Annotated in this window: 102 protein-coding genes, 2 tRNA genes, 1 other RNA gene, 1 pseudogene and 1 riboswitch (2 of these 107 cut by a window edge); of the genes and pseudogenes, 48 read left to right on the top strand and 58 right to left on the bottom strand. The window is 42.3% G+C overall.

Annotated elements, in window-relative coordinates; translation table 11 throughout:
* On the top strand, nucleotides 1-856 hold the 3' portion of the coding sequence (locus tag J4E06_RS06300) for an anti-phage protein (protein ID WP_349523185.1). Its footprint begins 896 nt before the window's first position; 856 of the gene's 1,752 nt are visible here — the last part of the coding sequence; the start codon falls outside the window, past its left edge; its stop codon occupies nucleotides 854-856.
* A 19-nt stretch (nucleotides 857-875) separates the two neighbouring features.
* Here J4E06_RS06300 and J4E06_RS06295 read toward each other — a convergent pair.
* Nucleotides 876-989: pseudogene (locus J4E06_RS06295) on the bottom strand (ATPase); the annotation flags it as partial.
* Between the two features lie 203 nt (nucleotides 990-1,192).
* Nucleotides 1,193-1,285, top strand: a riboswitch (TPP riboswitch).
* A 70-nt stretch (nucleotides 1,286-1,355) separates the two neighbouring features.
* Between J4E06_RS06295 and thiM the strand changes: the two are divergent.
* Genes thiM through J4E06_RS06265 form a run of 6 tightly spaced genes read left to right on the top strand, consistent with a single transcriptional unit; the run spans nucleotide 1,356 to nucleotide 5,855 of the window.
* Nucleotides 1,356-2,159, top strand: a complete 804-nt coding sequence (gene thiM / locus J4E06_RS06290) for a hydroxyethylthiazole kinase (RefSeq protein ID WP_349523184.1) — start codon at nucleotides 1,356-1,358, stop codon at nucleotides 2,157-2,159.
* Nucleotides 2,156-2,794, top strand: coding sequence for a thiamine phosphate synthase (gene thiE / locus J4E06_RS06285; RefSeq protein WP_349523183.1), 639 nt, complete (start codon nucleotides 2,156-2,158; stop codon nucleotides 2,792-2,794). Before thiM ends, thiE begins: the two co-directional genes overlap by 4 nt.
* Nucleotides 2,791-3,624: a bifunctional hydroxymethylpyrimidine kinase/phosphomethylpyrimidine kinase gene (gene thiD, locus J4E06_RS06280; protein WP_349523182.1), complete on the top strand. Its 834-nt coding sequence runs from the start codon at nucleotides 2,791-2,793 to the stop codon at nucleotides 3,622-3,624. The genes thiE and thiD overlap by 4 nt, the downstream gene beginning before the upstream one ends.
* A complete protein-coding gene (gene tenA, locus J4E06_RS06275) occupies nucleotides 3,611-4,261 on the top strand; it encodes a thiaminase II (protein ID WP_349523180.1) in 651 nt (216 codons plus the stop codon). The genes thiD and tenA overlap by 14 nt, the downstream gene beginning before the upstream one ends.
* Nucleotides 4,252-4,899, top strand: a complete 648-nt coding sequence (locus J4E06_RS06270) for an HAD family hydrolase (RefSeq protein ID WP_349523179.1) — start codon at nucleotides 4,252-4,254, stop codon at nucleotides 4,897-4,899. The genes tenA and J4E06_RS06270 overlap by 10 nt, the downstream gene beginning before the upstream one ends.
* A gap of 38 nt (nucleotides 4,900-4,937) precedes the next feature.
* Nucleotides 4,938-5,855, top strand: coding sequence for a ketopantoate reductase family protein (locus J4E06_RS06265; protein ID WP_349523178.1), 918 nt, complete (start codon nucleotides 4,938-4,940; stop codon nucleotides 5,853-5,855).
* Between the two features lie 129 nt (nucleotides 5,856-5,984).
* Here J4E06_RS06265 and J4E06_RS06260 read toward each other — a convergent pair whose 3' ends face one another.
* The 6 genes from J4E06_RS06260 to J4E06_RS06235 all read right to left on the bottom strand — a co-directional run bounded on the left by J4E06_RS06260 (nucleotide 5,985) and on the right by J4E06_RS06235 (nucleotide 11,419).
* Complete coding sequence (locus tag J4E06_RS06260) at nucleotides 5,985-6,299, bottom strand: hypothetical protein (protein ID WP_349523177.1); 315 nt, start codon at nucleotides 6,297-6,299, stop codon at nucleotides 5,985-5,987.
* A gap of 99 nt (nucleotides 6,300-6,398) precedes the next feature.
* Complete coding sequence (locus tag J4E06_RS06255; protein ID WP_349523176.1) at nucleotides 6,399-7,061, bottom strand: P-loop NTPase family protein; 663 nt, start codon at nucleotides 7,059-7,061, stop codon at nucleotides 6,399-6,401.
* Entirely contained in the window at nucleotides 7,058-7,597 is a 540-nt protein-coding gene (locus J4E06_RS06250; protein WP_349523175.1) for a hypothetical protein, read from the bottom strand. The genes J4E06_RS06255 and J4E06_RS06250 overlap by 4 nt, the downstream gene beginning before the upstream one ends.
* A gap of 2 nt (nucleotides 7,598-7,599) precedes the next feature.
* On the bottom strand, nucleotides 7,600-7,878 hold the full coding sequence (locus J4E06_RS06245; RefSeq protein ID WP_349523174.1) for a helix-turn-helix domain-containing protein: 279 nt from the start codon (nucleotides 7,876-7,878) through the stop codon (nucleotides 7,600-7,602).
* A 283-nt stretch (nucleotides 7,879-8,161) separates the two neighbouring features.
* A complete protein-coding gene (locus tag J4E06_RS06240) occupies nucleotides 8,162-9,001 on the bottom strand; it encodes an RteC domain-containing protein (RefSeq protein WP_349523173.1) in 840 nt (279 codons plus the stop codon).
* Between the two features lie 12 nt (nucleotides 9,002-9,013).
* Nucleotides 9,014-11,419 carry an aminotransferase class I/II-fold pyridoxal phosphate-dependent enzyme gene (locus J4E06_RS06235; RefSeq protein ID WP_349523172.1) on the bottom strand — a complete coding sequence of 802 codons (2,406 nt, stop codon included), beginning with the start codon at nucleotides 11,417-11,419 and terminating at the stop codon, nucleotides 9,014-9,016.
* 198 nt (nucleotides 11,420-11,617) lie between these two features.
* Between J4E06_RS06235 and J4E06_RS06230 the strand changes: the two genes are divergently transcribed.
* The 4 genes from J4E06_RS06230 (at nucleotide 11,618) to J4E06_RS06215 (ending at nucleotide 13,798) form a co-directional block, all read left to right on the top strand.
* Complete coding sequence (locus J4E06_RS06230; RefSeq protein ID WP_349523171.1) at nucleotides 11,618-12,001, top strand: DUF7793 family protein; 384 nt, start codon at nucleotides 11,618-11,620, stop codon at nucleotides 11,999-12,001.
* Nucleotides 12,002-12,013: 12 nt separating this feature from the next.
* Nucleotides 12,014-12,940 (top strand): helix-turn-helix domain-containing protein, encoded by a 927-nt coding sequence (locus J4E06_RS06225; protein WP_349523170.1) that lies wholly within the window; start codon nucleotides 12,014-12,016, stop codon nucleotides 12,938-12,940.
* Nucleotides 12,941-13,036: 96 nt separating this feature from the next.
* The gene (locus J4E06_RS06220) at nucleotides 13,037-13,489 is read left to right on the top strand and encodes a MauE/DoxX family redox-associated membrane protein (RefSeq protein ID WP_349523169.1); all 453 of its coding nucleotides are present in this window, start codon (nucleotides 13,037-13,039) and stop codon (nucleotides 13,487-13,489) included.
* Nucleotides 13,490-13,543: 54 nt separating this feature from the next.
* Nucleotides 13,544-13,798, top strand: a complete 255-nt coding sequence (locus J4E06_RS06215) for a DUF6520 family protein (protein ID WP_349523168.1) — start codon at nucleotides 13,544-13,546, stop codon at nucleotides 13,796-13,798.
* 119 nt (nucleotides 13,799-13,917) lie between these two features.
* Here the strand turns inward: J4E06_RS06215 and J4E06_RS06210 are convergent, their stop codons facing one another.
* From J4E06_RS06210 to J4E06_RS06200, 3 genes are all read right to left on the bottom strand, one after another.
* On the bottom strand, nucleotides 13,918-16,221 hold the full coding sequence (locus J4E06_RS06210) for a zinc-dependent metalloprotease (protein ID WP_349523167.1): 2,304 nt from the start codon (nucleotides 16,219-16,221) through the stop codon (nucleotides 13,918-13,920).
* A 73-nt stretch (nucleotides 16,222-16,294) separates the two neighbouring features.
* Nucleotides 16,295-17,734, bottom strand: coding sequence for a RagB/SusD family nutrient uptake outer membrane protein (locus tag J4E06_RS06205; protein ID WP_349523166.1), 1,440 nt, complete (start codon nucleotides 17,732-17,734; stop codon nucleotides 16,295-16,297).
* Nucleotides 17,735-17,750: 16 nt separating this feature from the next.
* On the bottom strand, nucleotides 17,751-20,783 hold the full coding sequence (locus J4E06_RS06200; protein ID WP_349523165.1) for a SusC/RagA family TonB-linked outer membrane protein: 3,033 nt from the start codon (nucleotides 20,781-20,783) through the stop codon (nucleotides 17,751-17,753).
* A gap of 733 nt (nucleotides 20,784-21,516) precedes the next feature.
* Here J4E06_RS06200 and J4E06_RS06195 point away from each other — a divergent pair.
* From J4E06_RS06195 to J4E06_RS06180, 4 genes are all read left to right on the top strand, one after another.
* Nucleotides 21,517-21,822, top strand: coding sequence for a hypothetical protein (locus J4E06_RS06195; protein ID WP_349523164.1), 306 nt, complete (start codon nucleotides 21,517-21,519; stop codon nucleotides 21,820-21,822).
* Between the two features lie 257 nt (nucleotides 21,823-22,079).
* Nucleotides 22,080-22,916 (top strand): DUF4007 family protein, encoded by an 837-nt coding sequence (locus tag J4E06_RS06190; RefSeq protein ID WP_349523163.1) that lies wholly within the window; start codon nucleotides 22,080-22,082, stop codon nucleotides 22,914-22,916.
* On the top strand, nucleotides 22,906-26,088 hold the full coding sequence (locus tag J4E06_RS06185; protein ID WP_349523162.1) for a hypothetical protein: 3,183 nt from the start codon (nucleotides 22,906-22,908) through the stop codon (nucleotides 26,086-26,088). The genes J4E06_RS06190 and J4E06_RS06185 overlap by 11 nt, the downstream gene beginning before the upstream one ends.
* Entirely contained in the window at nucleotides 26,081-27,220 is a 1,140-nt protein-coding gene (locus J4E06_RS06180; RefSeq protein WP_349523161.1) for a phosphoadenosine phosphosulfate reductase domain-containing protein, read from the top strand. The genes J4E06_RS06185 and J4E06_RS06180 overlap by 8 nt, the downstream gene beginning before the upstream one ends.
* A gap of 2 nt (nucleotides 27,221-27,222) precedes the next feature.
* Here the strand turns inward: J4E06_RS06180 and J4E06_RS06175 are convergent, their stop codons facing one another.
* The 9 genes from J4E06_RS06175 to J4E06_RS06135 all read right to left on the bottom strand — a co-directional run bounded on the left by J4E06_RS06175 (nucleotide 27,223) and on the right by J4E06_RS06135 (nucleotide 36,853).
* On the bottom strand, nucleotides 27,223-28,476 hold the full coding sequence (locus J4E06_RS06175) for a DNA sulfur modification protein DndB (RefSeq protein ID WP_349523160.1): 1,254 nt from the start codon (nucleotides 28,474-28,476) through the stop codon (nucleotides 27,223-27,225).
* Nucleotides 28,476-29,003 (bottom strand): GIY-YIG nuclease family protein, encoded by a 528-nt coding sequence (locus J4E06_RS06170; protein WP_349523159.1) that lies wholly within the window; start codon nucleotides 29,001-29,003, stop codon nucleotides 28,476-28,478. Before J4E06_RS06170 ends, J4E06_RS06175 begins: the two co-directional genes overlap by 1 nt.
* 53 nt (nucleotides 29,004-29,056) lie before the next feature.
* A complete protein-coding gene (locus J4E06_RS06165; protein WP_349523158.1) occupies nucleotides 29,057-31,522 on the bottom strand; it encodes a hypothetical protein in 2,466 nt (821 codons plus the stop codon).
* Nucleotides 31,523-31,738: 216 nt separating this feature from the next.
* Entirely contained in the window at nucleotides 31,739-33,325 is a 1,587-nt protein-coding gene (locus tag J4E06_RS06160; RefSeq protein WP_349523157.1) for a type IV secretory system conjugative DNA transfer family protein, read from the bottom strand.
* Nucleotides 33,326-33,337: 12 nt separating this feature from the next.
* Entirely contained in the window at nucleotides 33,338-34,357 is a 1,020-nt protein-coding gene (gene mobB, locus J4E06_RS06155; RefSeq protein ID WP_349523156.1) for a MobB family relaxase, read from the bottom strand.
* Nucleotides 34,358-34,359: 2 nt separating this feature from the next.
* On the bottom strand, nucleotides 34,360-34,944 hold the full coding sequence (locus J4E06_RS06150; protein ID WP_349523155.1) for a BfmA/BtgA family mobilization protein: 585 nt from the start codon (nucleotides 34,942-34,944) through the stop codon (nucleotides 34,360-34,362).
* Between the two features lie 472 nt (nucleotides 34,945-35,416).
* Nucleotides 35,417-35,596 carry a hypothetical protein gene (locus J4E06_RS06145; protein WP_349523154.1) on the bottom strand — a complete coding sequence of 60 codons (180 nt, stop codon included), beginning with the start codon at nucleotides 35,594-35,596 and terminating at the stop codon, nucleotides 35,417-35,419.
* 387 nt (nucleotides 35,597-35,983) lie between these two features.
* Nucleotides 35,984-36,433, bottom strand: coding sequence for a JAB domain-containing protein (locus tag J4E06_RS06140; protein WP_349523153.1), 450 nt, complete (start codon nucleotides 36,431-36,433; stop codon nucleotides 35,984-35,986).
* A 66-nt stretch (nucleotides 36,434-36,499) separates the two neighbouring features.
* Nucleotides 36,500-36,853, bottom strand: coding sequence for a single-stranded DNA-binding protein (locus tag J4E06_RS06135; protein ID WP_349523152.1), 354 nt, complete (start codon nucleotides 36,851-36,853; stop codon nucleotides 36,500-36,502).
* Between the two features lie 86 nt (nucleotides 36,854-36,939).
* On the opposite strand from J4E06_RS06135, the gene J4E06_RS06130 reads away from it, so the two are divergent.
* Nucleotides 36,940-37,179, top strand: a complete 240-nt coding sequence (locus tag J4E06_RS06130) for a hypothetical protein (RefSeq protein ID WP_349523151.1) — start codon at nucleotides 36,940-36,942, stop codon at nucleotides 37,177-37,179.
* 342 nt (nucleotides 37,180-37,521) lie between these two features.
* Here J4E06_RS06130 and J4E06_RS06125 read toward each other — a convergent pair whose 3' ends face one another.
* The gene (locus tag J4E06_RS06125) at nucleotides 37,522-38,358 is read right to left on the bottom strand and encodes a DUF932 domain-containing protein (protein WP_349523150.1); all 837 of its coding nucleotides are present in this window, start codon (nucleotides 38,356-38,358) and stop codon (nucleotides 37,522-37,524) included.
* Nucleotides 38,359-39,039: 681 nt separating this feature from the next.
* Between J4E06_RS06125 and J4E06_RS06120 the strand changes: the two genes are divergently transcribed.
* The 3 genes from J4E06_RS06120 to J4E06_RS06110 are packed head-to-tail and all read left to right on the top strand — an operon-like array spanning nucleotide 39,040 to nucleotide 40,530.
* Entirely contained in the window at nucleotides 39,040-39,267 is a 228-nt protein-coding gene (locus J4E06_RS06120; RefSeq protein ID WP_318345870.1) for a helix-turn-helix domain-containing protein, read from the top strand.
* The gene (locus tag J4E06_RS06115) at nucleotides 39,264-39,599 is read left to right on the top strand and encodes a HipA N-terminal domain-containing protein (protein ID WP_349523149.1); all 336 of its coding nucleotides are present in this window, start codon (nucleotides 39,264-39,266) and stop codon (nucleotides 39,597-39,599) included. Before J4E06_RS06120 ends, J4E06_RS06115 begins: the two co-directional genes overlap by 4 nt.
* Nucleotides 39,592-40,530: a HipA domain-containing protein gene (locus tag J4E06_RS06110; RefSeq protein WP_349523148.1), complete on the top strand. Its 939-nt coding sequence runs from the start codon at nucleotides 39,592-39,594 to the stop codon at nucleotides 40,528-40,530. Before J4E06_RS06115 ends, J4E06_RS06110 begins: the two co-directional genes overlap by 8 nt.
* Nucleotides 40,531-41,129: 599 nt before the next feature.
* On the opposite strand, the gene J4E06_RS06105 is transcribed toward J4E06_RS06110, so the two are convergent.
* The 4 genes from J4E06_RS06105 to J4E06_RS06090 all read right to left on the bottom strand — a co-directional run bounded on the left by J4E06_RS06105 (nucleotide 41,130) and on the right by J4E06_RS06090 (nucleotide 45,017).
* Complete coding sequence (locus J4E06_RS06105; RefSeq protein WP_349523147.1) at nucleotides 41,130-42,353, bottom strand: site-specific integrase; 1,224 nt, start codon at nucleotides 42,351-42,353, stop codon at nucleotides 41,130-41,132.
* Between the two features lie 225 nt (nucleotides 42,354-42,578).
* Nucleotides 42,579-42,653 (bottom strand) — tRNA-Pro (locus J4E06_RS06100).
* 134 nt (nucleotides 42,654-42,787) lie between these two features.
* Nucleotides 42,788-42,871, bottom strand: a tRNA-Ser gene (locus J4E06_RS06095).
* Between the two features lie 109 nt (nucleotides 42,872-42,980).
* Nucleotides 42,981-45,017, bottom strand: coding sequence for an HD family phosphohydrolase (locus tag J4E06_RS06090; protein WP_349523146.1), 2,037 nt, complete (start codon nucleotides 45,015-45,017; stop codon nucleotides 42,981-42,983).
* Nucleotides 45,018-45,130: 113 nt separating this feature from the next.
* Here J4E06_RS06090 and J4E06_RS06085 point away from each other — a divergent pair, with 113 nt between their 5' ends.
* Together J4E06_RS06085 and J4E06_RS06080 are read left to right on the top strand one after the other, a co-directional pair.
* Nucleotides 45,131-46,306, top strand: coding sequence for an acetyl-CoA C-acyltransferase (locus J4E06_RS06085; protein ID WP_349523145.1), 1,176 nt, complete (start codon nucleotides 45,131-45,133; stop codon nucleotides 46,304-46,306).
* Between the two features lie 20 nt (nucleotides 46,307-46,326).
* A complete protein-coding gene (locus tag J4E06_RS06080) occupies nucleotides 46,327-47,079 on the top strand; it encodes a C40 family peptidase (protein ID WP_349523144.1) in 753 nt (250 codons plus the stop codon).
* A 48-nt stretch (nucleotides 47,080-47,127) separates the two neighbouring features.
* On the opposite strand, the gene J4E06_RS06075 is transcribed toward J4E06_RS06080, so the two are convergent.
* Together J4E06_RS06075 and gyrA are read right to left on the bottom strand one after the other, a co-directional pair.
* Nucleotides 47,128-48,390: a tetratricopeptide repeat protein gene (locus J4E06_RS06075; protein WP_349523143.1), complete on the bottom strand. Its 1,263-nt coding sequence runs from the start codon at nucleotides 48,388-48,390 to the stop codon at nucleotides 47,128-47,130.
* A gap of 49 nt (nucleotides 48,391-48,439) precedes the next feature.
* Nucleotides 48,440-50,968, bottom strand: a complete 2,529-nt coding sequence (gene gyrA / locus J4E06_RS06070) for a DNA gyrase subunit A (RefSeq protein ID WP_349523142.1) — start codon at nucleotides 50,966-50,968, stop codon at nucleotides 48,440-48,442.
* A 261-nt stretch (nucleotides 50,969-51,229) separates the two neighbouring features.
* Here gyrA and J4E06_RS06065 point away from each other — a divergent pair, with 261 nt between their 5' ends.
* Together J4E06_RS06065 and J4E06_RS06060 are read left to right on the top strand one after the other, a co-directional pair.
* The gene (locus tag J4E06_RS06065; RefSeq protein ID WP_349523141.1) at nucleotides 51,230-53,788 is read left to right on the top strand and encodes an ATP-dependent Clp protease ATP-binding subunit; all 2,559 of its coding nucleotides are present in this window, start codon (nucleotides 51,230-51,232) and stop codon (nucleotides 53,786-53,788) included.
* A gap of 161 nt (nucleotides 53,789-53,949) precedes the next feature.
* Nucleotides 53,950-54,369, top strand: coding sequence for an STAS/SEC14 domain-containing protein (locus J4E06_RS06060; protein WP_349523140.1), 420 nt, complete (start codon nucleotides 53,950-53,952; stop codon nucleotides 54,367-54,369).
* Between the two features lie 2 nt (nucleotides 54,370-54,371).
* Here J4E06_RS06060 and J4E06_RS06055 read toward each other — a convergent pair whose 3' ends face one another.
* Nucleotides 54,372-55,907, bottom strand: a complete 1,536-nt coding sequence (locus J4E06_RS06055) for an NAD(P)H-hydrate dehydratase (RefSeq protein WP_349523139.1) — start codon at nucleotides 55,905-55,907, stop codon at nucleotides 54,372-54,374.
* A 259-nt stretch (nucleotides 55,908-56,166) separates the two neighbouring features.
* Here J4E06_RS06055 and thrA point away from each other — a divergent pair, with 259 nt between their 5' ends.
* The 3 genes from thrA to thrC are packed head-to-tail and all read left to right on the top strand — an operon-like array spanning nucleotide 56,167 to nucleotide 60,838.
* Nucleotides 56,167-58,611 carry a bifunctional aspartate kinase/homoserine dehydrogenase I gene (gene thrA, locus J4E06_RS06050; RefSeq protein WP_349523138.1) on the top strand — a complete coding sequence of 815 codons (2,445 nt, stop codon included), beginning with the start codon at nucleotides 56,167-56,169 and terminating at the stop codon, nucleotides 58,609-58,611.
* A 3-nt stretch (nucleotides 58,612-58,614) separates the two neighbouring features.
* A complete protein-coding gene (locus J4E06_RS06045; RefSeq protein WP_349523137.1) occupies nucleotides 58,615-59,538 on the top strand; it encodes a homoserine kinase in 924 nt (307 codons plus the stop codon).
* Nucleotides 59,539-59,542: 4 nt separating this feature from the next.
* A complete protein-coding gene (gene thrC, locus J4E06_RS06040; protein ID WP_349523136.1) occupies nucleotides 59,543-60,838 on the top strand; it encodes a threonine synthase in 1,296 nt (431 codons plus the stop codon).
* Here thrC and J4E06_RS06035 read toward each other — a convergent pair.
* Entirely contained in the window at nucleotides 60,835-62,451 is a 1,617-nt protein-coding gene (locus tag J4E06_RS06035) for an aminopeptidase P family protein (protein WP_349523135.1), read from the bottom strand. The genes thrC and J4E06_RS06035 overlap by 4 nt on opposite strands.
* A 141-nt stretch (nucleotides 62,452-62,592) precedes the next feature.
* On the opposite strand from J4E06_RS06035, the gene gcvT reads away from it, so the two are divergent.
* From gcvT to J4E06_RS06015, 4 genes are all read left to right on the top strand, one after another.
* Nucleotides 62,593-63,681 carry a glycine cleavage system aminomethyltransferase GcvT gene (gene gcvT, locus J4E06_RS06030; RefSeq protein WP_349523134.1) on the top strand — a complete coding sequence of 363 codons (1,089 nt, stop codon included), beginning with the start codon at nucleotides 62,593-62,595 and terminating at the stop codon, nucleotides 63,679-63,681.
* A 7-nt stretch (nucleotides 63,682-63,688) separates the two neighbouring features.
* Nucleotides 63,689-64,507 (top strand): sugar nucleotide-binding protein, encoded by an 819-nt coding sequence (locus J4E06_RS06025; protein WP_349523133.1) that lies wholly within the window; start codon nucleotides 63,689-63,691, stop codon nucleotides 64,505-64,507.
* A gap of 48 nt (nucleotides 64,508-64,555) precedes the next feature.
* Nucleotides 64,556-64,837 carry a 4a-hydroxytetrahydrobiopterin dehydratase gene (locus tag J4E06_RS06020; protein WP_349523132.1) on the top strand — a complete coding sequence of 94 codons (282 nt, stop codon included), beginning with the start codon at nucleotides 64,556-64,558 and terminating at the stop codon, nucleotides 64,835-64,837.
* Between the two features lie 72 nt (nucleotides 64,838-64,909).
* Nucleotides 64,910-65,620 (top strand): YebC/PmpR family DNA-binding transcriptional regulator, encoded by a 711-nt coding sequence (locus tag J4E06_RS06015; RefSeq protein ID WP_349523131.1) that lies wholly within the window; start codon nucleotides 64,910-64,912, stop codon nucleotides 65,618-65,620.
* Between the two features lie 3 nt (nucleotides 65,621-65,623).
* Here the strand turns inward: J4E06_RS06015 and J4E06_RS06010 are convergent, their stop codons facing one another.
* The 6 genes from J4E06_RS06010 to J4E06_RS05985 are packed head-to-tail and all read right to left on the bottom strand — an operon-like array spanning nucleotide 65,624 to nucleotide 70,802.
* Nucleotides 65,624-66,163, bottom strand: a complete 540-nt coding sequence (locus J4E06_RS06010; protein ID WP_349523342.1) for a lysophospholipid acyltransferase family protein — start codon at nucleotides 66,161-66,163, stop codon at nucleotides 65,624-65,626.
* A 32-nt stretch (nucleotides 66,164-66,195) separates the two neighbouring features.
* A complete protein-coding gene (locus J4E06_RS06005) occupies nucleotides 66,196-67,269 on the bottom strand; it encodes an iron-containing alcohol dehydrogenase family protein (protein ID WP_349523130.1) in 1,074 nt (357 codons plus the stop codon).
* A 53-nt stretch (nucleotides 67,270-67,322) separates the two neighbouring features.
* On the bottom strand, nucleotides 67,323-68,027 hold the full coding sequence (locus tag J4E06_RS06000) for an HAD family hydrolase (protein ID WP_349523129.1): 705 nt from the start codon (nucleotides 68,025-68,027) through the stop codon (nucleotides 67,323-67,325).
* The gene (kdsB, locus tag J4E06_RS05995) at nucleotides 68,018-68,731 is read right to left on the bottom strand and encodes a 3-deoxy-manno-octulosonate cytidylyltransferase (protein WP_349523341.1); all 714 of its coding nucleotides are present in this window, start codon (nucleotides 68,729-68,731) and stop codon (nucleotides 68,018-68,020) included. Before kdsB ends, J4E06_RS06000 begins: the two co-directional genes overlap by 10 nt.
* Nucleotides 68,732-68,771: 40 nt before the next feature.
* On the bottom strand, nucleotides 68,772-69,344 hold the full coding sequence (locus J4E06_RS05990) for a DUF4126 domain-containing protein (protein ID WP_502877336.1): 573 nt from the start codon (nucleotides 69,342-69,344) through the stop codon (nucleotides 68,772-68,774).
* 24 nt (nucleotides 69,345-69,368) lie between these two features.
* The gene (locus tag J4E06_RS05985; RefSeq protein WP_349523128.1) at nucleotides 69,369-70,802 is read right to left on the bottom strand and encodes an ATP-dependent DNA helicase; all 1,434 of its coding nucleotides are present in this window, start codon (nucleotides 70,800-70,802) and stop codon (nucleotides 69,369-69,371) included.
* Nucleotides 70,803-70,909: 107 nt separating this feature from the next.
* Here J4E06_RS05985 and J4E06_RS05980 point away from each other — a divergent pair, with 107 nt between their 5' ends.
* The 3 genes from J4E06_RS05980 to rsmD are packed head-to-tail and all read left to right on the top strand — an operon-like array spanning nucleotide 70,910 to nucleotide 73,008.
* A complete protein-coding gene (locus tag J4E06_RS05980; RefSeq protein WP_349523127.1) occupies nucleotides 70,910-71,647 on the top strand; it encodes a hypothetical protein in 738 nt (245 codons plus the stop codon).
* Nucleotides 71,648-71,649: 2 nt separating this feature from the next.
* Nucleotides 71,650-72,462: a DUF3822 family protein gene (locus J4E06_RS05975; RefSeq protein ID WP_349523339.1), complete on the top strand. Its 813-nt coding sequence runs from the start codon at nucleotides 71,650-71,652 to the stop codon at nucleotides 72,460-72,462.
* Nucleotides 72,463-73,008 carry a 16S rRNA (guanine(966)-N(2))-methyltransferase RsmD gene (rsmD, locus tag J4E06_RS05970; RefSeq protein WP_349523126.1) on the top strand — a complete coding sequence of 182 codons (546 nt, stop codon included), beginning with the start codon at nucleotides 72,463-72,465 and terminating at the stop codon, nucleotides 73,006-73,008. It abuts the gene before it with no gap.
* 330 nt (nucleotides 73,009-73,338) lie between these two features.
* Here rsmD and rnpB read toward each other — a convergent pair.
* Nucleotides 73,339-73,641: RNase P RNA component class A (gene rnpB / locus J4E06_RS05965), an RNA gene on the bottom strand.
* A gap of 105 nt (nucleotides 73,642-73,746) precedes the next feature.
* On the opposite strand from rnpB, the gene J4E06_RS05960 reads away from it, so the two are divergent.
* Nucleotides 73,747-75,528, top strand: a complete 1,782-nt coding sequence (locus J4E06_RS05960) for a DNA polymerase III subunit gamma/tau (protein ID WP_349523125.1) — start codon at nucleotides 73,747-73,749, stop codon at nucleotides 75,526-75,528.
* Here the strand turns inward: J4E06_RS05960 and J4E06_RS05955 are convergent.
* Genes J4E06_RS05955 through J4E06_RS05925 form a run of 7 tightly spaced genes read right to left on the bottom strand, consistent with a single transcriptional unit; the run spans nucleotide 75,517 to nucleotide 82,269 of the window.
* The gene (locus J4E06_RS05955; protein WP_349523124.1) at nucleotides 75,517-75,879 is read right to left on the bottom strand and encodes a transmembrane 220 family protein; all 363 of its coding nucleotides are present in this window, start codon (nucleotides 75,877-75,879) and stop codon (nucleotides 75,517-75,519) included. The genes J4E06_RS05960 and J4E06_RS05955 overlap by 12 nt on opposite strands.
* 2 nt (nucleotides 75,880-75,881) lie before the next feature.
* Nucleotides 75,882-77,255: an alkaline phosphatase family protein gene (locus J4E06_RS05950; protein WP_349523123.1), complete on the bottom strand. Its 1,374-nt coding sequence runs from the start codon at nucleotides 77,253-77,255 to the stop codon at nucleotides 75,882-75,884.
* Entirely contained in the window at nucleotides 77,252-78,442 is a 1,191-nt protein-coding gene (eboE, locus tag J4E06_RS05945) for a metabolite traffic protein EboE (protein ID WP_349523122.1), read from the bottom strand. The genes J4E06_RS05950 and eboE overlap by 4 nt, the downstream gene beginning before the upstream one ends.
* Nucleotides 78,439-79,608, bottom strand: coding sequence for a 3-dehydroquinate synthase (locus J4E06_RS05940; RefSeq protein WP_349523121.1), 1,170 nt, complete (start codon nucleotides 79,606-79,608; stop codon nucleotides 78,439-78,441). The genes eboE and J4E06_RS05940 overlap by 4 nt, the downstream gene beginning before the upstream one ends.
* Before the next feature lie 3 nt (nucleotides 79,609-79,611).
* The gene (gene eboC / locus J4E06_RS05935) at nucleotides 79,612-80,511 is read right to left on the bottom strand and encodes a UbiA-like protein EboC (protein ID WP_349523120.1); all 900 of its coding nucleotides are present in this window, start codon (nucleotides 80,509-80,511) and stop codon (nucleotides 79,612-79,614) included.
* A complete protein-coding gene (locus J4E06_RS05930; RefSeq protein ID WP_349523119.1) occupies nucleotides 80,511-81,419 on the bottom strand; it encodes a TatD family hydrolase in 909 nt (302 codons plus the stop codon). Before J4E06_RS05930 ends, eboC begins: the two co-directional genes overlap by 1 nt.
* Nucleotides 81,420-81,423: 4 nt before the next feature.
* The gene (locus J4E06_RS05925) at nucleotides 81,424-82,269 is read right to left on the bottom strand and encodes an EboA domain-containing protein (protein WP_349523118.1); all 846 of its coding nucleotides are present in this window, start codon (nucleotides 82,267-82,269) and stop codon (nucleotides 81,424-81,426) included.
* 94 nt (nucleotides 82,270-82,363) lie between these two features.
* Between J4E06_RS05925 and J4E06_RS05920 the strand changes: the two genes are divergently transcribed.
* A complete protein-coding gene (locus J4E06_RS05920; protein ID WP_349523117.1) occupies nucleotides 82,364-82,945 on the top strand; it encodes a MiaE family protein in 582 nt (193 codons plus the stop codon).
* Here the strand turns inward: J4E06_RS05920 and ppk1 are convergent.
* The 9 genes from ppk1 to rpsA form a co-directional block, all read right to left on the bottom strand.
* Complete coding sequence (gene ppk1 / locus J4E06_RS05915; RefSeq protein ID WP_349523116.1) at nucleotides 82,942-85,017, bottom strand: polyphosphate kinase 1; 2,076 nt, start codon at nucleotides 85,015-85,017, stop codon at nucleotides 82,942-82,944. The two genes, J4E06_RS05920 and ppk1, sit on opposite strands and share 4 nt — an antisense overlap.
* Entirely contained in the window at nucleotides 85,018-85,506 is a 489-nt protein-coding gene (locus J4E06_RS05910) for a SixA phosphatase family protein (RefSeq protein WP_349523115.1), read from the bottom strand.
* Nucleotides 85,507-85,517: 11 nt separating this feature from the next.
* The gene (gene pdxH, locus J4E06_RS05905; RefSeq protein WP_349523114.1) at nucleotides 85,518-86,165 is read right to left on the bottom strand and encodes a pyridoxamine 5'-phosphate oxidase; all 648 of its coding nucleotides are present in this window, start codon (nucleotides 86,163-86,165) and stop codon (nucleotides 85,518-85,520) included.
* Between the two features lie 94 nt (nucleotides 86,166-86,259).
* A complete protein-coding gene (locus tag J4E06_RS05900) occupies nucleotides 86,260-86,673 on the bottom strand; it encodes a hypothetical protein (RefSeq protein WP_349523113.1) in 414 nt (137 codons plus the stop codon).
* Between the two features lie 62 nt (nucleotides 86,674-86,735).
* Nucleotides 86,736-87,641, bottom strand: a complete 906-nt coding sequence (locus tag J4E06_RS05895) for a ribonuclease Z (protein WP_349523112.1) — start codon at nucleotides 87,639-87,641, stop codon at nucleotides 86,736-86,738.
* The gene (locus J4E06_RS05890) at nucleotides 87,638-87,970 is read right to left on the bottom strand and encodes a ribonuclease Z (RefSeq protein WP_349523111.1); all 333 of its coding nucleotides are present in this window, start codon (nucleotides 87,968-87,970) and stop codon (nucleotides 87,638-87,640) included. Before J4E06_RS05890 ends, J4E06_RS05895 begins: the two co-directional genes overlap by 4 nt.
* A 3-nt stretch (nucleotides 87,971-87,973) precedes the next feature.
* Nucleotides 87,974-88,900, bottom strand: coding sequence for an aspartate carbamoyltransferase catalytic subunit (locus J4E06_RS05885; protein ID WP_349523110.1), 927 nt, complete (start codon nucleotides 88,898-88,900; stop codon nucleotides 87,974-87,976).
* 6 nt (nucleotides 88,901-88,906) lie between these two features.
* Complete coding sequence (gene pyrR / locus J4E06_RS05880; RefSeq protein WP_349523109.1) at nucleotides 88,907-89,443, bottom strand: bifunctional pyr operon transcriptional regulator/uracil phosphoribosyltransferase PyrR; 537 nt, start codon at nucleotides 89,441-89,443, stop codon at nucleotides 88,907-88,909.
* Nucleotides 89,444-89,558: 115 nt separating this feature from the next.
* Nucleotides 89,559-91,397, bottom strand: coding sequence for a 30S ribosomal protein S1 (rpsA, locus tag J4E06_RS05875; protein ID WP_349523108.1), 1,839 nt, complete (start codon nucleotides 91,395-91,397; stop codon nucleotides 89,559-89,561).
* Nucleotides 91,398-91,652: 255 nt separating this feature from the next.
* On the opposite strand from rpsA, the gene J4E06_RS05870 reads away from it, so the two are divergent.
* The 5 genes from J4E06_RS05870 (at nucleotide 91,653) to J4E06_RS05850 (ending at nucleotide 97,643) form a co-directional block, all read left to right on the top strand.
* A complete protein-coding gene (locus tag J4E06_RS05870; RefSeq protein WP_349523107.1) occupies nucleotides 91,653-92,033 on the top strand; it encodes a LysM peptidoglycan-binding domain-containing protein in 381 nt (126 codons plus the stop codon).
* Nucleotides 92,034-92,202: 169 nt separating this feature from the next.
* Nucleotides 92,203-93,306: a serine hydrolase domain-containing protein gene (locus J4E06_RS05865; protein WP_349523106.1), complete on the top strand. Its 1,104-nt coding sequence runs from the start codon at nucleotides 92,203-92,205 to the stop codon at nucleotides 93,304-93,306.
* Nucleotides 93,307-93,545: 239 nt separating this feature from the next.
* The gene (locus J4E06_RS05860) at nucleotides 93,546-94,610 is read left to right on the top strand and encodes a helix-turn-helix domain-containing protein (RefSeq protein ID WP_349523105.1); all 1,065 of its coding nucleotides are present in this window, start codon (nucleotides 93,546-93,548) and stop codon (nucleotides 94,608-94,610) included.
* 121 nt (nucleotides 94,611-94,731) lie between these two features.
* Nucleotides 94,732-96,309, top strand: a complete 1,578-nt coding sequence (locus J4E06_RS05855; RefSeq protein ID WP_349523104.1) for an amidohydrolase family protein — start codon at nucleotides 94,732-94,734, stop codon at nucleotides 96,307-96,309.
* 11 nt (nucleotides 96,310-96,320) lie between these two features.
* Nucleotides 96,321-97,643, top strand: coding sequence for an alpha/beta hydrolase family protein (locus J4E06_RS05850; protein WP_349523103.1), 1,323 nt, complete (start codon nucleotides 96,321-96,323; stop codon nucleotides 97,641-97,643).
* 170 nt (nucleotides 97,644-97,813) lie between these two features.
* On the opposite strand, the gene J4E06_RS05845 is transcribed toward J4E06_RS05850, so the two are convergent.
* The 3 genes from J4E06_RS05845 to lon form a co-directional block, all read right to left on the bottom strand.
* Complete coding sequence (locus tag J4E06_RS05845) at nucleotides 97,814-99,076, bottom strand: IS256 family transposase (protein ID WP_349523102.1); 1,263 nt, start codon at nucleotides 99,074-99,076, stop codon at nucleotides 97,814-97,816.
* A 102-nt stretch (nucleotides 99,077-99,178) separates the two neighbouring features.
* On the bottom strand, nucleotides 99,179-99,877 hold the full coding sequence (gene cmk, locus J4E06_RS05840) for a (d)CMP kinase (protein WP_349523101.1): 699 nt from the start codon (nucleotides 99,875-99,877) through the stop codon (nucleotides 99,179-99,181).
* 53 nt (nucleotides 99,878-99,930) lie between these two features.
* Nucleotides 99,931-102,381, bottom strand: coding sequence for an endopeptidase La (lon, locus tag J4E06_RS05835; RefSeq protein ID WP_349523100.1), 2,451 nt, complete (start codon nucleotides 102,379-102,381; stop codon nucleotides 99,931-99,933).
* Between the two features lie 217 nt (nucleotides 102,382-102,598).
* Between lon and J4E06_RS05830 the strand changes: the two genes are divergently transcribed.
* From J4E06_RS05830 to J4E06_RS05815, 4 genes are read left to right on the top strand one after another with little or no spacing between them, the layout of a single operon-like run.
* The gene (locus J4E06_RS05830) at nucleotides 102,599-103,156 is read left to right on the top strand and encodes an RNA polymerase sigma factor (RefSeq protein WP_349523099.1); all 558 of its coding nucleotides are present in this window, start codon (nucleotides 102,599-102,601) and stop codon (nucleotides 103,154-103,156) included.
* Nucleotides 103,157-103,158: 2 nt separating this feature from the next.
* On the top strand, nucleotides 103,159-103,719 hold the full coding sequence (locus J4E06_RS05825; RefSeq protein WP_349523098.1) for a hypothetical protein: 561 nt from the start codon (nucleotides 103,159-103,161) through the stop codon (nucleotides 103,717-103,719).
* The gene (locus J4E06_RS05820; RefSeq protein WP_349523338.1) at nucleotides 103,700-104,797 is read left to right on the top strand and encodes a DUF4097 family beta strand repeat-containing protein; all 1,098 of its coding nucleotides are present in this window, start codon (nucleotides 103,700-103,702) and stop codon (nucleotides 104,795-104,797) included. The genes J4E06_RS05825 and J4E06_RS05820 overlap by 20 nt, the downstream gene beginning before the upstream one ends.
* 32 nt (nucleotides 104,798-104,829) lie before the next feature.
* Nucleotides 104,830-105,555, top strand: a complete 726-nt coding sequence (locus J4E06_RS05815) for a head GIN domain-containing protein (protein WP_349523097.1) — start codon at nucleotides 104,830-104,832, stop codon at nucleotides 105,553-105,555.
* A 63-nt stretch (nucleotides 105,556-105,618) separates the two neighbouring features.
* Here J4E06_RS05815 and J4E06_RS05810 read toward each other — a convergent pair whose 3' ends face one another.
* The 4 genes from J4E06_RS05810 to glgB all read right to left on the bottom strand — a co-directional run bounded on the left by J4E06_RS05810 (nucleotide 105,619) and on the right by glgB (nucleotide 112,251).
* Nucleotides 105,619-106,950 (bottom strand): MFS transporter, encoded by a 1,332-nt coding sequence (locus J4E06_RS05810; protein ID WP_349523096.1) that lies wholly within the window; start codon nucleotides 106,948-106,950, stop codon nucleotides 105,619-105,621.
* 63 nt (nucleotides 106,951-107,013) lie between these two features.
* On the bottom strand, nucleotides 107,014-107,820 hold the full coding sequence (locus tag J4E06_RS05805) for a M48 family metallopeptidase (RefSeq protein ID WP_349523095.1): 807 nt from the start codon (nucleotides 107,818-107,820) through the stop codon (nucleotides 107,014-107,016).
* A gap of 39 nt (nucleotides 107,821-107,859) precedes the next feature.
* On the bottom strand, nucleotides 107,860-110,259 hold the full coding sequence (locus tag J4E06_RS05800) for a glycoside hydrolase family 31 protein (RefSeq protein ID WP_349523094.1): 2,400 nt from the start codon (nucleotides 110,257-110,259) through the stop codon (nucleotides 107,860-107,862).
* A 96-nt stretch (nucleotides 110,260-110,355) separates the two neighbouring features.
* Nucleotides 110,356-112,251, bottom strand: a complete 1,896-nt coding sequence (gene glgB / locus J4E06_RS05795) for a 1,4-alpha-glucan branching protein GlgB (protein ID WP_349523093.1) — start codon at nucleotides 112,249-112,251, stop codon at nucleotides 110,356-110,358.
* Between the two features lie 158 nt (nucleotides 112,252-112,409).
* Between glgB and J4E06_RS05790 the strand changes: the two genes are divergently transcribed.
* From J4E06_RS05790 to lpdA, 4 genes are all read left to right on the top strand, one after another.
* Entirely contained in the window at nucleotides 112,410-112,988 is a 579-nt protein-coding gene (locus J4E06_RS05790; protein ID WP_349523092.1) for a collagen-like triple helix repeat-containing protein, read from the top strand.
* Between the two features lie 111 nt (nucleotides 112,989-113,099).
* Complete coding sequence (gene msrB, locus J4E06_RS05785) at nucleotides 113,100-113,591, top strand: peptide-methionine (R)-S-oxide reductase MsrB (protein WP_349523091.1); 492 nt, start codon at nucleotides 113,100-113,102, stop codon at nucleotides 113,589-113,591.
* A gap of 15 nt (nucleotides 113,592-113,606) precedes the next feature.
* A complete protein-coding gene (gene msrB, locus J4E06_RS05780) occupies nucleotides 113,607-114,011 on the top strand; it encodes a peptide-methionine (R)-S-oxide reductase MsrB (RefSeq protein WP_349523090.1) in 405 nt (134 codons plus the stop codon).
* A 164-nt stretch (nucleotides 114,012-114,175) separates the two neighbouring features.
* A protein-coding gene (gene lpdA / locus J4E06_RS05775; RefSeq protein ID WP_349523089.1) for a dihydrolipoyl dehydrogenase crosses the window boundary here: on the top strand, nucleotides 114,176-115,343 show its 5' portion. Its footprint extends 224 nt past the window's final position; only the first 1,168 of its 1,392 coding nucleotides appear in the window; its start codon is at nucleotides 114,176-114,178; the stop codon falls past the right edge of the window.

Here is a 115,343-nt window from a genome sequence, read left to right as displayed (position 1 = left end):
ATATGGGCTTGGTGAATTGGTTGGCAAATATAACCCAAAGACGGAGTCCCTATTTATTATTGATTTTATCAGCCATTTTAAGTGGCAGGTTTTACATGATGACAATCCCTTAATGGTTGTGGAATACAAATTGCCCAATGTCACAAAAGAACGAATAAATAGATTGAAGTTTTACTCAGATTTGCCACGAATTTTTAAGTCTATTAAAAAAAGGCAAATTGATGATTTATGGGATGTTACCATGCAGGCCACACAGCAAAAACATGGCACCATGCTGGTGATTACCAGCAATGCCCAAAATGAATCTATACGGCTTGGAAAACAAAGCTTTCCAATAAAACCAATGAAACTTTCTCCAAATATTATTCAACAAATTACTTCAATAGATGGCGCTGTTTTATTGGATAAAGATTCCACATGTTACTCGATTGGTGTGATTTTAGATGGTTTGGCCACGGAAAAAGGGGATGCATCTAGGGGTTCTCGTTACAATTCGGCCGTCCGATACTATGAACAATTTTACAAAGAGCATCCTATGGTGATAGTAATTATTTCAGAGGATGGTATGATTAATTTTATTCCTCAGTTGAAACCTCAAATAAAACATTCTGATATAATTGATAAAATTGATGGCTTAAAAGAACTCAATAAGCTTGAAAAAGTTGAAAGAAAAAAGTATTATCCTATACTAAATTGGTTGGAGAATCATCGTTTTTACTTGAGAGAAAATGAGTGTTCGGAAATCAACAAAATAAGGAAAGAATTGGAACAAAAAGAGAAAGATTCGAGTAGTGTTTGGATTGTGCGTAATAATTTCATTCCCAATCCAGAAATGAATGATAGTTATTACATATGAAGAACTTTTGGGGTTCGTATCATCTTCTTTTATCAAATGCTTTGGAATTAAACCCTACCAAATTAAACAATTCCCGCATTCTGGACCTTACCCGGGTACCATAGCGTTCTTCAAGTTCTTGGGGATTGAGGTTAATGCTAGGAGACTTACGGGGCTTAGAAGATTTTCAATCTTGGGGTAATGAAATCACTGGACGGATAAGAACACTGGGTTTTGTCTGGGCGTAGTGCGGGGTCTGTCTCTCTCCTGCTTCCCAATAATAATGAATTTCGCTGAAGCGTGGATTTAGTGGATTCACTTCGTCCAATGCATATTGGGCAATTATGCGTATATTCGTGCATGCTTTAGGGGTATTCTGAAAAGAATTGAGAGAGTCCCTTGGAACCTGATACGGCTCACACCGACGTAGGGAAAAGCGAAATTTGGCATCACTTGGTGATGTGACTTTCCTTTTGTTTTCCGATTTGCTCCTAAGGCCATTTTAATTTGAATCAAGAAAATGGTTATGGAAAGAAATCTCTGGAAACACATTCAATTCTTAAGATCAAAATCCCCACTGGTACACAACATTACCAATTATGTGGTAATGAACAATACGGCCAATGCACTTCTGGCGGCCGGGGCATCCCCGATCATGGCCCATGCCAAATCCGAGGTCCGTGATATGGTCGCCCTTGCACATGCAACGGTCATCAATATTGGCACCTTGGACGAATATTGGTGCGAGGCCATGCTTTTGGCCACCGAGACCGCCCATACATTGGACAAACCATGGGTCTTGGACCCCGTCGGTGCGGGCGCCACCCCTTTCCGGGACAACATATTGCACGAGTTGTTGAACTTTAAACCGACCGTCATCAAGGGCAATGCCTCTGAGATCATGGCATTGGCGCAAGCCAGCCAGGGACCCACCAAGGGAGTGGACAGTACCGCAGCGAGTGATGAGGCCGTGGAAGCTGCCCATTCTGTTTGCTCAGCATACAATGCCATTGTCTGTATATCCGGGACCACGGATATTATCACAGATGGTGCGCAAAAAATCCAAATAGCCAATGGAACGCCCTTAATGACCAAGGTGACCGGAATGGGCTGTACCGCATCTGCACTTATCGGTGCTTTTCTCGGAGTTGTGGAAGATAACACCGAGGCCGTGACCGCGGCAATGACCTTGTTGGGCATAGCTGGGGAACTGGCCGAAAAACAATCGAAAGGCCCAGGCACCTTACAACTACATCTTCTGGATATGCTCTATAATATATCCGAAAAGGAATTTTACGATCATATCAAGCTATTGAGACCATGAAACTCCATTCCGAATTCCCTTACCCATTGTATTTGGTCATCTTGGAGGAAGCTTGCAAAGGAAAGGATATGTTTAAGGTTGCTGAACAGGCTATCCGCGGAGGTGTCGATATCCTCCAATTGCGTGAAAAGAAGCTGCCTGGGCATCTGTTTTTGGAAAGGGCACAACGGTTAAGGGAGGTCACGGAGAAATACGGTGTCCCGTTGATCATCAATGACAATCCAAAGATAGCCTCCCAGGTGAATGCCGCCGGCATCCATGTGGGGAACAAGGATGCCCGTCCCACCGCCTTGAGACAACAGCCCTATTTTCAGGATAAGTTGATTGGGTATTCGATAGAGTATTTGGCACAACTGGATAACGAGCAAACAGCCATGTCCGACTATCTCGCGATAAGCCCAGTGTTCAGGACCGATACAAAAAGGGATACCGTAACGGAATGGGGATTGGAAGGGGTTGCCAGCATACGTGAATTGACGCAAAAACCATTGGTGGCCATTGGCAATCTCCACAAAGAAAATGCAAGGACTGTCATCCGGGCCGGTGCCGACTGTATCGCCGTGGTATCGGCAATATGCGGAGCGAACTGCCCTGAGAAAGCAGCTTATGAACTAAAAAATGCAATCACAGCATGAAAAAATATACTTATCCCTCGGTATTGGCCATTGCCGGTTTTGACGGAAGCGGTGGGGCCGGAATACAGGCAGATATCAAAACGATATCGGCACTGGGGTGCTATGCCACAACGGTGCTCACGGCCCTGCCCATACAGAACACCCAAGGGGTGCGGAAGATCTATCCCATTCCCGTTGAAGCCGTTGGCGACCAAATCGCAGCGGTCATGGACGATATAATGCCCGCAGCCATAAAAATAGGAATGGTGCACACCCCTGAATTGGTGCAAACCATAACAAACACCTTAAAAAAATATCAAGAGGTGCCCATCGTATTCGACCCGGTCATGGTCGCTACCAGTGGCCATCGTCTTATCGAAGCGGATACCATCGATGCCCTGGTCGAGCAGTTGCTGCCCATCGCAACGATCATTACACCGAATATGGACGAGGCGTCCCTATTGGCCCATATGCAGGTGAAGACATTGGAAGAAATGCGGACTGCCGGGGAACGAATCAAGGAACTGGGGTGCAACAGTATCCTTATGAAAGGGGGGCATCAGGAAACCTCAAAGATCACTTCCCTGTTTTTTGACCGGAAGGATAAATGCCATCCCTTTGAAGTGTCTAAAATTGCAACGAACAACACCCATGGTTCAGGCTGTACCCTGTCGTCGGCCATAGCCTCCTATCTGGCACAGGGCAAAACCTTGTATGAAGCCGTTGATCTTGGACAACGCTATGTGCACCATGCCATTGACAGCGGAAAAAATGTACGGACCGGAAAAGGGAACGGTCCCCTGAACCACTTTTTTAACCCTCAAAAAATGATCAAAAATGAAATGGACTGAACAGACCTGGAAAAAAATAGATAAAAATTATAATGCCATTCTGAACATGCCCTTTGTCCGAGAGTTGGCGAACGGCTCCCTGCCCAAGGCCAAATTTCAATTTTATATGGCGCAGGATTCCCTCTATCTGGAGCATTTTGGCAGGGCGCTTGCACTGATAGGTGCCAAATCTCATGATATTGGGGATGCATTGGCCTATATCCGTTTTGCGGAAGGTGCCATGGTCGTGGAAAATGCGCTTCACGAATCCTATTTTGAGGATTTTGGGGTAACAGATAAGGGTACGATACAACCGGCATGCCACCACTATACCCACTTTTTAAAGAGCACGGCAGCCTTGGAACCTGTGGAAGTGGCCATGGCCGCCACCCTCCCTTGCTTTTGGATCTATAAAAAAGTGGGCGATTACATATACAACGGCCAACACATAGCCAACAACCCCTACCAACGATGGATCGATACCTATGGCGGGGAGGAATTTTCCGATAGCGTACAACGTGCCATTATGATCTGTGACCTTGCGGCCGAGCGTACCACCCCTGGGACAAGAGCTCGAATGACCGAAGCCTTTATCCATGCATCGTATTTGGAGTACCATTTCTGGGATGCGGCATACATAGGAAGAACATGGAACTGATGTTCAGGGACAAAAAAGCGGTCATCTTTGATATGGACGGGGTGTTGGTGGACAGTGAAGGCATCTGGAAGCAGGCCGAATTTGAGGTCTTTTCCTCGCTTGGGGTCTCGGTGACGGAAAAAGGGAGCCTGTTGACCCGGTCCATGACCACCAAGGAAGTCACCCGGTTCTGGTATGAACAGTTTCCCTGGAAGGGAAGAACGCTCCCCGAGGTGGAAGAGATGGTCATCCAAAGGGTCGTGGAACTGATCCGCTCAGAAGATTGCGTCATCAAGGGGATCAGGGCCTTTATCACAAAGCTCAAAGCACAACACTATAAAATAGGGCTTGCGACCAATGCACCCGAAAAAATCATCCCAACGGTATTGGAAAAAACCCAGACCAGGCTTCTTTTTGATATAATTTCATCCGCAGATCGTGAAGAAAAGGGCAAACCGCATCCGGCCATATACCTCAATACGGCAAGGAAACTGAAGGTCAAGCCCCAGGAATGTGCAGTAATTGAGGATAGTCGGACAGGAATGAAAGCTGCCAACCGTGCAGGCATGACCGTGATCGCCTATACCAAGGGAAACAAAAACATGTCCTTCGATTTGGCCGATTATGAAATAGACCGGTTTTCAGATGGACTAAGGTGATTTTTTTGGACTACAGGTCCATTCTAAAAAATTAAACTATGAAAAACTCAAAAATTTACATTGTTGGCTCGGGAGCCATTGGAAAGGCACTGGCCGTATTTTTACAACAGGAAAACAAACAAGTCGTACTGGTCAGGGGCAGTGTGGACCATATACCCGACGTGGAAGATACTATTACTGTTGTTGGAAAAGACAGCACGTTTAAACAAAGGATCATCACGACCACATTTAATGGTTTGCAGGCCATCAATGGCATTGTTTTGATAGCGGCCAAGGCATTCGCCAATACGGAAATCGCTGGAAAGTTAAGGGACAAAGAAGGAGATTTTTCCATAGTTCTCCTTCAAAATGGACTTCATGTGGAACGCCCCTTTCAAGGGTTTGATAAGGTATATCGCTGTGTCCTGTTTTCCACCAGTCAAATAACGGGCGACAACAAGGTTACCTTTAAATCAGTTACGTCATCGCCCTTAGGAAACTTACAGGGAAATAATGATGGCCTTGAAGATGTGGTCGATAAGATCAACACCCCCTATTTCAGTTTCCATAGCGAACCCGATATCACGCGACACATATGGACAAAGGTCATTGCCAATTGTGCCTTCAACTCCATTTGTCCATTGCTCGAAACCGATAATGGAATTTTTGTCAGAAATTCCAAGGCTGCACAACTGGCTCGAACCGTTATTGAAGAGTGTGTTTCACTGGCACAAAGACAGGGAATCGACCTGGATAGTGACATGATAGAGAAAAACCTAATGCTCATAAGTCATCGGTCGGATGGCCAGTTGATTTCCACGTATGTGGACATCATCCATAACAGAAGGACGGAAATCGAAAACTTGAATTTGGAGGTGTCCAGAATGGCCGACGATCTAGGAATACCGGAAACTGTGACGCATACGAGGTTACTTGGGGAGTTGATCCAATTAAAGTCGGCCATCAAAATGAAATAACCATTTCCATGATGTGTTGATTGGATAAAAACGCTGTTCAGCACAGCTCCCCGTTCCGTGTGTTTTCAGCGCTGGAGGAATTTCCTTGAAGACCATTGGGGCAGGCACTTCCAAGGGCATGTGGTAAGGTCATATTTTTGTCGGCAGGATAAAATCTTTGTCCACGGGCTGGTAGCGGTAACTGCCCCCATCCTCAATTCTGATGACCTTGTATTTAGTAGCCTCGTTGATCTCCCTGATGGAATTGGTGTAGTACAATTTGACATACACTTTGGGATTGTTGAAATATGGAGGGGTTCCCCGGAGCTCTTCGCCTTCTTGGACGCCTACGATAAAAAGTACCTGACCGATGGAACGCCAGGTGCTTTCCCGAATATAATAGCCATAAGTTTTATTGTTCCGATAATATTGTTCGTAAAGGCTCAAGGCTCCTTTTGGATCCATACTGATATTCTTTTATCCTTGCTCTTTCTGTCAAACCCCACCAAATTGAACAGTTAGCTCGTGGCGTTGATATTGTTTTTTAAAGGTACTCATGAATGTTCAACTCCTTTTGTCAGTCGACTTGGCATCGAAACTGATCAAGTTGAACATTTCCCGCATCCGAGAACGTACACGATTGCCATAGCGGTCTTCCAGTTCTTGGGCATTGAGGTTGGTGGTGGCATGTGTTTTACGTTTATCGTTGATAAAGAGTTCGTGTCGGGAGAGCAGTATTTCCCCTATGACATTACAATCTTGCCCAAAATGCCGTCCCGTGGGTTCGACGCCGAGATCATCGAAACAGAAAAACTGCGAACTGCCATAATCTTCTATGGTCTTATAGCCGATATGGTTGAACCCGAACACGATGTTCCGGCAGGGGATAACTTCATACGGTCTTTGGTGGGGGACGATGTACTTCAGTAGCTTCATAAGGCTGGTCTTGCCACAACCTACGGGCCCGGACAAAAGGAGTCCTTTGTGGATGTCAATCCCTAGTTGGGCGCAGCGGGCCTTATCCTGGATAAAATAGAGGCAGAGTTTGTAGAGGATTTCCCGGTCTTCATGGTGAATCTTGAATTTTTTGCCGAAAAGCAATTTACCTTTGGCATTGAGGTAGATAAGGATTTTTTCAAAATTATAGTGAATCTCTCTGCCCTTGAGGGTGCCCAGCGGGTATTGAACGGCTCCTTCGGTGATGATATGTGGAGCATGGTACTTCACAGGGGTTCGTTGTAGTTTTTGTGGTTCTTGGTCTTTAGGTTGTCCCGATATGGGACACTGGCCTTCTGTTTGCTTCCGTTTTCAAAATCCTCAAAATCCAAATTTTTGAAATCGTGCGGTTTGTTATTGTTTTTTTGGTTTTCCAAGGTTTGTATATGTTTGTTTATAGGTACCACTGCTTGTCCATTGCTTGTCCCGATTTTGGTCTGGCTTTGGTCCACCACTTGTCCAGTACTTGTCCCAAAATCGAACATCTTGATTCTACTCCCTTTGAAAGGATTGTGGGATGGGGTGTAAACGATATAACTCCAATGGTGGAGCTCCTTGATACAACGATGGTAGGTGGATTTGGATCCGATCTTGGCATACTGCATGACCTCGTCCCGGTTGATAAAGAACTCCGGTTTAAAGTAGTTGGTGTTCCAGAATTGAAACAAGGCCACATAGAGACTGATATGTGTGGGATTGAGTCGACTGTCCTTGGAGAATTGTTCAAAAACTCCATTGAGATGTTTGATATAATTGACTTCTTCCAAACCTAGATACGATTATGTATCTTGTTCTGTTCCAATACCTCCATGATCTCATGGTACTCGTAGTAGAGGACGCCACCGATCTTGGTATAGGGCAATGTGCCATTGATGCGTAAATTTTGCAAAGTACCGGGAGAAATGCCCAAGAGTTCCCGAACCTCGTTGGATTTTAGCCATTTTTTGGGCGTTGGGCCGTTGTGGTTTTGCAATAGTTCCTTGATGTCCTCCAAAAGTTCCACTTTGAACTCCATCAGGTCTTGTGTTGTGATAATGGTCGCTCCCATAGTTTCTGAGTTTTAAAAAGAAGGACCATCGCATTACTCTCATTTCATTTGATGGCCCTTCCGTTGATTTGACTTTCACTACAAAACTCAAAAAGGTTTTTGGAATAACTTCCCAAGTTGGGACCCACCTTGGGAAAGATTTTTGCAACATAAAATTTGATTACAAATGGAATGATTTGACACATAGCGATCAATTCTATTGTCCAATATGGTCAAAAAAAGTGCCCGAATCTGGCCAAAACCAAAACTCCCAAGGTGGGTACCCACCTTGGGAAAAATGAGCTCACTCGTCCAGGGATTCCATACGCTGGTTAAGCAGTTCAATGAGCCTGTCCAAAAACCTAGTTTTACTGGTCTTTCTAGATCGAATCTCGATAAAGGTATGGTAGTAATTGCCGAGGTCGATATTGTAAAAATGTTCAAAATGGGAGGCCATTTCCTTGATATCGACCGTACCGCCATTAATGGATTCACTGGCATGCAGCGCATATAACAGTTCGATCAGATCGGTCTTGCTCCCTGTCCAAAATAATTTTGAAGGTTTTTCCATAGGTGTGTTTTTTGTAGGTTCGAGGGTATTGTTCAAATCGTCTACCTCCTTTCTCAAGTACACGATCAGCATATCATAGGCCATGATGGTGGCCACCGTACCATCTTGACAAGTGGAGAACTGTTCATCTATCAAGAAATGGAAGGATTCCAAGGGCAATCTCAAATCACGGTTTCCGCGGACAAAATATTGTTCATCCAAAGACATGGCACCGCGTCGGTAATAATTATAGAATTCCAAATTGTCATTGAAGAAAGCCTGTAACTTGTCAATCTGGTTCTGGAGATACTTTATCTGGGCAGCATTGTTTCCTCGGGGGCGCTTGCTCTCAATACTGAAGAGTCTGGCGTAATAGATCAGCTTACTAAAGATCTGGGGCTTGACATGTTTGAAAAAGTAGATCTCATCGGCTTGTGTGGCGAAGGTCTTTCCGGTAATCTGTTTTTGCAGTTTTCGGATACATTTCTCCACAATTGCAATGCCCTTTTCGGCCTTGAAGAGTACATCCCCGTTCCCGCTTTCCAAGGTATCCAATTGGCCTTCAAATTCCGATAGCAGCTTTTGGTACTTCATGACAACCGGCCATTAGTGCTGCCCTTCCATGACCCCGATCATTTCCAGGATGAAATTGTCGTTGGTCTGCAGATAGGCATATTTTTCATGGACCGTCGCTCCCAGTTTTCTTTTTTCAAAGGAGGCCGTCATCCCAAAATCTATTTTGGGGATATCCAGTTCAATCGCACGTTCAATGGTCCAGTACAACAATTGTCGGTAGGTGGCATAGGTTTCCAATAGGTCATAGTCGATGCCCACAAAGGCTGGCACATAGACAGCATTCTGATTGGTATAACAAAACATCACCCCGAGGATGGTTTTGGGTTTCCCTTTTGGGGTAAGCACGATAAATTCCCAATGTTCATTTTCGTTCATCCGATCAAACAGTTGGTCAGGAAATGAAAAGGTATTGAGGCCAAGGTTACGTTTTTGTACCTCGCCAAAAAGGCGTTTGAACTCCTGTATTTGGAAAGCATCGGACTTGGAGATGATCTCGGATTGGATCAAGTCAAAAAACGGTTGGATATCCTTTCGAAAATGCCTACGGTTTCTGGAAGACAATTGTTCGATATACTTGGTCATGGAATCAACCCCAGTTAGGTCAACGGTGCAGGAATTGGGCATCTGCACCCGCAAAAACCCATGACCGTACAATGCTTCGTTCCAAGTAGATTCTGCTCCAAAGTCACGCAGCACGGTCATTTTTGCACCCAACTGGTGTTCCATTTTTTCCAAAAATTCCAACAGGCCGTCCCTTGCAGCACCGCCCAGTTCGTGGGATTTGTCCCAATACAGGTGGTTCCCTTCGGTAAACAAACAACCCAAGGACAGTACCGTGGAGGTCAAATGATAAGGCTTTTCCAACCGCTCTTGTTCCATGGCAGCAGATATTTCTGCTTGGGCGAGCATGTCATCCTTCCAAAGGGAAAGGACCACAAAGGTCATCAAAATGGGAGTGTCATTGGAATCCTTGATGATCACATATCGGAATAACCAATTGTGTTCCTTACAAGCATTTCCTTGAAAAGCCGCTTCCAAAAATTGCAGTCCTTCCCAATCATACACTCCTTGTCCTCCCATATAGCGGTTCCACTGTTTTTCATCTACCTGATCGATCGTGTCCAAAATTTCGATGGTCAGTTCGGTTGATACCTGCGGTTTATTTTGGATCTTGGGTTCCAATGTAAAGGCATGGAAGATCCTTTCGGAACTCGTCCCGGTCTCTTCCAGGGCCAATGGAAAATGATGCTCCATGGCTTCCACCAATCCTTTGATCTCGGCCTTTTCATTATGCCTTGAGATGGTAATCCGAACCCCAGTGTTCTTGACCGGTACAGCAGGAAAAATTCCCAGATTTACATAGAATCCTTCACCCATCAATCGGTTCACAAAATTGTACCCGGTCTTGGGCATCCCGGTCCCAATGTAGAATACCGGGGATTCGTTCCGATCGATCAAGGGCAGTTCGGTAGTGGACAGGCATGCATTAAAATAATCGATGCGTTCCCGTAATTCTTGCTGAAGCTCATAAATCTCTTGGGAAAGATGGATCTTGGCCGATGCAATGGCCGCGCCGACCGAAGCGGGTTCCAATTGGGCCGAAAAGGTCAGGGGACCACCAAAGGTCTTTATCTTATCGTACCTATCTGGATTGGAACAGGCCAATACCGCACCACTGGCCCCAAAAGTCTTGCTCAGGGTGCCGAAGAGGAGTACATTTTCGGGCAGTTCCCCCAATTTGTCCAAGACATAACCTGTACCCTTCTCCCCCACCCAACTCATGCCGTGCACATCATCAAAATAAAAGTGGAGCTGTGGATACTTCTTGGACAATTCCATCAACTCGTTTACCGGGGCATAGTCCCCGTACATGGAGTAGATCCCATCGGCCATATACCAGATGTGTCGTTTGGAATGTTGGTACTTTTTGATCTTGTCCTCCAACATATCCAAATGATTGTGCCGTATCATTTCGATGGGGACACTCCGTGTCTTGAGCATCTTTGCAGCATTCTGCACGCTCCAATGTACCTGATGGTCCAAAATAATGACATCACTATCTTCCACAGCACTGGGAATCACCCCTAAATGCCCCAAGGTACTGTTCTTGGTAATGATAATGGGATGTCTGTACATTTCACGGATATAATCTTCCAACTCTTTGTAAAGCGGATTGGAGATATAGGACTTGGAAAGTGGAAACTGTGTCCCGTATTTATCAATGGCCTCCTTGGCGGCCTCTTTTAATCGAACATCCTGTTCCAGTCCCAGATACCCTGTGGTCCCAAAATGGTACAGTTCCCTTCCGCCGACCTCTATGGTCCTACCTGAAAAGGACTCGCCACCGGCATACAGGTGGAGAACCCCTGCCTGTTTGGCATCGGTAAATACTTCATGTACGGTGTTCAAAAAATTGTGGTGTTTGATCTTTGCCATATCGTTTGGTTTAAATTGTCCTAAAAAGTAATGGCTATTGTCAGATTAACGATAATTGAATTATGATATAATCCTTTTGAGATAACAGATACTCCTTTTTAGATAACTCTATAGCCTACTTTGAATGAGATATGACCGTTTCAATTCATCCAATTACAATATTTTTGTAAATTCCAGTTGCTAACCAGTTTTCTACAAATGAAAAGGACACATGAAAACAACTATGCGATTTATCTCCTGACCGATGAGCTGATGCACGTCATTTATAAAAAGGTGCCCCTCATTGACCTGAAGGCGGCACAGTTGATTGTTCAGGACCGGATGTACTTACAGGAAGGTAGGGAAATGCCGGTGCTCTGTGATATTAGGGATGTGAGGACTATCAATAAAGCGGCGCGGGATTATTTGGCCCTGGAGGGTTCACTTTGGATCAAGGCCCTGGCCTTTTTGATCGACCCGCCCGTAACGGACGATCTCAGTATCTTTTATATGGACACGCATCCGTCAAAAACACCCACGGCATCCTTTGTCAGCAAATCAGAAGCCCTGGCCTTTTTGGCAAAGCATACCTACAAAAACTAGAAACTAAGGTGTATGGAGAATAACGATGATTTTAGGGTTAAGCGAATCAAGAAAATGCTCTTGGAAATGGCCAAAGGCAATTTCTTCTACACCCTTGAACCTTCCGATAGGAATGACAACATCGCTTCTTTGGTGGTCATGCTCAATATGGTCAGTGAAGAGATCCGGGCAGCCTTTATCCACCAAGGTTTTGCCAATGCCCACACCACCCCACAATGTATCATTCAACTGTCCCTAATCTTGGATGACCGTGGTCAAATTGAACTGGTCACCAACGGCACCTGCTCCCTATTGTCCTATCTACCCAAGGATCTTATCGGAAAGCCTATCACTGAATTTATGACCGAAAAGTCCAAGGAAAAATGGGCCAAAAGGTTGTCCAAGCACCTGAAAAGAAAGCGGTCTGAAACGGTTTTGTTTCTGGAATTCAAGACCAATGACGGTCTTTTATTGGCCAAGGATTGTCAACTTTCGGTCTACCAAGCATTGGATGGGAGCGGTCAAAAAATCCTATTGAATACGGTTTTCTTTTCCAAAGGGGAACCTTTTGAAACGGGACTTCCCAAAAAGACGCTCAAAGTGACCAAGGGAACCAAGGAACATAAGGTCACCTTGACCCCAAAAGACATCCAGATCATCCGTGGTGTCCATGACGCCATCATCAACAATCTGGACAAGGACCTTCCCTCCTTAAAGGAGTTGGCGCATCAAGAGGGTACCAATGAGTACAAGTTGAAATATGGGTTCAAACAAGTGTACGGTACGACCATTTTTCGGTTTTTGATACAGGAACGTCTTAGAATGGCAAGGACCCTTATACTTCATAGCACCCATACCATAAAGCAGATTGTTCAAATGACAGGCTTTAAGAGCAAGACCCATTTTTCAAGGGCATTCAAGGATAAATATGGGCGTTCCCCAAGCGATTTACGGTCCTAACTACTTCAAAAACATTGATTTAATCCGTTTCGGATAACAATTGCTCCCTAAGGGATAAACCAGACTCCCGAACTTTGTCATATCAAATCAAACGATATGTCGAATCAAGGAATCCATAATACACTTGCTACCCTGTCGAGCCTTTTACTGACCATCCTTTTTGTATATACAGCGGTGAGCAAACTGATTGATCTTGATACCTTTCAATGGCGTTTGGAGCGGATGCCCTATATATCCCCCTATGCTTCTTTGATTGCATGGGCCGTGCCTTTTCTGGAATTGACCATTGCTGGCTTATTATGGTTCCCCAGATACCGAATCTTGGCACTATATGCCAGCTTTATCCTTTTGGGATGTTTTACCCTATACATCGTTTTTGTTTTAAAATTCAGTGATTCCATCCCCTGTTCCTGTGGCGGAGTCATTTCGGCCCTGGGATGGAAGGAACACATCCTATTGAACAGTTCCTTTATGGTCCTTGCTCTATTGGGCATCCTTTGGTCCAAGAAACAATATAACAAGCAAATACACCAAGATACTGCGCAGTGACAGGGGAAGCCGAAAACCTATAAGAGTAGGCATTAACTTTTAATACCAAGTATTATGAAATCTAAATTTTTAAAACTTGTTTTACCGGCCTTCGCCATTTTGTTGGCGGTGGGCCTTGCATTTGCCACTGAGGACAAAAATGTCCTTCAGGATGCGCACTATTATGATGCTGTGGACCAGGAATGGAAGTCCGTCACAGCGGAAGAAGGCTGTGGTGAGATTGGGAATACTCCGTGTCTCTATGAAGGTTATCAGTTGTATTCCATGCCAAGTTTTGGCGGCATACCTTTGCGTAAAAATGCACTGTAATCGTGAGCATTGCCAAATCAAAAGGTGCCTCTTCCAAGGCACCTTTTTCACTAACTCAAAATACATCCATCAACCAGGGGCATTTCTCCCATGTCCATGGAATTCTTTATTACAATTGCCTACACCTCATTGATCATTAACAGACATCGTTGCCAGTGCGCTTTACTGTTTGCATCCCATTTCTTTTTCAGCCCCTTTTTTATTTCTGTTTTTAAATCCAGCAATTGCCCCAGTGCTTGGGCCTTGATATAATCGGAATGGGCATAAAAACGTTGTCCAGGATCCAAACCAGGTCTTTTTTGTTGAATGGACCTGATCAATTGCCTAATGTAAAGAATTTGAAGGGCTTGCCTCCTTCCATCCACGCTGTCTATGTCGGATTGCAATTCCAAAAACAACCCTGATTGCAATTGGTTTAGAAAAGTTTGGACCATGTGTTCAGTGGCAAGACAACTCTCCATATACTCCAGTCGCTTCAACCGGGGTGCCATAAGCAGTTCCGGTAAAAGCCTTTGTTGGTATTCCGATACCTTATCAGGGAAGGTGGAATACCTGGTATTTATGTGAAAACTGGGGTGGGTCAACCATTTCGGAGGGTCAAAGGCATTTACCAATAGAAAATCAAGGGCCTCCATTTGTTTTTCCCATGGAATCGGGCTGTACATTTTCCCCCCTTGACCCAAGGGCTTATATTGGATATCATATCCCCCGATCAGTGTCGAAACGTGTACCATATGGTTATGCCACAGTTCCAAGGTTTTTTCATACAAACGCTCCAATCTCGCATTGTCGTTTTGGTCTTCGGTCGCCTTGGGCAAAAGTGCTACCACCCGTTCCAAGTTTTTTAAGGCCGATTCAGTGCTGCGGACCGGGTCGTTGGTCTCGACCACCTCATTGGAAGTTGCCGGGCCAATGGTTTCGAATGTTGCATCGATGAATCGATACCAGGGAACGGAATCCTGCCATCGAATCATTTTTTCCAAGGCCCTGTTTTCCCGCTCCGATGACATTTCCTCCGGAAACTCTGTATAGGCCCACTGGATATTGTATCGATCCGCTGGACCCACCCTTTGAAACAACAGATGTGGTGGAATACTGTCCTCCGGTTGTGGAATGTTCGATGGCCTGGTATAATTCATGATGCTTGGCGTATGCCCCATTGTCCGTAGCCACACGCTATCGTTCATTTTCTCCCAAGGGTAGGCATATTCCCCATAGTTGGCATCCTTGAGCCCAAAAACATGACCTGCTTCATGGGCCGCTGTCACTTGGAACATGGAACCGGTGATTTCATCGGGAAAGGGAAATTGTTGGGCCCTTTTGTCCAAGGGCGCAGCACGGACAAAATACTTTTCCATAGCGGTCCGTTCCGAGACGCCAATAAAGATGTCTCCGCGTAAGATTTCCCCCGTCCTCAAATCAATGATGTTGGCCACGGTCCCCCCATAATCCTCATATTCGCAACCTCTCATATACTTTTTTTTAGACCAGTACACGATATTGGAATGAATGCTGTGTGCCGTCCATTCATCAAGACTGTCCAATGCTTTGACCACCAAGGCATCTTTGAAACCGGCAGACTCAAATGCCGGCAACCACTCCTCTATTCCGGCCTTGACATATGGCCTCCACTTTTTGGGAATTTCCGGGGACAGCAAAAAAGTGATGGTTTTTTTGGGAACACTGACCTCTTGGTCCTTATACTTCTTTTCCAGTCGCCATCTGGCAATATTGGCCAAGCTATTTCTCATATGGAAGTGTATTCCTGTGGTTTCTTCATCATAGAATCCCATCCGATAATCGAACCTTCTTGCCTTCATGGGATCGGGTAAGGGAGCAAATCCATAAAAAATGGGAATCGACACCTTCGATCCGTCCTTGACCAATCCCCTTCGGGTCTTGATGACCACTTCATCTACCATGTTTTTGGCCCCCATCAACAAGCTGATTTCAGGTGCCAATTTTTCAGAAAATCCAGGCTCCCATTCAATCATTTGTTGCAGTACCAAGTCGGTAATGTTCACCGTATAGGTTTCAGGTTGCTCCTTTCCCTTTTCCAAGGGAAAGATGGCCAGAATATTGTCAGTAAGGGAAAATTTCGGTTTAATGGGAATTGTAATGCCTGCGGTGGATCGAATGGCCGGCATTTTCAGGAGCATCTTATCTCCTTGCAATGACCAGACCACCTGAATGAACTTCCGATCACTTCCGAGTCCATAGCGAACAAACAGGACCGGTAGATCCAAAGCTTCCTTGGGAATGTTCAGAAATAACTGATCTCCTTCTACCCTAACCTTCAAAAATGGGTTTTCCTCCGCTGTAAATCCAACGTAGTGACCATTTGCCAGAATTGCCGACTTATTCTTTGCCAAAGCCGATATCGGAAGGGTCACTGCACACATCAAAATAAGTAAACTTCTCATGGTCAAAATCAAATTGGAATAGTTTACTGCGCGGGCAGGTTCTGAACCTAAGGGCACTGCGTCAATTATTTTTTTAATATCCATTATTCTGTGGCAATAGCTTGGGATTGGCCTCCAACTCGGATTCGGGTATGGGCAACAGCACATCCGTTGCCTGCCAATTGGGTTTTAAAGCACTCATCACTTGGTCGGCCATACCGGTACGTTGGAGATCGAACCAGCGCAGTCCCTGTTCGGTGAACAGTTCCACCCTTCGTTCTTGGAGAATGGCCCCCAACAGCTCATCCTGGGTATTGGCTGATGTTTCCGGTAGACCGGCGCGGCCACGAATGGCATTGAGATCGGCTTGTGACCCAGCCAAGTTCCCCAAGTGTACCCTCGCCTCGGCACGGATCAGATATTGTTCCGCCAATCGGAACAGAATGGAATACTCCAAGGATTCGGTTTCGTTGATATCTGCTTTGTACTTGTGTGCAAAGTACAGGGTAATGGTGTTGTCCAAATCCGACATACTGCCGACCCAATGGTCCTTTCGCATGTCATCGGTTTCAAAGGCCGTCAACAAATCCTCGGTCAAAGCATAGGACTGTCCCGGAATGGAACTGATGATCAACTGTTCGCCCTCCCTTGTGTTCAAGGGAAACTCGGTATCGGCCTTGAGCTGCCAGATCGTTTCTTGTGAATCCTTGAGGAACACCTTGTCCAGGTCGTTTTCCAAAGAACGGGAATGGATAAGGTCCGTGGCCAGGGATGCCGCTATTTCCCATTCCTCCTCATAGAGGTATATCCTCGCCAATAGCGCCTTGACCACATCAAGATCGGCGAGAACCCTTTCACTTGAAGTAAAATCGATCCCATCCAAGGCATCTGCGGCCTCGGTAAGATCACTGATGATATGGGAATAAACCTCCGATGCAGGCATTCGGGACACCTTCCCGTTCGCCCTATAATCGGTAGCAGTGATATAGGGGACATCCCCAAAGGCCAACACCAATTGGCTGTGCAGGTAAGCCCGGACGAACAGGGCCTGTCCCAAGAACTTATTTTTTTCATCCGTGGCCAGCGCTTCCGAAGCTTCCACACCCCTTATAATATCATTGGCCCCATAAACCAGGTGGTATGCCCGTCGCCACCAATTTGTTGTGATGCCGTTTCCTGCAAGGACATCATTTTGGTATAGCTGGATCAAATCGGCACTGAAACCGTAATAGTCCAATTCATCACCATATATGCCCAACACGGGTGTCACCCCGTTGGTTCCGGACACCATGCCCTGTTCCCGCATTCCAAAATAAAGATTGGCCATCGCGGACTCCACTGTGGACGCGTCATCGAACACGGTCTTGGACACCAGGGTGTTCTTTGGGGGATCCACATCCACAAAATCGGTGCACCCTGCAATGTTCAGGATCAAGACCAAGAATAGGAATCCTTGCATCCTCCCTTGATGGGCTTTGACCATAGTTGCCCCATAAAGGGGTTTTCCATACATCTTTTGTATCAAATATTTCATTCGTATCGGTTTAAGGTTAAAAACTGAGTTTAAGTCCAAGGGTCATCTGACGCAATGGCGGCAATCGGGTACTGGTGGGTTGCTCGGGATCCGGTCCCTTATAGCCCGTAATGGTCCAGAGATTCTGTCCCTGAAGGTATACGTCGATGTCAAGGCCCGGCTCCAACAAGGGTATCCTATAGTTCAGGGATATGTTCCGCAAACGGACAAAAGAGGCATCCGAAACGGCGGCATTGCTTTGCAACTGGAAATTGTCCAGACCTCCCGTGGGTATCAGCCCGCTATAGGCCCTTGAGAAAGGAGCCGAATCCCCGGGCTGCTGCCAACGGTCGTACAGGTCCACGGGGACATTCCCCTTACGCCCCGGAATAACGCCGAACTGTAGCGTATTGAAGGCCTTTTGTTTCTTGAACTGGAAAAAGACATCCAAGGTAAGATTGCCCAAACTGAGGGTGTTCCCCAATCCACCATAAAACTCCGGTGCAAGGTCCTCGATCCATTCTCGGTCCTCCAAACTGCTGATGTTCCCGTCCCCGTTAAAGTCCTCGAAGGTATAGTCCCCGGTTTCCAGATCGACACCCAGGGCTTGGTACAGTTTCACAATGGTCAAGGGTTCCCCTATGACATACCGATTGGCAAAAGTGGAGCTCTCCAATCCATCGAAGTCCACGAGCCTATTCTTGGGGATGGTCAGATTGGCTGTCGTAGTCCATTTGAATTTCTGGGATTGTACATTTATGCCCTGCAACTCCAATTCAAACCCTGTGTTCTCCACTAGGGCATCAAAGTTTCCGGTCAGTTCGGAAAATCCGGTGGTGGCCGCCAAGGGAATCCCGACCAATTGGTTGGAGGAACGGTTTTGGTACCAGGAGGCATTGAGCAGTAACCGGTCATTGAAAAAACCGAGTTCCAAGGCCGCCTCCATTTTCCGGTTCCCCTCCCATCCAAACAAGGGATTGAAGAGGCCCGTAGGCTCAATGATGGTCACCCCGTCATAATCATCCCCGGAAACGGAATAGGTGTCCAAGAAACGGTAATCCCCAATATTATCGCTTCCCGTCGTCCCGTAACTGGCCCTCAGTTTACCATAGCTCAACAATGAATCGTCCCTAAAAAATTCCTCTTCTGAAAACAGCCATGCAAGCCCTAGCGCTCCAAAGTTCCCGAACTGTTTGCCCGGTCCGAAGCGGGAAGACCCGTCCCTTCGTCCGGTCAGGTTGATGATGTACCTGTCCAGATACTTCAAGTTTACCCGTCCAAACACTGCATTATAGTTGTATTCGGTATCCGCATTTGAAAGGACCTCCAGGTTTTCTGCCGCAGCCATGTTAAGGATCAGTTCATTATTGGGAAAACCTTGCCCCCGTAGAGCGATTTGTTCCGTTGTCCGTTGTTGGAAGGTGGTTCCCAAAAGCACATCCAATGAAAACTTTCTCCATTGCTTGTGCCAGTTCAATTGGGGCTCCACGATCCATGATTCCCGCTTTGATGCATTGGTCATGAGGTAGGAATAATTCTGGGCCGTAAGCCCATACTGTGGATTTCTTGCGGAGGAAGGCATGACCCTGTAGGAATCCATTCGATAAGAGGTAAAGCCCATACTTGATTTCAGTTCCAGATTGTCCAAAATCGTATAGGAAACCACCGCATTGGATATGAGGGTGTTTGAAACTGCCGCATATTTTTCCTCCAGGGCGGCCATGGGATTTTCCCAGGTATTCCCTTCCCAGTTGATGTTCCCTTCCGCATCATATAGTTCTGGGGCATTGGGTTCCAAGGCGTATGCCTTGGGGGCAAAGTCCGCGCTGGGCAATTGGTTGTCCTCACGGGTGTAGGATGTTGATAGGCTGACCTTAAACTTGCCATCCTCGGAACGGTGGTTCAGGTTACTGTTCAAGTTGGCCCTTTTGTACCTAAAATCGCCCGGGAACACCGTGGTCTCTTTTTGATAGGCACCGCTGACCAAGAATTGTGTGCGTTCACTTCCACCGGACATGGAGAGTTGTGCATTGTTCCGGTAGGCCGTGCCCCCGATCAGTTCCTTTTGCCAATCGGTGTAACTATCCTGGTCCCATACGGTCACATCGGGCCAAAAGAAGTCCAGGCCCGGGTTGCCCAATAGATTGTCCACCCCATCATTGGCGATCCCTTCCCTTCTGACCTCCAGGTATTCCTCTGTTCTCATCAGGTCCATAAAATGGGACACTTGGCCAAGGGACGTGCTCCATCGGGCATCGAACCGGGTCTTTCCGGCCTTCCCCTTCTTGGTAGTGATAAGAACCACCCCATTGGCCCCACGAGATCCATAAATGGCCGTGGCATCCGCATCCTTTAAGACCTCGATGCTCTCAATGTCGTTGGGGTTGATGGCATTCAGCGGACTGATGTTTCCCCCGACGATAAAGTTGGACAAACGGGGCTCTCCCAAGGACCCGGAATCAAAGGGCACCCCATCCACGATGAACAATGGGTCCGTGGTCCCATTGATGAAATTCCTGCCCCTGACTTCAATGGAGAACCCGCCCCCGGGCACCCCTGCATCCTGGACAATATTGACCCCTGACATATGCCCTTGCATGGCCCCCAACGGATTCCCTACGGGCTGTTTATCGATTACAGAAGCCTTGACCGTGGCTATGTTCCCGGTACGTTCCCGCTCCGAAACCGAATAATAGCCAGCATTGAGCACTACTTCGCCCAACTGGGTCACATCCTCCTCCATAGAGACCAAAACCTCATCCCTACCCCCTATGGGCACGGAAAGGGTCTTGAAGCCGACCATGGAAAAGATCAGCACATCGGTAGGACCTGCATTAATCGTAAAGGAACCGTCCAGATCGGACATGGTCCCGATATTCTTGGATTCCACCACAAGGTTCACCCCGGCCAGGGGCTCTCCAGAATTATCTGTCACGATGCCGGAAACGGTGGCCTGTGGTGGTTCCAAGAAAGTGCCCGCTTGCACATTAAATAAAGAAAAGGGCATTAAAAAGACATATAGGAGCACAAGCAGGGTTCCCCTGCGTATGCGTATTGTTATGAGTTGCATAAATTGAGTTCTTTTAATTAAAGCGTTAGTTGTTCTCCACACTGCCCACGAAGTCCCGACAAAGTCGTAACTTACCTTAGGACATCAAGGTTCGGACATAGGCCATCCTGCCCGGGTGAAAACTTACCCAGAAATAGGATTCCTAAACCAAAAAAGACCATGGTTTCGTGATCGGGCCGGTTGCCCTAAAAGTGTAGTCGTTGATTGTGGGACAAAAGGATATCGTGAACCGGAAAATGTGTAACGTTTATCCCACAACCTTGGCCTTGGGATTATACGGGGTTCTTTGGCTTCTTTTTGAACAGGATATCGAATACCGAGTGTGATGCCCCAAAAACAGGACAACAACACGGAGTGAACCCTACATAAAAAAATTGCCAAATGTTTCCCATAACCCAAATGGTTGGGCGATGCCCCGAAAGGACCAAAAGAAACCAAACGCTAAGAAATAGTTGGGCGTGAAACTCAACTTATCAATCTGAGGTACTGGTATACCGTGCAACGATAAGAGAGCCCACGCCCGGGTCGTGAGCCATCTGCTTATTGTCTCGTTGCAAAAATTACCAGTTTTCAGATTGAGACTCTAAGCGAAAGCTTCAAATATTGTCTAAACGAAGAATCGCAAAATTACTATAAACTGATTTGCATTATCAGTTATCACCTCAAATATATAAAAATAATCGGTACGCCAAAACGTACCGATAAATTGTTTTCTAAATAGTTACTTGGGACTATGAAAAAGGAGTTAGAAGAGCTTATAAGAATCAAGATTGCTATTAGCTTAAGAAGACTTCTTGAAAACAGTAAAAAATTTCTTCAAAGTGATGATGATATAGCGCAGAGCTACAATCAAATCGCCATTATTACAGGTCTAAGGAAAGGTACTGTTTCCGATACTTTTAATGCAAAATCTACTCCTGGGTCCAGCACATTAATATTAATTGTAGAATCAATGGGATTCGACCTTAGAGATTTTTCAAAGCTCTATTGTTCAATTAATGAAAACGAGATTAAAAGTTTTAATGAGGTACTTGATTGATATATCTGTTGCTTCAGAAACCTCTACCCACTCTTTGCTAGAAAAATCTTACATTTAGTATTTAATTCATCTCCTAAAATTTATTGTTCACTAGACAGCTCAAAGTGTAACGAAGACCGACAAATATGCTTAGGTATTTGCAAAATAGAGAATCGAACTAATTGTTTTATCTATGTTAATTAATCTTGTGATTAAATCATCTCTACACTGAACATTTGAGAGCTTAAACATCGTATTTTTGAAAAAAACAATTCTATATGGCATTTTCAGGACATGATACATTCCATTGCCGTTTGTTTTGGCTTAAAAAGGGAATAGATTATCTAGACTCCGGTGAGTCATTCCGAATGGATTCCGGTGTTGATCTTGGTGTAGGAAAGAATATGGTTAATTCTATGCGGTTTTGGCTGAAATCCTTCGATGCCTGTGATGATTCCATGGAAATTAAACAACCATATCAAGCATTGTTCCTTGATGGAGGATGGGACCCATACTTGGAAAATCAAGGTACACTATATCTGTTGCATTATAAACTATGCATGACACGGCATTCATCGATTTATTATATAATTTTCAATAATTTCAGAAAGGTCAAGCCAGAATTCACCCAAGAAAACCTTATTGACTATATTAATGATCTGCACTCTGGTCAAAACGAAAAAATACTGGCCAAGGATTTTTCAGTATTCAAAAGAATGTACGGACAATTTACCAACGATGATATAGATGATGGTTACAGCGGGTTATTGACAGAATTGGGCCTGCTCAGAGAGGTTGGCAAGAATAGGAACTCTAAAACACTATATCGCATCGAGAACAATGACCAGAAAAGCCTACCTGAAGAAATACTGCTTTATTGCATTCTCACCCACCCAAATCATACCTCTACCATTAGTTTCTCAAGCTTCTACAGTGATGATTTTGGAATTGGTAACACCTTTTGCCTAAATAGGGATATACTTGAAGAAAAACTACAGGCAATAGCACAAAAATTTCCTGATATCATATATAGCAGTGAAGCTGGTGTGAAAGAACTACAGGTCAAAAAGGATATCGAACCCAATAAAGTTTTGGAACAATATTATGGAGTATAGCATCAATACCTCTACCAATATCATCAGGGACAGTGATTCAAAGTTCGATTACGTCGTTACACCGAATGCTGAAAAAACCTTTGATTCGATAATCGACAATGCAAAACGTGGCCAAAAAGCATTTAACCTTGTAGGCTCATTCGGAACGGGGAAATCTTCTTTTTTATTGGCCCTTGAAAAGTCCATTTCCGGCAACAAAAAATACTTTGGAAGCAGTTTTAATGGCATATCCAGAGTCATCAAACTGGTAGGGGAATATCGTTCACTTATCGATGCTTTGAACGATGAATTTTCAGTATCCCATGATTTTGTGGGAAACCAAAAATTGTTTGATGCCATTTACGGAGAGTATGATAAAGTCAAGAAGAAGAATGGAGCCCTGTTCATCATCCTTGACGAGTTTGGCAAATATTTGGAGTATGCGGTCCAAAACAACACGTCCCAAGAAGTTTATTTTCTTCAGAAACTGGCCGAATTTGTAAATGCACAGGACAGGGATATTGTTTTGATTACTTCTATCCACCAAAATATTCTTTCCTATTCCAATGGGCTTTCCCAGGAACAGAGGGATGAATGGAAAAAGGTGCAAGGACGTTTTTTCACCTTGCCCTTCAATGAACCCATCGAACAATTGCTGTACTTGGCCGGTAAAGTTTCAACTTCTAGAACCAAACCAAAAAAGAGTTTCATAGACCTAATCATAAGACATAACCTTTTTACCCTTTCTCAAAATAGCTTGGAAGAACTAGAAAGCTCTTTACATCCTTTGAGCATGGTGAGTGGATATGTATTGGCAGCATCCCTACAACGTTATGGGCAAAATGAACGGTCATTGTTCACGTTTCTCAACTCCATTTTCTTTTCCCAATTCAAAACGGAAGGAAAGGAGTTTGAACTACCAGGTTTATATGATTATCTCTATCAAGATTTCTACACGTTCATTATTGACAAAACCAATCCTGATTTCAATAGATGGTCGGCCATAAGGATAGCTTTGGAGCGCTCAGAAAGTATTATTTCAATTGACCATAATATATCCGAGGCTTTAATTAAATCCCTGGGACTGCTAGCCACATTTTCCAAGGCCGGGTCACGGCTTGATGAAACTTTCTTTATCGAGTATCTAAGCCCAACCTTTTCTAAAGAAACCATCAAGAAAACATTGAGATTATTGGACAAAAACAAGGTGGTCCGGTTTAGTAAATTTGATCAATCTTATAAATTGTTTGAGGGCACGGATTTGGATATTGATCGGGCCATAATGGAGGCCGAAAATAGAATAGATGAAATTGATGTCCTCAAGAAACTGAATTCCCATTTTAATTTTACGATACAAATTGCAAAAGCGGAAACTTATAGAAAAGGTACACCAAGACTTTTCAAATTTCAACTCACCAATACACCTTCAGTTGATGTACCTAAAGATGAAATCGATGGTTTCATTAATCTGATTTTCTCTGAAAAGATACCCTCTGAAGAAGAAATGACCAATTCCACCCAAAATGACCTTCCAATCCTCTATGGCTACTTCACAAACACTTCGGAAATTTCGACTACCCTAAAGGAAATCGAAAAAACCGAAGAAGTACTGCGCAATCTGGAAGATGAGAATGACCGGGTGGCTATTAGGGAACTCAACACCATTATCAGGAGCAATAAAAATCTATTACATCACTATGTGATGGACAGCCTGCATTCGACAAAGGTCTCATGGTTTGACAATGGTGAGCCAGTACAAATAAATTCCAGCCAACGGTTTAACCAGATACTTTCAAACATTGCCCGTAGGGTATACCCGGACACTCCTACCTTTCACAGTGAATTGATCAACAGACACAAGGTTTCAGGTTCCATATCTACTGCTAGAAAGAATTTTTGGAATGGTTTGGTAAATAGACATCAAGAAAAAGACCTGGGGTTCCCAAGCAATAAATGGCCGGCAGAAAAGACGATTTATTATTCTCTTTTAAAAAATACTGGGATCCATAGAAAGGAGGATGGTCAGTGGCAATTAGGCGAACCCGAAAAGAAAGATTTTGCTCCACTGTGGCAGATGAGTCTAGAGTTTCTGGATACTTCCCGTAACACCAGAAAGTGTGTTACTGAGTTCCAAGAACTCTTGAGCAGTGCCCCCATGAAACTCAAACAAGGCGTCATTGATTTTTGGATCCCAACATTCTTATTTATCAAGAGAGGGGATTTTGCCCTTTATAACAACAATGGTTTTGTACCTTATGTGGATGAGCATATCCTGTATATGATCACTCGAAATCCAAAAGAGTACTTTGTTAAGAGTTTTGTCCTCAACAATTTAAGACTTAAACTATTCAATAAGTACAGGTATTTGCTTAAACAGGATGGTCTAAAAACTCTGGACAATAATTCCTTTATTGAGAGTATTCGACCTCTCTTGGTTTTCTATAAAAACTTGAACCAATACGCCAAAACCTCAAAATCGATTTCAGAGCGAGCAATACAGCTAAGAGAGACTATTGCCAAAGCCATCGATCCAGAGGAAACTTTCTTTGAAAAAATGCCAATGGCATTGGGCTACAGCCTAAATGAACTTTCGACCAATAATCAATTGTTTGAGGACTACATCATTGATTTTCAAAATCATATTGAGGAAATCAAAAATTCATTCCCCAACCTTCTTGTCAGAATAGAGTCGTTCATCTGTGAAGAAATTATTGGAAAAAAGGTTGATTTTAAGACATATTCGGAAATTTTAAGAAATCGGTATGCTTTGATCAAGGAACACCATCTAAAGGCACACCAAAAATCCTTCTTTTGGAGAATCAAATCTAATTTTAATGACCGGGATTCCTATCTAATGGCACTCGGTCATTCCATTCTCAACAAATCGTTGGAGCGCATCAATGACAGTGATGAAAAGGTATTGAAGGTGGAATTGAAAAAAATCATCCGGGAACTCGATAATTTGGTGGATCTAAAGAGGGCGAAAGTAAATGAAGGTGAGAAACTCATCAAATTACAACTTTCCACAGTAGAAAATGGGGATTCCGAAACGATGATCAGGATTTCTGAAAGCCAAAAGGTTGCTATTGAAAATATTTCTTCGGAAATTGAAAAACTCTTTATAGGCAATGAAAAATTACGGTTGTCCGTTTTGGCATCCTTGATTAATCAGGAAATATCAAAAGATGAGTAAGACACGTCATATATTGGGAATCTCAGGAGGTAAGGACAGTGCCGCATTGGCCCTTTACCTGAATGATAAATATCCCCAAATGAATTTTGAATACTATTTCTGCGATACGGGGAAAGAGTTGGACGAAACCTACAGATTGATTGAACGACTAGACGGGTATTTAGGAAAGAAAATCGAAAGATTGGAAAATATTGAGACTGGGAGTACCGGTGACAATCCTTTTGATTTTTACTTCAAGTCATTCAGAGGGTATTTACCCTCTCCACAGGCGAGATGGTGCACTGCCATGATGAAATTGAAGCCCTTTGAGGATTTCATAAAGGACGATCCTACAATTTCGTATGTCGGCATACGGGGTGATGAAAATCGGGAAGGTTATATATCGCGCAAGGAAAACATTCAATCCATTTTTCCTTTTAGAAAGAACATTTGGAGCAGTGACTTGATCACAAAGTTCTTTCATCCGGATGTGAACAATGAAATCCTTGAAATACTCTCCACTTTCCATAAAGGACAAAAAATGGACAGAATAAGGTCCGTGGTCCAAGAGCCCATAAGTATGGCAAAAAGTGACCGAAAGGAAACCGAAAAAATACTCAAACATAAAACGGATCGGTTACTGGATTTTGGTATTCCAGAATTCAATAGGTCTATCTTCCAATTTTTGAAAAGTACCGAATACCCATTGTCCTTGGAGGCTGATTTCCCTTTGCTGGACAATGAGGACATATTGGTTCGGGAGGATATTTTCAGGATACTGAGGGAATCCAAGGTAGGCGTGCCCGCCTATTATGAAAAAATACCATACGAAGTGGATGGCAAAAAAGGAGAGTACGCACGTAGTCGGTCTGGATGCTTCTTCTGTTTTTTTCAACAAAAGATAGAATGGATATGGCTTTATGAGCAACACCCGGATAAATTCAAGGAAGCAATGCAATATGAAAATGCAGAAGAGGGATTTACATGGACACAAGAAGAGACTTTAGAAGAATTGATACACCCAGAAAGAATAAAAGAGATAAAACGTTATCATCTAAATCGAGCCAATAAGGAAAAATCAAAATCCTCTCCCTACCTTTTAGATATTTTGGAGGGTACTGAACGAGATGGTTGCAATACCTGCTTTCTTTAGAATTATAGATTTGGAATTTTTTCGATGTCATCCAAAACATTTTCTATTTCATCGTCATCTTCCAAACCTAACTTGGATGCATAGCTATTTTTTAATTTTTCCAATTCCTTTTCAGTTAGAATCGATTGATTATAAATAAATAGCAATAACAAGTACGTTAACCCAGAATTGCTCATAATCATCTTTTTTGATATACTGTTCCATACCACGTTCAACCAAGGCTTATTACTAATTTGAAAGTCCGCTCGATTATATTTGATAATGATATCATTAAATGTGGCACCAGATTCATTCTTTATTTTTAAAACTGCTTTCACAAAAGGAAGGATTCCAATCGGTCTAAATAATAGATTCCCCCCGTTATCCTTGTTTCTTACCACCAGTTGGTTCTCTATTCCTTGCTGAAAATTTGAAATTTCTGATAAATTTTCTTTGAAGCTATTCCAAAACTCCAAAATATATGTATAATAATCAGCAATCGTTTCTGAACTTGGACGAAAACGAAGGAATTTTGAAATATTATTAGCCGTTGGTTTTTTCCCTTCTATGGAAGGGTAAAGATCTTTACATAACTCCAGGTTACATTGATACAACGTTATTATGGATGTAAAAGCCTTTTTATTTGAATTTGGTATAGCTTTATTCTTAATATCAACAATTTTATCCTCTTGAAACAAATCGAATCTTTCAATTAATCTTCTTGTTAAGATTGCAGAAATATCATCTTCATCCAAAGCAATTATATCACGTAATGAAACTGGCTTTGCATAACGATTTAATGTAGTGAACAAACGTCTTGTTCTCTTTTTTAGCTGCGGTTCCTCACTATGACCAATAAAAATCGCAGCAATTTCATTTGAACCCTTGCTCGGGTCTTGTTTTAATGCTGCTTTTATTCCTTCAACTCTATGCTGACCATCGACTGGGAAAATTTTATGATTGCCTGGAAAATTTAATAAACCAATTTTATAAGTTTCTTGACCTTCAAATGAAACTTCTATCTCTTGCCAATCCGGATAATCATCATAGACTGCCAACACTAAAGAGTTAAAGAACATTTCTTCTTGATTTAAAATATAAGAGCTGATATTCTTATAATTGTCGGTTATGCTCCTTTGAATTAAATCCTTAAGAAATTTAGATTGATGTAATTCATCATCCACTCTACTTACATAATCGTTTACCTGCTTGAATGTTAAGTTAGTTATATAGTAGGTCCAAATTCCTATTTTGCCTCGTATTGCGGGTATTTTCATTACGGAAATGCTTTTACAGATTGTCTAATTTCTTTATCGGGAATATCATTGTTGAATGGGAGTAATAAAGATTTGATAAGTTTGTTTTCAAAATCTATTATATCTTCATTTTCTTCAACCTCCATAAAACTTAAATACAACTCATTCCCCCAATAATTAATCATTTTGGTTATAAGTGGTCTTTCATTGTTTCTTGCCCATTTAGTAAAATACTCCCTACAACGCTTCCTGAGATTTTGACCCTCACTAAGTTGGGCACGACCAACATAAACAGGATAATTTGTTATTCCGGGAATTACTTGGCATCTAATACAAAAAAGGTATAATCCGCCTGAATCGTTTGGTAATTCTCCAATCTGATCACTAAAATCAGTACTATCGTTATTAAGAAATTTAATTGTTGTCCAATTTGAATGCTCCAGATTTATACCATTCAAATCAAATTTGCTCCAAAGTGGTTGATGCAATTTATATTCAATTCTTTTTTTTACCAACTCCTCACCTAATTCAAATGCACTTGTCAACATATAAAAATAAATTCTAGCATAACTTTAATCATTATCCTTATTCTTTTAATATTCTAATCTCCAATCCCCTGCATCATTTCCTCCATCCCGCCAAAATTGAGAATAAAGGTTGAGTAATAATGATCGAACAGGTCCTTTAAATATTGACCAAGGTCCACGTGTTCCAACTCTTCCTTACCCTCTATTCTTTGTTTTATCTCATACCCCCTATTCTTGCTAATGGTATACAAGAATAGCGTATGGAAATACACTGAGGAATAATATTTTCTGTTGGCAATTTCCAATTGCTGTTGATTAGGATGTTTGTACTTCGCAATAAAGTTCTTTAACACAGAGCTATCCATGTTAACAAAAATCTTTTTCAAGGTATCCCCTTCTGCCTCGGGCACCATTACCGTATTGTAATCCATATCCAATCCCGTAGCAGTTCCCACGTCTTCCCATGAAACCCTGCCCTTGACCTCTTCATCCAGTTCTTTATGAGCAAAAACCAATTGAGGAAGTCCCAAAGGTTCATTATTCTCATCTTTTTTTGGTTTCTTGTCCTTAGGCCCCTCTTTTTCTGCAATCTTGACCCAAAACAGTTCGGACAAATCACCGTTTGGGGATGACAAATCTGCTTTTATCTGAACACTGTCCCCTACCTTTAAATCATCTTTTGGGTTCAACGATATTTTAATAGCACCCTTATTTGGACTACTCTTTACCACATTGAAAATTTCGGTTATCCCCTTGGGCTGGCCGGGACCTGTGCCACCTTCACTTTCGTTGGGTTTGATATTTAATACCGTAATTTTCAGATTACCTGTTTCCTCTGTCCGGTCGAAGTAATCGTTCTCAACATCCGTCGAGAACCGTATGGTTTTTTCTCCATTCAAAGGAATCTTAGCTACCTCTGATGCACCATCATTAACACCGTTGATTTTAAAAAAAGAAGGAAATCTCTGTGGTAAAAAAGGGGTGTCTTCCCTTTGCCGGGGAGAAGGTTTTTGCTGTCCTTCCTTTTTCTTGTTCGATTTCGTATCAAGTTTAAACGTTTGGCTCAACAATTTGGCCAGTTCAGAATCCAAGGGCAGATTCTTGGTAAAGTTCTTGAGCAATTCATTGGTATTGGAAGTTGTATCTATATCGACGGCTTGTTTCCTAATCTTTTCAATATCCGCCAACCTTCCATCCTTTCGACTCAATTGGGCCGCCAAATAACTTCTGAGATATTGAGTCTCTTCCCCGTCTTTTAACCTGTCCCTAGAAGCCATAAAAAGTTCCTTCCTGAAATTATATTTCATTTCGGTACAATCCACGTGTATCAACAAATGGTGCTTTAACAGATTGAGCTTTAAGGACCGTGTTATAAATTCGGACGTATAGCTTCCATGTGTTTGGCCATTTAAAGAGAACATGACCGCCATCGAATTTTTAAAATATCGATCTTGGATAATGGCTTTGGTTCTTTTTAAATCATAATCCTTTACCCTGGGCTTAAAAACGAAACAGGAAACCTTCATTTTACCAAAGGTGTTTTCCTCATCGAATGTCTCCGAAAACTTATCGTCCAGATATTCTGATTCTTCATTGTTCAGACGCCGTTTTAATCCAAACAGGTCATTCTCAAGAACCTTGTTGTTTGGATATCTTTCGGCAGTATCGACTGTTAAAATGGGTAAAGCTGGATCAAAAAGGAATTCATTTATACTTTGGTTCAAATCCTGCGCAAAACCAGAATACCCTTTGGGAAATTGATACGAGTACAATTTGACAATTGTTCCTGTTTCAAAATTTCTATTGGACAAACCAAGATCAAGATTCTCAATAGGGAAAGACGGTATTTGACCGTCAATCAAAAGGTATTCATACCAGGTTTCCTTTGCATTATCGGATTCCTTTTTAGGGTGTTCCCTTACCAGGGTAAAACCAAATTCGCCGTCGTTAGTGAATCTTTTCGAGGCAATAAGCTGATACCTCATTTTTCCACAAAAGACTATGGCTCCGCTACCGCCCATATTATATTTTCCCTGCACAAAATGGATGTCATTTTTGTTTCCTCTTAAAAGGGATAAAAACGTATTTTCAAATTCTTCAGGATGTTGCCCTTCTCCATTATCATAGATAATGACCGACGTTGGATACTGGTTTCTCTGATTTCTTGGGCCTTTGCCATCGGCAATGATCTGTATTTCCTCAGATTGCTTTTTTCTGAAAGATGGGAGATCCCAATTGTTCTTGGGGAAAAACCGTTCAATGGCTTCTTCCATGGATCTTGGAGCCTCCTTGGATTTTGGCTTTACACCTCCAACATGACACTCTTTTGTCAAGATGGCATCAATAGCATTGGTAATCTTTTCAATCAATGCAGCTATGGGATTGGATTGCTGATTTTTCACCACACCATAATTACTATCATTGTTGCCCAAAGGTTTCCAATTGGAATCGTCAAATATCCTTGGGCAACTTGAAATTACATCGAGAAGTTCTTCTTCGTCCTTTGCATTGTAAACGGAAAAAAATAAATCCTTGTACACTGTTATATATTGCTAAAAAATAAATAATCCAAAATCTCAAATTCTCCTTATAAAGAAAATGATGTTCCCTTATTAAGTTCACAATGTATGGGGAAATAATTCTAAAGTAAAAATTAGAATTGTCAATTAAAATCAAAAACATGAAAAATCATAATTAACTTACCCTTTTTAGGGAAAAACCATAGTTGGATTAGGGTTTTTGTGCAAAAAAATAAATCATTCAAATATCGACCTGACTTCCCGGTGCACCTTTAAATAATGCCGCTCCAAATCCCCCTCCTTGATTTCAATGGGCTTGGGCAAGCCTTTTGGAATTTCAGGCCTTGGAAACTGTACTTTCCGATCCTTCCCGTCCGCAAAGACCACAAACTCCCCCTGTTTTAACCGAAAGAACACCTCCGCCCTGCGTTTGGATACCTCCTTCTCCCCTTCCGTAATGCGTCGTTCCAAGCTAAGTCCCGAACTCTTGCTCACACTTCGTGTAGGCATCTTGACCAGTTCAAAGAAACGTTCGTAATATCGAGCTGTATCAGGATCATTGACCTTCCCAAAGAACTGATAGGACAGATTGGACAAAATGGCCTTACTGGCCTTATCCCCATACATCATATCATTTTGCACCTTATCCTGTAACACATATACGCTCACAATATCGTAGCTCCGCAGCGTGGCCGGGATTCGGTGCATGTTCAACAAGCGTAAGGTGGAGGCCTCTTCCAACAACATAAAGGAGGGCTTTCGGTTGCGTTGGCTCATCTGTTTGGAAATGGTATGGGTTATGGTGGCGATCACCGGGGACAGGGAAGCGTCCTTTTGTGGATTGTTCACCAAGGCAATGACCGAGGGATCCTTTTCATTATTAATGTCCAGCGGAATCTCATCGGCGGACAATACCATAAAAATCTTTCGGGTACTGATCTTTTTGATGGCATTGGCCAGCGTGCTCATTACCCCAGCGGTCTGCCGCTCCGACCCCACCCCACTGATAAAGGCATCGGCCATGGCACGTGAGGTAAGATTTTCCCTCAGAAACTTGATCAAGCTCTTGGTGCCCAATTGTTGGTAGAGGGCCATCACATGGGGCAGCGTACAGAAATCGGGGTGATCGGTCTTGAGCCGCCAGATCAGTCCGCTGATCAAGCCCTCAGCTGCATCCTTAAAAAAACGGGAGGTACTGTTCTCATCGGAATCCCGGTGTTCCATCAGGTTTTCCAGCAAGACCCGCGACACCTCGTGGACGCTCTCCTCATCGGGCAGGTAACGGGGCGCAATGGGATTCACCCGATGGTAGATCGGCCCAAAGGAGACAATACGGAAGGGCACCTTTTGATCTTTCCAAAGGGGGCAGGCCATTTCCGTGATCTCAAAATCCTTGTAATCGTGGATGACCCCGGAAAACCGCTGCTGCTTAAAATGCTTCAGGAATCCATAGATGACGCTTTCGGTCTTCCCGCTTCCGGCAGAGGCCATCACGGACACGCCCCTACGGATATTGCCCAGCACCAAAGGCCTTCCGCGGACTTTTAATTTGACCTCGAACACCTTTGAAGGTCCAGTGGAATCCTTATAGTAATCCACCTGACCATAGAGGACGGTATGCACAAAAAACAAGGGGAGCCATAGGCCCAAGGACTGTTTCAAAAGTATCTCCCAGCCGAATATCCCTCCAATGGCGATTGCCACCATAAGCAGGATGCTGAGATAATACAGAAAGCCATACTTGAGGTATCGATTGGCCACAAATGAGACTGCTCCCCCAACGATCAAACTGACCATCCATTCCATCCATCCTAAATTTTCCATAGCAATACTGTTTTAAATTCCGATCGACCCCGATTCCAAGGCCTTTCCGATTCCTTTTTTGAGCTGCATCATCGCCTTATAGGCCAATTGTGCCTTGTTGGTGGGAATGGTCGGTACCTTGATGCCCGCCTTGAACAACAATTGCTTGGCCGCTTGCCGTTCATTCGTTGGCAGTCCCAAGAGGGCCGAAAAAAAGCGTTTGGGATCCTTGTCCAAGAGGTTACGGGCATGGTAGGTCTCCACAAAATTTCTTTTGTACTTGAACTGCTTGTCAAAAGTCTTTTCCGCTGCCCTGTAGAACTTGTCCCTATCAAAGCCCTGTTTGACGGTCTGTCCGTGGAGCGTGGTCTCGGAAGTTCGGAACTTGGACCCCGGGGAAAGGCTATGGGTATTGGTCCTGTCCATTCGGCTGACGATAATATGGATATGGCTCTGGTGGCCCTCCTTGGCCATACCGGGTACGATGCGCTTCCCGTTCAATTGGTGTGGGGCCTCCCTTTCAAGGGTATGTATCTGTTCCCGGAGCTTGGCAATTTCCCCTTGCTCCCGTCCTTCTTGGATGGCCCTGACCCGGTGTTGCAGTTCCAAGATCTTGCTGGCATGGGCCTGGTTTTCTTTGACCTCACGGTCCTTTTCGGAATAGGTGCGTTCCCGTTCCAATTTGGCAAAATAGAGGATATCCCTGACGGTCACTTCACGGTCCCGGTAAAAGGAGGCCGCATAGGCCTGCATGACCTGCCGGGTGTATTGCCTCAGTTTCTCGGGGTCGTTTCCGATATGCTGGAGTTCCCTTTGTGAGGGACTCACCACCAGGGAATAGAACTTGGGCTCCCGCTTTTTGAGCTTGGCGGTGTTCGCATCAATCTCGGCAATTACCCGCTCCGCATCGATGTTGTTCTCTTCCTGATTGAAATACCCTTCCTGCTGTTCCGGTTCCTTACCTTCGTTCTCTTTTCCGAGATAATTGACAAAATCCCGGGCACTGCCCCGAAAATTGTCCCCCAGTTGTTGGCGTGTGATGGCGATGTACATGTTTATTGCTTTTTAAGTTTTGTGCGGTATTTTTCAATGGCCTCGGGGCTCAAATCCAATTTGAGGTGGTCCTTCCCAAAGCGGTTGTGGTATACGCTCACATGTTCCAACACATAGGCAAAATCCTCCTTGAGCTCCTCCATTTGTTCCTCTAATCGGTCATAACGGATCTTGGGCACGGTGACCTCTCCATCAAAAGATTCCATCTCGTTGGATGGCTTGGCCTCGGTCAATTGCTGTTCGATAAAATCAAAATCGCTGTCCCATTCCTCATCATCGGATTCCAGTTCCTGTTCAAAGAGCGCCTGCATCATCCCCACGGTGGGCAGGGTCTGTTCCTTTTCGATGCTGCGCATAATGGCGATCATGGCATTGAAGCGCCGTCTTATGTAGTGCTTCATACTGGCCATGGTCTCCCCCAGGTGTTGGTCCGGGGAGATGCCATGGCGTTCAAAAAAGTCCATCATGGCCAAAAGGGTCAGGGATTGGGATTTTCCAAAAAGCTTGGAAAACCGCCTAAATTTCAACAATACCGGTTCTTTGATGCTCAAACTCTTGAACCGTTCATTTTTGCTTTCATTTTTCATAATTCCGTGAAAAATCCCTCGATTTTATTGGGCTCAAGGCCGTTTTCCGTGAAAACCGTTTTTGCCCTTTTTTCTTATATATCTGCCACCCCCTATAAACAGGGGCCTTGCGCAGCAATCATGATCGGTAGGACGCGTTAGCGTGCTACCCTCTTGCTTCACCTTTTTGTGCAGCGGCCCAAAAAAGCATCGCACAAGCCGTCTTAAAAAGACCGCCGTCCCTTATCATATTTTACCCTATGGAGCACGGACTTTGGGAAAGTCAAATCAGGTATGGGATGCCGTGCAAACTGTGCTGCGGTGCAGCATCTTAAATATACCCACATTCCCCCAGGTACAAAAATGCGTTCCGTGGGCAAATGGCATCATTTGCCCACGGAATATATGGAACGGGCATTTCTGGGTTTCCACAACGTCAGGCGTTCCCCCGGAACGTCAAAAAAAAGACCCTTTTTCAAGGGCCTTGTTCCAGTCAGTCCCCCGATGGGACGGTGTCGGTCTGTTCCCTGTAATATTCATACCGGAATATCCAGAGATTGACCACCAGGGAGTAGGTTTTGTCCACCGTGGCATCCGCTGTCTTTTTGACAACGCTTTTCTTTGGGTGTTTCTTTGCCGGGATCTCCAACGACTTTTTTACAATTGCTTTCATAGTGCATGATTTAAAATTATCAATTATTTGATGGCATCCCCGCACTTCCCAAAAATTTCAGCTCAAAAGGAAACGGAATAAATAGTGAGGTACGAACGGTTTATGCCGTAGTCTTTTGATGGGAACATTTTTGAAGGGCGAACTTGCGGTCAAATAAGGGATAGGTATTCTTTGGGGTTGCCCAGTACTTTACAAACAAGAATTTCCCTAATTGGTTTTTGGGTGTTCGACCCACCTAAAAACCAACCATGAACCCATAAAAAAAGCCCATCATAATGGATGGGCTTGGATAGTGTGTTTAGGGTTCACATATTAAATACAAAATCATAATTGTATAGATTTCGCATGGCTTCCCTTCGACTCCGCTATTAGTTTAGCATTATATATTTATAGGATTCCGTTATCTGCGAAACTGTAATACCGTCCATCGGGTGCCAGAATGATATGGTCCAATACCTTGACATCAAAAAGCTGTGCGGCTTCTTTGATCTTTTGGGTCAATTGTTGATCCGGTCCGCTCGCCTTGAGCTGCCCAGAGGGATGGTTGTGGGCCAGGATGATTCCGACGGAAAGGGTTTTCAGCACGAGGGCAAACAGGATGCGCACATCCACCAAGGTTCCCGTAATGCCCCCATGGGAGAGCGGATAGATGCCCTTGACTTTGTTGGACTGGTTCAGCAGTACGATCTTAAAAGTTTCGTGCAGGCCTATGGTCTGATTGTCCCAATTTTGGAACAACAGTTCCGCCACCTCCTTGGAGTTGGTCACGGACAGGGATTGCAGGGTACTGAGCTTCTCCCGGTAACTGATCTGGATTTCATTGACTTTGTGTTCCATTACGTTTGTTTTAAGAATGAAAAAGAAAAGGATGCCCCAAGGTATTGCGGGGCACCCCTATCCATGTTACTCGGTGGTATTGTTCTCACCCCCGCCCAATAGCAAGATTTCACTCGCTACCACTTCGGTGACGTAGCGCTTATTCCCTTCCTTGTCCTCATAGGAACGGGAGGTCAATTTTCCTTCGATGGCAATCTCCTTGCCCTTGGTCACGAAGCCCTCGATGATGTCGGCCAGCTTCCCCCATCCGATGACGGTGTGCCATTCGGTGTTGGTGATGCGCTCCCCTTGGTTGTTCTTGTAGTGCTCGTTGGTGGCCATGGTCAGGCGTGCCACTCGTTTCCCTTTCTCAAGGTCTGTGATCACGGGATCTTGTCCCACATTACCGATCAATTGTACTTTGTTTCTTAAACTGCTCATAATAAAAGGTTTTTAATGCCTGCCCTTTGGCAGACGGGTTACTGATTTCCCCGTATCTCCATGCAATTGTGTGTGGATTTTAAGGGGTGTTTGTTTGCTTCTTGGGTGCGCAGCACAATAAACGAAGTGGGTTCGGTCAAGGCTTTTGGGAAGAAATCGGGAGGCTCCGCGACGTAGCAAAACCTTTAGCCGTGCCTACGGCTGGCAAGGTTTTCAAGGAAGTGGAAACCCTATTTGTGAGCAAAACCCGCTTGGCCTTGACGGGTTCCATAAGAGCCCTAGGAATTCCTTCCGACCCAGGCCCGTGCGAGCGTACGGAAAGTTAAGCGAGCTAAGGGGATGGCGTCCTGATTGGAAGTCCTTGGGCACTGCCCTGTTTTTCGATGCCCCGAAAAACAACCAGGGCTTCTTTTATTATGAACCCCTTAAAATCATCAGACCAACGACAGGGCTTTAGGAATCCACGAGCAAAGCCCCAAGAAGGGTTTGCCGGGGATGACGTGAAAAAGCACTGGACGTTGGGCTTCCTTGTTTGACCGATTCCCGATAGTATTTAAATGGCTTTGATGACTAAAAAAAACTCCCGATACTTCAGGTACCGGGAGTCGATGTTTTGGCAATGGCGGTTCCTTCAGGGGTTGCCCCCTCTTGATGCCGGACCGGAACACTTAGGCCATTTCAAGAACGGTCTGGAACAGTTGTTTGTCCAGACGCTCCTGACGTGAAAAGCTTCGTTTCAGGGTACCGTGCAATACGGCATTGAAGGCATTGTAGCCCAACCAGAGGTTTGGGGCAGTGCCCAACAATACGGCCTCATTGTCCAATATGTCGATGACCTCACGGGCCTTTTTAGACGGGTTTGCGTTCTTGTCGCTGCACTCATAACGGAACAGTTTGGTACGTTCCAGCACTTCCCTTACGAAGGTTTTGGTGTCCACCAGTTCGACGGCCATCATTTGGGTGAACCTATCGGAGATGGTATAGAACTCGTTGTCCATGAATTTTTGGAACAGCCCCTCCAGTTCGGGCATGATCAAATGGACACTGTTGGTACTGTGCTTAATGGAAAAGGCAATCTTTGCCTGGGCCACGTGCAGGCCATTGGAGCATACTTGGCGGTAGAACCCAAAATGTCCCGAGGTGCGCTCGCTGCCATCGTAAGAATTGGTAAAGCGCAGCATGGGCAATATGGTGTCCCGGCCATCGCCCACGGAAAACTGGGAGCTATCGGAGAGGATAAAGTCCATACTGAAGGTCCTGTCGTTGCGATTGATGGTCTGGCGTTGGTAATCCAGCCCGGCATCGATGAGCATCTGTTCCGCCTTTTTGAAAAAATGTTCGTTGGGGATGTGCCCATAACTCTTGGACACGATGTTCACGATTTTGCCATTGCTGATAATGGCACGTTCCAGCCCCTTTCTGGAGGGCATTCGGGTCAGTTCATTTAACGGTCTTACCTCAGTTGGTACGAAGACCTCGTCTTGTTGCAATCTGTCTAAATACATAATCATTGGATTTAAGGTTAAACAATATTTGCAGGGAACCCTAAACGGAAGCCAGGCTGTCGAGCGGCAAGGAAACGGAATAAATAGTGAGGAAGGAACGGCTTTATGCCGTCCCTTGTCCGATGACAGGATGCGACGTTTACCTTGGTGCAAAGGATTGGTTGGAATATTAGCTTGTTTCGGAGTTGCCAAAGAGGCCTTCCTGACGAGGACTTTCGGTCGAAGATGGTTTGGATATGGATGTATCGACTTTCATCTTTTGCTTTAGGGCTACCTGGAAACGCTGGACATAGTAGACCACCTTCGCCGGATCAAATTGAGCACCCTCGCAACCAACACAAAAACTTGACTTTCAATCTTCTACATCCAAATACTGGATAGCTCAAATTTTCCGTTGTTGGTGGTCTCAACCATCCGGCTTATCCAGTTTGCCCAAGAATTCAATCGTATATAGTTGATTTTATGTGTTTTAACACATATTTAATAAAAAGTGACCTATTCGGCGAGCATAAAAACTTTAAGGGCTTGAAACCCTTATTTATTGGGGTTTCCAGAGATGGGTTGTAGAGCCCCTAGTAATAATTATATGTAAAAACATATAATTCTATAAAAAATAGTTATTTTATATGTAAAAACATATAATTTAGTATATTTGATTGGTTTTATATCTAAAAGCATATAATGAATACATTATCCGAATTTGTAAAAACCCGTAGAAATGAGGTAAATCTCACACAAGAAGAGTTTGCCGAACGCGCAGGTGTGGCCTTAACCGTAGTCCGAAAAATAGAGCAGGGCAAAACCAATCTGAACATGGACAAGGTCAACTTGGTCCTGAGCATGTTCGGCCACACCCTCGCCGCCGTACCCTTGAATACCATAAAACATGGAAATATAGAAACACAATGAGGAAAGCCATTATATTCTATGATCAGGTAAAGGCAGGCGAACTTATTGAAACCAATGATGGTGATTATGTTTTTCAGTACGATAGTGACTATGTGAAGCAATATCCTGACCAATTCATATCGTTTTCCATGCCTGTGCGCAAAGAACCTTTCAGAGACAATAAATTGTTTCCTTTCTTCGAAGGCTTGATTCCCGAAGGATGGCTATTGAACATCGCATCAAAAAACTGGAAACTCAACAAAAATGATCGTATGGGCCTTTTGTTGGCCTGTTGTCAAAATTGTATCGGAGCAATCAGTGTTGAACCTTTAAGGGAAAATCCTGATGAATAAGTGTCTATATTGTTATAAAGCGTTGGATGGTGAAATCGATTTTCATGAAAAGTGCAGTCTTGCCTTCTTTGGAAAAAAAGACCCTCCAAAATTGGAATATAACTTGGATCAAATGTCCGAATTGGCCAAAAATGTCCTAGAACGAAGTATTTCCGTACCGGGTGTGCAACCCAAGTTATCAATGTCACTATTCAATGAGATAGGGGGCACTGCCGATTACCGATTGACAGTGGTCGGCGCACTTGGGGGGCACTATATTTTTAAGCCCCCAACAACAGAATATCCGGAGATGCCCGCAAACGAACATCTGACCATGCGCATTGCAGAAGCATTCGGAATCCAAACCGTCCCATCCAGCCTAATACGCCTGAAATCCGGAGAAATTTCCTATATCACCAAACGGATTGATAGAACTGATGAAGGCCATAAGATCCATATGCTCGACATGTTCCAAATAACAGAGGCTTTTGATAAATATAAGAGCTCCATGGAAAAGGTTGGAAAAGCCTTAAAGCAACATTCTGCCAATACTTTGTTGGATATGATTTTCCTATTTGAACTGACCCTGTTCAGTTTTTTAACGGGAAACAACGATATGCACCTAAAGAATTTTTCCATGATACACTCCTCATCCGGATGGATACTTTCCCCTGCTTATGACCTGCTCAATGTATCAATTGTCAATCCTGAGGATAAGGAAGAGCTAGCGTTGACCTTGCAAGGCAAGAAAAGTAATTTGAAGCGTATGCATTTTGAAAACCTTGGAAGAAATATGGGGCTGACAGAAAAACAGGTACAAGGTGTTTTCAAAAGATTTTTGAAACGGAAAAAGGATGCCTTAAGATGGGTGGACAGTTCCTTTTTATCCAAGGATATGAAAGGATTATATATTGATCTGCTTAATAATCGGTACGATAGAATTTATAATTAGCGACATAAATGATGGGAATCTGAATCCAACCTCCTATATTTTTTGCAATCAACTTACATACGGAATAGAATAAATTCTCTATTGCCTACGGATAAAGGTTAAAATTATATGTAACCATTTAATAACCTGCACTTTATATACTCATGTCAAAAAAAGTGACCTATTCGGTGAGCACAAAATTTTAAAGGGCTTGAAACCCTAATTTCCACTAAAACACCATCAAAACACAACAACAAACATATATATTACTGATTTACAGTCTTTTTTGTTTTATTAGGTTTCATTTATATTCAATTAAAATCAATGTAAAAGGCACCAAGTCGATATCCAAAAAATGTAAAATTCCTTTGCAGTACTTTTTTATCAAAAAGACAAGCGACTCGATAAATATGGAAACGCAGGACATAGAACACCACCTTCGCTGGATAAAATTGAGCACATTCCAACATGACACAAAAATCTGAATTTCAAATCACTACTACCAAATATTGGATGGCTCAAATTTTCCGTTGTTGGTGGTCTCAACCATCCGGCTCATCCATATATACTCCTAAAATGTAATAAAATCGATGAATTTGATTAATTCTTACTGGAAAGCTTTACTTGCCCCCCATTTTTTCAACCAATATCCTCATATCTTCACTAACTTTCTTTTCTAAGACCCTAGCATATATCTGGGTAGTTGACAATTTGGTATGACCCAACAACTTTGAAACTGTTTCAATCGGAACACCGTTGGACAGTGTTACCGTTGTTGCAAAAGTGTGCCTTGCTGTATGGAATGTGATTCTTTTATGGATTCCACAGGATTTACTGATTTCCTTAAGATAAAAATTGACCTTCTGGTTGCTGAAAACAGGTAAAAGGGTATTTTTTATTTTCCTTTCCGATGACCCCTGATATTTCTTGATGATTTCCCTTGCTTGAGGCAGCAGTGGTATTTTGAGCCGCTCATCGGTCTTTGTCCTTTTGGTGAACAACCAGTCATTACCATCTATTCCTTTGATAACATTGTCGGGAGACAGTGCTTTTACGTCAATGTAGGATAGGCCCGTATAACAAGAAAAGAGGAATACATCCTTGGTCTTTTCAACGCCTTGTTTTGTAAAACTGGTTTCTTCAATGAGTCCAAGTTCCCTTTTCGTCAAATGTTCCCTTTGGGTTTTGACAAAATGCAGTTTATAGTTCTCAAAGGGATCCTTTGAGATCCATTCCAACCGAACGGCCAACCTCGACATTTTCTTAAGACGTTCCATGTGTTTCATGGCTCCGTTATTTGTGCATTTGGTTCGTGTGGATGGTCTGTACTTTCTTAGGTACTGCTCAAAGTCCGATATAAAACGGTAATTCAATTTTTTGAGCTTAATGTCCTCCACCCCATATTCCTCTCTTAAAAATAGGTTTAAGCACCTTTCGGTAATATGGTAGTTCTTTCTGGTTCCGGGGCGTAATGAGGTATGCATGGTCCCATTGTGATAGGCAATCAATTGTTTCAAGGTCTTGCCCCCATCATCTTCCCCAAAGAACCTTGCCTTTATGGCCAAAGGGGTGATTACCTTATCTTCTGCCATCAATAGCCTATGGGCCTCATGTAAACCCGTATAAATTTGATCCAGGTACTTGTTAAGGGAGATGACATAATTGGAAAATCCCTTGCCCCTTTTACGGCTATTGTCCCATAAATTGGTTTTGATTTCCCGATTTATACTAAAATCAGTGCGCTCTCCATCGATGGTGATCCTACAATAGATAATTCGATTCTCGGATTGAACCTTATGCTTTCTAGTAAAGAAATTGATTGTTAAGCGATTGTTTTTCTGCATGTTGCAATGTTTTAAACTGTTAATACCGTGAAAGTCAAAACACAAGCAAAACGCTTCAAAAGTCATCTAAAATTACAATATAAATTGTAATAATCTGCTCCCGATAGGAACACGCTTTATATGATTTTAGATGGTTTTAATTGATTTTAGATGATATGCCTAAAAACACAAAACACTGAAAATCATAAGATTAACAGTGTTTTGATATTATTTAAATAAGTTAAGTCGGGGTGGCAGGATTCGAACCTGCGACCTCCTGCTCCCAAAGCAGGCGCGATAACCGGGCTACGCTACACCCCGAAAACAGTCTTGATGACTGAAAATTTCAATTTCTCAAACCCTAAATTACTAACCACTTTTTGAAGTAGCCCGCTCGGGCGGAGTTTATACCGAGCAATGTCGAGGTGCTAAACCCCGAAGTGTGTTGGAAAAAGCGGAGAGACCGGGACTCGAACCCGGGCAGCACTTACGCGCTGACAGATTAGCAATCTGCTCCGTTACCACTCCGGCACCTCTCCAGTATTATTATGAACATGCATTCAAAAATGCGGATGCAAATGTACCTTTTCAGAAGTAAGATCGCAACTATTTTTTCATTTTTTTAATGGAACTTTTATCACATCACTGCTATTCAGGATATTCCACCCGTAAATGATATATATTGGTAAGCTTTTGTTTGAGTACTTTCTTTACCATTTCAATTTCCTTAAGGGTAATGTTGGCATTTAAGTACTGGTCGGCCTGCATCTGACCCTTTACTATTTTCTCCACAAACTCATCTATTATGGTAAAGGTCGGGTTCTTTAAACTTTTGGACGCAGCCTCTACGGCATCCGACATCATCAAAATAGCGGTTTCTTTGGAAAAAGGTATCGGTCCAGGATATTTAAAATCCTCCTTGTCCACTTCTTGATCCAACTCCTGCTGTTTTTTATAGAAATAATAGACAATGGTTGTTCCATGGTGTGTTCGTATGAAATCAATCACACGGTCCGGCAAATTATTTTTTCTGGCTATTTCTATCCCATTGATCACATGATCTATAATAATTTTGGCACTCTCCTTCGGCGGAAGGTCATCGTGCGGGTTAACACTGGTTATCTGATTCTCGGTAAAATAGGTAGGATGCTCCATTTTACCAATATCGTGGTACAGGGCCCCTACCCTTACCAACATGGCATTTGCTCCTATCTCATTGGCGGCCGCCTCTGCAAGGTTGGCCACCTGCAGAGAATGATGAAAGGTTCCGGGCGCTTTATCCGAAAGTTCTTTGAGCAATTTGGAATTGGTATCGGACAACTCCAATAAAGATACATCCGAAACAAGCCCAAAAAGCTTCTCGAACATATAAATTAACGGTTGTGCAAAAAGGGTCAACAGACCATTCAAAACAAATACACCGAACAAAATCCATTCAATATTTTCCAAATTGCCCTCGTGAATGGCATGAAAGGCAAAATAACCCACAATGTATATCAAGGTAATCTGTCCCACCGAAATAAACAGATTGGCTCTCTTATACAACTCCGAGGCTGTTAGAATGGTTACTATACCTGCTATGATCTGTAGAAAGATGTATTCAAAACTATTGGGCACCACAAAACCAAGAATCAACACGGTCAAAACGTGAACGAACAACCCCAATCTAGCATCAAAAAAGTTTTTTAGTATCAAGGGCAGAATACACAAGGGAACCATATAAATATAGTTTTCGTAGTGTTTTACCATCAAGCTTGTGGCCAGCACCATCAACAAAATATTGAAGAAAATAAAAGTTACCTTGTTGTTGTTCTGAAAAATCTCCATTCGATATCGCTTCAAAAACAAAAACAGCATAATGAGTACCAAAGCCACCAAAATGGTATATCCCAATAATATGAAGTAGTAGTTGCTCCCCATCCAAAGTTCGGACTCATACTCATCCTTAAGGGAATTCAATATTTTAAAATCTTCATTTTCCACAATTTCACCCTTGGCAATAATAAGTTTCCCCTGATCCACTTCCCCGCGGGTGTACGAAATCTTGGATAGCTCATCCTCCAAAGCACTTTCCGTTAGGGCTTCATCATAAAAGAGATTGGCCTTGAGGCTATTTTTGATAATGGGCTGAAGGCGCTCCGATCCATCAATACTTACATCCGACAAAAGTGCCGTTACCTTCTTTTTGGCTTGTTCAAGACCCAAATAATCGCTAGGGGAAATGGGTTGTACCTCATTGTTTCTGACTACAACCGTGGATTTGGATTGAGGTAGGTTTTGAAAAACTCCATAACTATAAATTTCGTCAACGGTTTCTTCGGAAATATTCCTCAAGGACTGCCGCTGTGATGAAGAAAAACTACCAGATTGAAAGATGGTGCCCAGTGCTCCCAACACCTCGCCTTTTACATCGGAGACCAAGGAAGCGTTATACGTGTAGTAATCCGTTTTGTTCTTGCGAATGGAAGTTTGCTCCGCTTCAATTTCATCCTGGGTTTTTTGTATGGAGAAATCTATAGGCGCATAGAGGTTTTCGTACTGCCAAGGTTTGCCCTTTTGAAACTCGTACTTAAACTTGCCGCCTTTAGGAAAAAAAAACACAATCAGCGCTACAGAAACCACATATAGGAAATACTTGTAGACCAGCGATTGATGCTTATATACATTATCCAAAGTTTTTCCCATGCTTCAAATCTGTTAGCTCCAAAAATAGAAAATATATATAAGAAGTCGGTTGCCCGAGCCTCATATAGGTTTGCATTTAAATTTAGTATTTTCGCAGGAGTAAAAATGCACATATGAAAAAAGTAGTAATTGTTTCCGCTGCAAGAACTCCCATCGGGAGTTTTATGGGAGCCCTATCCACCGTTCCCGCACCTAAATTGGGCGCTGTGGCGATAAAGGGAGCCATGGACAAAATAGGTCTAAAACCGGAACTTGTGGAAGAAGTATTAATGGGCAACGTGGTACAGGCAGGTACAGGCCAGGCACCGGCCAGACAGGCTGCTATTTTTTCAGGTATACCCAACACGGTGCCCTGCACAACTATCAACAAAGTATGCGCTTCCGGTATGAAAACGATTATGCAGGGAGCACAGTCCATTGCTTTGGGAGAAAACTCCATTGTAGTTGCAGGAGGGATGGAAAACATGAGTTTGATTCCCCATTACGCCTATATGAGAACCAGCACCAAGTTTGGCCCTGCAACTTTGATAGACGGTATGCAGAAGGATGGATTGGTCGATGCCTACGACCAAAATGCCATGGGGGTATGTGCCGATGCTTGTGCAACCGAATATAAATTTAGCAGGGAAGATCAAGATGCCTATGCCATACAATCGTACAATCGCTCGGCAGAAGCTTGGAAAAGCGGTAAGTTTGATAACGAGGTGGTTCCCGTTGAAGTGCCTCAACGAAGAGGTGAGCCAATAGTTGTGAGTGAAGACGAAGAATATAAAAATGTAAAACTGGACAAAGTTCCCGCTTTGCGACCAGCCTTCTCCAAGGATGGCACGGTCACCGCAGCAAATGCATCCACCATAAACGATGGTGCGGCGGCCGTAATTTTAATGAGCGAGGAAAAAGCCAAGGAAATGGGCTTGACTCCTTTGGCCACCATTATAGGTTATGCCGATGCGGCACACGAACCGGAATGGTTCACCACGGCTCCCGCAAAAGCACTTCCAAAAGCATTGGACCGTGCAGGGGTTTCCATCGAGGATATCGACTTTTTTGAGTTCAATGAAGCTTTTTCGGTAGTGGGTCTTGCCAATATGAAAATTCTAGGTCTAAACGATTCCAATGTAAATGTAAACGGAGGTGCGGTATCCTTGGGACACCCTTTGGGTTGCTCTGGAGCAAGAATTACCATAACATTGTTGAACATTTTGGAGCAAAACAATGCCAAATTGGGGGCTGCGGCCATTTGTAACGGCGGCGGTGGGGCATCATCCATTATTTTGGAAAGAAATTAGTGACTCAATCTGTACAGTAAATGCAATATGGAATTTGTCCTCTAAGTATTGTTCCCATTAGAACCAATCCGGACGATTGTGCCGAAATGTCATCCCAATTATTGTACGGGGAGCATTTCAAGGTTTTGGAATGTAGAAAAAAATGGAGCAGAATCAGGATAGCTTATGACGGTTTTGAAGGTTGGATTTCGAACAATCAGTTTTCCTTTATTCCTGAGCAGGTTTACAATGATCTCCAGAGCATGGAGCCACAAAAAGTATGCTCCGATGTCATATCCCATATTTGCACTGATGATGGTATGCTGCAACCCATTTTAATGGGTTCCATGGTCAACTTGCCGGAATTATTGAAGCATAACTTTGAAGGCCATGTACACGCTGAAAAAAGATCTAAAGAGAGTTTGGTCGATACGGCGATCCTGTACTTAAAAGCCCCATATTTAGCCGGAGGAAAAACCCCTTTTGGAATTGATTGTGCGGGATTTGCCCAAATGGTCTATAAAATTAATGGATATTCCTTGGCGCGAACAGCTATGGAGCAATCCAAACAAGGGGAGGCCTTGAGCTTTATTGAAGAAAGTGAACCTGGTGATTTGGCCTTTTTTGATGACAATGAAGGGGTTATAGATCATGTAGGGATTATTCTTCAGGACAATTATATCATCCATGTAAACGGTCATGTACGTATTGATAGGATTGATCATACAGGTATTTTTAATTCTGAAGAAAAATTATATACCCATCAGTTACGGGTGATTAAAAAAGTGATATAAAAAAGCCCCGAAGTTTGGGGCTTTTACTTTTTTTAAGGAAGATTGTGGTTACTCCCCCAAAAGCTTTTTGATTCTCATGAAGTTTTCATTGTCACCCAAAGCTCCATAAATATTTTTCAACTGGGTCAAGATACTTTCGTTATCGGGATTGGACTGAAGTGCATCCTCCAAAACACCAGCTCCCTCTCTAAAAAGACTATCTTTCTTATCCTTAAGCTCATCGTATTTAGCGATATCGGCCTTGGAAGTTCCCAATACGTTCATTTCATCAATAAGGCCGTTACCCTCATTCACATACGTTGTGGAAAGGTTCAATAATGCATTGATGTAACCTGGGTCGATGGCCAAGGCTTTTTTGTAGGCATCTCTGGCATCTTCCAAGTTTCCTTGTTCCATATTGATCACACCGATATTGTAAAGCAAATCAGCGTTGTCCGGAGCCATGGCGGAAGCCTGACCCATCAACTCCTTAAACTTTTCTTTGTCACCAATAGCATAGTGAAGGTTAGCTTCTCCCAATACTAAATTTACGTCGTCCGGGTTTTCCGCTCTTGCATCGGCATAAGCTTCGATAGCTTTTTCATTTTCCCCCATTTGCTGGTAGATCAATGCAATGTTTTTAACGATTTCCGGCTTTTTGGAAGGGCTGATCTCTTCTTTTGGGTCTTTGTGCGTGCCTGCTTTCACATAAAGGTCACGAGTAGTCTTGTCCATGGTTTCGGTCTCTCCCGACTCTACATTCACAGCGGTATAGGTAACGGCCTCTCCATTGTAACCAAGTTCTTTGAGCTCCTCGTAATATTCTAGGGCTTCTTCGTAGTTCTGCCCATTGACCGCACTACTGGCCGCGTAATACAAGTATACCGTATCTTTTGGGCTAAGTGTGTAGCTTAAATATAATTTTTCAGCGGCTTCGCTAAACTTTTTGTTATTGTTATCCTCTACAGCGGCGTTTACCAAATCACCTGTCATTTGTCCCATTTGCTCCTGTGCAACGGAAGTATATTTGGATTTTCCGCTCGCTTCTTCCACTTCGATTACTTTATTGTATGCATCCAATGCCGATTTATAGGAAGCAACATCTCCCTTCTTGGCCAATTCATAGTTCGCATTTCCTAAAAGTGCATAATACTCGGCCTGATCTTTTTCTTTGGCCGATTCAATAGTGGAGGCTGCGCTCATCAACGCTGTTTTTGCCGCCGCGGCATCACCGTCCTTTAGAGCCTTTTCCGCCGTCTTCATCGCGTCCTTTTGGGCAAAACCCATCGTGGAAATCCCTATGGCTAATAGTATTAATATTCTTGTTCTCATGTTAAAAATTGTAATTTTTAGTGTTTATCGATTATTACTTAGTTGAAATTTATTCTTTTTCGTCCGTATTATCATCAATAGCCGTGCCATCCTCTCCTTTGACTTCAATATCCCTGATATCTACTTCATCGACCGGGTCATCTTCTTTCATGACTTTGGCAACTGCTGCAATGGAATCGTTATCCTTTAGATTGATAAGACGAACTCCTTGTGTGGCCCTTCCCATTACCCTAAGGTCTTCAACTCCCATTCGAATGGCGATTCCCGATTTGTTGATAATCATCAGATCATCCGTATCGGTAACATTTTTGATAGCGACAAGGCCTCCTGTTTTCTTGGTAATGGAAATGGTTTTGACACCTTTTCCACCTCGGTTGGTTATCCTGTAGTCCTCTATATTGGAACGCTTGCCATAACCTCTTTCGGATACTACTAAAATATCATCCTCAAAATTATGCACGGACACCATACCCACTACCTCATCATTCTCATCTGCCAATCTGATACCGCGCACCCCAGATGCATTTCTACCCATTGGCCTTGTCTTTGATTCCTCAAAACGAATGGCTTTTCCTGACTTAAGACCTAGGAATATTTGGCTGGTACCGGTAGTTAATTTAGCTTCCAGTAGTTCATCATCCTCACGAATGGTAATGGCATTGATACCATTTTGACGTGGTCTGGAATATTGCTCCAAAGAAGTCTTTTTCACCGTACCCTTTTTTGTGGCCATGATCACAAAGTGACTGTTCACATACTCCTCATCTTTAAGGTCTTGGGTACAAATAAAAGCTTTTACCTTGTCATCCTGTTCAATGTTGACCAAGTTCTGTATAGCTCTACCTTTGGATGTTCTGCTTCCTTCCGGAATCTCGTACACGCGCATCCAGAAACATTTCCCCTTTTGGGTAAAGAACAACATGTACTGGTGGTTTGTGCCCACGAACAGATGCTCCAAGAAATCCTCATTTCGGGTCGAGGATGCTTTTTGCCCTACCCCGCCCCTATGTTGGGTTTTATATTCAGAAAGTGATGTTCTTTTAATATATCCGGCATGGGAAATGGTAATTACAACTTGCTCATCGGGAATCATATCCTCAATGCTCAGGTCTCCTCCCGCATAGTTGATTTCAGATCGCCTTTCATCACCGTACTTCTCCTTTATTTCAAGAAGTTCATCTTTGATGATCTGCATTCTACGATCTTTCTTATCAAGAATATCCTTATAATCCTCGATGGCCTTTAACAGTTCCGCATGTTCCTCACGCAATTTATCTTGTTCCAGACCGGTAAGTTGACGCAAGCGCATTTCTACAATGGCCTTGGCCTGAAGCTCGGTCAGCTTGAAACGTTCAATAAGACTATTCCGTGCCTCTTCAACATTGGAAGAGCCTCTGATAATGGCAATTACCTCATCAATATTATCCGAAGCAATAATAAGCCCCTCCAAGATATGCGCACGATCTTCTGCCTTTTTAAGCTCGAATTTGGTTCTACGAACCACAACATCGTGCCTGTGCTCCACAAAATAGTGGATGATTTCTTTTAGGTTTAAAAGTTCCGGCCTACCCTTGACCAATGCAATATTATTGACACTGAAGGATGATTGAAGGGCCGTGTACTTGTACAACATGTTAAGTACAATGTTCGGAATGGCATCGCGCTTCAATATATATACGATACGCATTCCGTTCCTATCGGACTCGTCCCTTATGGTAGATATACCTTCTATTTTCTTTTCATTGACCAAATCGGCGGTCTTTTTGATCATATCCGCCTTGTTGACCTGATAAGGGATTTCAGTTACAACAATACTTTCCTTACCCTGTACTTCCTCAATGGTGGCTTTGGCACGCATCACAACACGTCCGCGACCTGTATGGAAAGCTTCTTTTACGCCATCATACCCATAAATAATTCCCCCAGTAGGGAAATCAGGGGCCTTAATGTGTGTAATCAGCTCGTCTATTTCAATATCGTGATTATCTATGTAGGCGACCGTACCGTCCACAACTTCAGTTAAGTTATGTGGGGGCATATTGGTTGCCATACCCACGGCGATACCGGAAGCTCCGTTAACCAAAAGGTTTGGAATACGGGTCGGCAGTACGGTAGGCTCCTCCAGGGTGTCATCAAAATTAAGTTGATGATCTACGGTATCCTTGTCGATATCGGCCAACATTTCTTCCGCAATCTTGCGCATTTTGGCCTCGGTATATCGCATAGCCGCCGGACTGTCCCCATCTATGGAACCAAAGTTACCCTGACCGTTTACCAGCATATACCTTAAACTCCACTCTTGTGCCATCCGCACCATGGTGTCATACACCGAAGAATCACCGTGTGGGTGATATTTACCCAAAACCTCCCCTACAATACGGGCAGATTTTTTATGGGAACTCGAAGACCTTACTCCCAAATCGTGCATTCCGTAGAGCACTCTTCTATGAACAGGCTTTAATCCATCACGAACATCTGGCAGGGCACGTGACACAATGACCGACATTGAATAATCAATGTAGGCAGATTTCATCTCATCCTCAATATTAATGGGAATTAACTTTTCTCCTTCCGCCATGCTTATTTATTATTGATTTTTTGTGGTTAAATTATCATGGCAATATACAGAAAATAGCAGCCTTTATAGCCCTTTGCGAATACTTTATTAAAAAAATTATCAACATTGCGTGTATTAACAACAATGTGATAATAAAGCTTTGTTAAATCCCCAAAAAACCTGAATTATTCCGACATTTACCACTACTTTATCGAATAAGGGTACGGTATTTGACCACCGTAACGATACTTTTACTAATTTTAATTGCTGAAAAAGAAACGTATGGACGATAATTTTTCCCCCCGCGTAAAGGACGTTATAGCATACAGCAAGGAAGAAGCCCTGAGACTGGGCCATGATTTTATTGGCACGGAGCACCTTATGCTAGGTCTTTTAAGAGACGGAAATGGCAAGGCCATAAATATACTGGATGCACTCGATGTGGACTTGGACCACCTTCGTAGAAAGGTGGAAATACTGAGCCCCGCAAATCCGAATACAGGAACAATTCAGAAGGACAAGAAGAATCTTCACTTGACCCGCCAAGCAGAACGGGCGTTGAAGACGACTTTTTTGGAAGCAAAGCTTTTCCAAAGTTCTTCCATCAACACGGCACACCTGCTGCTCTGTATTTTAAGGAACGAGAATGATCCAACAACCAAATTGTTGCATAAACTGAAAGTGGATTATGACAATGTCAAAGAACAGTTCAAATCCATGATCACCAGTGACGATGATTATATAGACACGCCCCAAGCGGAATCTTTCCCAGGGGACACAGACGATATGGGAGATAGCAAAGAAAGTTCTTTTGGTTCCGGAAGCGCTTCCCAAAAAGGAAGCAAAAAGTCCAAGACCCCCGTTTTGGACAATTTTGGGCGGGACCTTACCCGTTTGGCCGAGGAGAACAAATTGGACCCCGTAGTGGGCAGAGAAAAGGAAATTGAGCGTGTTTCCCAGATATTGAGCCGTAGAAAAAAGAACAACCCGTTGTTGATTGGGGAGCCAGGTGTTGGTAAAAGTGCCATCGCCGAAGGATTGGCACTGCGCATTATCAACAAAAAGGTATCGCGTATTCTTTACAATAAAAGAGTGGTCACCTTGGACTTGGCTTCTTTGGTGGCAGGCACAAAATACCGTGGCCAGTTTGAGGAGCGCATGAAAGCCGTTATGAACGAGTTGGAGAAGAATGACGATATCATCTTGTTCATTGATGAGATACACACCATTGTTGGTGCCGGTGGGGCTACTGGAAGTTTAGATGCTTCCAATATGTTCAAACCTGCATTGGCAAGAGGTGAAATTCAATGTATCGGTGCAACAACGCTGGATGAATACAGACAATACATAGAAAAAGATGGTGCCTTGGAGCGTCGCTTCCAAAAGGTAATGGTAGAACCTACTACTGTGGAAGAGACCATCGAAATTTTGATGAATATCAAAGGAAAGTACGAAGAGCACCATAACGTAAACTATACAGACGAAGCCATTTTAGCCTGTGTAAAGTTGACCAACCGTTATATGACGGACCGTTTTCTTCCGGACAAGGCCATCGATGCCTTGGATGAAGCAGGATCAAGAGTGCACATCGTGAACATGGATGTTCCCAAACAAATTTTGGAACTGGAAAACCAGTTGGAAGATGTTCGCGAGCTTAAAAACAGCGTAGTCAAAAAACAGAAATACGAAGAAGCTGCCAAACTTAGGGACGACGAAAAGCGTCTAGAGAAAGAATTGGCATCTGCACAAGAACGTTGGGAAGAAGAAAGCAAACTTCACAGAGAAACGGTATCCGAAGATAACGTTGCCGATGTGGTTTCCATGATGAGCGGCATTCCCGTAAACAGAATAGCACAGACCGAAAGCAATAAATTGGCCGAGCTACCAAACCTCATTAAAGGTTTTGTAATTGGTCAAGATGAAGCCGTGTCCAAAGTGGCAAGGGCCATCCAACGTAACCGAGCTGGACTAAAGGACCCAAATAAACCTATTGGTTCGTTTATTTTCCTAGGTCAAACAGGTGTGGGTAAAACCCAATTGGCCAAAATACTGGCAAAAGAACTGTTTGATTCCGAAGACGCCCTTATCCGAATAGATATGAGCGAATACATGGAGAAATTCGCGATATCACGTCTGGTAGGAGCACCTCCAGGATATGTGGGTTATGAGGAAGGTGGACAGTTGACGGAGAAAGTTCGTCGTAAGCCTTATTCCGTTATTTTATTGGACGAGGTGGAGAAAGCACACCCGGATGTATTCAATATGTTGTTACAGGTATTGGACGATGGTTTCCTTACCGATAGTCTAGGACGTAAAATCGATTTTAGGAACTCCATAATCATTATGACCTCCAATATCGGCGCAAGACAATTGAAGGATTTTGGACAAGGCGTAGGTTTTGGTACCGCAGCCAAAAAAGCACAAGCCGATACACATCAAAAAAGTGTCATCGAAAATGCACTGAAAAAGGCATTTGCCCCTGAATTCTTGAACAGGATAGACGATGTAGTGGTCTTTAATGCTTTGGAAAGGGAAGACATTCACAAAATCATTGATATTGAGTTGAACAAACTGTACCAAAGGATTAAGGACATTGGTTATGAGTTGAATCTATCCGATAAAGCAAAGGATTATATTGCAGATAAAGGATTTGACAAGCAATATGGGGCCAGACCGCTCAAAAGAGCTATCCAAAAATATATTGAGGATGCGCTTGCCGAGGAAATTGTAAACTCCAAATTGGAAGAAGGTGATAGCATTTTTATGGATTTGGACGAGAAAAAAGAAGAACTCACCATCAAAATAAAAAAGGCTGAAAAATCACCCGAAGCTGAAAAGTGATTTTTTTTAAAATAATTTGTTTTTAAAAGCTGACTTCGGTCAGCTTTTTTTACACCCTATAATTACCATACATAAGATATTTTAGCGTTTAATCTATTATTTTTCTGTTGACTCGTTTTCCCTGATAATTTCGTACACGAGACACTATAATTACATTGGGGATGAAAATAACTTCTAATAAGAAGACCGTAGTTGTACGCGAGTACCAGCTGGAAGTCGGTACCGTACAGGTTTTTGACGATTATATGGTGGCTTCTTTTGATGAAGGCGCTACTATAACCTTAGAGAGAACCTATCAAATCATTGGAATTTCGGAAATACACTTTAGGGACAAGAACTTTGGCTACATAAGCTTGAGAAAAAACTCTTATGCCGTAGACCCCACAGTATACAACTACCTTAGGGGCTTGGGGAACCTTAAAGCCTTTGCCATTGTTTCCAAAAAGGAAATAGATATGCACAATTTCAATATTGAAAAAATGTTCTACAAAAAACCTATGGAGTTTTTTATAGAATTTGACAATGCTTTGGATTGGGTACAAAAAAGACTTAAAATCAAAAAAGGAAGGAACAGCGCTTAACGCTAAACATTATCTTTTTGTTCCATTTCCGGTTGACGAAACAATTCCGAATAGGCACTTCCAATATTTTCTACCAACCCTGATGCCTTCAATGCTTCATAACCTTTTGAGGACACCTCCAAATCCCCAGCCAGACCGTGCAGGAATACGCCAAATATGGCAGCCTCGACCGAGCGATATCCTTGGGACAACAAACCAGTGATCATTCCGGTCAACACATCACCACTACCTGCGGTAGCCATACCTGGATTTCCAGTTGTATTCACATAACCCTTGTTATTAAAAATGGTAATCGTATGGGCGCCTTTGATCACAAGTACAATATTGTATTTAGAAGCGAAGACCTTTGCTTTTTGCAGCTTATCAAAATCTGAGTCCCAATGCCCGATCAATCGCTCCAATTCCTTTGGATGGGGAGTCAAAATGGATAACTCAGGGACATCGTTCAACATTTCTGGATTTTGGGATAAAATATTCAACCCATCGGCATCAATCACCATTGGCTTAGTAGATTTCTTCAAAAAAGAACCAAAGGCTGAAACGGTATCATCATCCAGACCCATGCCCATCCCAATTCCGACAACCGTAGGTTCAAAAGGAATATCTATCTCTGTAATATTCTTTTCCCGAGAACCTGTCAACACCATTACTTCGGGAACTGCGGTTTGCAAAGAATCATACCCACATTTGGGAACAAAAGCAGTAACCAAGCCACTTCCAACACACAAACAGGCATTAGTGGCCAATTGTACGGCACCAATCCTTCCATAACTACCACCAATTATAACGGAATGGCCATAAGTTCCCTTATGCGAAAATTTGAGTCTAGGACGATACATAGGCACTATTTCTGGTCTTCCGATAAGTTCAAAATCAGTCTCGGTTTTGTTAAGAAAATCTTGGTCCAACCCAATGTCCAATATTTCCCATTGATTTAAATAAACCCCCGTTTCGGGCAAAAAGAAAACCAATTTGGGTACCTGAAAGCTCAATACATAACTGGCCCGAATCACATACTCCTTACTCCAAGGACCTCTATTCATTGGTAATCCTGATGGCACATCCACGGATAAGGTAAAAGCTCTTGAACCATTAATATGTTGAATCAAATTTCCGACCCAATCATCGGGAGCTCGATTAAGACCAATGCCAAAAATCGCATCCACTATAATGTCATTGGGCGATATTTTGGGAAAACTACTTCCTGACTTGATAAAATCCGGCCAAACCTTCACATCCTTTAAACGTTCCAAGTTCAACAAAAAATCCTCCGAACGCTTTTCACTATAGTTTACCACGTGCACTTTAATGGAGTAATCGTTTTCGTGCAATTTTCTGGCCAACACCAATCCGTCCCCCCCGTTGTTTCCGATACCGCAGAACAATTGAATATTGACTTGGGTGCCTCGCAAACGGGAATGTAGCCATTCGAACAACTGCGTAGCTGCTCTTTCCATAAGCGCATCACTCGTTATCTGTTCTTTTTGGATTGTGGATTTATCAGCTTGATAGATTTGTTGGGCAGAAAATATTTTCATTCAGCAATAAAAATTGATTATTCGTACGGATTTCGCAAAAAACAACACCAATGATTTGATGAAGTATACAAAAGTACTACATTTATCATCTCATTACAGAGCAATGAAGTTAAAACAAACGGATATTAACCTTGATTTGATGAACACCTTTTCATCTACAATTACAATTACTACTACCACCCCTTTGGGGTAATTCTGCTATATATAATTCCGTCCGTTCTTTTAATCTATATTTAACTTTTTTCAACACTATTTCTTTATGAAAGTCTTAAAATTTGGAGGCACTTCCGTTGCCAATCCAGAACATATCAATAAGGTCAAATCCATCCTTAACCATCAAAATAAGGAACAAATTGCAGTAGTAGTATCAGCTTTTGGAGGAGTTACCGACCTGCTACTTAATGCATCGCGTTCGGCATCTCAACAAGAGGTAAGCTACAAAAACAGTCTCAAGGAGATCGAGGACAGGCACATTTCCACCATCAGGGAACTGATTCCCGTAAAATCGCAAAGTGCAGCCCTGAGCAAAGTAAAGAGCGAACTCAATATTCTGGAAACTTTGCTGGAAGGTGCTTATCTGATCGGCGAACTCACACCAAAACTATCCGATAAAATTGTGAGCTATGGGGAACTGTTATCATCCTTTATCATTAGTGAATTCCTAAAATCCGAAGGATTGGATATCACTTTTAAAGATAGCAGGGAACTTATTAAAACCGACAATAACTTTGGCAAGGCCAATGTGGATTTCAATAGCACCAATGCCAATTGCCAAGATTTCTTTGCAACGAACAAGCATCAAATAACAATGTTGCCAGGATTCGTGGCATCCAGTAAAAGCGGAGACCTTACCACTTTGGGCAGAGGTGGTTCCGACTACACGGCAGCCATAATCGCCGCAGCTTTAAATGCCGATATTTTGGAAATCTGGACCGATGTGAGCGGTATGTACACGGCCAATCCAAAACTGGTAAAGCAGGCAAAATGTGTTTCCAATATCAGCTATCAAGAAGCCATGGAGCTTTCTCACTTTGGGGCCAAAGTACTGTACCCCCCAACCATTCAACCGATTCTGGGCAAAGAAATTCCCATTGCCATAAAAAATACGTTTGACCCGGATAGTCCCGGAACCTTGATCGCCAAAAACAACAACGGCAACGGGAAAACGGTACGTGGTATCAGTCATGTGGGCAACATAAGTCTTCTCTCTTTGGAAGGCCCAGGGATGATAGGCATTCCAGGAATCTCCAAACGGTTTTTTGAGACACTTTCGGTGAAGAACATCAGCATTGTTTTGATTACCCAAGCATCTTCAGAGCACTCCATTTGTGTGGGCATTGCCGATGAGGATGTAGACCTTGCCGCCGAAGCTGTCAATGAGACCTTCGAATTTGAGATTGCAACAAAAAAGATTAAACCGGTCATCGTTGAAAAAGACTTGACCATCATAGCATTGGTAGGTGATAATATGAAAAGTCACCAAGGTTTGAGCGGTAAAATGTTCAGTACATTGGGTAAAAACAATGTGAATATTCGTGCCATTGCCCAAGGGGCTTCGGAGCGAAATATCTCTGCCGTAATCAAAAAAGAAGACGTAAAAAAAGCGCTCAACTCGTTGCACGAAACCTTTTTCGAGGAAAACATCAAACAGCTCAACCTTTTCGTGATGGGCGTTGGAAATGTCGGTTCCAAATTCTTGGCTCAAATCCGCCAGCAGAAAAAGTATTTGAAAGAAGAGCTAAAGCTCAACGTCCGTGTCATCGGGATCAGTAATTCCAGAAAAATGGCCTTTGATGAAGGTGGTATTTCACTCAAAGACTGGCAAAACACATTGGACCAGGGAGAACCAGCAGACAAAGAAGTATTTTTTAAGCGCATCAATGCCCTAAACTATCGCAACAGTATTTTCGTGGACAACACGGCCAGTGACGAGGTTTCCAAAAGCTATTCCAGTTATCTCAAAAACAGTATCTCCGTGGTCACTTGCAATAAAATTGCATCCTCTTCGGATTATGATTATTACAAAGAATTAAAGCAATTGGCCAAGCAATACAACGCTCCATATTTGTTTGAGACCAATGTGGGTGCGGGCTTGCCCATTATTGACACTTTAAAGCATCTAATTGCATCCGGGGATAAGGTCAGAAAAATTCAGGCCGTGCTATCGGGCAGTTTAAATTTTGTATTCAACACTTTTGATGACTCCACTACTTTTCACGACGTGGTAAAGCAAGCGCAGGAACAAGGCTATACCGAACCCGACCCCACAATCGATTTAAGTGGTGTCGACGTGATGCGTAAAATCTTGATTTTAGCACGGGAAAGTGGCCATCAATTGGATATTGATGAAATCGAAAACGAAGCGTTTTTACCCAAGGAAAGTCTAGAAGCAGATTCCAACCTTGCCTTTTTTGAAAGCTTGAAGAAATATGAAGCCGACTTTCAAAAATTATACAAAGAAGCTGCTGATGCCGATAGCAAACTAAAGTATGTGGCACAATTCGAAGACGGAAAGGCCAAAGTGGGCTTACAGCAAATTCCAAAAGGACATGATTTTTATAACCTGGAAGGTAGCGATAATATCGTACTGTTCTTTACCGACCGCTATGTGAATCAACCTTTGATCATAAAAGGTGCAGGAGCTGGTGCCGATGTTACCGCATCGGGTATCTTTGCAGATATTGTTAGAATCGGTAATTTCTAGATCATGGAGGAAATCAAAGTATTTTGCCCAGCAACCATAGCCAACGTCTCCTGTGGATTTGACGTGCTAGGGTTGGCATTGGACTCCGTTGGAGATGAAATGACCATCCGAAAAATTTCCGAAAAAGGAATTCGAATTACTAAAATAATTGGGCAAGAACTTCCACTGGAAACCGAAAACAATGTAGCAGGCGTAGCCGGTTTAGCCTTTTTGGAAAAGAGCGATTACGAAGGTGGTTTTGAAATTGAAATTGACAAACGCATAAAACCCGGAAGCGGAATTGGTAGTAGTGCCGCAAGCTCCACAGGGGCCGTTTGGGGCATGAACGAATTGTTGGGCAAACCTTTTTCAAATCTTGAATTAGTGCAGTTTGCCATGCAAGGGGAAAAATTGGCCAGTGATGTAGCTCATGCAGACAATGTTGCCCCAGCCATTTTTGGCGGGTTCACTTTGGTGCGCAGTTATGACCCGCTGGACATAATTCCAATCCCGACACCTTCGGAATTATTTGCCACAGTGATTCATCCACAGATTGAGATAAAAACCTCAGATTCCCGTAAAATTCTGAAGACTACTATCTCCATGCAACAAGGAATCCAACAATGGGGCAACTTGGGCGGACTGGTCGCAGGATTATTTCAAAACGATTATGACCTTATTGGTCGTTCGCTGCACGACCATATCGTAGAACCCATCCGCTCTATTTTAATTCCCGCTTTTGATGAAATCAAAGCAAATGCCATAAAGGCAGGAGCTCTTGGCTGCGGAATCTCAGGGTCTGGGCCATCCATTTTTGCCTTGAGCAAGGGAGAAGAGATTGCCCAAAAAGTGGCCGATTCCATGAAAGAAACCTATCAAAACATCGGAGTGGATTTCGATATTCATATTTCGAAAGTTAACAGCCAAGGCGTAAAGAAAATTGCTTAATTCCATGAAATTCTACAGTCTAAACAACCAAAATATAAAAGTCTCTTTCAAAGATGCGGTCATAGCAGGAATCGCTCCGGATAAAGGACTTTATTTTCCAGAAAGCATCACCCCGCTTCCATCTGATTTTTTTGAAAACATTGAGGAGCTTTCCAATCAGGAAATTGCGTTCCAGGCCATTCATCAATTTGTGAATGAGGATATTCCCGATGAAGCCTTAAAGGAAATCATTGCCAATACCTTGGATTTTAATTTTCCCGTGGTCGATATTGAAGACGGTGTGGCCACTTTGGAGCTTTTCCATGGTCCCACCATGGCTTTTAAAGATGTAGGCGCCCGTTTTATGGCCAACTGCCTTGGATACTTTTCTCAAGGCGAAAAACAAGATGTCACCGTTTTAGTGGCTACTTCGGGTGATACGGGCGGTGCCGTTGCCAATGGTTTTTTGGGGGTTGATGGTGTGAAAGTCCTGATTCTCTACCCTAGTGGAAAAGTAAGCGAGATTCAAGAAAAACAATTGACCACCTTGGGACAGAATATTGAGGCCATGGAAGTAGATGGTGTTTTTGATGATTGTCAGCGTATGGTGAAAACCGCTTTTCTGGATTCTGAAATTACAGATCATAAAAAACTGACCTCCGCAAACAGCATCAATGTGGCCAGATGGCTACCACAGCTGTTCTATTTTTTATTTGCCTACAAACAGGCAAAATCCAAAGGAAAAGAAATTATTTTCTCTGTACCCTCTGGAAATTTTGGGAATATCTGCGCAGGAATGGTAGCGCAAAAACTGGGCATGCCCGTCAAACATTTTGTGGCTTCCACCAATGTAAACGATGTGGTTCCAAAATTCATGGAAAACGGGATTTACGAACCCATGACATCCATCGCCACTATTTCCAATGCCATGGATGTGGGCGACCCAAGTAATTTTGTCCGAATCCGACATTTGCACCAAGACAATTTGGAGACGCTTCAACAGCACCTTTCCTCCTATTCGTTTACCGATGAAGCAACCAAAGCTACGATGAAAGAGGTATATTCCAAAACAGGATATGTGATGGACCCCCATGGGGCCGTTGGCTATCTTGGACTGAAGGAATATCAAAAATCCCATCCCAATGCCTATGGTATTTTCTTGGAAACGGCACATCCTGTTAAATTTTTGGATGTGGTTGAAGATACTTTGGGGTTGAGTCCAGAAATTCCGCCGCAAATCATGAAAGTAATGGACAAGGAGAAAAAATCCGTTCCCATTGCCACTTATGATGAACTAAAACAATTTTTGTTGAATGATTAATCCAACTTGGGCAGTTGAAAACTGTCCAAGGGACTGGGTTGTTTCATCACTTCTTCGATGGCCTCTGTAGTTCTTGGTGCCATCCCTGAAAGATTGATGGGGCCATTTTCCGTGATTAGGATATCATCTTCAATTCGAACGGCAATGCCCCACCATTTTTCATCACAATCACTGTTTTCTGCAATATAAATACCAGGCTCCACAGTAATCACTTGATTGGGTTTAAAGGCTTGATAGGTTCCTGCATCGTGCACATCCAATCCCAAATAATGGGAAGTTCCGTGTGGAAAATAAGTCCTTGCTCCCTTAGCTTCTTTAATAATGCCCAAATCCATCAATCCTTTGGTAACAACTTCCAAAGCCGCCTTATGTGGCTCTCCAAATGAAGCCCCTACAACACTTGCTGCAATACCTGCTTCTTGAGCCTCATAGACAATATCGTAAATAGCTTTTTGTTCAGGAGAAAACTTTCCGTTAGCGGGAATAGTTCGGGTTACATCAGCGGTATAACCGTGGTATTCCGCTCCTAAATCCATCAACACCAAATCATTGCCCACCTTGGTTTTGTTGTTTTCGATATAGTGAAGAATACAACCGTTGTGTCCACCTCCGACAATGGATGGGTAGCCTTCATATTCGGCACCATATTTTTTATAGACATATTCGTGCACGCCCTGTATTTCTGTTTCTGACATATTGGGATGCATGGCTTTCATCACCTCAATTTGGCCAACGGCAGAAATTTCAACAGCCTTTTTTAATAGCTTCATTTCCTCTGGGGTTTTATCCTGTCGCAATTCGGCCATTACCTTTGGTAAAATACTGGAATCGAGATTCGTTGAACGCTGAATCACCAACACTTTATTTTTGATTTCATCCCGTATTTCATCATTATTTGCACTTACAAAGTCATTTAAAATCTCATCATCCTGCAATTCTGGATAACGTTCCAGATAGCGCTCAATGGTCTCTGCCACATCCTCGCTGTTATCGGCATTGGCCGTTGCTATCCTTTTGTATAAACTGTTTCGCGTAGGATTATAATCCGAAGGATAATTTGCCTTCATCTTAAAGGTTTTTATCAGGTCGAACAAATCCGCTGTCCCTGATTTATCACGGTAATCATTATGAAAATCAACAAAAGAAACATTGTCGAAAGAAGTAAAATCCAAGGGAAAGTTTTCAAATTCACTACCATTGTACACCATATTGAATCCTAATTGTTCCTTTACGCCTTCTACGCCCAATCGTTTTCCTGTCCATTGCTCCGCTCTTGCGTTCCTTTCCTGTACATAAAAAATTTCATCAAAACTGTTCCCAGAAGCATCGGTCTGCTCTTCCGAAAAAATGACCAATACCGCATTGGGTTCTTTATACCCTGTCAAATAATAAAAATTGGGGTCTTGGTGGTACACATAGTCCACATCGTTCGCACGGTTGCGCTCTGGATTGGCAAACAGCACGACCGCTGTATTCGGAGGCAACTTTTCCCGAACGGCATCTCTTCGTTCCTTATGAAAATCTGCTGGCAAGTAATCAGTTGGCAAATCCTGAGAAACCATTGTAAAAGCCAACAAAAGGGCAGCAATGAGACTAAATGTAAATTTTGACATGATGCTATATTTTTTTCAAAATACGAATTTTGATAGGATTACAAACTGTAAGATGTTTCAGTTTTATAAAAATCGTAAGCAGCTAAAATAAGGGTATCCTTAATTAATTCCATAAATTTGCGAATCTTAAAAATAGACTCAATGAAAAATACTGCTCTTACTAAAACGCATGAGGCGCTGGGAGCCAAAATGGTACCGTTTGCGGGCTACAACATGCCTGTTTCTTATGAGGGTGTAAATATTGAACACGAAACCGTACGCAAGGGCGTTGGTGTTTTTGATGTTTCCCACATGGGCGAGTTTTTGATAGAGGGACCAAAGGCTTTGGAACTTATTCAAAAAGTAACCACTAACGATGCTTCAAAATTAACCGTAGGTAAAGCGCAGTATAGTTGTTTGCCCAATGAAACTGGTGGAATTGTTGATGACCTTATTGTGTATAGGGTGAAGGATGAAACTTATCTTTTGGTGGTAAATGCATCCAACATTGAAAAGGATTGGGCACACATTTCCAAATATAACGAGGCCATTGGTGCTGAAATGCGAAATATTTCGGACGACTATTCACTTCTTGCCATCCAGGGACCAAAAGCAGTTGAGGCCATGCAATCCATTACTTCCGTGGATTTATCTGCAATTAAGTTCTACAACTTTGTTGTAGGTGATTTTGCCGGGGTTGACCATGTCATTATTTCGGCAACGGGTTATACAGGTTCCGGTGGTTTTGAGATTTATTGCAAGAATTCCGAAGTACAACAAGTATGGGACAAAGTATTGGAAGCCGGTGCCGATTTCGGTATTAAGCCTATCGGTTTGGCCGCACGCGATACGCTCCGTTTGGAAATGGGCTATTGCCTTTACGGTAACGATATTGATGACACCACCTCTCCTTTTGAAGCTGGCTTGGGCTGGATCACCAAGTTCACTAAAGAATTTGTGAACAGTGAGAACTTTGCCAAAGAAAAAGCGGAAGGTTCCAAAAGAAAACTGATTGCTTTCCAAATGGAAGAGCGAGGAATTCCTAGGGCTGGATATCCTATTTTGGATACAGATGGCAATACAATAGGAAAAGTAACTTCAGGAACTATGTCGCCGTCCCTTTCCAAAGGAATCGGGCTTGGGTATGTGACCACGGAATTTTCAAAAGTTGATACTCCCGTTCACATTCAAATACGTAAAAACAGTGTTTTGGCAACCGTTGTAAAATTGCCTTTCTACAAAAATACCTAGGTAGCCCTTGGATAAAAAAAAGATATTGATATTGGGAGCGAGTGGATTTGTGGGCAATGCCATATACAAAGAACTCTGCTCCTATTTTGATACTTACGGCACCTACTATTCCAATCGTTCTTTTGCCAAGAACAAGCAGTTCGTAAGATATGATTTGGAGGAAGATGATATATTTCAGATTCTGGAACATATCAAACCGGACATTATCATATCATCGCTTCGTGGAAATTTTCCGGCACAGATACAGGCACACCACCATTTGATGGAGTATCTGATGAAGACCAAAACAAAACTGTACTTTATCTCTTCGGCCAATGTTTTTGATGCCTACAGTAAATTCCCATCCTACGAACATGACAAAACCTTATCCTTGAGCGTGTATGGCCGTCTCAAAATAAAAATTGAGAACATGATGATGCGCTTGCCCAAGGAGAAAACCGCCATTCTTAGAGTGCCGATGGTTTTTGGGAATACTTCTCCCAGAATCAAGGAAATCAAAGAAAACATAGCGAACAAAGAGCCCATTGAAGTGTTCCCGAACCTCATTATCAATGTGACCAATGATGATAGGCTCACGCAGCAAATTCACTACCTCATCAACAGGAACAAAACTGGTATTTACCATTTGGGGAGTAGTGACCTTATCCAGCACGAGGAATTTATCAAAGAGGTCATCGAACATCTAGGAAACTATCACCCTATCTACAAAAGAGTCTACACCACTAATGAAGACCGGTATTTGGCCGCTTTGCCCAAAGCCAATATGCTCCCGAAAAACCTTCGCGTTAGCTGCCAAGAGATTATCGACCATCATCTACCCGTTTAGTTTTCTTTTCCCTATTTAATTGACTATCTTCTAGAAAAATGAATATTTATGAAGAAGATGAACACCAATGAAATTGAAGAAGCCCTTAAAAACCTATCGGGTTGGGCTTTAAAAAATGATATGATCGAGAAATCCTTCACTTTTGAGGATTTTACAGCCACTTTCGCCACAATGACGCACATCGCCTTTGAATGTGAAAAGCAAAACCACCACCCCAATTGGGAAAATATCTACAACAACTTAACCATCAAACTAAGCACACACGATGCCGATGGAGTTACCCAAAAAGACATCGACTTAGCCAAATCCATTGAAGAAATAGTAGGGTAGGCACCACCAATTTTCAACTTGACACAGGGGCTTTTTTTGCTAAATTTGCTGTCATCCAGAATTTAAGAATATATGGGAAGAGCATTCGAATTTAGAAAAGCACGTAAAATGAAGCGTTGGGCCGCCATGTCCAAAGCATTTACCAGAATCGGGAAAGATATTGTGATGGCCGTTAAAGAAGGTGGGGCCGACCCAGATGCCAATTCCAAACTGCGTGCCGTGATTCAGAATGCCAAGGCCGTGAACATGCCCAAGGACAACATTGAACGGGCCATTAAAAGAGCATCGGACAAAAGTCAGGGCGACTACAAAGAAGTACTGTTTGAAGGCTATGCGCCCCATGGTATTGCTATTTTAATTGAAACGGCCACCGACAACAATACGCGCACCGTGGCGAACATCCGTAGCTACTTCAACAAATGTAACGGGAGCTTGGGCACTTCAGGTTCAGTTGAATTTATGTTCGACCATACCTGCAACTTTACCATCAACGGTGAGGGTCTGGACCCCGAAGAACTGGAACTGGAAATGATCGATTTTGGTGCCGAAGAAGTATTCGTGGATGAGGACGGCATCCATATTTATGCGCCTTTTGAAAATTTTGGAGCCATTCAGAAAGAATTGGAAGAAAGAGAAATTGAAATAGTTTCCTCAGGTTTTGACCGGATTCCACAAGTAACCAAAGAACTCAATGAAGAAGAAGCGGCCGATGTGGAAAAGCTTTTGGAAAAAATAGAGGAAGACGACGATGTGCAGAATGTTTTCCACAGTATGCAAGAGTGATTTTTAAAAACTATACTCCGGCACTTTTCCTTTTACCCCTTTGTAAAAATCCTCAATTTTTCTAAAGTCATTTTCCTGAGATGCTGTGGGATAAAAAAGCTCGCCTATTTTGATTTCCTTTTTACCAAAATCAAAAGCGACCATTAAAATAGGTACTCCTGCTTTCTTTGCAATATGGTAAAATCCCGTTCTTAGGTGTTCCACCTTTTTACGCGTTCCCTCGGGAGCCAAGGCTAGGCGAAATGTTTTTCTGGAATTGAAAATCTGAACAATAGTATCTACCGTATTGGAATTTTTGGAACGGTCCACGGGCGCGCCGCCCGTCCATCTGAAAAACCAACCGAAAGGAGGATTGAAAAGACTTTTTTTGCCGATATAATTGATTTCTTGATTGATTGCTTTTCGAATCAAGAGTCCTAGAAAAAAATCTAGCCAATGTGTGTGGGGAACTACGATGATAACGCACTTGTCCACATCGGGGAAAGAACCATTCAGCTTCCATCCCAATAATTTAAAATAAATAAACTTGGCCAGCTTATGCATTTCGTTGTAAAGACCTTCAATTACAGCAAGTCTTATATTTTTTGATACAGTTTCTGCAAACGTTCCGGTGTCATAATGGTTTTCCAATCCTTGCCCAATGCATTTTCCCAAAGCGGCTCCAAGCCCAATGAAATATTCACCATTACATCAAAATCGTTTTGGGTCAGTTCCGCGCAAACACCTTTTGGCAACGTTATGTTGTGTTTTGCCATCATTTTATTGAAAAGGGAAACTCCTTCTGGATAAAACTCTTCCAAATGTTGAAATACCAAACAATTGCCGATGCCATGCTTAATGCCCAAAAGATAAGAAAGACCGTAACTCATGGCATGCGCCACGCCCACTTGTGAATAGGCAATGCTCATGCCTCCATGCCAAGAGGCCATCATTAATTTGTCCCTGGATTCGGCGAATGGCAAATCTTCAAGAAAAACTTCCTCACAAAGTTGCATGGCTTTTTCACCATAGCTTTGACTGAATGCATTCAAATAGGTTCCCGTCAAGGATTCCACGCAATGTATAAAACAGTCCATCCCCGTATAGAACCATTGTTCCTTGGGAACTGTTGTGCTAAAGTCGGGATCCAAGAGTACTTGATCAAAAGGCGTGAAATCTGAATTGATTCCCAATTTTTTTTCAGGGCCCAACAAAACGGTTGTTCGGGATACTTCGGCCCCGGTTCCACTAATGGTAGGAATGCCAACATGGTACAATGCCGGTTTATTTACCAAATCCCATCCTTGGTAGTCCTTGGCGAGTCCTTTGTTGTTCAATAATATGGACACGGCCTTGGCCAAATCCAGTAAGGTTCCGCCACCAATGCCGATTACCCCGGAAGGCAGCTCATTATATTTTTCCCTTATTCGCGAGACCAGTGCATCAACTTGAGCTGTTTTGGGTTCCTCCTCGGCAGAGATAAAAATCACCTCATCATTGAACATTAAGGGCACTTTTGCCAAAAACTCCTCATTTTCGAAGAAATCGTCCACCAAAAAAATAAAGGGAGCCTCCGAACTATTGCGCACAGGCAACAAAATATCCCCTAATTGCGAAAAACAGCCCGACCCAAAAATCACCCTGGGTACCATGGGAAAGTTCTTGTACATTGTTTTATGGGTTGAGGTTGTTTGCTGTTTTTTCAAATCGTTTTCTGTCTTCATTAATTATCCAAATACTTCAAAATGTCTTTGAGACTGTTTAATTTTAGATGATTGTTCACCATTTCGTCTTCTGCGACCATCTCATGGGCCCATGTGGTATGGAACGGTACATGTACCGCCTTTGCTCCAATATTCAAGATAGGCAATACATCCGATTTTAGGGAATTTCCTATCATTAAAAATTCATTGACATCTATACTCAAATGTTGCAACAGATTGTTGTAATTGCTTTCTTTTTTATCGCTCAGCACTTCCACATGATGGAAATATTGGGAAAGTCCCGATTTTTCGAGTTTCCGTTCCTGATCTAAAAGATCTCCTTTGGTGAGCACTATCAGTCTATATTTTCCCGTCAATTTAGAGAGTACTTCCTCAACCCCATCGAGCAATTCCACGGGATGGGATATCATCTTTTTACCCAGGTTCAATATTTTTCCAATGGTTTCTTGCGAAACCTTATTATTGGATAGGTCCAGGGCAGATTCTATCATGGAAAGCATAAATCCTTTTATTCCATATCCATAAATATCCAAGTTGGCCATTTCTATTTTAAACAGCTCTTGGTCTATCTTGTTCTTGGTTTCGTACCCTTCCAAGAGTTCTGCAAACTTTTCCTCGGTATCCCGAAAATAGGTTTCGTTAACCCAAAGGGTATCATCGGCATCAAAACCGATTGTTTTTATGTGGGAGAAATCTACTTCCATATCTTTCTTGCTCGTTCCAAATCTTCAGGAGTATCGATCTCGATGCCCGTGATGTGGGTTTCCACCATTTTTATTTTTTTGCCATACTCCAAAAAGCGTATAGCTTCAATTTTTTCTTTGGCCTCCAAAGGCAACATCGGCAATTTTTGAAAATCCATTAGTGCCCGTTTTCTGAAAACATAAACCCCTTTGTGCTTGTAATAGGTTGCCTCAACTTCTTTATCCCTTGGATAAGGAATCGGGGATCGCGAAAAATAGAGGGCAAAATCTTGATTGTCCACGACAACCTTCACCGTGTTGGGATTCGATATTTCATCCCAGTCCGTGATCGGTGTCATCAAAGAACCCAAATCAATTTCCTTCTTCGTATCGTTTTTGAATACTTTGATGATTTTTTCTAAGCTTTCGGCATCGATAAAAGGTTCATCTCCTTGCACATTGATCACCACATCCACATCCATACCTTCCACGGCTTCGGCAATTCGGTCGCTACCGCTTTCGTGTGTTTTTTTGCTCATGATCACCTTTCCCCCTATCCCGGTAATTACTTCTGAGATTTCAGGGCTATCGGTAACCACGTAAACCTCATCAAAAAGTCCCGTGTTCACAGCGGCTTGGTAGGTTCGCACAATCACGGGCTCCCCACCAAGGTCCTGCATTAATTTTGCGGGAAACCTAGAGGCTTGGTAGCGGGCGGGAATCATGGAAATAATATTCACTTTATCTTTTTTGCTTAAATGATTGTTATTTTGATTTAGGTCTTATTTTTCTGTAAATCCTGAATATGACCAATAAAATAATGATCACCAAAATGGCTGCAATGGGCGGCACCAAGATAGATGCTGTACTTACCGCTACGGCAGCTCCTGTTTCAACCGTCGAAACAATAGGGTTTGCCAACCCTCCTGTGGTCCCCGTGGATGTTAACCTGCCTGCTGCATTTGCCCCTTTAATGGCCGTTGCCGTTCCTCCCCCTGCAATAATGGCCAATGACCAAGTGACCACTGGGTCCAAATTTGCTGCGGTGGATACCACTACAGCGGTACCTGCAATTCCCGCCAAGGGAATAGCAATACTGTCCAGGGCATTGTCCACCCAAGGGATGAAATAAGCAAAAATCTCCACAATGGTTGCAACACCCAAGGTGATTAGAGCGGTCAGGCTCCCGATCCATTGCCAGCTTTCGTTAAGCTCCCAAACCCCTAAATATGCAGCAAAACTTAGGGCAAAAAGTGGCAGGAAAACACGAAAACCGACCGAGGCCGCCAATCCGATTCCGAGGAACAAACTTATTATAGTATCTGGTTCAATATTCATGCTGATGTCTAAAATAGGTTTTTCCTAGTCAAGAAAAAAATCATCCTTAAAACCTATTAAATAGAGTTGACGCTCCGCCCTTGTCACAGCGGTATATAGCCATCTTAGGTAATCCTTGTCCACTCCATTGGGCAAATACGGTTGTTCCACAAAAACAGTGTCCCATTGCCCCCCTTGTGATTTATGACATGTGATGGCATAAGAGAATTTGACCTGAAGCGCGTTAAAGAATCGGTTGTTCTTCACCCCCAAAAACTTTCGGTATTTGGATTTTTCGTGCGCGTAGTCCTTCATCACCTCTTGGTAGAGCTTGTTGCCATCCTCATAGGACAAAGACGGCGTAACCGTGGTAATGGTGTCCAATAAAAGAACGGTCTCAAATGGTTTTTGATTGGGATAATCCACCATTTTCACCTTTACCTCCGCAAACTTGAACCCGTATAATTCTTTGATAGCAAACAATTCCAACACCTCGATAATATCCCCATTGGCAATAAAACCAGCTTCGGAATTGGGTTTTAGCCAGAAGTAATTGTTCTTTACGACCATCATATAATCTCCAACGGAGATTTCATTATCAAGAAAAAGTATGCGTTCGCGAATGTTCTGATTGTAAAGATTGGCTCTTTTGTTAGATCGCACAATAATGGCGGTCTGTTCCTTTCCATTTTCACCATAGGATGAATCGATGGCTTCTTGTATTTCGTTGCCATCAATCAATCTTACAATATCCTTATACTGGGCCAAATCAAATTTAAAGTCTTCAAAAAAATCGGATTGCAATTGCTCCCTAAGGTTGGTCGCGTTATAAAGAATACCCGAATCATCTGACTGCCGCATTACCTCGTCCAGTTCCAAACATTCGACTTCCTTATTATAGTTTAAGGACAAACGATTTTCATCCAATGCAGGGCTGAGTTCCAATTTTACGGGCGGTAATTGGGCCGTATCCCCTATCAAAATCAATTTGCAATTGTGCCCGGAGTACACATAAAACATAAGGTCATCAAGCAAGGACCCGTTTTCGAACAGTTTGGAATCAGCCGGGGCGTCCGGAATCATCGAAGCTTCATCCACGATAAAAACAGTATTTCGATGCTTGTTCGGAGCCAGCACAAATTGGATGCCCCCACCCGATTGTTTCTTTGGAAAATATATCTTTTTGTGTATGGTGAAGGCTTTATTTCCCGAATAAACGGACATAACTTTGGCCGCTCTACCGGTCGGAGCCATTAAAACAGAGCTCATTTTCACTTTCCATAGGCTGCTCACCAAAGTAGCCACCAGTGTGGTTTTTCCGGTTCCTGCAAATCCTTTCAACAGGAACACATCGTCCTTTTTGCCCTCTAAAACAAAGTTAGCCAGCTTATTAAGTGCCAAACCTTGTTTTTCGGTAGGTGTATGGGGAAATTTTTCGTTTAAAATCCTTAAAAAAGTGGGTGCGTCAAAATCCTTCATGAGTGCTAAATATAGTGGTCTTTTTTAAAGCAAAAAGTTTCGCAATAAAAAAAATATTGTAGATTTGTCTGTAACCACTAAATTAACTTTGAAAGACAGTATCAGATATGTTAAACTTAATTCTTATTGTTGTATTAATATGCCTTGTGACCATAGGGCTTGTTTTTGTTATTGATAGATTTTTACCTCAAAAAGTAAAGCCAGTTTTGATAATTCTCTTCGGAATTTTAAGCATTTACTTAGGTTTTAAAATTTACGACTCCATCAATGCCCCTATTGAGTTCAATAAGGTAAGAAATGAAAGATTTTCCAAAGTAATCAGCAAACTTAAGGATATTAGGGATTCGCAGGAAGCTTATAAAACCGTAAATGGAAAATACGCAGGTAATTTTGAAAGCTTGATCAAGTTCATCGATACCGGCAACTATACCATTACCACACAGCGTGACTCTTCTTTCATGAGATACGACAGAGTGTATCAGATTGAAATGCAACAGGACACCATTATTATCGACACCTTGGGAACCGTAAAGGTAAAAGATTCCCTATTTGGGGCTGATGACAGGTACAAAACCATGATGGACGTTCCTTATGCCCAAAACGATGAAAAATTTGAAATGAAGGCTGATATTATCGATAAAAGTGGATATAAAGCCCCAGTTTTTGAAGCAAAGGTCAAGAAAAATGTTGTGCTTTATGACCAACCGGAAGACTTGGTAGAAAAAGAAAACGCTCACCAAAGTGTTGAAGAGGTAAACGGTACTGAAATCAAAGTAGGTTCATTGACCGATGTAAGCACCAACGGGAACTGGCCACCTGTCTACGATAGGAAAAAGATAAACTAGCTATAGTACAGAACAAAACAAATAGCACCCATAGGAAACTGTCCATTCAAGCTGGCTTGAATGGACTTTCTTTTTGTGTGCTGGACACTATTACCAACAAGATTCTGGCTTTTGAAAGGGTAAGCTTCAAAACACAACTCACCCCGTATTTAATGCTCAAAGAGTTAAAAGAAAAGCTAAGTCAGCAAGGGGAAATCGGAAGGAACTTTTCCGAAGTAATGGTCATCCATAAAAATAATATGTTCGCCTTGGTTCCCAAGCCACTTTTCAATAACGAGGAGCTGCCCAACTATTTAAAGTTCAACGCCAAAATAATGGCAAACGATCTTATCGCCTACGATGAGATTCCGAACCAAGAAATTATGAATGTTTACATTCCCTACACCAATGTAAACAATTATATTTTTGAACTTTTTGGGGAGTTCGAATTCAAGCATAGCGGAACGGTTCTTATCAACACTTTGTTGAATCAAAACAGAACCTTATCAGAAGCAGTTTGCTATGTGCAAGTATCCGAACGCGAGATGGAGATGATGGTGATGTCCGATAAAAAATTACTTTTCTACAACCAATTCGAGTACAAGAACAAAGAGGACTTTTTGTACTATTTATTATTCAGTTTGGAGCAATTACAGATGGATTTGGAAAAAACTCAACTTAAACTCTTCGGAGCTATTGAAGAGGGAGACCCCATTTACGATCTCTGCTACCAATACATTAAAAATGTATCTGTTTTTGTTCCCAGCGCTTCGTCCTTTCCTTTGGAACAATTGGAAAATGAGAGCATTGACTTCTCTATATTAAGCTCGCTATAAATGCGTATTATTTCAGGAAAATACAAGGGCAAAAGACTTGTTGCCCCAAAAAAATTACCTGTTCGCCCCACTACGGATATGGCCAAAGAAGCTCTGTTCAACATCCTGAACAACCGATTTTACTTTGATGAACTCAAAGTACTCGACCTATTTTCAGGAACGGGAAACATCAGTTTTGAGTTCGCTTCCAGGGGTACGGAAAAAATAACGGCAGTGGATGCTCATCAAGGTTGTGTGCGATACATTTCCAAAACCGCACAAGCATTGGACTTTACCATCAAAACGGTTAAATCCGATGTTTTCACGTTCCTAAAAAATACACCCGAAAAGTTTGACCTTGTTTTTGCCGACCCACCATACGATTTTGAGACCAGACAATTTTTGAACATTGCCAATCTGGTTTTTGAAAATACGTTGCTCTTGGAAGATGGACTTCTGATTATTGAACATTCGGACCAAACCAATCTTTCGGAACACCCTCAATTTTCGGAGCAACGTAAATACGGTGGCAGTATCTTCAGTTTTTTTGAACTTGAAGAAAAATAAATCGAGACCGTCTTAAAAGTATTGAAATACGTCATTCTGAATTTATTTCAGAATCTCATCATATTTCATTACAAGAACCTGAAACAAGTTCAGGTTGACGAAAACTGACTTTTCAGACCTCTTTAAAGAAAAGAATGAAATTCTTTGTCATCTGGCGTCAGGTCCTCCCTTGATCCCTCTAAAGGAGGGAAACCTCTCCCCTTAGGGAGACTGGAGAGGGGACCATCTATAAAATTTATAGAAACTAAAGTAACTGCAGTTAAACCTAACTACCGTCAAGTTTGCAGACCCTGCTACGATACTTCGGAGGTTTTAAACCTTTAACTAGATAAGAAAAGCAGGCCATAAGCCGGATTCTGTGTACCCTTATCATTTATCTAGACAAATGGTTGCCCAAGTGTTCCAACCGCCTACCCTCCAACTCGGGCGTGCAGCCCTCAAACATTGGTTTACATGACGTTTCACCGCATAGAGTTTACCTGATTTCACTACAGCCGAACTGTACTTGCTTTCTGTTGCACTGGTCCTCGCCTCTCGGCGGACGGGCGTTACCCGCTATGCCGCACTTCGGTGTCCGGACTTTCCTCTTCAAGTAAGGTTGCCCATACTTGCAGCGATAAGGTGGCCTGCTACTACAAAGGTAATCCAATTGTTAATAAAAAACGGCGGAACTGTGCGTTTCAAGTCAACTTTGCCCAATGCTATTTTTATATTTGTAGTAATTCTATTTTCCCAGCATTGGAACCATTTATAGTATCAGCTAGAAAATATAGACCCCAAACCTTCAAAGATGTCGTGGGCCAATCGTCCATTACCAATACTTTGATGAATGCCATTGAACACAACCACTTGGCACAAGCCTTGTTGTTCTGCGGCCCAAGAGGTGTTGGAAAGACCACTTGTGCCCGTATTTTGGCCAAAAAAATCAATCAAGATGGTACGGAAAGGGAAGATGAGGATTTTGCATTCAATATTTTTGAGTTGGATGCCGCCTCCAATAACTCCGTGGATGACATTCGTAGTTTGATAGACCAAGTACGCATACCACCACAGACCGGAAAGTACAAGGTTTATATTATCGATGAGGTCCATATGCTTTCCCAATCGGCATTCAATGCATTTTTGAAGACCTTGGAAGAACCTCCAAAGCACGCCATATTTATTTTGGCCACTACGGAGAAGCACAAAATTATCCCGACCATTCTATCCCGCTGCCAAATTTTTGACTTTAAGCGCATCACGGTAAAAGATGCCTCGGAATACCTAAAACATATTGCAGAGCAGCAAGGAATTGAAGCTGAAGAGAGCGCTTTGCACATTATTGCGCAAAAGGCAGATGGAGCTATGCGTGATGCCTTATCAATCTTTGATCGTGTGGTAAGCTTTTCGGGGAAGGAATTGACCCGAAAGGCCGTAACGGAAAACCTCAATGTTCTCGATTACGATATCTATTTCTCAGCCACGGACTTGATTCTAGAGAACAACATTCCAGAACTTTTGGTGCTTTTCAATAAAACCCTGTCACTTGGGTTCGATGGTCATCATTTTATCTCAGGCTTGGCCTCACATTTTAGGGATTTGATGGTCTGTCAACATCCTGATACCTTAAATCTCTTGGAAGTAGGTGAAGACGTGACCAAACAATACCAAGAACAGGCCAAAAAGACATCCAAACAATTTTTGCTGAAAGCCATAGATATGGCCAACGACTGCGACCTGAAATACAAAACCAGTAAAAATCAGCGATTGCTAGTTGAACTCACCCTTATGAAGTTAGCCTCCATCACATTCGATGGAGAAAAAAAAAACGCTGATTTCATAATTCCTGCTTCTTATTTTGCAGGAAAAATAACCACATCCAACGGTGGTACTCAACCAGCTCAAACCAATGGTACTCCGCCCCCGCCGAAAGAGACCGTTCAAGCATCGGAGGAACCTGCATCGAAAGAAAAGGTAACAGCAGTTGCGGAAGTTTCAGCGTCAAAAGAAACCAAAAAAGAACTGGTCAGCGAACCCAAAGAACCGTATCGACCAAAAAAAATTGAAATCAAGACTTCGGAAAAACGGGTTTCCGGGCTTTCGTTATCGAGTATCAAGGTTAAGAAGGCACACGAGAACACAAAATCCCCAGGCATAGACGAAAAGGACTTGCCCAAAGATATCTTTGAAGAAAAAGATATGCAAAAGCATTGGGACGATTTTGTACATCAATTGGAAAAGCAGGGCAGAAAAATATTGGCGAGCAATCTACAAAGCGATGTGCCCAAACTTAAGAACGAAAATACCATTTGGATAGAGCTTCCCAACGGTACAATGAAAAAGGAAATAGAGCGGGAACAAAGTTTGATGCTTGATTACCTGAAACAAAAATTGAACAACTACGCCATTTCACTCTACATTACCGTAAACGAGGAAGTGGCAAAAAAGTTCGCCTTTACCCCAGAGGAAAAGTATGAGAAGTTGCGGGAGAAAAACCCGAATTTGGATTTGCTCCGCCAAGAGTTCGATCTAGACTTTTGATTTGTTCAGGAAACGAGTTCTAAAGCCATACACCATCATTACCACAGCGGCAATCAAAGATCCCAAAGACTCCCTCCCCTCTTCAATATTTACGGTCTTCATACCTTGGTCTAGCTGAACACCTTCGTAAGATTCCGGCCAATACATGAAAAACAGCACCAAAAAGAAAATGGTAAGTACAAAATAAATGCTTGTTTTCAGCTTTTTAAAGATAAAAAGTACCGAAGCCACAGTTGCTACCAAATAAATTAGAATCCATTGAAGCGCATCGGGATCGTTGAACTGCACTACAATGGCGTAACCGAACAAAAGCGCAAAAACAGCAGCAAAAATTTTGAAAAACGTTTCCATATTTATTGAATTACGTGATTTTTAAGCACTTCATAGACTTCGGTAGCTAACAGTTCCTGCTCCGGTAAATTTTCAATACTGTTGGTCGCAAGAATAGGCCAATCTTCCTTGTCCTCAGGGATTCTTCCGTGGGACCCATGCACCAATTCGGCCTTTAAGGGAATAATGTCCAATACGGTTCTAAAGCCCAGCTTCTTTTTTAAGAGTTTCCACATCACTTTGGGCACAACCAATCTATCCGCAGGGTCAGTAAACATTTCAACAGGATCGTAACCCGGTTTTTTGTGGATATCCACCATTCGCGCGTAATCGGGCGCCACGGTGTCATCTTCCCAAAAATAATAGGTGAACCAGCTATCCTTGTCAGCTACAAGCACAAAATCGCCCGCTCGCTCATGGTCGATGTGATGATTTTTCCGTTCGCTCTTCGGAATAACTTGTTCTACCCCTGGAATTGTTTTCAGGTATTCATAAAGTTTATTACGATCAACGGAATCTTTCGCGTAAATATGCGCTATTTGATGATCGGCAACCGCAAAAGCATCGCTTGCTCCAGCATCCAAAAGTTCCAGCCCTCGCTCTACTCTAATGCCCAAATACCCTTCTTTTCGTAAATGTCGGTTAATGTGGATAGGGTTGGAGACATTGGTGATGCCGTATTCGGACAACAAAACAATATTGGCCGTTTGTGCTTCATAATACTCGACCAAATCTTTGACCACAATATCAATTTCGTTCAAATCCGTTTGAAGGACATCAAAATCCAATCCGTAGCGTTGCGTGTTATAATCCAAATGGGGCAAATACACCAAGGTCAGGGTCGGATTGTTTTCCTTGTCCATTTCCATAGTGGCATCGGCTATCCATCTACTGGATGCTATGGATGTCTTGGGTCCCCAAAATTTAAACAATGGAAATGTTCCCAACTTGTCTTGAAGCATATCCCGTAACTTGGCCGGATAGGTGTAAATGTCTGGAATTTTTCTGCCGTCCGCCAGATAATTGGGTCGCGGGGTAGCGCTAAAATCTACAGTGCTGTACATATTATACCACCAGAACATATTGGCACATGTAAAATCAGGATGCATCGCTTTCAACTCGTCCCAAATTTTATTGGACTGCACCAAGGGATTTCCCTGCCTCCAAAATTTGACTTCCAATTCTTCCTTAAAGAACCATCCATTCCCGACAATACCGTGTTCTGTTGGCCATTTGCCGGTTAGATAGGTGCTCTGTGCCGAACAGGTTACTGCAGGCAAAACAGGCTTCACTACGCTGTTCTTCCCTTTATCCAGAAATGATTTTATAAATGGTGTATGATCACCTATCAATCTATTGGTAAGCCCAACAATGTTGATTACAACGGTCTTCTTCATTTTAATCTTGATTTCATCCAGTCCAACTCTCTTGCAATGGACTCTGTAATCGGTACTTTCAGTTCATTGGGCAAAACATCCCAAGTGTAGGTTTCCACCTCAATATGATTGCTCACAAAATTGTCCTTCAAATAATCCAACACCTTTACAATCTGATCTTGTGTGGATTGAAGCAATCCATAATCCTTTAAAAATATGGGGACATGAAAATGGGAACGCAACTCTTTGAACGGTGCTTTTTTTTCCAAAACAATCGGTAAATCGTTATATGTTTTCACCTTTCCATTCACCATTTCCGTAACCTGATGCAAATACACAGGCTCGTTGAATTGGGCCAAGGTGTCCCACAACTCCTCTTCCTTGTCGCTGTTGTACATAATTTTAAGGGCCGCACTTACCTGAATCTTGCCTACATTAATATTGGCCGCCTTGAACTTCTCAAAAGTCACATTTGGGGCTTCGTAGGCCAAGGCGAAATGACATACATCATAGCATATCGTAATATATCTTTTGAGTAGCTCCTCCGTTTTTTCCATACTGAATTGAAACGGTTCAAAAGCCTTGATGGCCTCGGGAACCAAATAATCTTTGTAGTAATCAATTACTTCCTGGGTGTTCTCCAAAAAACCATCAGGTTCCGGTTCCACATCCAAATGCATATACCTGCCTGATGCTTTTTCAATTTTGTAGAGTTCCAGTGCCACCTTGACCATTTTTTCTGCTCCTTTGGCAAAGGCTTGTTGCTTTTCAGAATCACTATCAAACCAATGCTTGTAGGAAACAGGAGATGTAGAAATACCGCATTCCATACCTTCGGGCGCTAAAAAATCCAATTGTTTGAACAACCGTAGTGTATAATCCAGCCGATTGCCAGTGGTCCAATCGGGCACGTGCACCTGGTCTTTTACGGGTTCCCCGTGAAAGTTCCCATAGGGAAATCCGTTCATCGTAAAAACGTAACAGTCATTTTCGGACAACCAATGTTTGAAGTCTTGAAGTTGTCCGTCATCCAGTTCCAAACTGGCCGTATTACTGAGTCTGAGTCCTAGACCAAACGCATCATTGGGCGAAACGCTATTCTTGATTTTTGGTAAATGCTGCTTTAAGCTGGTAAATGTTTCTTCCCAATCTCCACCTGCGTGGATATTTGTGCAATAGGTCAGATGATATTTTTCATTGATCCTCATAAAGAGTTTTGCGGTTTGTAAACAAAGCTTCGCACTGCTTTTTCCATTAATGAATAGTCGATACTGTGGACATCTGTTTTAGTTCCTATCTTGGGAATCAGCGGAATGGTAAGCTCACCTCCCAAGTGCTCCCGAAACTCTTCGATTCCGTTGAGGAGTTCTTTGATTTCCCCATCCCCTTCAAAGGGCACTTCTAAATTGAATCCTGCTTTTTTGATGACGGTAAGCACTCGCTCCAAATCATCTTGCAACACTCCTACCAAACTGGCGTAAACCATATCTATGGCCATACCTATCGCTACGGCTTCCCCGTGCCTTAGACTGTACCCCGTCATATATTCCAATTTATGGGCCGACCAATGTCCAAAATCCAAAGGTCTGGAAGAGCCGCTTTCAAAAGGATCTCCACCCTCGGCAATATGTTCCATATGAAGTTCTGCACAACGATGAATCAAATAAGCCATTGGTTCCATTTCCCGATTGGCCAGTGCCTCCGCATTGGATTCGATATACTCAAAGAATTGTTTGTCCTTGATCAGGGCTACTTTAATGGCCTCTGCTATGCCTGCCACCCAATCTCTTTGTTCCAGCGTATTCAAAAATTCCAAATCGTTGATAATGGCATAGGGAACCGAGAATGTACCCAAAAAATTTTTCTTGCCAAAAGCATTTACACTGTTCTTCACACCAACGGCGGCATCATTTTGAGCCAATACGGTGGTTGGAATTCGAATAAGTTTTACCCCCCTATGTGCAATAGTGGCTGCATAACCAACCATATCAACCACGGCACCGCCTCCAATAGCTACTACAAATGAATGTCTGCAAATGGCATTTTCATTGATGGCTTCAAGACATTTTTCGACACTGGACTGGTCTTTTTTGCTTTCCTCCCCTCCAGGAACAGCGATAAGATTAGTGAATTGGATGTGCTCCTTGAAATGATTGCAGTATTCCTCTATTTCTTTACCAAGATGTGGATGATGGTCCAAAACTCCTTGATCTACCACAAAAAGGCACTTGATAGGGTGATTGGGACGGTATTCAGCCAGTACATTTTTGAACAAAGGATTCTCTACCGCAAATAAATGCTGGGTAAAGTGCAATTGATATGTATACCTTACTTTAAACTCTTGATGAATCGTAGGTAGTGTATTTTTACTCATAAGTTAGGTTACTGCAAATTGTTTGGCCAAATAAACGGATAGTGGCAATAGTAAAAGCATTAGCACTCCAATGATCAGATTGGCATGTGCAACAGCCATAGCGGCATCCAGCAATATAATGGACAGCACTCCAGATTTTACAGCCTTCTTTATATTTTCTGGTGTATTATTTTGATATGCCTTGATCAAAGGTTTGAAAACCATAAAAGCAAAGAGTGCCAAAAACAATAGATACCAAAGGTCGCCATTTGCATACTCTTGATGCAAATAAAACACGCCTGAAAGTACTACTACATATAACAGCCCTGCCAACAGGAGATTGCCCTTGTTCTTTCCGTGTACTTCCCCCCTGCTGATCATGGTTACGGCAAAAATGAATACGATCGGCACCAGGACATAAGGCCAGTTTTCCATAGTACTCAGCAAGGATATGCCCATCAAAAGGTTAAGTCCCCTACAAATACCCATGTTGAGCGGTCCCAAAAAGGCATGGTGCTTCGCAAATTTGTTATAGGACAAAATGGATAAAGCTAGAAAAACAGATATAATGCCACTATTGCTGTTGGCCAAAAAAGCAAAGTAAATTCCCACCGCGAGCAAACCAAAACCAAATGATCTTGCTTTGCCCAAAGGAACTACTCCACTTGGTATTGGCCTTTCGGGGCGTTCTACTTTATCAATCACTAAATCAAAAACATCGTTAAGTACCACACCGCCCGCGTAAAGAAAAACGGAGGCCAATATCAACATCAAAAATGGAAATAGGTCTACCTCCGGTATTTCAAAAGCACCAATTCCGGCGAATAGACCCGATATGGATATTCCTGCCAAAATATCGGCTGCAGCGGTAGGCAAGTTGGCTGGCCTACATAATTGAAGATATGCCTTTACACGTGGCCCCATTAAACGATTTTGTTGTCCTCTACCTTTGGCTCCTGACCTCGAAGCACACTATTATCATTGAATAGTTTTCGTTGATCAATGGCTTCTGGAGTCAACCAGTGTTCTTCTTTCATTTTTCCCGATCTGCCAAAAAAGTCCAAGGCATTCTGGTAGCAGGTTTTCACTACGTCTTCACGAGCAACTCCGTTTTGCAGCATCAAATTTGCTGTTTTTGGAACAGCCAACGGATCGCTTACGCCCCAATCGGCAGAGCTATCCACTATAATATTGTCGCTACCGTATTTTTTGACTACTTCCACCATTCGTTGGTTGCCCATTTTGGTTTTTGGGTAAATGGTGAATGCAGCGGTAAATCCTCTATCCAATACATCCTTAACCGTTTCTTCGTTGTTATGGTCAATCACTACCATTCCCGGATCCAAGCCGTGCTCCAAACAAACTTCCATGCTTTTAATGGTACCTGCCTTTTTATCCCTGTGGGGCGTATGTACTTGAACCATCATATTAAAGGTTTTGGCCAATTCCAATTGCTCCCTAAAAAAACGGTCTTCTGCCTCGGTTTGGTCATCGTAACCTATCTCGCCAATGGCCACCACATTTTCTTTGTGCAGATATAAGGGCAACAATTCCATTACCTCTTCGGCCAAGGGTACGTTATTGGCCTCTTTTGAATTGAGCCCGATGGTGCAGTAATGCTGTATCCCAAATTGTGATGCCCTAAACGGCTCCCATCCTACAAGACTGCTAAAATAGTCTTGAAAGGAACCTACTTGGGTTCTTGGTTGTCCCAACCAGAATGATGGTTCAATCAGAGCTACGACCCCAGCTGCCGCCATAGCTTCATAGTCATCCGTGGTTCTGGAGGTCATGTGAACGTGTGGGTCTATTATCATTAATTTATCATCCATGCTATTATAAATTTTTCCAAGTTATATCTCCCTGCTCCACTTTTTGCAGATGGGTGTGGTATGTATCAAGTAATTTTTTCGCTTCAACGGAGGTGGAGTGAAAACAAACCAAGGTTGCTGCCTTTTGTTCCCTTTCAACTTCACTTTTGAACAAACGTTCTACATCTTCAATTAAATGGCCTTCCAAAAAATTGGACACCGGTCGCCAAAACATTGGATCTACATCTCTTGATGCAGCCCATCTCTCATGTGCATAATCGGAAATGATGCGCGCCAAATCCTTATTCGCCATTTTATCTATTTCCACAATCCTTTTCAAATCTTGTTGCATAAAAGCTGCCTTAAGGTACATTTGGTTCCACTCCGACAAAGTAAAATATTCGGAAGGATATGGATTGTACTGGGATATGGCATTAAAAACCGTGGCAATATTGGTCCTAAGCGCTTCAACCGCGGCAAACTTAAAATCTTTTGGTTCTGGAAGAAAAACGAGATACTTTAAAAAAGTTTCCAATTCCGTTTTATCCGCCACTTGAATCAATTGCTGTACCGGTTTCAAAAATCCTTCTCCAGCTTCGAGCACCGAAGAGAGTATAAAAACTCTGGAAATCTCCAAGGTCGTCGCCTTTTGAATCTCCAAATAGTCTTTCCATTCAAAATCATGGGAACCAAAATCAGTTATGGACTCATCTTGTATTTTAGCAGTGCACAGACTGTAGGCCATGTATAAATCCTTTCGGCTTTGGGATTTCGAGATTTGTGCCACGACACTTTTCAACCATTGGAATTCAGAATCCTTTAAATTTAATTTCAGAATATCGGAAAGATAATCATTGGAGGTTTTGACCATACGGTTTAGACTAACATCTGTTGATTTACAAATATAGCGGTGATCAACGAATTTATTTAATCCTATCAGATTATCTTTGCGGAAAAGATAAACCATGTTAGGCCTAAAACTACCAACAGACCCAAGGTGGGTAAACATTGTAGAAAAGAACATTGAAGAAATTTTGACAGATCATGCGTATTGTGAGCAAAAAGCAGCCAGTACTGCTATTTCGTTGATTATCGGTTTTCCGGAAAAGTCGGAATTAGTGAAGGAAATGACTGCTCTTGCCCGTGAAGAAATGGGTCATTTTAACATGGTACACGATAAAATTCTAAAACGTGGTTGGGTCTTGGGCAGAGAGCGCAAAGATGAATATGTTATCGAGTTGATGAAATTCTTCCCAAAAGGAGGAAGTCGTGAAACCCATTTGGTCCACAAACTTTTATATGCAGCCCTTATAGAGGCAAGAAGCTGTGAACGCTTTCGGTTGCTTTCGGAAGAAATAGCCGACGAGCAGTTGTCCGAGTTTTACCGAAATCTTATGGTCAGCGAAGCCAACCATTACACTATGTTCCTCAAGTTTGCCCGTAAATACGGCAAAAAAGAGGAAGTAGACAAAAAATGGGAAGACCTTTTGGAATACGAGGCCCAATTAATGAAAGACCTCGGCAAAAAGGAAACCATGCACGGTTAGGTTTCCAATTTCTTTTTGTAATAGTTGTACATTTCAACCTGCGAACGTAGTTCAACTTCCCCTTTGGCACGTTTTCTATAAGCATTGTCCTGTTTGGCCGAGAACACACGTGCTTTGGAATTGTCTTCCCAAGAAATCTCAAACGTATCCAACAGTTCCTGTCTAATATCCGGGTCGTAAATGGGGCATCCCACCTCTACCCTAAAGTCGAGGTTACGGGTCATCCAATCAGCTGAAGAAATATAGATTTTTGGGTCGCCATCATTTCCAAAAATGAACAATCTGGGGTGTTCCAGAAACTTGTCCACCACACTTATGGCTTCAATATTTTCGCTCATGCCTTCTACACCTGGAATGAGACAACAAATTCCCCTCACAATCATCTGTATCTTAACCCCTGCTCTACTGGCTTCATATAGTTTGTCCACCATCTTGTATGAAGTAAGGCTATTCATCTTTATTTTGATATAGGCCTCCTTTCCTGCCTTGGCAAAGGCAATTTCCTTATCGATCATCTTCATAAAAGATGACTTGGTGTAATGGGGAGATACAATAAGGTGCTTGTATTTATTGATTTTATAATTGGTCTCGAAGAAGCCGAACACTTTGTTCATATCCTTTAAGATACCTTGATGGGCCGTAAACAAGGTATAATCGGTATAAATTTTTGCGGTCGACTCGTTAAAGTTACCGGTACTGATAAAACCGTATCTTTTGATGCCTTCAGCTTCTTCCCGCTCGATCAAACAAATTTTGCTGTGGACTTTTAGTCCGGGTACGCCAAAGATCAATTTTACGCCTTCATCTTGCAAAAAGTTGGCGTATTCAATATTGTTCTGCTCATCAAACCGTGCCTGTAATTCTATTTGGACGGTCACCTGTTTTCCATTTTTAACCGCATTGACCAAAGCATTTGCAATCTGACTGTCACTGGCCAATCGGTATATGGTGATTTTTATGCTGCGCACCTGCGGGTCCAGTGCCGCCTCCCTTAAAAATTTGGTCACATAGCTAAAAGTATGGTACGGAGCGTAGATCATATAATTCTTGTGGGCGATCATATCCAACAAACTACCCTTCATGCTCAAACCTTTTACCGGTAGAGGTTCTATCCTGTCATACATAAGGTCTTGTCGTCCCAAACTGGGAAAGCCCATATAATCCCTACGGTTGTGGTAACGGCCACCCGGTATCACACTATCCGTGTCCATAATGTCCATTTTTTCTTTCAAGAACTGGAGCGTATCCTTGTCTATGCTCTTGTCATACACAAAACGTACGGGATCACTTATTTTTCGGTGCTCTACGCTGGTAGAAATCTTTTCAATAAAGCTTTTGCTCAAATCATTGTCGATATCCAGTTCTGCATCCCGGGTGATCTTGATCATATGTGCGGATATGGATTCAAACTCGAACATGGTAAACACGCTATCCAAACAAAAACGTATCAAATCATCCAATATGATAACGTAGTTTTTATCTCCCTCTTTCGGCAATACCACAAAACGGTCGATTCCCTTGGGGATTTCGATCAAAGCATATCTATTGTGTTTCCCTTTGCCCGAACCGTTCTTCATAACCACCTTAACGGCCAAATAAGCAGCGGTATCCTTTAAAAGTGGAAACTCCGTAAGGTCGTTCAAGATGATGGTCATCAACTCCTGATTCACCTTTTTAAAGAAATAATCCCGAATAAACTCAGCCTGACTCTCATTGACTTCGGTCTCCCTTATAATGAAAATATTTTCCTCACGTAGTTCCCTGTCAATTTGCTTGAAAATTTCAAGACTGCGCGTTTGCTGGTTGATCACAATTTTGGTGATTTCTTCCAAAAGGTCTTTTGCCCTTTCTCCGCCCAAGACACTTTTACCCGTTTTTCCGGCATCTACAATACGTTTTACCGTGGCATAGCGCACCTTAAAAAATTCATCCAAGTTGTTACTGAAAATCCCTAAAAACCGTAATCTGTCGATCAGTGGCACCCTATGATCTTTACTTTCTTGCAGTACCCTGGCGTTAAAGTGAAGCCAACTGATTTCCCTGTTTATATATTCGTTCTTTGTTTTTACCATCTATTTTTTCAAGTGTTTTGGAAAGACCATTTGCTTTGTGGTTCCCTCGGATATTTTGGACCAATCGTCCACACCAAATGTAATGTGTACAAGTCCAGCTGTGGGAACGTTCTCAATATACTGATCTCCCCAAGTATTTGCAAGTGATGTTAAGGCATAATTATGGCCAAAGATGGCCACAGTGTTCAAACTGTTGTTTAAACTTTGAACAAATTGCTCCACACTATTGCCCGAAAAATCGTAAAGCATATCGTTGACCTTGAATCTCGACAGGTCAAATTCCAGATTTCTTACAAAGATCATACTGGTATGCAAGGCACGGTTGGCAGGACTTGAATAAATAAAGTCTATTGAAGGGGCATGCAAAGCAAAGGTTTGGGAAACCAAATGGGCGTCATTGATTCCTCTTTGTTTTAAAGGTCTGTCTTTGTCGGAGACATCGTAATCCCATGAGGATTTCCCATGTCGCATCAATATAAGTTGTTTCATTTTTGTGGAGTTTATGGTGCCAGTCGTTCTATTTTCCAATCAAAATCTTCCTGAAGGGAATACCGTATTCTATCGTGCAATCGGTTGGGGCGACCCTGCCAAAACTCCATGGATATAGGGCGAACCAAATATCCTCCCCAATACTCGGGCCTGGGCACTTCGGCTCCATCAAATTTTTGTTCGAGCGCCATCAACTTGCCTTCCAAATATTCGCGAGAAGGAACCACCTCGCTTTGGTCGGAAACAATAGCACCTAGCTTACTGCCATGGGGGCGGGATTCAAAATATCCGTCGGAAAGATTTTCGGCTATTTTTTCAGCTTTTCCTTTTATGATGACCTGACGTTCCATATGTGGCCAAAAAAAGGACAAACAAACCGATGGATTTGACGCAATGGCCCTGCCCTTTTCGCTTTGGTAGTTGGTATAGAAAATAAAGCCTTCAAAGGTAAACTTCTTCATCAAAACAACCCTGCTCTTCGGAAACCCGTCCAACCCAATGGTAGATACTGTCATGGCGTTGGGCTCGTCTACGCCTTCGGAGGCTTCCAGTTCATAAAACCACTTTTGAAATTGTTCCAGCGGATTTTCCTTTATCGCTTCTTCGGTCAACTCGCTTTTTTCGTAAGATTTTCTATAATTGCTCAGGTCCTTTTGCATAATGTGAAGTTCGGGAAAATTCAAATGTCAGCAAAGATAGACGTACAAAAAGAAGTTGTTTTTATTCGAAGGGCATCGAATTCCTATTCAATCGTCAATCAATTCTTTCGTATTTAATTTGGGTAAGAACTGGAGCATCTGCCGGATAGGTAATATATTCCAAATGAAGGACATTGTTCTTTATCCAAAATTTACTGTCAAACCCACCTTGGCCTTCCAAATTTCGAAAAAACAAACTATCTCCTTCAACTTCAAAGGTACCTGTGTATTCTGAAGATTCCGTAAGTTCGGTTTTAGGAGCCCCATTAAATCCAAACCATTCAATCCTTCGTTTAAACGTTGAATTTTCGTTAAATGTATAGTTGTTGATTATGATACCTTGTTCTTGTTCGTACGTTTTACTCCAGCTACCCAAAAGATCTGGAGGAAAGCCTTCGCTTTGCCCGTCGTCCTTAGTACAGGACACAATTAATAGTAGAGCTAAAAGACCAAAAAATCCTTTTCTCATAAATCGGAGCTTTGTAATTAAGATACAAATTTGAGCCTTTGGTTGCTTCACATGGAATCAACTCAAAATTCAAAAGACTTACCATCATCCGCTAGCTCCACCACCGGAAAAACTTCCTCAGCTTCTTTTTTAAATAGTTCGATGGATTTGTAGCGTGTGGAATAATGCCCCAAAATGAGGAGCTTGGCATTGGCTTTTTTGGCAATTTGTGCGGCTTGCTTGGCTGTGCTATGTTTTGTTTTTTCGCAAAGGTGTTCCTCTGATTCCAAAAAAGTAGATTCGTGATACAGCACCGTCACATCTTTAATAATGGGCAAAATAGCTTCGTTATAGACCGTATCACTACAAAAAGCATAGCTTTTGGGCTCGGGCGGGTCTAACGTAAGCTTCTTATTGGGAATGATGTTGCCAGAGGCATCTTTACCGTCAACGCCCTTTTTAATGTTATTGAACTGGCTCTTGTCTATACCGAACTTTTTGGCAGCTACAACATTCAATGTTCTTGGCGATTCCTTTTCTTGAAACAAAAATCCATTGGTATACACCCTGTGAATCAAAGGAACGGTTTGCACGGTGACTTTCCCATCTTCAAAAACAAGTTCGGATTCTTTGGATTCCAATTCGTGAAAAATCAAAGGATAATTGGTCCAAGAATCTCCCAACTTTAGAAATAAAGTGATGGCTTGTTTGATTCCTTTGGGACCATAAATGTGTAGCTCTTTTTCCCTTCCCAACAACCGAAAGGTTGAGATCAATCCCGGAAGACCAAAAAAGTGATCCCCATGTAGGTGTGAGATAAAAATGTGGTTGATCCTGGAAAACTTGACTTTATATTTTCTGAGCTGTACCTGGGTTCCCTCACCACAATCGATCAAAAACAAATGGTTTTTTATTTCGAGTATCTGCGAAGTCGGATTGGTAAATGTTCGTGGTGTAGCGGCATAGCAACCAAGTATGGTAAGTTTCATATGCCGAGGTCACGTTCTATTTCCTCCATTTCGATAAGATCCTTAGCCTCTTGCAACGTAGGCACCACACTTATTTCTTCAGGAACTTCATCGTAACTCAACTTATCCGTCACCAAAACAAAGGATTGTCCTGAAGCTTTATGGGTGTTGGAAATATCCAAAAACTCCAAAATATCGCCTATGGTAAGCTTGTCAAAAGAAAAAAGGTTAACGACAATATTGTCGTGCTTTAGTTTGGGATATGCCTTGTTCAAGTTTTCCAAAAAACCAGATAGTGTGGTCTTTTCTTGGAAAACTATAGTTGTTGTTCCGTCTTTGTCGAAAATCATCTCTTACTTAATTTTTGATGCCAGTAGATAGAGTACAGCCATTCGCACGGCCACTCCATTCTCTACTTGATGTAAAATTATGGATTGGTCGGAATCGGCCACATCGCTTGTAATTTCCACACCGCGGTTTATGGGTCCAGGGTGCATGATCACAATTTGTTTGTCCAAACTGTTCAAGAGTTGTTTGTTCACCCCGAACTGTTGTGTGTATTCGCGAGTGGATGGGAAGTAGCTGATATCCATTCGTTCGTTCTGAACGCGAAGCATATTTGCCACATCGCACCATTCCAAGGCTTTTTTCAGGTTGGTCTCCACTCCTACCCCCAAAGATTCAATGTGCTTGGGGATAAGCGTTCGGGGACCACAAACTTTAACGTTGGCCCCTTGTAGTTTCAAGGCAAAAATATTGGACAATGCTACTCGTGAGTGCAGAATGTCGCCAACTATCACTACATTCTTTCCCCCTACATCACCCAATTTTTCCCGTATGGAATAGGAATCCAAGAGTGCTTGTGTGGGGTGTTCGTGCGCACCATCCCCAGCATTGACGATGGCCGCTTTTACATGTTTTGACAAAAAGATGCCTGCTCCCGGATTGGGATGGCGCATCACCACCATATCCACTTTCATGGATAGGATATTGTTTACGGTATCGATGAGGGTCTCCCCTTTTTTCACGGAGGATTGCCCTGCGGAGAAATTGACCACATCGGCCGAAAGTCGTTTTTCAGCAAGTTCAAATGAAAGTTTTGTGCGGGTACTGTTCTCAAAAAAGATGTTGGCAATGGTAATATCCCGTAAGGTGGGCACCTTTTTAATGGAACGATTGATTACCTCTTTAAAATGATCGGCAGTTTCAAAAATGAGCGATATATCTTTTTTGTTCAGATATTTGATTCCCAACAAGTGATTTACACTTAACTCGCTCATTCCTTATTATTTGCTTATTAAATATACTTTATCTTCTCCATCATTTTCCTCCCACATCACCTTTACCTTTTCTTCGTTGATGGCGTCTACCTGTCTACCTCTGTAGGTTGGCTGTATGGGCAAATGTCTGCTAAACCTTCTATCAATCAGCGTCAGTAATTCAATATTACTTGGTCTTCCGAAGGATTGGATGGCTGTTAATGCCGCTCGGATACTTCTTCCGGTATACAGCACATCATCAATGAACACCACTTTTTTATCCTCCACCAAAAAATCCATTTGTGTGGAATTGGCCTTAAGGATTTCTCCCCGTCCAAAATCGTCCCTAAAAAATGTGATGTCCAAGAAACCAAGGTCAATGTGCTTGATCTTGTATTCCTTTTTGAGAATCTTTACCAACCTTTCTGCCAAAAAACCGCCTCTGGGCTGAATACCGATCAATGCGGTATCGGTAAAATCCAAATGGTTTTCCATTAGTTGACAGGCCAACCGGTGCAGTATGATGTTGATTTCTTTTGAAGTAAGCAGTACTTTTTGACTCATATGCTGTGTGCGACCAACTCGGTTGAATACAAAAGTAAGCAATTCTTTAAAATGTATGGGACATAAAAAAGCCCCGACTGTTTCCAGCGGGGCTTCGTATCATTGAAAAGTCCGATTACTTTTTCTTGGAATCGGCTTCCATTTTGTCCTTCAATGCTTGCAACGCGGAGTTGGCATCACCAAGTGTTGTTGATGCTTCTTCGCTGGATGCAGCTCTCTTCTTGGCAGCAGCTTTCACATTTCTGTCTTCTTGCTCTCTAAAGATGGCAGTGTGGCTGGCCACAACTCTCTTGAAATCTTTGTTGAACTCGATGATCTTGAATTCGGCTTCCTCTCCTTTTTGAAGTTTTTTGCCGTCTTCTTTTTCCATGTGACGTTGTGGAACAAATCCAACGATATCTTCGTTGAAGTTGATAGTTGCTCCTTTGTCAACAACCTCTGCAATGGCAGCTTTGTGCACAGTACCTTCAGCAAACTCTTCGGAGTATTTGTCCCAAGGGTTCTCTGTGGTTTGTTTGTGTCCAAGGCTCAATTTGCGACCTTCTACGTCCAATTCCAATACTTCCACTTCCAAGGTGTCACCTACGGTAACAAATTCGGATGGGTGCTTGATTTTCTTGGTCCAAGAAAGATCGGAGATATAGATCAAACCGTCGATACCTTCTTCCAACTCTACGAATACACCAAAGTTGGTAAAGTTTCTAACGATTCCTTTGTGTCTTGATCCCACAGGATATTTAGTCGTGATATCCGTCCATGGGTCTGGCGTCAATTGCTTAATACCCAACGACATTTTACGATCTTCTCTATCCAAGGTCAATACAACAGCTTCAACCTCATCGCCTACATTTACAAAGTCTTGGGCTGATCTTAGGTGCGTGCTCCACGACATTTCTGAAACGTGGATCAAACCTTCAACACCTTCGGCAACTTCGATAAACGCACCGTAATCTGCGATCACAACTACTTTACCTTTTACTTTGTCGCCAACTTTGATTTCATCACCTAGGGCATCCCATGGGTGTTTCTCCAATTGTTTAAGACCTAACTGGATTCTTGACTTGTTATCATCGAAATCAAGGATAACAACGTTCAATTTCTGGTCTAGATCTACAACTTCGTTCGGGTGGTTGATTCTGCTCCAAGATAGGTCGGTAATGTGAACCAATCCATCTACACCTCCAAGGTCGATAAATACGCCGTAAGATGTGATGTTCTTCACGATACCTTCCAGTACTTGACCTTTTTCCAATTGGCCAATAATCTCTTTTTTCTGCTCTTCGATGTCCGCTTCGATCAAAGCTTTGTGCGATACCACTACGTTTTTGAACTCGTGGTTGATCTTCACTACTTTGAACTCCATGGTCTTACCTACATACTGATCGTAATCACGGATAGGCTTCACATCGATTTGAGAACCTGGCAAGAACGCCTCGATTCCGAATACGTCAACGATCATACCACCTTTGGTACGGCATTTAACGAATCCAGTAACGATTTCTTCTTTGTCGTGTGCGTTGTTGACACGCTCCCACGCCTTGATGGTTCTTGCTTTACGGTGAGACAATACCAATTGACCGGTTTTGTCTTCACGGATATCTATAAGTACCTCAACTTTATCTCCAACTTTTAGGTCGGGATTGTAGCGGAACTCATTCAAGGAAATCACACCTTCGGACTTAGCATTGATGTCAATGATCGCCTCACGGTCTGTCATGTGAACTACTTTTCCTTCGACTACTTCCTCATCGGCAGTGTCCACAAAGTTTTCCTCAACAAGTGTTTCGAATTCCTTAAGCTTGCTATCATCCACGCGCTCAATTCCTTCTTCGTACTTGTCCCAATCAAAATTTTCAAGAAATTCCTGAGGATCTTGTTTGGGTTCTTTTGCTTCTTTTACTTCTGTTGCTGTGGCAGTTTCTTCTACCTCAACGTTTTGCTTTTCTTCAGCCATGTGCTGATTAAAATTTGTATTCCACGTTTTACAAGAGTTGAACAATTACCGCGGAAGTGGTTTTAAATTGATTTTCTAAATTCCCTTTTTCTCTTGCCTCCTTGCCAAAAGGGGTGCAAAAATACAATTAAATTATTGATATACAAAGCGTACAAGCAAGGATTCAGCAAAAAAGTATTACAAAAAATTAATAGCAAAATTTGGACATATTAACTATCTTGAAATCTCTAATTGTTAACTGTAAAAAATTAAATTATGAGCGTAAAAGCAAAATATCAACCTGTATTGGACCTAGGTGAGGAATTGGATGTGAAAAATGGTGATGTCAACGTTGAAGGTGACATTTTAAAGATAAAAGGGATGACCAAAACCCAATATGAAAAAAACCTATTGTGGGACAAGATCAAAGAAATTGGGGGCGAGAAGCCATCGGATATTAAAGCGAACATTACCGTGGAGGACGAGTCCGTTTACCACAGACATACCGTGAAGAGCGGGGAGTCGCTGAGTAAAATTGCGAAGCATTACTACGGCGACCCGATGAAATACACCAAAATTTTTGATGCGAACACCAATATTTTAAAGGACCCGAACGTGATCCATCCCGATCAGGTTTTGGTGATTCCGAATTTGTAAGAATTGATTCCAATTACTTTTTAGAAAAGCGCCCTTTGGGGCGTTTTTTTAGTTTTTTAAGACTATCTATCCTTCAAGAAGGTAAGGAGTAGCCATTGCAAACGACTTCGTAGTTAGGTACATCACCCGTGGAATAAACCAAAAGTACGGGCACACATCAAAATCAACTATGAAAAATTCATTCTTATTTCTTACCCCAATCCTTTTTCTGTTTTTAAGTTGTGGGAATTCGCAAACAAGTAAAACGGTAAATAATCAGACCTTTAATAAAGAAAGTGTCACCCAAGCCCGATCGGAACTGATCTTTGACCATACCAAGGTATTTCCGAACAACACCCAACTCGCCTTCGCCTTTATAGAAAATGGCAGGGTTAAATTCTACGGTGTAGAAAAAAGGAACGACACTATTTTTACGATTAAGAATCGACAAAATGCATTTGAGATAGGATCTATCACGAAAGTTTTTAACGCGACCCTGCTAGCCGATTATGTTTTGGAAAACAAAGTACAACTGGACGATTCCATCAACCCCTACTACGATTTTGAGTTCAACAATGGCCAAGTGATTACTTTTAAAACCTTGGCGAACCACACTTCGGGCCTTCCACGTATGCCCTCCAACCTTGACTTTGATATCGGTAACCAAGACCCATTTTCCGCTTACGATTCAGAAAAGTTAAAATACTATTTGACCAACGAAATGGAATTGTCTTTTGATGAAGATGGTACATATGAGTATTCAAATTTAGGAGCTGGACTATTGGGATATACTTTATCAAAGATTGGAGAAAAATCCTTAAACCAGTTGTTCCAGGAAAGAATATTTTCAAAATATAATATGCCCAACAGTACCATAGGGAGCGAAAATGTATCGGTGTTTTTAGTCCAAGGCCAAAGTCCTGAAGGGCAACCCGTGCAAAATTGGAATTTGGCATCGTTATCCGGTGCCGGCGACATGATATCCACAGCGGAAGATCTTTCCAAATTTGTTATGGCACAATTTCAGGAAAATGATGAAACTTTGGCATTGACCAGAACCAAGACACATACCATGAACGATACATCCAGTATAGGATTGGGATGGCACATACGCAAAGGACCATCCGGCGAAAATTGGATTTGGCACAATGGTGGAACAGGCGGTTATACTTCCTGTATGGTCATGAACAAGGATAAGAAAAATGGGGTAATTGTACTATCCAATGTGTCCGCTCTTGGCGACCCCATGATACACATTGACCAACTCTGTTTTGAACTTATGGAGTTACTTTAAGGGAAGTGAAACACCATAACTCTTAAACTTTTTCCTTCGCAATCACCCGTTGAGAATAATCGTGAACTTTTGAAAAGGCGCCCTTTGGGCGTTTTTTTGCTTTTGGATAAAAATACTAACTTCACTTACCTGTGCCGAACTGGTTTCGGTATCATATGCCAAAAATAATTGAAACGATGTTTAGCTAATCGTTGTAAAACATTTGAGTTGAAAAAACAAAAATTTAAAGAAGTAAAACATTGTACAATATTATAAACTTCGTCATTTCATTTGGTGCCATACAAGGCCTTATTATCGGCGTTTTTCTTTTAATAAAAGGGTGTAAATTAAAAGAAGATTTTTTTTATTTAGCCCTCATACTAATTGGTTTTGCAGCAATTTTAGGAAGAGTTCTAATTATAGGCATCTTCGAAAACCAATCAGGGTTCTTTATTAATCTTAACTTTATTTTATTGATTTCTCCCGCATTCTATTTTTATGCAAAAGAATCTTCAAGAGACACTAAGAGTCATCTGAAATTTAACTACCTACATTATCTACCCTTTCTTATTATAAATTTAGGTTACCTAATATTTAATATTTCTTTAAAAAATTCAATCGATTACCAAACCCATCAAATTAATATTATTAAAGTTAACGATGGTTTTAGCATTATCTATTTTTCAATATACTTGTATCTGACTTATAAAATTATTAGAGAACATAAGTCTTCCTATACTAAAGCAGTTTATCAGTTATTAAACCAACTAACTTTCATTTTTTTTGGTTTTTTCGTTATTTGGTTGATCTACATTTTTGTAGAATGGATTTACTTTTACTACACTATGGAACTCACATTTTATTATCCGATGATGGTGATATTGGCAGTGATTCTATATTATTTAAGTTTACAAGTTATACTTAAAAAACAAATCCTCTTTGACTTTCAGGGAGTTACTAAAAGAAAAACCTTCATTTTAGAAGAGACCGACAGCAAAAAAATATTGGATACTTTAACTCTCTTCATGGAGGAGAAAAAGCCATTTTTGGATAGCGACATTTCTCTAATTACGCTTGCCGATTCAGTGGGTGTAAATCCAAAGACACTTTCTTTTGTCATCAATGAACATATGCATAAGAATTTTAACCATTATATTAACGATTGGAGGGTTGAAGAAGTTAAGAAGCGGTTAGATGATAAAGCATATGATCATTTTAAAATGCTGAGTATTGCTTTTGATTGTGGTTTTAATTCTAAATCTACTTTTAATCTTGCTTTCAAAAAAGCCACAGGACTATCTCCTTCCGAATATAGAAATCGTTGACAACCACACTGTCTTAAATCTTCTTTTAAGACCACTATTCTAAATATTTCGTGTCCTAAATCTTCTTTTAAGGCATTTAATCCTTTTTTGTGTGATTATTTTGGCATCAAACAACTTAAAAATGAACTTGTCACGAACAATAATTGGTGTCAGCCTAATAGCACTTATGAGCTGTAAAAATGCCAGTCCAACCTTCAATGTGAACAACGGATTACTTGTAGAAAATGTAACTGTTATATCTGCCAACAAGAACGGCATAATTGATAAGTATATTGGACATGTATTGCTCGATAATGAGAAGATTCTTTACAGTGGAATACAAAAACCAAGCGTAACAGGTACTATAAAAAACATCAATGGTGAAGGGAAATTTATAATTCCCGGGTTAATAGATAGTCATGTTCATTTGGCAAATGTGGCAGGTATGACCTGGCAAAACCAAAGGGATTATCCAGAATTAGCCAAAAGCTATTTCAATCAGCTGCCTAAAAGTTATCTTTATTACGGTTATACAACGTTAATCGATGTCAATAACTATGCGCCAGACATTGTAGAGAATATCAAAAATCATGTTATCAGACCTGACATTTATACCTGTGGGCAGCAAGTTCAGGTAATGGATGATTTTATGATGGAAATGGAAGAATTACCACTTAAAGACAGGTTGGAATATCCCTTTCTGTTTGACAAATACAATGAAAATATTCACATCCCTGACTCTATTCATCTCGAGTTACATTCACCACGGGCAATTGTAAGTGCTATTGTAAGAGAGCAGCAAGGTATTGGTGTTAAAATAGTTTATGAAGATGAATCATCTGGTTTTCCTCAAAGTTGGGAGTTACCAAGCTTACATTTAATGAGAGATTTGGTTGCACAGGCCCATAAAGAAGGAATCCCTGTTTTAATGCATGCCACTTCCTATGACGCACAAAAATTCGGTCTTGAAGCTGGAATAGACATATTTGCACATTCTATGTGGAATTGGTATAAGAATCCGGAGCAATTTTTAGATACAGAATTCACAAAAGAACATCAAGATGTACTAAAGGAAATAGCAACTAGAAAGAATGGATACCAACTAACATTTAGAACCATTTATGGTGAAGTTGATTTATTTGACAATAATTTCAACGCAGACCCTGCACTCGTAGATATATACCCTGAAGCCTATCTAAACTGGCTAAACACAGAAGAAGGCAATTGGGGTAAACAAAAAATAATAAATCGGGCCAAAGTTATAAAAGCAATAAATCCAACACTATTTAATTTTCTAAGAGCTCAATTTGAAAGTGATGAAGCTATGTTCAGAGGAATTCAGGAAGTGTTTATACAAAGAATGAACACGGTGGCCAAATATCTTGCGGACAATGATGCCAATTTACTTTTTGGAACAGATGGAGTAGCTATGAATATGTCTACCAATCCGCCAGGTTATAATGGTTTTTTAGAAATGCAGCACTGGTTAAATGCAGGTGTTTCTCTAGAAAAAATATTTCTAGCTGCTACTTATAACAACGCGAATGCTTTTCATATCGGCGACAACTACGGAACTATCGAAAAAGGTAAAATAGCAAACTTACTATTGTTGGACCAAGATCCTTTACAAAATATAGCAGCCTATGACCAGATAAATTCTGTTATCATACGAGGTGAAAATCATCCTAGAAACACACTATCAGCCAGTCAAAATCATTAGAATAATATGATATGAACTATACATTAAATAAAAAACGTATTATGAAAATCTTCATCATTTTTTTAACCTTTGGAATGCTTTCTTGTACCTCCAATTCAGAAATCAAAAAAGATGAAAAGACGGGGAACTTTAGTGGGATATTTAAACATGGTAACTTTTCCGATAAGATAGTATTCGAAATAGAACGAGATTCTGTAGGTTTCAAGGTTTTTTTTACAAGCTTAGAGCAAAATGCCAATCGAATTCCGTTTCAAAATGTTGAAGCAAACGGAGATTCAATAAATTTTAAGTTACAAAGCGATTTTTATACATACGCTTTCAAAAACAAATGGATTGATGATTATAGCAAACTTCAAGGGACACTTACTGTTGACACTATTACAACACTGTACAAATTAGAGAAGGAACTTTTAAATAATAGCAAGACTCCAAAAAATGAAGAGGTTAGTTTTGAATCCAGTGGATTAAGTCTACATGGAACTATTTGGTATCCTGATAACAATGAAGGGAAAGCCCTTATAATTGTGACTTCTTCAGGAAACTCAGACCGGAGTGCCTCACGTGCAGAAGCCATATTGTTTGCACAAATGGGATTTACTACATTTCATTATGATAAAAGAGGTACCGGAAATTCTGAAGGTAATTGGAATAGTGCATCTATTGAGGGACTTTCAAGAGATGATATCACAGCTATTAAATATTTCTCTCAGAAGACTGGAATTCCACTTGAAGAAATAGGAATAAAAGGGAGTAGTCAAGGAGCTGCCAAAATACCATACATTTTAGGTGAATTAGAGAATTTGAAATATGGGATTGTAGTAAGTTGTCCTGGAGTTACCTTACTAGAAAGTGATTTGAATTACTGGAAGAATAGCAATGCAGAAATAATCGGAAAAGAAATTGATGCAGCAACTAATTTTCAACGAAAGGTTTTTGAATTTATAGCAGGTAAACTATCCAGAACAGATTTAGAAAAGGCTATAAATAATGCAAAAACTAACTCATGGTTTGCCAATATATGGGTGCCAAATCTGGATGAAGTCCAAACAGATAATAAACTTCTGTATAGTCCAATACCTTACTTTGAAAAAACAAAGCAACCGATTCTGATTCTACAAGGAACAAAGGATGAAATAATACCTGCAAATAGTTATGAAATCATTTCAGAGGCACTGATAAAATCGGACAATGATAATTTTAAAACCGTTTTATTAGAAGGAGCCTCTCATTCAATGAATAATATTGGGGAAAGTGATTTTCCTTATTGGTCTAAATTGCATCCTGACTATTTAAAAACAATTCAAGATTGGATAAATAATATTTATAAAAATTAGGCGATATATTGACAAAATCAATGCTTTAAGCTTTTATAAAAACGTATGCTAAAAAGAAATATTGGGGGATTTTAAGCAATCGCTAAATTACAACTACTGAATGAAAACCTTTTACAACGATGTATCCTATGAAAAGTGGTTTGGTTTCACATACAAGACGGGTCTGTAAATTAAACTCTGTCCGTTGTTTCAATTCCTTTGGGGCTAGCCCCAAAGGAATTGGTGTTTAATATCAGGGGTATCCGTTCCCCAAATTTAATGTAAAGTTGTTGAACGGTCAGGCTCCAATTGTGCAAAGGGCTGGTCCATTTCTTTTCTATGTTCTTTGTGGCCAAGTACACAAGCTTTATCAAGGCCATATCATTTGTGAAGGCCCCCTTGGTCTTGGTAACTTTACGTACTTGGCGGTGGAATCCCTCTACGGCATTGGTGGTATAGATTATTTTTCTGATCGGTTCGGTGTACTGGAAATACTGTGATAGCTGCTCCCAGTTGCGCTGCCAGCTTTCGATGACCACGGGATATTTGCCTCCCCATTTTTCCTCCAGATCCAATAATCTGTCTTCCGCCACCTCCTTGCCGGTCGCCCGATAAACGAGCTTAAGGTCGCGCATGAACTCCTTTTGATCTTTAGAGGCAATGTATTTGAGCGAATTGCGTATCTGGTGCACGATGCAGAGCTGTACCTGTGCTTTTGGGAATACGCTCAATATCGCATCGGTAAATCCCCGAAGATTGTCCGTGCAGGCGATCAGGATATCCTTCAAGCCCCGATTGTTCAGGTCTGTAAGTACTTGCAACCAAAAATTGGCACCCTCGCTCTCGGAGATGTACATGCCCAAAACTTCCTTATAGCCCTCCTTGTTGATGCCAAGGATATTGTAGAGGGCCCTGTGCTCGATCTTGCCATCGACCTTTACCTTGTAGTGCATAGCATCGAGCCATACGATGCAATAGAGTGGCTCCAGCGGGCGGTTCTGCCACGCCTTTACATCGGGGACGATCTTATCGGTTATCTGGCTCAAAACGGTATGGGAGATGTCGGTGTCGTACATTTCCTTGATATGCGAAGAGATGTCGCGGTAGCTCATCCCAAGGCCATAAAGTCCTATGATCTTGTCCGATAGGTTGTCGGCCAAAATGGTCTGACGTTTCTTTACCAGTTCCGGCTCAAAGCTGCTTTGCCTGTCCTGGGGCGTATCGATATCGAAAGTGCCATAGCCGCTCTTAATGGTCTTTTTCCCTTTGCCGTTGCGTTTGCCGTTGATCCTTTGGGATTCGTCCAAATGGCCCTCCATCTCCGCCTCAAGGGCCTTTTCGATGACGTTCTTCAGCATCGGGGCGAACGCGCCGCCCTTGCCGAAAAGGTTCTTGCCCGACATGAACTGGTCAAGCACCTTCTTTTCAAATTCTGTCTGTTCCTCTTTTCTCATGGTTCTGTCTGAATAAAATTAATGTTTAAATCTATTTCAGACAGAGTTTAATTTACACCCTCTACAAGACCGATAAGTGCAACCCAAAAAACACCCTAATCCTCACCCCTCCTTCGCAATCACCCGTTTGGAATAATCATAAATCCGTTCAAACTGCTCTTCCAAGCCCATATCGCTGTTATCAAACTCAATGGCATCCTTGGCTTGGGTCAATGGGGAAATGGTCCGGGTGGAGTCGATTCGGTCGCGCTCTTCTACGTTTTTAAGTACTTCAGGATAGGTGACCTTCTCCCCCTTTTCCAATAGTTCCTTGTAGCGACGGTTTGCCCTAGTTTCAGGCGAAGCTGTCATAAACAGTTTTAGTTCGGCATCTGGAAACACCACGGTACCTATATCACGCCCGTCCATCACAATGCCCTTGTCCTTACCCATTTCCTGCTGGATTTTCACCAACTTTTCACGGACTTCCTTAATTGCGGCAACGGGACTTACAAAACCGGACACTCGCATAGATCGTATTTCTTGCTCTACGTTCTCATCATTCAAAAACATATCGGAACGGCCTGTTGCTGCGTTGGGAACAAATTTGAGATGTATGTCGGATAATTTATCAACCAAAGTAGCCTTATCCAACTCCCCTTTGTCGTTGATAATGCCCTCTTGCAAAGCAAAAAGGGTCACGGCACGGTACATGGCACCGGTATCTACGTAAATATAACCTAAGGCAGTGGCCAACCTTTTGGCAATGGTACTTTTTCCTGTAGAGGAATATCCATCAATTGCAATCGTTATTTTTCCCATACAGCAAAAATAGCCAGAAAAGGTATTAAACCATTATGATATGTGTCATTCCCCTAAAGGGTTTTGGCATTCTTTACCTTCTGCTTGGTAATGGCCAAATCGATTACCTCGCTCATATCCGTTACATAATGGAATGTAAGTCCTTTTAGGTATTCGGCTTTAATTTCCTCAATATCCTTTTTGTTGTCCGCACAAAGAATAATTTCCTTGATGCGTGCTCTTTTGGCCGCCAAGATCTTTTCTTTGATTCCACCTACGGGCAACACCTTGCCTCGAAGCGTAATTTCGCCTGTCATGGCCAAGCTCTTTTTCACCTTTCGTTGTGTGAAAAGGGATATCAATGAAGTCAGCATGGTGATACCTGCACTTGGACCATCCTTTGGGGTGGCACCTTCAGGTACGTGAATATGCACATTGTACTTGTCGAACACATCAGAATCAATACCGTATTCATCCGCATTGGATTTAATGTATTCCATGGCAATGGTTGCAGATTCCTTCATCACTTTACCAAGGTTACCTGTAATGTTCATGCTTCCTTTTCCTTTGGAAAGAATGGATTCGATAAACAGAATATCCCCTCCTACACTGGTCCATGCCAACCCGGTGACCACACCGGCCACATCATTGCTTTCGTACTTGTCGCGTTCCAATCGGGCCGGGCCAAGAATTTTCTCGATATCCTCGTTGCTCACGGTAACATTGTACGCCTCTTCCATAGCAATGGATTTTGCCGCATACCGTACCACCTTGGCTATCTGTTTTTCAAGACTTCGAACTCCCGATTCACGCGTATAGCCTTCAACGATTTTTTCCAGTTGGCGCTTACCGATCTTTAAATCCTTTTTGGTGAGTCCGTGTTCCTCCAATTGCTTTGGCAACAAATGACGTTTTGCGATTTCCACTTTCTCCTCGATAGTATAGCCTGTCACATTGATAATTTCCATCCGGTCGCGCAGTGCAGGCTGAATGGTAGACAGGTTGTTTGCCGTGGCAATGAACATTACTTTGGACAAATCGTATCCCATTTCCAAGAAGTTATCGTGGAAATCACTGTTCTGCTCCGGGTCCAATACCTCCAACATCGCGGAAGATGGGTCACCTTGATGACTGCTCGCCAATTTATCGATCTCGTCCAAGATGAATACGGGGTTGGATGTTCCTGCTTTCTTCAAGCTTTGGATAATCCTTCCCGGCATTGCACCGATATATGTTTTTCTGTGCCCACGGATCTCGGCCTCATCACGCAGTCCACCCAAGGACATACGAACGTATTCCCTGCCCAATGCCTCTGCCACGGATTTCCCTAACGATGTTTTACCGACTCCGGGAGGCCCGTACAAACAAAGGATTGGTGATTTCATATCATTTCGCAGCTTCAACACGGCCAAATATTCAATAATTCGGCGTTTTACATCTTCCAAGCCGTAGTGATCGCGATCCAAAATCTTTTGGGCACGCTTTAGATCGAACTTATCCTTGGAATATTCGTTCCACGGTAAGTCCAGCAGTAGGTCCAAATAATTGCGTTGGATGGAGTACTCGGCCACTTGTGGGTTCATACGTTGCAGTTTGGAGAGTTCTTTCTCAAAATGCTCCTTCACTTTTTTGCCCCACTTCTTCTTTTTGGCCTTTTCGCTCATTTCATCTACCTCTTCCTCATAAGATAGTCCACCCAATTCCTCTTGAATCGTCTTCATTTGTTGGTGAAGGAAATATTCGCGTTGCTGTTGATCCATATCACTACGGACCTTGCTTTGGATATCGTTGCGCAACTCCAATTTTTGAAGTTCCATGTTCATGTACTTCAAAGTGGCCAATGCCCTTTCTTGAAGATTGGCGATTTCCAAAAGTTGCTGTTTTTCTTTTACGCCCAGATTCAGGTTGGAAGACACAAAATTGATCAGGAACGAATTGCTTTGGATGTTCTTGATGGCAAAAGTGGCTTCGCTGGGAATATTTGGATTGTCCTTGATGATTTTGAAAGCCAATTCCTTGATGGAATCGATAATCGCTTCAAATTCACTTCCTTTTTCATCGGGTCGCTCTTCCGCGGCCTCGCTCACCTTGGCCGTCAAATAGGGTTTTTCGGTAAGTACGGCATCTATCTTGAATCGTTTTTTCCCTTGTATGATCACCGTGGTGTTTCCGTCCGGCATTTGAAGCACTCTCAAGATACGAGCAACCGTCCCCACCGTGTTGATGTCTTCGAGACCGGGATTTTCGACACTCTCGTCTTTTTGGGATACCACACCAATGGTTTTGGAGCCGTTGTTGGCGTCCTTGATCAAATTAATGGATTTATCCCTACCCGCCGTAATCGGAATCACTACACCAGGAAACAGCACCGTATTGCGCAGCGGAAGTACCGGTAATGTTTCCGGCAAGCTTTCCCTGTTCATCTGTTCCTCATCTTCAGGAGTCAACAACGGTATCAACTCCGCATCTTCATCCAACCCCTGTAAATCTATATTGTCAAAATTGGTAATTTTCATCTCTCCCATATCATCTTTTCGGTCATTTTGTCATAATAAACAAACAACCAACATTTTTATTCAACATTAAAGCCTGTACAAATCACTCAAAATCAGTATTTATAGCGATTCACAAGCTTATTATCATCCATTAATTGGCAATTCTTGTGCCATTAAAAATCAAATTTTAAGAAAAAAGTGTAACAAATGGTAAATTCACCAATCTATAAGACAAACCATTCATTTTTTGAGCCAACAAAATGAACATATTGACACACTGCTCAAATCGTGCATGCAGGGACAACAAAGTGCACAGCTAGAGATTTACAACCGCTATTACAAAGCGATGTACAACACCGCTTTTAGGATTGTAAAGCATACCGCTGAGGCCGAGGATGTGATGCAGGAATCGTTCCTGAGCGCATTTACCAAACTGCATACCTTTAAAGGAGACGTCGCCTTTGGGGCATGGTTAAAGCGCATTGTGATCAATAACAGTATTTATCATTACAAAAAGCAGCAAAAAAAACGTGCTGTGGATTTGGATGATGTAATGTACAAGGTCGAAGATAACGATGAGGTTGCTTCGAATCAGAATGGTTACACTGAACTGAAGGCTCAAAAAGTGATGGAAACCATGAAAAGTTTGAAAGACAATTACAGAGTTTCTTTGACCTTACATTTAATTGAAGGGTACGATTACGAAGAAATAAGTGAGATAATGAACATTAGCTACGCTAATTGTAGAACCATGATTTCGAGGGCCAAACAAAGCCTGAGAAAAAAATTGACCGTAAATGCTTAGTTATGAAGAAAGATAATTTAGATAGGTTGTTTGAGAGGCTCCACGGGGAGTTTGATGTAGCGGAACCGCAAAACGGGCACCAAGAAAGGTTTTTGGAAAAACTGAACAGAGACCAGGGCACCATTGCTCTGCACAAAAAGAAAACCGCTTGGTGGAAACCTTTGTCCATCGCCGCATCCATTGCCCTAGTTGCACTGTTAGGCTATCAGGCCTTTGGGCCACAGCCCAGTATTAAACAACAGGTGGTGAGAATGGCTCCCGAAGTTTCACAAACAGAGTTCTATTTTGCCAACCTCATTGAGCAACAGATAGAGGTGCTACAAGAAGAAAAGACGCCCGAGACCGCCCAATTGGTGGACGACACCTTGGCACAACTCCAACGGTTGGACAAGGATTACCAATCCCTTGAACAGGATTTGGTAGAAGGTGGGGACAGTAAAATTATATTGAGCGCGATGATCACCAATTTCCAAACCCGAATCGACCTTTTGAAAGAAGTTTTGAGCCAAATAGAAAATATTAAGAACTTAAAATCACAAAATGATGAAAGCTTTACCATTTAAAAACATCTTTTTCGCCTTGGCTTTGATTCCACTTGTTGCAATTGCCCATGTGGACAACGGAAAGTTGAACGGCAGGTACACCAAGGAAAAAACCATCAAAAAAGAATACAACGTTAATTCCGATGCCCTTTTCAAGGTAAAAAACAGCTACGGTAACGTCAATATAACTTCATGGAACGAAAACCGTGTGGTTATCGAGGTACACGTAAAAACCAACGGCAATGATGAAGATCGTGTGCAAGAACGGCTGAACGAAATTGATGTGGATTTTGAAAACAGTCCAAGTATGGTTTCCGCTACCACAAGGTTCGGGGACCGAAGTAATAGCTGGGGATGGAGCTGGGGAAAACGCAAAAAAGTGAGCGTACAGGTAAATTACACCATTAAACTGCCCGTTAAAAACAATGTAAACCTAAGCAATGACTATGGCAGCATCATCCTAGATCGTATTGACGGCCATGCCAAAATAAGCTGTGACTATGGCAGTTTGGAAATCGGGGAACTACGCGGACGCAACAACGAACTCAGGTTTGATTATACTTCCAGATCTACCTTTGACTATGTTAACAGTGCAGAAATTATTGCTGACTACTCTGGCTTTACGATTGAAAAAGCAGGCAATCTTACTATTAGAGCGGACTACACCAATGCCACAATAGAAGAAATGGAGAATCTTGAATATTCGAGCGATTATGGTTCCATTGATGTGAAAAACGTGAAAAATGTGGATGGCAATGGAGACTATATCGGCGTAAAATTGGGCAATGTACATGGCAATGTGGCCATCACCAGTGACTATGGCTCCATCAAGATCGACCGTTTGGCATCCGATGCCGGCAATGTGGAAATCCGCACGGATTATACGGGCATCAAAATTGGTTATGCCACGGATTATCACTTCGATTTTGAAATCTCCACAGAATACGCTGGAGTAAGCGGCAAAGACGATTTTGAAATCAATATCAGCAAGGAAAAATCCACTGAAAAATATTATAGCGGCTACTACGGGAAAGCAAATTCTGGAAACAGGGTAAGCATCACCAGTGACTACGGAAGCATATCATTTTATAAAAATTAACATCAAATCAAAAACAATTTAAACACAAGATCATGAAGAAATTTATCACACTTACGGTAGCCATAGGAATGATGGCTTGCACCAGCGCCCAATGGGGAAAACGAGTTAAGGGCAATGGCGACGTTGTTACCATTGAACGCTCTGTGGGTGATTATGACGAAGTAGCCATGGCCGGCTGGTTCGATGTGGAATTGGTATCCGGTACCGAGGGAGAATTGACCCTTAAAGGGGAATCCAACCTATTGGAATACATCAAAACTGAAGTAAAGAACGGCAAATTGGTCATCAAGGTAGAAAAAGGGGTCAACCTTAAGCCGTCCGACTGGAAAAGGGGAATTTATGTTACTGTTCCCATAGAATCAGTTAGCGGTGTAAGCCTTTCGGGGTCTGGAGACCTCGTTGGGAAAACAACCCTCAAAGCGGACCGTTTTAGTACTGCCATGTCCGGTTCTGGAGATGTAACCCTAACAATAGAGGCTGATGAAGTAGAAGCATCATTATCGGGCTCTGGAGACATTAACCTGTCCGGTAGAACAACTGACTTTACGGTTTCGGTTTCAGGCTCGGGAGACATCAAAGCCTACGACCTTGAAGCTGATTTTGTTACGGCTACGGTTTCCGGTTCTGCGGATATCAAAGTAACTGCCAACGAATCCATAGATGCCAGAGTGTCCGGTTCGGGTGACATTCAATATCGAGGTAACCCTACAAAAATCAGATCAAAATCTTCCGGATCGGGAGACATTACCAAAGGATAATACTGAGTTTATCATCAATCAAAGACTGAAAAAGCCCTGAGATTATCAGGGTTTTTTTATGTTTTAGTTTGATGTTTTAACCTTATTGACACGAAGCAACAAGAAAATACCTATTAGGAAAAAGAGTCCTAAAAATATGGTACTATTGCGCATACTTCCCGTAAGCTGGGCGATAATTCCATACATAAGTGTTCCTATAATGATGCCAATTTTTTCGGCGACATCATAAAAACTAAAAAACGAAGTAGTGTCCGTGGTCTCGGGTAAAAATTTGGAATAGGTAGAGCGAGAAAGTGCTTGAATGCCCCCCATGACAATTCCGACCAACCCTGCAGCAATGTAAAAATCCATTGGAGTCTGAAGGAAATAGGCATACACACAGAGCATTGCCCAAATAACATTGATCACCACAAGTGTTCGGATGTTCCCAAAAGCTTTGGAGGCCCATGCAGTAACCGTTGCCCCTAATATGGCAACTATCTGGATTAATAAAATGCTCACGATCAATCCCGTTGTACGTTCATTATCCGACCCCCATACAATTTCCTCTTCACCGAAATAAGTGGCAATCAACATAATGGTCTGTACTGCCATACTGTAGGTGAAAAATGCCCCTAAGTAACGTTTCAGTTTTCTATTTTCACCGAGTTGCTGCCAAACCTGCTTTAGCTCTTTAAATCCATTAAGGATGATATGGTGGCGTTCCCCTTCGCGTTTGTACCCTTTGGGCAAATGTTTAAAAGTATATTGACTGAACAGCACCCACCAAATCCCAACAGTTATAAAGGAATATTTCATGGCTTTGATTTCCGCAACCTCTCCGCCACTGTCTGTAATTCCAAAGAAATCGGGTTCCATTACCATAAAAAGATTAAAAACCAATAAAATCACACTACCTATATACCCAAGGGAAAATCCTTTGGCACTAATACCGTCTTGTTGCTCTGGGTAGGCAATATCTGGCAAATAGGAATTATTGATGGCAAAACTGACCCAAAACCCGACCAGCCCGAAGAAATAGCAGGCGAGACCAAAATAGATATGTTCCAAGGAAAACCAGTACAATCCAATACATGATGCTGCGCCGAGATAACAAAAGAACTTGAGGAACACTTTTTTGTTGCCCAAATAATCGGCCACACCAGAAACCAGCGGAGTTACAATGGCGATGAAAACAAAGGCCAATGAGGTTACATAACTGATCAATGGGGCCCGTGCTATTTCACCTCCAAAAATAGTGACCTGTTCTATGCCAGCGGTCCTGAACAGTAGTCCATAAAAAAGCGGAAAAATCGCCGAGGAAATCACCAAGCTGTACACAGAATTGGCCCAATCGTAAAACGCCCAAGCATTCAGTAGTTTTTTACTTCCCTTTAATGCCAGTGTCTGTACCATAGCTTTCTAAAAAAAGTCATTTCGAACCAAAAGATTCGAAATGACTTTCTCTTTTATCTTTTTCTATTTGAAGGAAGTCACCCCAAATTTACGTGCTTCTGCTTTTGCTGCAGGGGCCCAAGCCGTCAAATTACTGATTCTGGTATCATTGGACGGGTGTGTACTCATAAACTCCGGAGGTGCTTCTCCACCAGCGGCTTTCATGCGCCTCCATAGTTCAGCGGCCTCGTCAGGGTTGTACCCCGCTATCGCCATAATTTGAAGGCCGATTCTATCCGCCTCGGTTTCATGTTTTCGACTAAAAGGAAGCATTAACCCAATCTGGGAACCCACACCATAGGCTTGGTTGAACAGCCCTCTGGTCTCATCGTCTTTAATCGCCACGTTACCTGCTACAGCACCAATTTGCTGAAGTGTGCCTGCACTCATGCGCTGCGCACCATGATCGGCCAAGGCATGCGCTACCTCGTGCCCCATGACCACCGCAACTCCTGTTTCGTTTTGGGTTATGGGCAAAATTCCAGTGTAAAAAACTATTTTACCGCCGGGCATACACCATGCATTTACCGTTTCGTCATTAACTAGGTTATACTCCCATTGGTAACCATTTAAATAGCCCGGATGACCATTTGCATCCAACCAACGCTCTGCCGCAGAGGCGATACGCTGCCCTACCCTGGTAATCATTTGAGCCTCAGAGGTACCGGTGACCACTTTGTTGGATTCCAAAAATTGATCGTACTCGGCAAAGGCCATAGGAAATACCTGGCTGTTGGGATAAAAATTAAGCGTACTCTTCCCCGTAAATGGATTGGTCTTGCAGGCGGTTACCGCCATTAGCACCAAAAAAGTAAGACTGAGTTTTTTCATCTGGTAAATCGTGTTTTTGTCTCTGTAAATTACAAAATTTTATTTTCCGAAAATATGGAGTTCCGTGAAATCCTTGCCAACTTCAATGGAGTTATTGCCATTCAGCTTGATATCATTTAAATCAACTTCTTCGTTGTCAAGCTCAACCATTTCAATGGTAAAGGGCAGTCCATGGAAAGTTATTATAAAATTGTTGTAAGGTGTTATAAAGTTTCCATCCTTAAACTGTTGAATGATCAATTCGTTCTCCTTGCCCGTAAGTTTAAAGCGTCTTAAGCTATATCTCCCCTTTTTATAGTCGTATCCCTCTTGATGATCTTCGTATACCTGGGAATTTTCGGTACCTTCTTTAAAATAAACATCCAATGCCAGCTTTTCAATTTCTTTTTCGCCCACATATTGCTGTACGGGGTACTTTGGAATCATAGCCCCTTCCTTTATAAAAAGTGGTACTCTGTGGATTTCTGCGGACACCCATCTTTCAACGCCACCCTCGGTCAGTTCATCTGTCCAGTAATTGTACCAGTTTCCTTTTGGAAAATACATTCTCCTACCATGGGAATTGGGTTCTTGTACAGGACATACCAACATTTGTTTCCCAAATATGAACTCATCGGTCCTAAAATGGGTTTGATGGTCTTCTTGATCATAAAAAACCAAAGATTGAAGCATGGGAAAACCTTCCTTGATATAGTTGTAGAACATAGTATATAGGTAAGGTAGTAGTTGGTACCTCAGCTCAATAAATTCCCTAACTATATCCGTAATCTCATCGCCGAACGACCAAGGTTCTTGATCTCCGTGGTCACCACTGGAGTGTACCCTACAAAATGGATGGAAAACGGCCAATTGCATCCAACGGGCAAAAAGTTCGCCATTGGGTTGCTCGGCAAATCCACCAATATCGGAACCAACAAAGGAATATCCGCTCATACACATACGCTGCATTTGCACGTTGGCTATCCACAAGTGTTCCCAAGTTGCCACATTATCGCCTGTCCACGTAGCACAATAACGCTGGGTTCCCGCATATGCCGCCCTGGTAAGCACGAAAGGCCTTTTTGGGAACATAAATTTTTTAACGCCTTCGTAAGTGGCGCGCACCATCTGCATACCATACACGTTGTGTGCCTTTCTGTGACTACATGGGTGGCCATCATAATCGTGTCTCACATCCAAATTGGCGGTTTTTGAGGGAACTTCCATTATTGCAGGTTCGTTCATATCGTTCCATACACCGCTCACGCCCAAGTCGGCGATCATTTCTTTATACAGGTCTGCCCACCACTCGCGAACTTTGGGATTTGTAAAATCTGGAAACTTACATTCACCGGGCCATACTTTTCCCTTAAAATGAGGGCCATCTGCCCTTCGACAGAAAAAACCGTTGTCCATGGCCTGCTGGTACACCCAATAGTCGCGATCTATCTTAATGCCAGGGTCAATCATGGTTATGGTCTTAAAACCGTCCTCTTCGAGTTCCTCGATCATTTTTTTGGGATTGGGGAAGTGTTTGTTGTCCCAAGTAAAACATCGAAATCCTTCCATATAATCAATATCCAGATATATGGCATCGCATGGGATGTTGAGTTCTCTAAACTTTGAGGCGATATCCTTTACTTTTTTCTCAGGGTAGTAACTCCACTTGGATTGATGGAAACCAAGCGCCCAAAGAGGAGGTAATTCCGGCACACCTGTCAAATCCGTATAGGATTCCACTACATTGTACATTTTTGGGCCATAAAAGAAGTAATAGTTCATTTCTCCACCATCGGCCCAAAAGCTAGTGACATTTCGTTTTTCGGCAGCAAAATCAAAGTATGTACTGAACGAGTTGTCGAAAAAAATGCCGTAAGCCTTGTTTTCTTTAAGTCCTATATAAAATGGAATGGATTTGTACAAAGGCTCTTGGTCTTTTCCATAGGCATAGGAGTCCGTCACCCAATTGTTGACTCTTTTTCCTTTTAGGTTGGTGTGCGAAGCCTTGTCCCCCATACCGTAATAGCTCTCACCGGAATGGCACACCTTGCTCATCTTGACCACGTTGCCACCGTAGTCAAAATTCTCCTCCCAGTGGAAGCCCAGTTCGTCTTCTGCCAAAATTACATCCTCCATATCAACAATCTGGACCTTTAGGTTTGTTTTGTTGATGTATATTTTGAGTTTGGAAGTAGTGATTACATATTCCGGTATCTCGTCCTCCACAATTAGTTCGTTATATCCAAGATTTACGTCATCGCTTATGGCGTATGAGAAATCGGGCTCAAAAACATACTCGGTGGCATACCTGAAGCGAACCGCGCTATCCCTTAGTATGGTCACTTGGAGAATGACGCCGTTTTGGGTGGTAAAATATATTTTATCGTTTTCTTGTTTAAAATCAACGATATGATTGGGGAACTGATTCCCCCTAGTTGCAATTTCCGTATTGGTTATCATCTGTAATCAGTTGAGGCTCACAAAAGAAATATAAAAGCCTGAATAAATAAAAATATGTTTTGAAAAGCAATTAACTATAACGTTATAGTGGTTCGTTTATTTATAAACGACCACCCCTAAAGGTGGCAGGTTCATTAAAACGGATTGCTCATAGCCATTCCATGTCGTTTTGGAAGGTTTTATTGTTTTCTTTCCCATACCGCTTCCCGAGTACTTTTTATCATCACTGTTAAACACCAATTTTAAGGTAGAGGTTTTAGGAACGCCCAATCTATAATTTTCACGTGGTACAGGGGTAAAGTTGCAAACAATGATCAAATCGTCCTTGGAATCATTACCTTTTCTAATATATGATATCACCGTATTTTCTTGGTCATTGTATTCAATCCATTGAAAACCATCTGGCTTGAATTGTTTTTCATATAACGCGGGATAGGTCTTGTAGATCTTGTTCAAATCCTTTATTACTTCCTGTATACCGGAATGAAAATCGTATTGTGTCAAGTGCCATTCCAAGCCCTCTTGAAAATTCCATTCGGAAGATTGTCCAAACTCAGCCCCCATAAACAAAAGATTGCCACCAGGGTGCGTGAACATATATCCAAAGAGCAATCTTAAATTGGCAAAGCGTTGCCATTCATCCCCAGGCATCCGATACAGTAAAGACTGTTTGCCATAAACCACCTCATCGTGCGAAAAAGGCAACATAAAGTTCTCTGTAAAGGCATAGGTAAGACTAAAGCTTATAGCGTTCAAATTATACGACCTATGAATAGGGTCGTTTTTAAAGAACTCCAGGGTATCGTGCATCCATCCCATCATCCACTTCATACCAAAACCGAGCCCACCATAATGTACGGGCTTTGTTACCCCGGTAAAGGCAGTAGATTCCTCGGCAATGGTCTGTACACCTTTAAAGCTGGCATAGACCTCTTGGTTCATTTCCCGTAAAAAGGACATGGCTTCCAAGTTTTCATTATTCCCGTACATATTGGGTTCCCACTCCCCATCTTCCCGCGAATAATCCAAATAGAGCATGGATGCCACGGCATCGACCCGCAATCCATCCACGTGGTATTGATCGAGCCAGTAAGCGGCATTACTGATCAAAAAGGCCCGTACTTCGTTTCTTCCGTAGTTAAAAATGAGGCTTTTCCAATCAGGGTGGTATCCCCTTCGCCTGTCCGGGTGCTCGTATAGGTGCGACCCATCAAAAAAGCCAAGGCCGTGAGCATCTTCCGGGAAATGGGAAGGTACCCAATCCAAAATAACCCCTATGCCGCGTTGGTGGAAGGCATCCACAAGTACTTTAAAGTCCTCCGGTTTCCCAAAACGCGAAGTTGGCGCAAAATACCCCGTTATTTGATACCCCCACGAAGGGTCGTAGGGATATTCCATTACCGGCATCAACTCTACATGGGTAAAGCCCATCTCCTCCACATAATCCGCAAGTTCTTCTGCCATCTCCAAATAGCTGAGGGATTCCCAACCATTTTTCTTTTTCCACGAAGCTAGGTGCACCTCATAAACGGAATAAGGTTTGTCCAATGCATTTTTTTCTTCTCGGGTATGCATCCATTCGCTGTCCTTCCATTGGTAGGCATCGTCCCAGACCACCGAAGCTGTTTGTGGTGGCTGTTCACAAAATCGGGCAAAAGGGTCAGCTTTCTCCGTCCAGACATCGTTGTTATTGGAGTGTATTTTGTATTTGTATTTGGTGCCCTTGTCCACTCCGGGAATAAATCCTTCCCAAATGCCGCTGCTGTCCCAACGAACATTCAATTGGTGATCGTTGGCGTTCCAATAATTAAAATCACCGACAACGCTGACAGATTTTGCGGAAGGCGCCCAAACGGCAAAATATGTACCTTTAACTCCATCTACCTCCGTTAGGTGCGACCCCAATTTATTGTAGAGCCGAAAGTGTTTGCCTGCCTTAAAAAGGTTGATATCGAAATCCGTAAAAAAACTATGAGTAACTACCTTGGACATATAAGTGGGTTTAGTACTATACAATAATAAGCATCTTTACGCAAGAATACGATTATGGCAATAGGTTTGATGAATGATACGACATTTTTTAAAAAATGGAACGCTTTTTGATTTCTTTGTGAACATAGACAAATGAACAAAACCAAAAATCCAAAATCATGAATAAATTTAGTACAATTTTAGGGACCTTTATCGTTTTATTTTTCGCAGCATGCGAGGGGCCGCAAGGACCTCCGGGATTCGATGGGTTGGATGGACTTGATGGCCAAGACGGTCTTGATGGTATCCAAGGACAGGTAGTAGAGGTGGAAGGTGTCAACTTTGGCTATGACTTTGACGCCAACCTTTTTAGCACCTTGATTACTTTTTCCGATGTGACCAATTTCGAGGTTTTCGAATCTGATGCTGTTTTGGTATACCGTCACGATGGTCTGATTGACTTGAGCGATGGTTCTACCGCAGATGCGTGGACCCAAATTCCCCAGAATTACTTTTTAGAGGGAGGCACGATTCAATATGTTTTTGCGCACACCTTTGTGGACCTGGAACTTTTTATCGATGGTAATTTTGACCTTTCCAATTTGAGTACTGACTTTACGGACAATCAGTTGTTCCGAATTGTTTTTATTCCCAGCGAATTTGCACAGTCTCCAGATTTTGACGCTTCGAACATTGAGAGTGTGATGTCCAAATTACAAATTGATGAAGAAGAAGTCATCCAAATGGATATCCAATAGATTGTATAAAAATAGTATCTTAAGTCTCATTGATCATCAATGGGACTTTTTTATGGTTTTTTCTGAAAGGATTGCTGTAAAAATTCGTCCAATCAAATAAAAAATATAAGCATGGGAAAAAGATTGCTACTACTGGTTCTTGTTGTATTCGCCGGATGCAAGGGAACTTCACAGGAAGAGAAACAAGAAAGCGCAAAGGAAACTGCATTTAAAGTGAACAAAACCGATGCAGAATGGCGTGCTGAGCTTACGGATATGGAATATTACGTCCTGCGAAAAGCCGCCACGGAAAATGCTTTTTCCAGCGAGCTGTTGGACAATAAAGAAAAGGGCACCTATGTTTGCGCAGGTTGCGGCACACCACTCTTCAAAAGTGAGCACAAGTTTAAATCCGGAACTGGGTGGCCAAGTTTCGACCGAGAGATCAAGGGCAACGTAGCTTTTGACACAGACTATAAAATAGGTGTGCCCCGTACCGAAGAGCATTGCGCAGTTTGTGGCGGCCACTTGGGACATGTTTTTAACGACGGGCCCAGCAATACCACAGGAAAAAGGCACTGCATCAACGGAGCAGCTCTTAATTTTATTCCAGACAACAACTAAAAAGCTTAAACCTTTATGGATAAAAAATACGGTGTAAACAAAACCGAAGAGGAGTGGAAACAACAACTCTCTCCCGAAGAATATTATGTTTTGCGACAAAAGGGAACCGAACGGCCCTACACGGGAAAGTTCGATCTTCATTTTGAAAATGGCGACTACCACTGTAAAGCGTGCAATGCCAAATTATTTGAAAGCGAACATAAGTTTGAAAGCGGTTGCGGGTGGCCTTCTTTTGACCAGGCCGTAGCCGGTGCCATTGAATATATCAGGGACACCACCCACGGCATGGTTCGCACGGAGACCGTTTGCGCCAATTGTGGCAGTCATTTGGGCCACGTTTTTAACGATGGCCCCCGGGAAACTACAGGACAACGCTACTGCATCAATTCCGTGAGCATTGATTTTGATCCCGAAGAATAAATTAGGTTTTCAATAGAACTTTTTATCACAGGCACTTTTTTTAGCTGTTTCACAAACAAACCCATATTTGAGTTTTTTCAACTTGGGAAATGGGGATGGTTTTCCGTACTTTTGCACCTGCCGAGACGGCAGATTTCTAATCTAACAACTAAAATCAAAATCTAATGAGCAAGTTCGATATAATTGTTTTGGGAAGTGGTCCAGGTGGATATGTAACAGCCATCAGGGCATCACAATTAGGTTTCAAAACAGCCATTATAGAAAAAGAAAGTTTGGGAGGTGTATGTCTTAACTGGGGGTGCATACCAACCAAGGCACTTCTTAAATCCGCTCAGGTTTTTGAATATTTAAAGCACGCCGAAGACTACGGGTTGAGTGCCAAAGATGTAGACCGCGATTTTGATGCCGTTGTAAAAAGAAGCCGTGGGGTTGCCGATGGAATGAGCAAAGGTGTTCAGTTTTTGATGAAGAAGAACAAGATTGAGGTTATCAACGGATTTGGAAAGATAAAACCAGGCAAAAAAGTTGAAGTAAAAGCTGGAAACGGTGACACCACCGAGTATTCAGCCGACAATATTATAATCGCGACAGGAGCTCGCAGTCGTGAGTTGCCAAGTCTTCCACAAGATGGAAAAAAGGTGATCGGTTATCGAGAAGCCATGTCCTTGAAAAAGCAACCCAAGAAAATGATCGTGGTAGGTAGTGGTGCCATTGGTATGGAGTTCGCTTACTTCTATCACTCCATGGGTACCGAGGTAACCGTAGTGGAATATATGCCGAACATTGTTCCTGTTGAGGACGAAGATGTATCCAAGCAATTGGAGCGCAGCTTCAAAAAATCAGGAGTAAAGATTAAAACTTCCGCCGAAGTCACTAAAGTTGACACTTCTGGGGATGGGGTAAAAGCTACCGTAAAAACCAAAAAAGGCGAAGAAGTTCTTGAAGCTGACATCGTACTTTCTGCCGTTGGCATCAAAACAAACATCGAAAACATTGGTTTGGAGGATGTTGGAATCGCTACGGACAGAGATAAAATATTGGTAAACGATTACTACCAAACCAACATTCCCGGATACTATGCCATTGGCGATGTCACCCCCGGACAAGCTTTGGCTCACGTTGCCTCCGCCGAAGGTATCCTTTGTGTGGAAAAACTGGCAGGTATGCACGTTGAAGCATTGGATTATGGTAACATTCCAGGATGTACGTATTGTATCCCCGAAATAGCCTCTGTTGGTTTGACAGAGAAGCAAGCCAAAGAAAAAGGATACGACCTTAAAATTGGAAAATTTCCTTTCTCTGCCAGTGGTAAAGCCAAAGCTGCAGGAACCC

Origin of the sequence: Allomuricauda sp. NFXS6, from assembly GCF_040148835.1 — a bacterium.
GTDB lineage: Bacteria > Bacteroidota > Bacteroidia > Flavobacteriales > Flavobacteriaceae > Flagellimonas.
The sequence above is the reverse complement of the archived record's forward strand: the minus strand, read 5'-3'. Positions and strand labels throughout refer to the sequence as shown.

Coding starts and splice junctions, on each gene's coding strand:
- thiM (WP_349523184.1), top strand. CDS start 1,356: ATGGTTATGGAAAGAAATCTCTGGAAACACATTCAATTCTTAAGATCA.
- thiE (WP_349523183.1), top strand. CDS start 2,156: ATGAAACTCCATTCCGAATTCCCTTACCCATTGTATTTGGTCATCTTG.
- thiD (WP_349523182.1), top strand. CDS start 2,791: ATGAAAAAATATACTTATCCCTCGGTATTGGCCATTGCCGGTTTTGAC.
- tenA (WP_349523180.1), top strand. CDS start 3,611: ATGAAATGGACTGAACAGACCTGGAAAAAAATAGATAAAAATTATAAT.
- J4E06_RS06270 (WP_349523179.1), top strand. CDS start 4,252: ATGGAACTGATGTTCAGGGACAAAAAAGCGGTCATCTTTGATATGGAC.
- J4E06_RS06265 (WP_349523178.1), top strand. CDS start 4,938: ATGAAAAACTCAAAAATTTACATTGTTGGCTCGGGAGCCATTGGAAAG.
- J4E06_RS06260 (WP_349523177.1), bottom strand. CDS start 6,299: ATGGATCCAAAAGGAGCCTTGAGCCTTTACGAACAATATTATCGGAAC.
- J4E06_RS06245 (WP_349523174.1), bottom strand. CDS start 7,878: ATGGGAGCGACCATTATCACAACACAAGACCTGATGGAGTTCAAAGTG.
- J4E06_RS06240 (WP_349523173.1), bottom strand. CDS start 9,001: ATGAAGTACCAAAAGCTGCTATCGGAATTTGAAGGCCAATTGGATACC.
- J4E06_RS06235 (WP_349523172.1), bottom strand. CDS start 11,419: ATGGCAAAGATCAAACACCACAATTTTTTGAACACCGTACATGAAGTA.
- J4E06_RS06230 (WP_349523171.1), top strand. CDS start 11,618: ATGAAAAGGACACATGAAAACAACTATGCGATTTATCTCCTGACCGAT.
- J4E06_RS06225 (WP_349523170.1), top strand. CDS start 12,014: ATGGAGAATAACGATGATTTTAGGGTTAAGCGAATCAAGAAAATGCTC.
- J4E06_RS06220 (WP_349523169.1), top strand. CDS start 13,037: ATGTCGAATCAAGGAATCCATAATACACTTGCTACCCTGTCGAGCCTT.
- J4E06_RS06215 (WP_349523168.1), top strand. CDS start 13,544: ATGAAATCTAAATTTTTAAAACTTGTTTTACCGGCCTTCGCCATTTTG.
- J4E06_RS06210 (WP_349523167.1), bottom strand. CDS start 16,221: ATGAGAAGTTTACTTATTTTGATGTGTGCAGTGACCCTTCCGATATCG.
- J4E06_RS06205 (WP_349523166.1), bottom strand. CDS start 17,734: ATGAAATATTTGATACAAAAGATGTATGGAAAACCCCTTTATGGGGCA.
- J4E06_RS06200 (WP_349523165.1), bottom strand. CDS start 20,783: ATGCAACTCATAACAATACGCATACGCAGGGGAACCCTGCTTGTGCTC.
- J4E06_RS06195 (WP_349523164.1), top strand. CDS start 21,517: ATGAAAAAGGAGTTAGAAGAGCTTATAAGAATCAAGATTGCTATTAGC.
- J4E06_RS06190 (WP_349523163.1), top strand. CDS start 22,080: ATGGCATTTTCAGGACATGATACATTCCATTGCCGTTTGTTTTGGCTT.
- J4E06_RS06185 (WP_349523162.1), top strand. CDS start 22,906: ATGGAGTATAGCATCAATACCTCTACCAATATCATCAGGGACAGTGAT.
- J4E06_RS06180 (WP_349523161.1), top strand. CDS start 26,081: ATGAGTAAGACACGTCATATATTGGGAATCTCAGGAGGTAAGGACAGT.
- J4E06_RS06175 (WP_349523160.1), bottom strand. CDS start 28,476: ATGAAAATACCCGCAATACGAGGCAAAATAGGAATTTGGACCTACTAT.
- J4E06_RS06170 (WP_349523159.1), bottom strand. CDS start 29,003: ATGTTGACAAGTGCATTTGAATTAGGTGAGGAGTTGGTAAAAAAAAGA.
- J4E06_RS06160 (WP_349523157.1), bottom strand. CDS start 33,325: ATGGAAAATTTAGGATGGATGGAATGGATGGTCAGTTTGATCGTTGGG.
- mobB (WP_349523156.1), bottom strand. CDS start 34,357: ATGTACATCGCCATCACACGCCAACAACTGGGGGACAATTTTCGGGGC.
- J4E06_RS06150 (WP_349523155.1), bottom strand. CDS start 34,944: ATGAAAAATGAAAGCAAAAATGAACGGTTCAAGAGTTTGAGCATCAAA.
- J4E06_RS06145 (WP_349523154.1), bottom strand. CDS start 35,596: ATGAAAGCAATTGTAAAAAAGTCGTTGGAGATCCCGGCAAAGAAACAC.
- J4E06_RS06140 (WP_349523153.1), bottom strand. CDS start 36,433: ATGGAACACAAAGTCAATGAAATCCAGATCAGTTACCGGGAGAAGCTC.
- J4E06_RS06135 (WP_349523152.1), bottom strand. CDS start 36,853: ATGAGCAGTTTAAGAAACAAAGTACAATTGATCGGTAATGTGGGACAA.
- J4E06_RS06125 (WP_349523150.1), bottom strand. CDS start 38,358: ATGTATTTAGACAGATTGCAACAAGACGAGGTCTTCGTACCAACTGAG.
- J4E06_RS06120 (WP_318345870.1), top strand. CDS start 39,040: ATGAATACATTATCCGAATTTGTAAAAACCCGTAGAAATGAGGTAAAT.
- J4E06_RS06115 (WP_349523149.1), top strand. CDS start 39,264: ATGAGGAAAGCCATTATATTCTATGATCAGGTAAAGGCAGGCGAACTT.
- J4E06_RS06110 (WP_349523148.1), top strand. CDS start 39,592: ATGAATAAGTGTCTATATTGTTATAAAGCGTTGGATGGTGAAATCGAT.
- J4E06_RS06105 (WP_349523147.1), bottom strand. CDS start 42,353: ATGCAGAAAAACAATCGCTTAACAATCAATTTCTTTACTAGAAAGCAT.
- J4E06_RS06090 (WP_349523146.1), bottom strand. CDS start 45,017: ATGGGAAAAACTTTGGATAATGTATATAAGCATCAATCGCTGGTCTAC.
- J4E06_RS06085 (WP_349523145.1), top strand. CDS start 45,131: ATGAAAAAAGTAGTAATTGTTTCCGCTGCAAGAACTCCCATCGGGAGT.
- J4E06_RS06080 (WP_349523144.1), top strand. CDS start 46,327: ATGCAATATGGAATTTGTCCTCTAAGTATTGTTCCCATTAGAACCAAT.
- J4E06_RS06075 (WP_349523143.1), bottom strand. CDS start 48,390: ATGAGAACAAGAATATTAATACTATTAGCCATAGGGATTTCCACGATG.
- gyrA (WP_349523142.1), bottom strand. CDS start 50,968: ATGGCGGAAGGAGAAAAGTTAATTCCCATTAATATTGAGGATGAGATG.
- J4E06_RS06065 (WP_349523141.1), top strand. CDS start 51,230: ATGGACGATAATTTTTCCCCCCGCGTAAAGGACGTTATAGCATACAGC.
- J4E06_RS06060 (WP_349523140.1), top strand. CDS start 53,950: ATGAAAATAACTTCTAATAAGAAGACCGTAGTTGTACGCGAGTACCAG.
- J4E06_RS06055 (WP_349523139.1), bottom strand. CDS start 55,907: ATGAAAATATTTTCTGCCCAACAAATCTATCAAGCTGATAAATCCACA.
- thrA (WP_349523138.1), top strand. CDS start 56,167: ATGAAAGTCTTAAAATTTGGAGGCACTTCCGTTGCCAATCCAGAACAT.
- J4E06_RS06045 (WP_349523137.1), top strand. CDS start 58,615: ATGGAGGAAATCAAAGTATTTTGCCCAGCAACCATAGCCAACGTCTCC.
- thrC (WP_349523136.1), top strand. CDS start 59,543: ATGAAATTCTACAGTCTAAACAACCAAAATATAAAAGTCTCTTTCAAA.
- J4E06_RS06035 (WP_349523135.1), bottom strand. CDS start 62,451: ATGTCAAAATTTACATTTAGTCTCATTGCTGCCCTTTTGTTGGCTTTT.
- gcvT (WP_349523134.1), top strand. CDS start 62,593: ATGAAAAATACTGCTCTTACTAAAACGCATGAGGCGCTGGGAGCCAAA.
- J4E06_RS06020 (WP_349523132.1), top strand. CDS start 64,556: ATGAAGAAGATGAACACCAATGAAATTGAAGAAGCCCTTAAAAACCTA.
- J4E06_RS06015 (WP_349523131.1), top strand. CDS start 64,910: ATGGGAAGAGCATTCGAATTTAGAAAAGCACGTAAAATGAAGCGTTGG.
- J4E06_RS06010 (WP_349523342.1), bottom strand. CDS start 66,163: ATGCATAAGCTGGCCAAGTTTATTTATTTTAAATTATTGGGATGGAAG.
- J4E06_RS06005 (WP_349523130.1), bottom strand. CDS start 67,269: ATGTACAAGAACTTTCCCATGGTACCCAGGGTGATTTTTGGGTCGGGC.
- J4E06_RS06000 (WP_349523129.1), bottom strand. CDS start 68,027: ATGGAAGTAGATTTCTCCCACATAAAAACAATCGGTTTTGATGCCGAT.
- kdsB (WP_349523341.1), bottom strand. CDS start 68,731: ATGATTCCCGCCCGCTACCAAGCCTCTAGGTTTCCCGCAAAATTAATG.
- J4E06_RS05990 (WP_502877336.1), bottom strand. CDS start 69,344: ATGAATATTGAACCAGATACTATAATAAGTTTGTTCCTCGGAATCGGA.
- J4E06_RS05985 (WP_349523128.1), bottom strand. CDS start 70,802: ATGAAGGATTTTGACGCACCCACTTTTTTAAGGATTTTAAACGAAAAA.
- J4E06_RS05980 (WP_349523127.1), top strand. CDS start 70,910: ATGTTAAACTTAATTCTTATTGTTGTATTAATATGCCTTGTGACCATA.
- rsmD (WP_349523126.1), top strand. CDS start 72,463: ATGCGTATTATTTCAGGAAAATACAAGGGCAAAAGACTTGTTGCCCCA.
- J4E06_RS05955 (WP_349523124.1), bottom strand. CDS start 75,879: ATGGAAACGTTTTTCAAAATTTTTGCTGCTGTTTTTGCGCTTTTGTTC.
- J4E06_RS05950 (WP_349523123.1), bottom strand. CDS start 77,255: ATGAAGAAGACCGTTGTAATCAACATTGTTGGGCTTACCAATAGATTG.
- eboE (WP_349523122.1), bottom strand. CDS start 78,442: ATGAGGATCAATGAAAAATATCATCTGACCTATTGCACAAATATCCAC.
- J4E06_RS05940 (WP_349523121.1), bottom strand. CDS start 79,608: ATGAGTAAAAATACACTACCTACGATTCATCAAGAGTTTAAAGTAAGG.
- eboC (WP_349523120.1), bottom strand. CDS start 80,511: ATGGGGCCACGTGTAAAGGCATATCTTCAATTATGTAGGCCAGCCAAC.
- J4E06_RS05930 (WP_349523119.1), bottom strand. CDS start 81,419: ATGGATGATAAATTAATGATAATAGACCCACACGTTCACATGACCTCC.
- J4E06_RS05925 (WP_349523118.1), bottom strand. CDS start 82,269: ATGGTCAAAACCTCCAATGATTATCTTTCCGATATTCTGAAATTAAAT.
- J4E06_RS05920 (WP_349523117.1), top strand. CDS start 82,364: ATGTTAGGCCTAAAACTACCAACAGACCCAAGGTGGGTAAACATTGTA.
- ppk1 (WP_349523116.1), bottom strand. CDS start 85,017: ATGGTAAAAACAAAGAACGAATATATAAACAGGGAAATCAGTTGGCTT.
- J4E06_RS05910 (WP_349523115.1), bottom strand. CDS start 85,506: ATGAAACAACTTATATTGATGCGACATGGGAAATCCTCATGGGATTAC.
- pdxH (WP_349523114.1), bottom strand. CDS start 86,165: ATGCAAAAGGACCTGAGCAATTATAGAAAATCTTACGAAAAAAGCGAG.
- J4E06_RS05900 (WP_349523113.1), bottom strand. CDS start 86,673: ATGAGAAAAGGATTTTTTGGTCTTTTAGCTCTACTATTAATTGTGTCC.
- J4E06_RS05895 (WP_349523112.1), bottom strand. CDS start 87,641: ATGAAACTTACCATACTTGGTTGCTATGCCGCTACACCACGAACATTT.
- J4E06_RS05890 (WP_349523111.1), bottom strand. CDS start 87,970: ATGATTTTCGACAAAGACGGAACAACAACTATAGTTTTCCAAGAAAAG.
- J4E06_RS05885 (WP_349523110.1), bottom strand. CDS start 88,900: ATGAGCGAGTTAAGTGTAAATCACTTGTTGGGAATCAAATATCTGAAC.
- pyrR (WP_349523109.1), bottom strand. CDS start 89,443: ATGAGTCAAAAAGTACTGCTTACTTCAAAAGAAATCAACATCATACTG.
- rpsA (WP_349523108.1), bottom strand. CDS start 91,397: ATGGCTGAAGAAAAGCAAAACGTTGAGGTAGAAGAAACTGCCACAGCA.
- J4E06_RS05870 (WP_349523107.1), top strand. CDS start 91,653: ATGAGCGTAAAAGCAAAATATCAACCTGTATTGGACCTAGGTGAGGAA.
- J4E06_RS05865 (WP_349523106.1), top strand. CDS start 92,203: ATGAAAAATTCATTCTTATTTCTTACCCCAATCCTTTTTCTGTTTTTA.
- J4E06_RS05855 (WP_349523104.1), top strand. CDS start 94,732: ATGAACTTGTCACGAACAATAATTGGTGTCAGCCTAATAGCACTTATG.
- J4E06_RS05850 (WP_349523103.1), top strand. CDS start 96,321: ATGAACTATACATTAAATAAAAAACGTATTATGAAAATCTTCATCATT.
- J4E06_RS05845 (WP_349523102.1), bottom strand. CDS start 99,076: ATGAGAAAAGAGGAACAGACAGAATTTGAAAAGAAGGTGCTTGACCAG.
- cmk (WP_349523101.1), bottom strand. CDS start 99,877: ATGGGAAAAATAACGATTGCAATTGATGGATATTCCTCTACAGGAAAA.
- lon (WP_349523100.1), bottom strand. CDS start 102,381: ATGGGAGAGATGAAAATTACCAATTTTGACAATATAGATTTACAGGGG.
- J4E06_RS05825 (WP_349523098.1), top strand. CDS start 103,159: ATGAAGAAAGATAATTTAGATAGGTTGTTTGAGAGGCTCCACGGGGAG.
- J4E06_RS05820 (WP_349523338.1), top strand. CDS start 103,700: ATGAAAGCTTTACCATTTAAAAACATCTTTTTCGCCTTGGCTTTGATT.
- J4E06_RS05815 (WP_349523097.1), top strand. CDS start 104,830: ATGAAGAAATTTATCACACTTACGGTAGCCATAGGAATGATGGCTTGC.
- J4E06_RS05810 (WP_349523096.1), bottom strand. CDS start 106,950: ATGGTACAGACACTGGCATTAAAGGGAAGTAAAAAACTACTGAATGCT.
- J4E06_RS05805 (WP_349523095.1), bottom strand. CDS start 107,820: ATGAAAAAACTCAGTCTTACTTTTTTGGTGCTAATGGCGGTAACCGCC.
- J4E06_RS05800 (WP_349523094.1), bottom strand. CDS start 110,259: ATGATAACCAATACGGAAATTGCAACTAGGGGGAATCAGTTCCCCAAT.
- glgB (WP_349523093.1), bottom strand. CDS start 112,251: ATGTCCAAGGTAGTTACTCATAGTTTTTTTACGGATTTCGATATCAAC.
- J4E06_RS05790 (WP_349523092.1), top strand. CDS start 112,410: ATGAATAAATTTAGTACAATTTTAGGGACCTTTATCGTTTTATTTTTC.
- msrB (WP_349523091.1), top strand. CDS start 113,100: ATGGGAAAAAGATTGCTACTACTGGTTCTTGTTGTATTCGCCGGATGC.
- msrB (WP_349523090.1), top strand. CDS start 113,607: ATGGATAAAAAATACGGTGTAAACAAAACCGAAGAGGAGTGGAAACAA.